Here is a 106,226-nt window from a genome sequence, read left to right on the forward strand (position 1 = left end):
TTGTCTCATAATCAGGACCCGTTGTACTTGCACCGAAGCCAACAAATTTGTTGTCTTTCAGTTCCTGTGCACCGACGTTAGACGTCATGATAATGACCGTGTTACGGAAATCGACTGTACGACCTTGTGCGTCTGTCAGACGACCATCATCCAGCACTTGAAGGAGCATGTTGAAGACATCTGGATGCGCTTTTTCGATTTCATCGAATAAAATCACTGAGTAAGGTTTACGGCGAACTTTCTCCGTTAACTGACCGCCTTCTTCATGGCCGACATAACCTGGAGGAGAACCCACTAATCTTGAAACGCTATGTTTCTCCATAAATTCACTCATATCGACTCGGATCATGGCATCTTCTTCGCCGAACATGGCTTCAGCCAGCGCTTTAGCAAGCTCGGTCTTACCGACACCTGTTGGTCCAAGGAAGATAAAGCTGCCGATTGGGCGTTTAGGATCTTTCAAGCCAGCTCTTGCACGACGTACCGCTTTAGAAATAGACTGTACTGCATCCTGCTGACCGATGACACGGTTATGCAGAATCTCTTCTAAGTTGAGCAGCTTTTTAGATTCCGTTTCAGCAATCTTATTAATCGGAATACCTGTCCACTGTGCAACTACTTGTGCAATGTCATCTTCAGTAACAGCTGATTCTGACTGACCCTGACTTTTCTTCCATTCTTTTTTTGTTTCGTCGAGCTGTTTTTCAAGTTTTGTCTGTTTGTCACGAAGGGATGCAGCTTCTTCAAATTCCTGAGAATGAACAGCAGCATCTTTCTCTTTTTTAATCTGTTCGAGCTCTGATTCCATCTCTTTCAGGCTTGGCGGTGTTGTATGGTTGCGAAGTCGTACTTTAGAACCCGCCTCATCTATTAAATCAATCGCTTTATCCGGCAGGAAACGGTCAGAGATATAACGGTCACTCATCTTAACCGCTGCCACTAAAGCATCATCAGTAATTTTAATACGGTGATGTGCTTCGTAACGGTCGCGCAGTCCTTTCAGTATTTCAATCGCATCTTCGATATTCGGTTCGTTGACTGTGACTGGCTGGAAGCGACGTTCCAGCGCCGCATCTTTCTCGATATACTTACGATATTCTTCAAGTGTCGTCGCACCGATACATTGCAGTTCACCACGTGCCAGTGCCGGTTTTAAAATATTTGAGGCATCAATTGCGCCTTCAGCTCCACCTGCACCGATCAGTGTATGCAATTCGTCGATGAAGAGAATGATATTGCCTGCCTGATGGATTTCATCCATCACTTTTTTCAGACGTTCTTCAAATTCACCGCGGTATTTAGTCCCTGCGACAACCGTACCCATATCTAAACTCATGACACGTTTACCTTTTAAAGTTTCAGGTACTTCGTTATTGACGATTGCCTGCGCTAACCCTTCAACAATCGCTGTTTTACCGACACCAGGCTCACCGATTAAAACAGGATTGTTCTTCGTACGTCTACTTAACACTTCAATCACACGAATAATTTCCTGGCTACGACCGATGACCGGATCAAGCGTTCCTTCTTTCGCGATAACAGTTAAGTCACGTGCCAGACCATCAAGTGTCGGTGTCCCTTGTGATTTTGAACCCTGTGCATTTTTAGCACTCATTTCCGGGCTGCCAAGCAACTTCACGACTTGAGCGCGTGCTTTCGTAATATTTAAGTCCAGATTAGCAAGAACACGTGCTGCAACGCCTTCATTTTCACGAATCAGACCAAGCAGGATATGCTCTGTACCGACAAATGAATGATTCAGGCGACGAGCTTCATCGAGTGATAATTCAATCACTTTTTTCGCTCTTGGTGTGTACTGAATCGTACCGCCAAGTCCTGTACCGTGACCAATCAGCTGTTCTACTTCATTGATAATTTTTTCTTCTGTAATATCAAACTCTGCCAGTACTTTTGCTGCAATACCGTCAGGTTCTTTGACAAGACCAAGCAATAAGTGCTCAGTTCCGATATTATTATGCTGCAGACGAATCGCTTCTTCCTGCGCATGTGCAAGGACACGCTGTGCGCGTTCTGTTAATTTACCAAACATTATGTTTCCTCCTTTTAAAGATGCTCTCTAAGCATCTTGGCTCTTTTTTCATCTATTTCAAGTGCTTCATTGATTGTATTCAGAAAAGGGGGCTGGATCGCCATCATCAGTTCATTAAATCGAAAAGGCTGTGTGGGAATGATTCCCATATCTATACCCATTTTCACTTCACTTAGTCTCAGACTTGCTTCTTCTGCACTGATCAGACGTGCATATTTTAAAATACCAAGACTGCGGTTGATGCGGTCAGATGTTTCGATATAATCATAATCAAACAGCCGTTGACGCATCGCTTCTTCCTCACCGATAATCTGTTCCACAATCTGCTTCAGGTCACTGATAATTGCTTCCTCGCTCTTACCGAGTGTCAGCTGATTGGATACCTGGTAGACATGTCCAAGACCCTGACTGCCTTCACCATATATGCCGCGAATTGTGTAACCGAAGCGATTGATTGCCTGCGCAATACGCGTCATGCGCTTCATAATAGAAAGTCCCGGCAGATGAAGCATGACACTCGCTCTAAGACCCGTACCGATATTGGTCGGGCAGGTCGTTAAATAACCGAGCGTTTCATCAAAAGATAACGTCATCTTCTCATCTATCTGCTGATCAATTTCTTCGGCTTTCAGATAAAGCTGATCAAGAGATAAGTCACGACCCAGTACTTGAATACGAATATGATCTTCTTCGTTAATCATAATGCTGACGGATTCATCTTCATTGAGGAAGACGGCCCCATAAGGCTGATTTAGCAGTTCCTTACTCACGAGATGCTTGATGACCAGCATCTGTCTGGCATTGACATCAAGGTCAGCAAGTCTCACTTCATCGAACTGCGGCGCCAGGACAGCAGATACTTCGTTCAGCACCTGCTCACCTGTCTGATCATCATACATGAGCGGATGCACAAAATTCTCAAGGTTACGGGCGAGTCTAATTCTGGAGCTCAGGATAATAGGCTGGTCTTCCTGCTGCATCCAGTCTCCAAGCTGCATATTTAAATGTTTATCCAGCATCGGAATCCTCCCTTTCTCTGAGTGCCTTAATTTCATCGCGCACAGTCACCGCTTCTTCAAAAGCCTGTTCAGCGACCAATCCTTCGAGTTTAGCCTCGAGCGCTTCTATCTGTTTCTTCAGCTTAATTTTTTCTGCCGACTTAAGAGGTGCTTGTCCGGTATGTTTCTGGTTGCCAGCCTGCACGCGTTCGACAATCTGCGGCACATAGTCACTGAATGCTGAATAGCAGGTATGACAGCCGAACTTACCGATATGCAGCGCTTCATTAAGCGCCAGGCCACAGTTCGGACATACGGGTTCTGATTGCTCTTCTCTAAGCAGATGTTTCAGAAGCTGGTTAATTGTAAACTCTTCATCATTATAGTTCATGCTGCACCTCACTAATGGTAGCGAACAACTGTCAGGACACTCTGCAGAATATTCGCTCTGATATAATCTCTATACGGTACATCTACATATAATGTATCGCGATGAATCGTCGCAAGAAGCAGACGCTTCTCACGGTCTGAAATCAAGTCATTCTGTGACAAAGCGTCAATGATATGCTCTGCCTTCTGCTGACTGACATGCTGTCCTGTCATTGCACTCAAGTGATCAATAAAGGCGCCCTGATTATTGGATTCAATCTTCGTAATACGGATATAACCGCCCCCACCACGCTTACTCTCAATCTCATAACCATGTTCACTTGTGAAGCGGGTCTTGATGACATAATTTAATTGCGACGGTACACAATCAAATTTCTCAGCAATCTTTGAACGTTTAATTTCCACGGCATCCCCGCTCTGTTCAAGTAACTGCTTCAAATATTGTTCGATAATGTCAGACATATTTTTCATGATTTCACCTCTTTTTGACCATCTTTGACTTTATTATAGGGACAATGCAGAATGAGTGCAAACAATTTGTCTCTCACCTCCGAAAGAGGTACCGCTTTCATAAAAAATATAGTATGATATTTAATGATGTTTTAATCTATATAGGAAAGAGAGGAAAAAAATGAATTATATTATTGGCGTAATTGGTATCGTCATCTTCCTATTACTCGCATGGGCAATCAGTTCAGATAAGAAAAATGTGAGATGGCAATATATTGGTATTATGCTAGTGATCCAGTTTCTCCTGGCATTCTTATTGCTCAAGACACCTGGAGGAGTCTGGCTCGTAGATAAGCTTGCAACTGGATTTGGTTTCTTATTAGGATACGCTGCTGAAGGGGTCAACTTTGTTTTTCCTAACATGGTCAACCTGAATGAAAAAGGCGAGGCCATGAATAACTTCTTTACTCAAGTCTTACTTCCCATTACTTTTATCTCTGCTTTAATCGGTATTCTTCAGTATTTAAGAATTTTACCTTTCATTATTAAATACTTAGGTCTTGCGATTTCTAAAATCAACGGCATGGGTAAACTGGAATCATACAATGCTGTCGCTTCAGCTATTCTAGGACAATCTGAAGTATTCATTTCATTAAAGAAACAGCTTCCTTATATTCCTAAACACCGTTTATATACTTTAACAGCTTCAGCGATGTCGACTGTATCACTTTCAATTGTCGGTGCCTACTTCACAATGATTAAACCAGAATATGTGGTAACAGCGATTGTCTTAAATTTATTTGGTGGTTTTATTATCGCTTCTATCATCAATCCTTATCGTGTTTCAGATGAAGAAGAGAACAGTGTTATCATGACTGAAAATGAACATAAACAGTCATTCTTCGAAATGTTAGGTGAATACATCTTAGACGGTTTCAAAGTAGCCATCATCGTCGGTGCAATGCTGATTGGTTATATCGCTTTAATTGCCATGTTAAACGGAATCGTCGATGCGGTGACGCCAGGTGAATTCAACTTCCAGACATTACTGGGTTATGTCTTTGCACCACTTGCCTTCTTAACAGGTATTCCTTGGGGCGATGCAGTTCGCGCAGGTTCGATCATGGCAACTAAACTAGTATCGAACGAATTCGTCGCTATGCTTGATGTACAGAATATCGTCGATAAAAATACAGGTGAATTATCTGAACGTGCGATTGGTATCGTGTCAGTATTCTTAGTTTCATTCGCTAACTTCTCATCTATCGGTATTATTGCCGGTGCAATTAAATCATTGAATGACAAACAAGGTGACGTCGTTGCAAGATTTGGTCTGAAATTACTTTACGGTGCGACACTTGTATCATTCATCTCTGCGACTATTGCAGGATTCTTCTTATAATAAAAAAAGCTTCGAAATCAATTGATTTCGAAGCTTTTTTAATAGTCTTCAACGATAATATAAGTCGCTTTGATTGGACCATGTACACCCACAACCAGTTTCATCTCAATATCTGCTGAGTTGGATGGACCAGTGATCAGGTTGATACATGTCGGAAAATCCGAATCATTATTTCTTAGATTGATCTGCTCGGCTGCCTGCGTAAATCGCGGCACAATCGTTGACTTCGGAATAATGGCGACATATGTAGCCGGTAGCAGGCTGACACTGCGTCCTTTTCCTTTATCTGCGTATAGGACGACTGTGGCACTTTCAGCAAGCGTCACATCACTGAAAGTAATACCGATGTTCGCACGTTCTGCGACTTCGATATTTTCTGCACCTTTGTCCTCATCCCAGATAAAAGTATCATATCTTTTTAAATCAATGTTCAGCTCATCAAAACGTGGATCATTCCAGGCGATGACTTCTCCGCCACCATATGTGTCAATAACATGCGCCAGTACCTCATTCAGTTCAGCTGAATTTGTTTCAACGATATCTGTATGAATAGCAATGCTGTGCTGCTTCATGACTTCTACCAATTCATCCTGTGATAAGCCTGCTAATGTCTTATCCTGGGGTCAGTCCGGGAATTCCCTCCTTGAGCTTTTATTGTCCAATGATACCTTCAGCGTCGCCACCATTAAAGGAGACAATCTCCTCTATTTCATGACGGCTGCTGTCATGAGGTGCTTTCACACCTTTCCCCATTGCAATGAACATGACAGGCACGTAGCGCTCTTTATTGATACTCAAAGCCTCCATCACTTCATCACGTTCAAAACCACCGATCGGATTCGTATCATAGCCATGATCTTTTGCAATCAGCATCAGCTGCATCGCTGCTAAATTCGCATCCATCATACCTTGCACTTTGATATAACTCTCAGGTGCCTGAGATAATGCACCTTTTAGTGCGGCAACGTTTGTCGTCATCACTTCCTGTGGCATGTATCCCAGTTCTACACTCTTACCATATACTTTTTCAATATCATGGACATGCTCATTGTCAGACAGCACCAGGACAAATGCAGCACTTGTTTCTAACTGACGCGTATTAAAACGGACCAGATCCTTAATACTTTCTTTAGCTTCATCAGACTCGACAACGACGAAGCGCCAGGGCTGCAAGTTAACTGACGACGGTGCTTCAGCAGCAAGTTTAATCATTTCAAGCATTTCTTCGCGCGGAATCTTAACGTCTGGATCGAATTCTTTAACCGATTTTCTAGTTGTGATAGCTTCTGTGAGTGACAGACTCATGATACAAAACTCCTTTAAATATAATGACACATTATAGCATCCTTCAGACTAAAAATCCTGCTAGCTGTTTACAAAAAAGTCACCGGCATAGGCCGGTGACTTCTATTTGTTTTTAGCAACCATCTCTTCGATGAAATACTTCATGATCTTAATATCTTCTGTCAGTTCCGGATGAAACGAAATACCTAAGTATTTATCCTGTCTTACCGCTACCATCTTATCTTCTACTTCACTTAAAACTTCTACATCATCATCTACTGAGACGATGTGCGGCGCACGAATGAAAACCGCATTGACCTGTTCTTCAATGCCTTTTACATCAAGATCTGCTTCAAAACTGTCAACTTGACGTCCAAATGAATTACGGCGTACCTTAATATCCATTTTCTTCAGATGGCCTTCATCGTAGCCTTCTATTTCGTCAGCGAGAAGGATAAGGCCTGCACAGGTGCCATACATCGGCAGTTCACTTTTGCGCAGCGCTTCAGTGAAACCATATAAATCCATTAACCGGCGCATCGTTGTCGATTCTCCGCCTGGTAGTACAAGACCATCAATGTCTTCCAGCTGGTCGACGTGTTTAACCGGAATACCTTCATGTCCATTCAGTTCGATATGCTTCAGGTGCTCGCGAACGGCACCCTGCAGCGCGAGTACACCAATCTTCATCTTACCAGCCACGTTCCTGCATTCTTTCTTCAAGAGAAAGAGAATTGATATCTAAACCTTTCATCGCTGCGCCAAGCTCCTTAGACAATTCACCGATCAGTTTATAGTCCTGGTAGTGTGTAGTCGCCTGTACAATCGCTTTAGCAAATTTTTCAGGTGATTCAGATTTAAAGATACCAGAACCAACGAAGACACCGTCAGCACCCAGTTCCATCATCAGTGCAGCATCAGCTGGTGTTGCAACACCGCCTGCAGCAAAGTTGACAACCGGTAACTTGCCGAGCGTTTTGATTTCTTTTAAGACTTCGTAAGGTGCACCCAGTAATTTAGCTTCCGTCATGATCTCATCATCGTTCATCACTGATAATTTACGGACTTGTGCATTCACTTTACGTAAGTGACGGACAGCTTCTACAATATTACCTGTACCCGGCTCACCTTTAGTACGAAGCATAGCAGCGCCTTCACCGATACGACGTGCAGCTTCACCTAAGTCACGGCAACCGCATACGAATGGAACAGTAAACTCATCTTTCTTTAAATGAAACTCTTCATCAGCAGGTGTCAGAACTTCTGATTCATCGATGTAATCCACACCCATCGCTTCTAATACACGAGCTTCTGTAATATGTCCGATACGGCCTTTAGCCATAACAGGAATAGAAACAGCGTTCATTACTTCTTCAACGATACGAGGATCCGCCATACGTGCAACGCCGCCTGCTTTACGGATATCACTTGGTACACGTTCTAAAGCCATAACTGCTACCGCACCAGCAGCTTCAGCCAGTTTAGCCTGCTCCGCGTTGACAACGTCCATGATGACGCCGCCTTTTTGCATTTCTGCCATACCACGTTTTACTTTATCTGAACCTAAAATTTTAGACATTTGATACACTCCTTCAATTTCATTTCACCTACTAATGTAGCGAATAAACTGATATTATAAAAGTATCAGTTTTAATAAAAATTAAGGGGTCAGTTTACCATATGGAAATGCTTACATATAAGTTTACAGAAGACACTTTTCTTTATCAGCAGCTTTATCAGTTTATTAAACAGGATATTCTGTCAGGCAAGCTGATACAGAATGAAAAGCTTCCCTCTAAGCGTAAGTTAAGTCAGCATCTGAACTTAAGTGGTACGACAATAGAGATTGCCTATCAGCAGCTGCTTGATGAAGGATTTATTTATTCAAAACCGCAAGTGGGTTATTTTGTAGAAACGATAGCAACGCTGAACAGCGCACCAGAAAACAGAATAGAAGATAGACAACCCGAAAAGAAGAGGGACAGGCCTTCATTTAAAATCGAAGACAGCCATCATTCCGGTTTTCCTCATCACCTTTTCAGAAAGTATGCTAAAGAAGCTTTTGAAATTGAAATGGACGAACTTTTAGACCGAGGACATCCTCAAGGTGAATACGCCTTAAGAGAGCAAATCCGCCGTTATCTCTATCATTCAAGAGGCGTCAATTGTCGCAACGAACAGATTATTATCGGCAGTTCAACTGAACAATTGTTTACCCTTGTGACACGCATACTACCCGAGGCAGCCTATCAAGTCGAAGATCCTGGTTATCCTCTTATCCGAAAAGTACTTAAGTACGAGAATAAAACATATCTGCCCGTTGAAGTAGATGCAGAAGGCATAGTCGTCGACGCCCTTCATCAAACAGCTGATATTGTTCATGTAACACCCAGTCATCAGTTTCCAACAGGAGCCGTTCTGTCAGCAAGGCGAAGAACAGAATTATTAAAATGGGCTATGAAGCAAGATAGATATATTATAGAAGATGATTATGACAGTGAATTTAGATATAGAGGGCAACCTCTAAAAGCTCTACAAGGACTCGATACGCATCAGAAAGTCATCTATATGAGTACATTTTCAAAATCAATATACCCCAGTATTCGTGTTGCTTATATCGTACTACCAGAACCACTACTCAAAAAATATCATGAGCTAAAGCATAAACCCAATATGACTGTGCCTAGACACATTCAATATATCATCACGCGTTTCATGCAGTCAGGAGAATTTGAACGTAACATCAACAGAACAAGAAAAGCTTATAAGAAAAAACTGGATGCGGTATTAGAAGCACTTAAACCTTTTCAGCAGGAAATAGCAATCAGCGGGGAACAAGCAGGTATGCACTGTGTCATCACTTTCAACTATCCACTTATAAAACCGGAGGATGTCGAAGTAAGTTTAATCAGTGACTATGCTGAACACAATCAGAAGATATATAAACAGCAGCTTATTTTAGGATACGGAGGGCTAAAAGATGGTTCAATCAGAAATGATATAGAGAATTTAATGAATAAATTAATACAAAAAAAAGAGACCTGACAGGTCTCTTTCTATTTGCCCGGCAACGTCCTACTCTTGCGGAACGTAAGTCCAACTACCATCGGCGCTAGAGAGCTTAACTTCTGTGTTCGGTATGGGAACAGGTGTGACCTCTCTGCCATCATCACCAGACAGGGTGAGAATATTATACTCTCAAAACTAGATAAGTAAGAAGAAATTGATTCACAAGCTCACCGAGCTAAAAAATCTGATATTTGATTAAGTCTTCGATCGATTAGTATTCGTCAGCTCCACACATTACTGTGCTTCCACCTCGAACCTATTGACCTCATCATCTTTGAGGGATCTTATAACCGAAGTTGGGAAATCTCATCTTGAGGGGGGCTTCATGCTTAGATGCTTTCAGCACTTATCCCGTCCATACATAGCTACCCAGCTATGCCGCTGGCGCGACAACTGGTACACCAGAGGTATGTCCATCCCGGTCCTCTCGTACTAAGGACAGCTCCTCTCAAATTTCCTACGCCCACGACGGATAGGGACCGAACTGTCTCACGACGTTCTGAACCCAGCTCGCGTACCGCTTTAATGGGCGAACAGCCCAACCCTTGGGACCGACTACAGCCCCAGGATGCGATGAGCCGACATCGAGGTGCCAAACCTCCCCGTCGATGTGAACTCTTGGGGGAGATAAGCCTGTTATCCCCGGGGTAGCTTTTATCCGTTGAGCGATGGCCCTTCCATGCGGAACCACCGGATCACTAAGTCCGTCTTTCGACCCTGCTCGACTTGTAGGTCTCGCAGTCAAGCTCCCTTGTGCCTTTACACTCTGCGAATGATTTCCAACCATTCTGAGGGAACCTTTGAGCGCCTCCGTTACTCTTTAGGAGGCGACCGCCCCAGTCAAACTGCCCGCCTGACACTGTCTCCCGCCACGATAAGTGGCGCGGGTTAGAAAGTCAACACAGCCAGGGTAGTATCCCACCAGCGCCTCCACGTAAGCTGACGCTCACGCTTCAAAGGCTCCTACCTATCCTGTACAAGCTGTGCCGAATTTCAATATCAGGCTGCAGTAAAGCTCCACGGGGTCTTTCCGTCCTGTCGCGGGTAACCTGCATCTTCACAGGTACTATGATTTCACCGAGTCTCTCGTTGAGACAGTGCCCAAATCGTTACGCCTTTCGTGCGGGTCGGAACTTACCCGACAAGGAATTTCGCTACCTTAGGACCGTTATAGTTACGGCCGCCGTTTACTGGGGCTTCAATTCGTAGCTTCGCTAATGCTAACCACTCCTTTTAACCTTCCAGCACCGGGCAGGCGTCAGCCCCTATACGTCACCTTACGGTTTTGCAGAGACCTGTGTTTTTGATAAACAGTCGCTTGGGCCTATTCACTGCGGCTCTTCAGGGCTTGCACCCTAAAAAGCACCCCTTCTCCCGAAGTTACGGGGTCATTTTGCCGAGTTCCTTAACGAGAGTTCGCTCGCTCACCTTAGAATTCTCATCTTGACTACCTGTGTCGGTTTGCGGTACGGGCACCTGATATCTAACTAGAGGCTTTTCTTGGCAGTGTGAAATCAACGACTTCGCTACTTAATTTCGCTCCCCATCACATCCTGACCTTACGAGTGCCGGATTTGCCTGACACTCAGTCTCAATGCTTGGACGTACATAACCAACAGTACGATCGCCTATCCTTCTGCGTCCCCCCATCGTTCAAACAATCTCAGGTGGTACAGGAATATCTACCTGTTATCCATCGCCTACGCCTGTCGGCCTCGGCTTAGGTCCCGACTAACCCAGAGCGGACGAGCCTTCCTCTGGAAACCTTAGTCAATCGGTGGACGGGATTCTCACCCGTCTTTCGCTACTCACTCCGGCATTCTCACTTCCAAGCGCTCCACATGTCCTTACGGTCATGCTTCGACGCCCTTGGAACGCTCTCCTACCATTGTCCTACGGACAATCCACAGCTTCGGTAATATGTTTAGCCCCGGTACATTTTCGGCGCAGCGTCACTCGACTAGTGAGCTATTACGCACTCTTTAAATGATGGCTGCTTCTAAGCCAACATCCTAGTTGTCTGGGCAACGCCACATCCTTTTCCACTTAACATATATTTTGGGACCTTAGCTGGTGGTCTGGGCTGTTTCCCTCTCGACTACGGACCTTATCACCCGCAGTCTGACTCCCGCATTAAATTATCTGGCATTCGGAGTTTGTCTGAATTCGGTAACCCGAGGGGGGCCCCTAGTCCAAACAGTGCTCTACCTCCAGTAATCATCATGCGAGGCTAGCCCTAAAGCTATTTCGGAGAGAACCAGCTATCTCCAGGTTCGATTGGAATTTCTCCGCTACCCACACCTCATCCGCTCACTTTTCAACGTAAGTCGGTTCGGTCCTCCATTCAGTGTTACCTGAACTTCAACCTGGACATGGGTAGATCACCTGGTTTCGGGTCTACGTCCTGATACTCATTCGCCCTGTTCAGACTCGCTTTCGCTGCGGCTCCGCATCCACTGCTTAACCTTGCATCAAAACGTAACTCGCCGGATCATTCTACAAAAGGCACGCCATCACCCATTAACGGGCTCTGACTACTTGTAAGCACACGGTTTCAGGTTCTATTTCACTCCCCTTCCGGGGTGCTTTTCACCTTTCCCTCACGGTACTGGTTCACTATCGGTCACTAGAGAGTATTTAGCCTTGGGAGATGGTCCTCCCGGATTCCGACGGAATTCCACGTGTTCCGCCGTACTCAGGATCCACTCAGGAGGGGACGACTTTTCGACTACAGGACCTTTACCTTCTATGGTTGACTTTTCCAAAGTCATTCGTCTAAATCGTTCCTTTGTAACTCCGTGCTGAGTGTCCTACAACCCCAGGATGCAAGCATCCTGGTTTGGGCTCTTCCCGTTTCGCTCGCCGCTACTCAGGGAATCGAGTTTTCTTTCTCTTCCTCCGGGTACTTAGATGTTTCAGTTCTCCGGGTGTGCCTTCTCATATGCTATGTATTCACATATGGATAACATGACATAACTCATGCTGGGTTTCCCCATTCGGAAATCTCTGGATCAGTGCTTACTTACAGCTCCCCAGAGCATATCGTCGTTAGTAACGTCCTTCTTCGGCTTCTAGTGCCAAGGCATCCACCGTGCGCCCTTAATAACTTAATCTGTTATTAATAATGTGATGTCTGTATGAATACAGACGCGCGATTTTTTGAGAATTCAATAAATGAACTCACTCGGTTTTGCTTGGTAAAATCTTTTTTCTTCTTCTTTATCTAGTTTTCAAAGTACAATTTTTAAAAATGGTGGGCCTAAATGGACTCGAACCATCGACCTCACGCTTATCAGGCGTGCGCTCTAACCAGCTGAGCTATAGGCCCATTTGAATGAATGAACATTCAAAACTGAATACAATATGTCAGACGTTATTCCGAAGGAATTAAGATTCCTTTTCCGTATTATCCTTAGAAAGGAGGTGATCCAGCCGCACCTTCCGATACGGCTACCTTGTTACGACTTCACCCCAATCATCTGTCCCACCTTCGACGGCTAGCTCCTAAAAGGTTACTCCACCGGCTTCGGGTGTTACAAACTCTCGTGGTGTGACGGGCGGTGTGTACAAGACCCGGGAACGTATTCACCGTAGCATGCTGATCTACGATTACTAGCGATTCCAGCTTCATGTAGTCGAGTTGCAGACTACAATCCGAACTGAGAATGGTTTTATGGGATTTGCTTGACCTCGCGGTTTCGCTGCCCTTTGTACCATCCATTGTAGCACGTGTGTAGCCCAAATCATAAGGGGCATGATGATTTGACGTCATCCCCACCTTCCTCCGGTTTGTCACCGGCAGTCTCTCTAGAGTGCCCAACTGAATGATGGCAACTAAAGATAAGGGTTGCGCTCGTTGCGGGACTTAACCCAACATCTCACGACACGAGCTGACGACAACCATGCACCACCTGTCACTCTGTCCCCCGAAGGGGAACGCTCTGTCTCCAGAGTTGTCAGAGGATGTCAAGATTTGGTAAGGTTCTTCGCGTTGCTTCGAATTAAACCACATGCTCCACCGCTTGTGCGGGTCCCCGTCAATTCCTTTGAGTTTCAGTCTTGCGACCGTACTCCCCAGGCGGAGTGCTTAATGCGTTAGCTGCAGCACTGAGGGGCGGAAACCCCCCAACACTTAGCACTCATCGTTTACGGCGTGGACTACCAGGGTATCTAATCCTGTTTGATCCCCACGCTTTCGCACCTCAGCGTCAGTTACAGACCAGAGAGCCGCCTTCGCCACTGGTGTTCCTCCATATCTCTGCGCATTTCACCGCTACACATGGAATTCCACTCTCCTCTTCTGCACTCAAGTCTCCCAGTTTCCAATGACCCTCCCCGGTTGAGCCGGGGGCTTTCACATCAGACTTAAGAAACCGCCTACGCGCGCTTTACGCCCAATAATTCCGGATAACGCTTGCCACCTACGTATTACCGCGGCTGCTGGCACGTAGTTAGCCGTGGCTTTCTGGTAAGGTACCGTCAAGGTACGTTCAGTTACTAACGTACTTGTTCTTCCCTTACAACAGAGTTTTACGATCCGAAAACCTTCTTCACTCACGCGGCGTTGCTCCGTCAGACTTTCGTCCATTGCGGAAGATTCCCTACTGCTGCCTCCCGTAGGAGTCTGGGCCGTGTCTCAGTCCCAGTGTGGCCGATCACCCTCTCAGGTCGGCTACGCATCGTCGCCTTGGTGAGCCGTTACCTCACCAACTAGCTAATGCGCCGCGGGTCCATCTGTAAGTGACAGCCGAAACCGTCTTTCACTATTCCACCATGAGGTGGAAAATATTATCCGGTATTAGCTCCGGTTTCCCGAAGTTATCCCAGTCTTACAGGTAGGTTACCCACGTGTTACTCACCCGTCCGCCGCTGACTTCAGAGGTGCAAGCACCTCGTCTGTCCGCTCGACTTGCATGTATTAGGCACGCCGCCAGCGTTCATCCTGAGCCAGGATCAAACTCTCCATAAAAGTGTTTGATAAAGCTCTTTGATTGGTTGAGCCAATCACTCTTGAAAGTACTGTTAGTACTCAAATTATTGGAATTAACGTTGACATATTGTCATTCAGTTTTCAATGTTCATTTAAATAAATGGTGGAGACTAGCGGGATCGAACCGCTGACCTCCTGCGTGCAAAGCAGGCGCTCTCCCAGCTGAGCTAAGCCCCCATATATTTAGTAAGTCGGGAAGACAGGATTCGAACCTGCGACCCCTTGGTCCCAAACCAAGTGCTCTACCAAGCTGAGCTACTTCCCGTAGCTATAAATGGCGCGCCCGAGAGGAGTCGAACCCCTAACCTTTTGATCCGTAGTCAAACGCTCTATCCAATTGAGCTACGGGCGCTAGATGAAATTAAATGGTGCCGAGGACCGGAATCGAACCGGTACGGTAATCACTTACCGCAGGATTTTAAGTCCTGTGCGTCTGCCAGTTCCGCCACCCCGGCAATCTATATAAATTATTTATTGTAAGGAATAATGGAGCGGAAGACGGGATTCGAACCCGCGACCCCAACCTTGGCAAGGTTGTATTCTACCACTGAACTACTTCCGCAAAATTATTAATGGTGAGCCATAGAGGATTCGAACCTCTGACCCTTTGATTAAAAGTCAAATGCTCTACCAACTGAGCTAATGGCTCTAGAATGAATGGTGCCGGAAAAAGGACTTGAACCCTCAACCTACTGATTACAAGTCAGTTGCTCTACCAGTTGAGCTATTCCGGCATAATAGAAAATGGTGGAGGATGACGGGATCGAACCGCCGACCCTCTGCTTGTAAGGCAGATGCTCTCCCAGCTGAGCTAATCCTCCAAATGAATTCTGTCCGGCAACATCCTACTCTCGCGGAACGTAAGTCCAACTACCATCGGCGCTAGAGAGCTTAACTTCTGTGTTCGGTATGGGAACAGGTGTGACCTCTCTGCCATCATCACCAGGCAAAATTCAGTACTTAATGAATTATACTCGCTTGTTCTTAATAATTCAACAGTAAATTTTACACCGTCTTAACAAAGTTAACTTTGTCTTTACAAGCTTTAATTTCCTGTCTCAAGCGACTTTTTTATATTACATAATTTCAAAACTAAAGTCAACACTTTATACTCATTTTTTTCATAAAAAAATACTGCCGCTACTGCGACAGTATAAAAAGACTACTTTTGTCTCATATAAGGGAAGAGCAGGACGTCACGAATAGAAGCTGAGTCTGTAAGAAGCATGACTAGACGGTCAATACCAATACCCAGTCCACCTGTAGGCGGCATACCATATTCAAGCGCTTCAATGAAATCGTGATCCATTTCATGTGCTTCGTCGTTACCTTCTACTTTCTCGACCATCTGCGCTTCAAAACGCTGACGCTGATCGACAGGATCATTGAGCTCAGTGAAGGCATTCGCATGTTCACGACGTACAATGAACAGTTCAAAACGGTCTGTAAATCGTTTGTCTTCTTTATTCTGTTTTGCTAATGGTGAGATTTCTACCGGATGGCCATAAATAAAGGTAGGCTGAACCAGTTCTTCCTCTACTTTTTGCTCGAAGAACTCATTGAGTATATGACCATATTTCATGTTCGGTTTCACTTCGATACCATGTTCTTTTGCCAGCTGATGCGCTTCTTCATCGGATTTAACCTCATAGAAGTCAACACCTGTATATTCTTTAACAGCATCTACCATATGCCATCTGCGCCACTTCGGTGCGAGATTAATCTCTTCCCCGCCGTAAGACACAGTTGTTGAACCCGTTACTTTTTCTGCAAGGTAAGCGATCAGTTCTTCTGTCAGGTCCATGATATCATTATAATCCGCATACGCTTCGTACAGTTCGATCATTGTGAACTCTGGATTATGACGAGTTGACACGCCTTCGTTACGGAAGACACGGCCGATTTCGTAGACTTTCTCCAGACCGCCGACAATCAGGCGTTTCAGATGAAGTTCAATCGCAATACGCATATAAAGCGTCATATCCAGTGCATTGTGATGCGTCACGAAAGGACGTGCTGCTGCTCCACCGGCAATGGCATGCATCATTGGCGTCTCAACTTCGAGAAAGCCTTTCTGATTCAGATAGTTACGTATCTCTTGAATGATGCGGCTACGTGTAATGAATGTCTGAGTAGAATCATCACTTGTAATCAAGTCAAGATAACGTTGACGATAGCGTTGTTCTACATCCTGCAGTCCATGGAATTTATCTGGCAGCGGGCGAAGCGCTTTAGAAAGCATCGTGAAGTTCTGAGCTTTAACAGACAGTTCGCCTGTATTCGTTTTGAACATCACACCTTCAATACCGACGATATCACCTAAATCTGCGTTGTTCCACAGCTCGAACTGTTCGTCTCCTACTGCATCTTTACGGACATAGATTTGAATCTGGCCTGAAAGGTCTTTAATATGCGCAAATCCTGCTTTACCTTTACCACGTTTCGTCATGATACGGCCGGCAATCGCGACTTTTGATTCTTCTTCTTTGTCATGGAGTTCTTCTTTCGAAAAAGCATCCCATGCTTCAGTCAGACTTACGGCATTTCCAGTTCGTTCAAATTTCTGGCCAAATGGATCAATACCTAAATCCATCAGATCCTGCATTTTCTGGCGACGCACCAGCATCTGGTCGTTTAATTCTTCAGTCATTATTACACTCCTTCTGCTACTTTAGTTTCTTCTAGCACTTGTTGTTCGAATGTTCTTAGTATATCAACTAATTCATCGCGTGTCTCGGCTGCATTAATCAGTTTACGAGCTTTACCGTTGCCTTTAATCCCTTTTAAGTACCATGATGCGTGCTTACGCATCTCCATCACAGCGACTTTCTCACCTTTCAGATGAATCAGACGGTCTAAATGTAGTACTGCAACATCCATCTTCTCTGAAATAGAAGGTTCCGGCTTCAGTTCACCTGTTTCGAGATAATGGACAGTACGATAAATCATCCACGGGTTTCCTAGTGCCTCTCGCCCGATCATGACTGCATCTACTCCTGTTTCTTCCAGCATCTGCTTGGCTCTTTCAGGTGATGTGACATCCCCATTACCGATGACAGGGATTGATACCGCTTCTTTCACTTGTTTGATGACACTCCAGTCTGCATGACCTTCATACATCTGAACACGTGTACGGCCATGGACCGCTATTGCTGCAGCACCGGCTTTTTCTATCATCTTCGCATTTTCAACTGCATAGATATGGTCATCATCCCAGCCGATTCGCATCTTCACGGTCACCGGTTTATTGACGGCTTCTACTACTGCAGAGACCATCTCATAGATTTTAGGAGGGTCCAGCAACCAGCGGGCGCCTGCTTCACACTTGATGATTTTAGATACAGGACAGCCCATATTGATATCAATGATATCCGCCGTCGTATTCTGATCGACATATTTCGCCGCTTCAACTAATGTTTCTTTCTCGCCGCCAAATATCTGCAGAGATAACGGACGCTCATTCTCATCGATGTAGAGCATCTTCATCGTCTTCTCGTTATTGAATAAAATCGCTTTGTCACTGACCATCTCAGCGCAGACAAGACCTGCACCGAATTCTTTGACTGTCAGGCGGAATGCTGCATTACAGACACCTGCCATTGGCGCGAGTACGACTTTATTATTGATTTCTATATCGCCTATTTTCCACATATTATAGCCTCACTTCTGTTTTCCTTACTTCTTTATCTTCATGGACAAGTTCTTTAATCATTTTTTTAGCCTTAGGATGAATGGCTTCCGGCGCTATTTCGGCCAGAGGGATGAGCACAAAGCTCCGTTCTAACATATAAGGATGCGGTACTTTCAGGTCTTCTGTCTCAATGATATAGTCGTCAATCATCAGAATATCCAGATCGATTGTCCGCGGACCCCAGTGAACGATTCGTACGCGGTTCAGCTGTGACTCGATAGCCTGACACATCGCAAGAATCTCTTCTGGTGCCTGTTCACTTTCCAGTTCAACACAAATATTATAAAAATCGTCCTGTTCGACTCCACCAACCGGCGCAGTTTCATAGACAGACGATACTTTTTTGACCTGCGCTTGTTCACCGAGCAAGCGTACAGCATCAGTCAGCTGCTGCCTGCGGTCTCCAATATTGCTGCCAAGACTCAAGTAAATAGTAGACATTATACTACCTCACACGGTTGATTTCAATACCGACTCCGTCATAATGACCCGCAATCGGAGGATTTTGTTTTGTAATCTTAATCGTTACTTCTTCAAGTCGTTCATACTGCTCGAAAAGTGCGCGTACGATTCTTTCAGCAACATGTTCAAGGAGTTTAGAGGGTGTCTCCATCTCTTTTTCGATCAGCTGATAGGCTTCACCATAATTGATGGTAGTCTCAAGGTCATCTGTCTTTCCCGCTTCTTTCAGGTCAAGGGTAAGAACAGCATCGACAATAAAAATCTGACCGAGTTTATTTTCTTCTGCAAAAACACCATGATAACTATAAAATTTCATACCACTCAGAAATATTTTATCCATTATAGATACCTCGCAGTCTGTCTGTCACTCTCGCAATCTTTTCGTTCATTGCCACGTTATGCACTCGGACAGCTTCAACACCTTGCATAATGCCCCATGCTGTTGTCGCCGCAGTTCCTTCGTCGCGCTGATCAGCAGGCAGCCCGTCATCCAGAAGATCTTTCACCATCCGTTTGCGGCTCGTAGCAAGGAGTACTTTATAACCCACGCTGCATAGTTCATCAAGACGGCGCATCGTCTCTATTTCCTGCTGTCTTGTCTTGGCGAATCCAATTCCTGGATCAAGCCAGATATTATCTTCTTTGATACCTGCATCAAGTGCAAGATCGACCTGCAGCAATAGATCATCAATAATTGCTTCCATAATGTCATCTGTCTCAACAATCTGCTCTGCATTATGCATGAGGAAAATACCTGCATCATACTGAGCCACTACATCAAAGATGGCTGGATCATATTTGCCTGCCCACTGATCATTGATGAAATCTGCGCCTTCTTTAAGCACAGCTTCTGCGACTTCACTTCTGTAAGTATCGACTGAAATCAGGACATCATAAGGACGAATGGCCTTAACCACTTCTACAACGCGGTCCAGTTCTTCTTCTACTGAAATCTCTTCAAAGCCGGGGCGCGTTGAGATCCCACCTATGTCAACGATATCCACGCCTTCTTCTATCATTTCCTCTACACGCATCACTGCTTTTTCCACACTGTTATATTGACCGCCATCCGAGAACGAATCAGGTGTCACATTCAATATACCCATTATTAAAGTCATTGTCTCACCCTCCATAATGCATCAATTATAACAAATAAAGCGGACTATCTTATATAAGATAGTCCGAAATTTAATAATTAATGATATTCAGCATAGAGGGGTGTAGATAGGTAACGTTCCCCATTACTTGGTAGAATCGCTACAACATTTTTACCTGCGCCGAGTTCCTGCGCTTTTTTAATCGCTGCATGAATCGCTGCGCCAGACGAGATACCGCCAAGAATACCCTCTTCACGGGCAACACGTCTACTCATCTCCATCGCTTCGTCATTTCCCACTTGAATGACTGACTGATACATCTCTGTATCAAGTGTTTTCGGTACAAATCCTGCACCGATACCTTGAATTTTGTGAGGGCCAGGCTGACCGCCGCTTAAAACCGGTGAATCAACAGGCTCAACTGCAACGATTTCAACAGATGGATGACTTTCTTTGATCACTGAACCTGCACCTGACAGAGTACCACCTGTACCAACGCCGCTGATAAAGGCATCGATAGACAGTCCTTCCATCGCTGACACAATTTCCGGGCCCGTCGTGCGTTTGTGCACTTCTGGATTTGCCATATTCTCGAATTGCTGTGGCATGAAGTAACCTTTAGACTCTTTCAGTTCGTTCGCTTTAGCGATAGCACCTTTCATGCCTTCAGCACCAGGTGTCAGCACAAGTTCAGCTCCGTATGCACGAAGTAATGTGCGTCTTTCCTGACTCATTGTGTCAGGCATAACGAGTACAGCTTTATAGCCTTTAGCAGCTGCGACCATCGCAAGACCAATCCCCGTGTTACCGGAAGTCGGTTCAATAATTGTATCCCCCGCTTTTAGCTCGCCTGCTGCTTCCGCTGCTTCAATCATAGCAAGTGCAATACGATCTTTCACAGATGAACCTGGGTTCTGATATTCAAGCTTCACATAGATATCTGCTGCGCCTTCAGGAACTACTCTGTTTAACTTCACTAATGGTGTGTTGCCGATGACTTCAGTAATATTATTGACACGTTTGCTCATTTATTCCACCTCAAAACATAGTATTGTTATCGGATTAAGTGTAACATTTTGCATTCGGTCTGGGTAGTTTTTACGCTTCTTTCAATGCTTCCAGTTCTTCGACACTGAAATGATACTTCTCGCGACAGAAATGACATTCCACTTCTGCGCCACCATCTTCTTTAATCATACTGTCAATTTCTGCGTTACCTAACCCCTTAATGGCAGTACTGAACTTTTCTTTACCGCAATTACATTTAAACTCAACATCCATGCGGTCGATAATACGGATATTGTCCTCGCCAAGCACTTCTTCAAGTACTTGTTCTGGTGACAGACCTTTATCAATCAGTTTTGAGACCGGCTCCATTGCACCGAGGTGCTGCTCAATCGCACTGATGGTTTCTTCAGATGCACCAGGCATCAGTTGAATAATAAAACCACCTGCTGCTTTGATAGTGTTATCAGGGTTAACGAGAACGCCTAGACCCACTGCAGAAGGTACCTGTTCACTTGTCGCAAAGTAGTAAGTGAAATCTTCACCAAGTTCACCCGAGACAATCGGTGTAGACCCTGTGAAAAAGTCCCGCATACCGATATCTTTCACGACGTTTAAAGAACCCTCAGTTCCGACAGCACGCGCCACATCAAGCTTACCGTGCTCATTCAAGTCGAAGTGTGTCTGCGGATTTGTGACGTAGCCACGTACTTCACCTTTACCGTTCGCATCAACGATAATCTGCCCGATTGGCCCGCCTCCGTTAATCGTAATAGTCAGTTTCTCTTCATTTTTCAACATTGAACCCATCATGAGTCCAGCTGTCATTGAACGTCCAAGTGCTGCTGATGCTGTCGGCCATGTATAATGTTTGTCCTGTGCTACTTGTACAGTCTGAGTTGAACGTACGCTGAATGCTCGAACTTCATCATTGAACGCGAGTGCTCTCACTAAATAATCCTGTGTCATAATCATTCTCCTTTAAAAAATCCCTTTCATCTTGCAATGAAGAGGAAAGGGATTCATATTTAAAATTTGTCTTTATCTAAACGATCCACGTTAGGTTCTGGTTCGTTGTCATTCTCATCTGCTACTTCGCCGCCGTTTTCAAGTTCACGTTTAACCTCTTCATATGAAGAGCCGACTTTATCATCTTCAGATGGGTGCTCATCAACGTCTTTCACGATGACGCGCTCATCAGTCGTATGGTTTTTCACACGACCTTCATCGATATGATAGAGATGTGAATCATCATAGTTCACTTCAGGCAGTGTACCTTGATGGAATAAGCTGTCGATTTGATTTGCAACTAATGTTTCTTCAACAAGTAACGTTTTAGCGATTAAATCAAGCTGAGCACGATGCTCTGTTAAAATCTGCTTACAACGCTCATAAGATTCCTTGATGATACGTTGCACTTCGAGATCAATTTCGTAAGCGATCTGATCTGAATAGTTTGGTTCATGACCCATGTCACGACCTAAGAAGACTTCGCCTTCACTCGTACCAAACTGCAGAGGTCCAAGCTTATCACTCATACCATATTCAGTCACCATCTTACGAGCGATACCTGTCGCACGCTGGAAGTCATTATGCGCACCTGTTGATACTTCACCGAAAGTAATCTCCTCAGCGACACGACCGCCAAGTAAACCAACAATCTTGTCGAGAAGTTCCGGTTTCGTCATAAAGTAGCGATCTTGTTTCGGTAACATCATCGCGTAACCGCCAGCCTGACCACGAGGAACGATTGTCACTTTATGAACCATCTCTGCTTCATCAAGTACTTTACCGATGACTGTATGACCCGCTTCATGCCATGCGACAATATTACGTTCTTTTTCTGAGATAACACGAGATTTTTTAGCTGGACCTGCAATAACGCGGTCTGTTGCTTCATCAATATCACGCATATCAATTTTAGCTTTGCCTTGACGAGCTGCGACAAGCGCTGCTTCATTCAGTAAATTCTCAAGATCTGCACCTGAGAAACCTGGTGTACGCTGACTCAGCGCTTTAATATCGACTGTTTCATCAAGCGGTTTATTGCGCGCATGTACTTTAAGGACCGCTTCACGGCCTTTAACGTCTGGACGTCCTACTTGAATCTGTCTGTCGAAACGACCTGGACGTAGTAAAGCTGGATCCAGGATATCTGGTCTGTTTGTTGCTGCAATCATGATGATACCTTCGTTTTCACCGAAGCCATCCATTTCAACAAGTAACTGGTTCAGTGTCTGTTCACGTTCATCATGTCCACCACCGACACCGGCACCACGCTGACGACCGACTGCGTCAATTTCATCGATGAAAATAATACAAGGTGCATTCTTTTTCGCATTTTCGAATAAGTCACGGACACGGCTCGCACCGACACCGACGAACATTTCTACGAAGTCAGAACCACTGATAGAGAAGAATGGTACACCTGCTTCACCTGCAACAGCACGTGCAAGTAAAGTTTTACCTGTACCCGGAGGACCTACTAACAGAACCCCTTTAGGGATACGAGCACCCATTTTTTTGAACTTACGGTTGTCTTTTAAGAAATCGACAATCTCAACAAGTTCCTGTTTCTCTTCGTCTGCACCCGCAACATCTGTAAAACGAACTTTTTTCTTTTTGTCGTCGTACAGCTTTGCTTTAGATTTTCCGAAGTTCATCACACGGCCACCGCCGCCGCCACCTTGTGACTGTGATAAAAAGAAAATAAAGAAGAAAGCTAATAATAAAAGAGGCAGTAAAGTTGATATTAAACCTAAGAAGGCATTATCTTTATCCGCTGGTTTAATATTAAATTCCATTTTTCCTTTATTGGACTCAGCTATATCTGTAATGTGCTTCAAGTCCTCTTCGTTGTTATAAAGAACCACTGATGTAAATGATTCATTTTCCTTGGCATCCTTCAACTTACCATTGACTAAATAGACACCTTGCTCAGGTTGTAATGTTAATTCTTTAACGTTCCCCTTTTCAAGCTCAGTCATTAACTTAGTGTATGTGATAGGTTTTGGCAGGGCGCCATTACCGTTAATCCATGAGAAAACCCCAAAAATGACGATGCCGAATAAGGCAACCATCAAGACGTTACGCAAGGCTTTTTGCATTCACATTATCCTCCTACTCATTTGTAAAGCTAGATGAAATTTTAACATATTTTGATAGTAACTCTCTACTAATTACACTTGAAATATCAAAAATAGTCAAACTATCAAAACTAGCTGTAAACTTCTTCTTTTAATAAACCGATATACGGCAGGTTACGATATTTTTCCTGATAATCCAGACCATATCCAACGACGAAGTCATCCGGAATTTTTTCGCCGACATATTTGGCTTCAATCGCTACTTTACGGCGGGACGGCTTATCTAATAATGTCACGATTTCAATTGAATTCGCCTTACGGTAGCTTAACAGATCAATGATTGCGTTTAAAGTCGTTCCTGTTTCCAGAATATCTTCAATGATGATGACGTCGCGGCCTTCAACAGATGTACTTAAGTCTTTCAGGATCTTTACTTCTCCTGTTGACTCTGTACCCCCGTGATAGCTTGATACATCCATGAAATCAATCTCAACGTGTGTATCGATTTTTTTGATTAAATCTGTCATAAACAGCACAGACCCTTTTAAAATACCTACACAAAGTGGAACTGTATGTTTGTAATCCTCTGTCAGTCGCTTTCCTAATCTTTCACATGCTGCTTGAATTTGTTCCTCTGTTAGTACGATACTTCCGATATCATTATGCATCTTATTCTGCTCCTTTAAATTTAATATGTAGATGTTGATTGAATGGGTGATGATTTTTCTTCAGATTTCCTACCGCAATGACCTCTTCATTGACTGTTACCACAGGCATCCGTTCTCTCAAAAAACGCGGAATTTTTTTATTGATAAAAATACGGCTCAGTTTCTGATGTTGCTGGTTGATGATGATGTAGTCACCCGGTTCAAAAACCCTCACTCTGATTATATCAGTTATCGGGGCCGTAAGTTGAATCATAAATCCATTAAATTCAAATTGTCCAGGTCGTGTGATCATCAGTTCATTTAACTGATCCAACGAGTCTACCAGGTACAGCTGATCGTAAGCGGCTTCCAGCTGCAGCTCGTCTGTCAAAGGATAGCTGGCCTGTGCTTTGTCAGTGCCTATCACTCTGATAATTTCATCAAGATAGTGACGTGACACTTCTGCATGACTTGCTGCATGATTTTCGATGAGACTCATAAGTACCTGCCGTTTGACGACTGGATTTAAAGTGTTGAACAGTTGTCTGTTATAGCTTCGCTGTTCGTTAAACACTGCCAGGATTCGATCCGCCTGCTCCTTTATGAGGGCAAGTACTTCACTTTGCCAGTCAGCGAGATCATTTAAATGTGTTGCTGACAGCCCTTCTATCTGATTGATGACAGGAATCAGCTGATGGCGAATCGCATTTCTTGTGTAGTCTGATTTTTCATTTGATGTGTCCTCCATAAAAGGAACTTGATGCCGTGCAGCATAGTGATATAAAGAGGCTTTCGAATCACGCAGTAACGGTCTGTACACCGGATATCCTCTATCCAGCTGACTGATTCCAAGCGGCTGCAGTTGAGAGCGTCCCGTAAACAACCTGAAGAGTACAGTCTCTATCTGGTCGTCACGGTGATGAGCCGTCAGGAGACAATCAAAGTGCAGAGACATGTCATCAAAAAATCGATAGCGAAAATCGCGTGCTTCGTTCTGGATACTCCGGTCAGGATTAAAATAATCACTCGGGACACGTGTCATATGAAAGGGCAGTTCATATTGTCCACAGTATTCTACAATCATAGCCGCTTCTGCGTCTGACTCTGCTCTTAAACCATGATGGACATGTAAAATGGATAAGGTCTTATAATGTCCGGAACGCCTTACTTTATCCAGCAATACCATCGAATCAACTCCGCCAGAAACGGCTACAGCGACCCTGTCTGTCTCTTTCCAGTTGATTTCCATTTCACATCTCCTTAAATAACAAAAGACTGTCCCGCTAGAGACAATCTTTTATTTATGCTATTAACGTCTCGCGCCTTTACCGCCGCGACGTTCTGTCTGACGTTTTGCAGAAGTAAGTCGTTCCTCACTATCTTTAAGGAAGTTTGAAAGTTTCTTTTCAAAATCCTCAGGTTTCTTTTCCTGCTTCGGTGCTGCTGGTGGTTTCGGACGATCTTTCGCCTTCTTGATTGACAGACTGATTTTCCCGTCATCACCGACAGATAATACTTTTACTTCTACTTCCTGTCCCATTTCCAGGTGGTCTGCTACATTTTCAACGTAACTATCCGCTACTTCACTGATATGAACAAGTCCGCTTTTTCCTTCTGGCAGTTCCACGAATGCACCGAAATTCTTAATCCCTGTTACTTTACCTTTTAACTTACTTCCGACTTCAATTGCCATAGATTTGCTAAATCCTCCCGATATTTTTTCCTTTTCATTATATGCCTGATTCCATGAAATAACAACTCACTCGCTACTTTTCAGCGTCTTCTTCAGGCAATTTAAAAATAATCTCGCCGTCATTGCTCAGGAAATATTCACTGCGTGCGACTTTAGTGATGTATTCTTTGCTGTTTAATTGCTTCAACTGTTCTTTAAGTGCAATTTCCTGATCCTTTAGTTTCTTCAGTTCAACTGATTTTTCCTGATAGGCATTTTTCAGTTCTTTATTCTGATTCATCTGCATGAACATCATCACAGAAAGAAAAAGAAGTATCGCCAGGAGAAAGCCACCGAAAACCGTCAGCCGTTTGCGCACCACTCGGCTGGCTTTCAGTTTGATGCGTTTCTCACGTGTATATGCATTATCAAGTTGATTGACTTTACGAGCCATTCATTCGCCTCCTATTCTGGTGAGGACGTTATTTTTTCTTCTTTTTTCACTTCAAACATCTGCTTGGCATTATCCTTAGTGGCATGCTCAGATAAACCTGTTACTTCAACTGTGACGATACGCTGTCCCAGTCTGATGACGAGTTCATCGCCCACTGCGACCACTGAAGATGCTTTTGCCGTATTGCCGTTGATGGTAATACGACCTTGATCGCTCACTTCTTTGGCAAGTGTGCGTCTTTTAATTAAGCGTGATACCTTTAAGTATTTATCGAGTCTCATATTTAACCTCCTGCAGCGCTTCTTCCAGAGAAACGCCTTCTTTAACTTTTTCATAAAGCGCCATGAAAAGATCTGCAAACTGTTTCTCGACCTTGATGTCGCGTTTTTCTTTTCCTTCGTTTTTCTTTTCCTGTTCCCATACTTGATTCAGATCATCCAGATTGTTGACGACCGCATCCCCAAAGACATGCGGATGGCGTCGGATCATCTTATCCGTTACCGCTTCAATCACTTCTCTTATATCGAACAACTCGTCTCTTCTAGCAAGAGCGGCATGAAAGACGACCTGTAAAAGAATATCCCCGAGTTCTTCAATCATATGGTCGATATCATCTGCGTCAATCGCTTCGATCAATTCGAAGCTTTCTTCAATCAAGTAGCGTCTTAATGATTGATGCGTCTGTTTCTGATCCCACGGACAGCCGTCCGGACTAATCAATGTCGCCATAACACTGTTCAGCTCTGTCAGTTCCCCGTAAAGGCCGGTACCTGTGACAGGGTCAATATAAAGGCTTGTCAGATTCGATTCACTGAAATCATGGTCCAGTTCAAAGAGCGGCACTTCTTTGACTTCTGAGTCATGATTCCGTGCAGCGGTAATCACTTTGACCGGATGTTCTGCCGGATAATGATCAAGTAATGTAATCTTAAGGTCGCTTGCTACGATCTGATTATAGACCTGCGTGACAACAAGTGCATTTCTGATGTTTAAGTGACGTGCATCAAACGCAGTCGCATCCAGCAGCTGAAAACCATCATTTGGATCTGCGCCTGCTGCTGTAAATAAGTCATCGATGAAGCTTTTCCCGCCTTTGACTTCAATAGGCGCGTCTGACTGAAGCAGCAGCTGCGTCGTTGATTCGGCAACCATTGGGTGACCCGGTACAGCATACAGAACCTCATTTTCTTCCGCCTCTTTTAAGAGTGTATCCACAATCTCCTGATAGACGGCCGGGAACTGTTCATGTTTTTCATAAACAGCATCAAAACTCTCCCACTCTACATCAGGCAGCTCTACTATCACTGGATGCTTCAGCGTTCTGACATAGACTTTCTGTCCTGCTGTCAGCATTTGATATATACCGTAAGGCAGTTCATCCAGTCCATAGTTACCGAGACCGATCACTGTAATTTTATTCATCTATTCCCCTCATTTCATCCATCTGATGACATGTTCTCCAAAAGGCAGATGGATCCATTCATCAGCAGAAATTATCTTAAATTTTATCATTGCAGATCCTACAATCAGCACGCCTGCTGCCACACCGACAAGAGAGACTATCAGCGCACTCAGTCTATCTGTAAAAGGCAGCTGAAGAGTGAACTGAAGGACGATGGACATCACCACTAATGTCATGGCCCAGCGCACCGTGAAGGATTTCAGCTGAAGCGTATAACGCTGGATAATCCGACGGAAAAGTACAATTGTATAGACGACTAACCCGCTGACTGTTGCAATTGCTGCCCCCAGTATACCAAAATTTGCAATCAAGACGATATTCAGAACAATTTTAGTGAGCAGTCCTGACACAACACCAATGGCCTGGATCTGGTAATCTTCTGTAATCTGCAGCATGGCTGTAAACATAATAATCAGCGACACAAAGATGACCGCAAGCATATAAACAGCAAGCGTCACTGCTTCGGTATCACTTTTGAATAAAAAGAGGTTGAACGGTTTAATCAGATTGAGCAGTCCGATGCTCGCTGCACTGCTGAAAACAATCGTGATTTTAAGCGCAGAGCTTGCATAATCGTTCATCTCCTGATGGTGTCCCTGACGCTTAGCCTGAGCGAGCAGGGGAATGAGCACCAAGGCAAAAGAAGTGGTGACAATCAGTCCCATCTGAATGAGCGATGCCCCCCGGTCGTAGATTCCTTTCAGTTCTCTGCTGTCCTGCAGACTGTAACCGATATGTTTGAGCATATTAAGAACTGTAAAACTATCGACGAGCTGCCAGAGAATCATGATGAGGTAACTGAGTGCATAAAAAAGCGTCAAGAGCAGGAACTGCTTGAGTTGAGTTTTGCTGAGACTGTCTGCCGGCTTAATACGTCCTTTACGTCTTAAATATAACCACGCGCCGCTGATACCGAGGAAAGATCCAAGTATGCTGACAGCGCCGCTTTCATAAATCGAAAAGCCGGTCGTATAAAGATAGATGCCGAGTAGTATGACAGAGACGCGTATCACCTGATCAATCAGCTGTGAGACTGCAATAGTCCGCATCGCATCGCGTCGCTGCAATTCTCCACGAGCGACAGCGACGAAGCTGAAAGGCAGCAGGACAAGAAGCGATATGCGGAGCATTGAAGTCAGGTTAGGATCCCCCATCAGTCTCGCTATCAGACCACTGAAAATCATGAATAGAATCAGCAGGATAAAACTGCTGATTCTAAGAAGACGGTAGACTTTCTCTGCATATTCATGATCGAACTGGCTGATGACGCTCGGCACAGCATTCAAGCTGAGTACTGCCACAATGGCCGCCACTGGATAGACCTGCTGATAAGCATACAGACCCGCGTCCCCGAGTACATTCTGATAAGGCACCCTGTACAAGGCACTCAGAATTTTCACAAGAAGCATCGACACCGTTAAAATGATGACTGAATTAAAGACATTATTCTTCGCCATCGATTGTGATACTTCCTTGCATAATATCGGTCAGCTGCACGAGTGACTGCAGCCAGTTTCCTCTTTTTTTCAGCGATAATGTCATCTGGCCGTTTGCGACACCCACTTTTAAGTCGCGACCGAATGCTTCAGTGTCTTTGAACAGCTGCTCTCCGTTTACTTTGGCAGTTGATGCCGTGGAGACAGTCAGCTCAATCTCTTTTCCTTTTTCTTTCACTAATGTAATACCGAACTGAAGTGCATTGATTTTAATCTTCACGATATCGAGCAGACGCTCGACTTCAACCGGATAATCCCCGTAACGGTCAGTCATTTCATCCTGGACATCCATCAGTTCTTTTTCTGACTGAATATGACGGAGTTTCTTGTAGAACTCGATTTTTGCCTGTTCTTCGCGAATATATTCAGCCGGAATATAGGCATCCACCTGGACATCGACTTCTATATCAGGTCGTTCCTGAACGGGCTCGATACCACGTTTTTCGTTCACAGCCTGCTGCAGCATCTCTGAATAGAGATCATAACCGACAGAATCGATGAAACCACTCTGCTGACGACCGAGAAGATTACCGGCGCCCCGTATGTTCAGGTCACGCATCGCAATCTTGAACCCTGAGCCGAGTTCCGTAAATTCCTTGATAGCCTGCAGACGCTGTTCAGCCACTTCAGTCAGCACTTTGTTAGGTGCATGCAGGAAGTAAGCATAACTGATACGATTACTTCGTCCTACGCGGCCCCGCAGCTGATAGAGCTGACTGAGGCCAAAGCGGTCGGCATCTTCAATAATCAGTGTATTCGCATTTGGCACATCGACACCGGTTTCAATGATTGTTGTGGTTACCAGAATATCATATTCGTGATTGATAAAACCGAGCATCGTCTCTTCCAGTTCGCGCTCCGACATCTGGCCGTGCGCAACCGCAATACGCGCATCCGGCATCATCATCTCCAGCTGTTCTGCCTTCTGATAGATGGTCGCTACACGGTTGTAGAGATAGAAGACCTGTCCATTTCTGGCGAGTTCCCGCTCGAGTGCCTCTTTAATAAAATTATGCTGATACTCGAGCACATAAGTCTGGACCGGGAAACGGTTCTCAGGCGGTGTCTCAATGACTGATAAGTCACGTACGCCGAGAAGACTCATATGCAGCGTCCGCGGAATCGGTGTTGCGGTTAACGTCAGTACATCAACATTGGTTTTCAGTGCCTTGATCTTTTCTTTATGAGTCACACCGAAACGCTGTTCCTCATCGACAATCAATAGACCGAGGTCTTTATAGATGACATCTTTACTCAGTAGTTTATGTGTACCAATCACGATATCAACAAATCCTGATTTCAGTCCTTCTTTTGTTTCCTTGATCTCTTTTGCTGTTCGGAAGCGGCTCATCATCTGAATCTCAACAGCATAATCTTGCATACGTTCGATAAATGTTTCATAATGCTGCTGGGCAAGGATGGTTGTCGGTACTAAGAATGCGACTTGCTTGCCGTCCATCACTGCTTTGAACGCTGCTCGCACAGCGACTTCTGTCTTACCGTAACCGACATCGCCGCATAACAACCGGTCCATCGGCTTCGGTTTCTCCATGTCTTCCTTGATTTCTTCCAGTGAACGCATCTGATCTTCTGTTGGTGTATAGGGAAAGTCCATCTCAAAAGTATCCTGTTCTTCCGTATCAGGTCCAAACCGATAACCTTGAATACGTTCACGTTCCTGATACAGTTTGAGTAATTCATCTGCAATCTCATTGACGTTGCTCTGCACACGCGCCTTTGTTTTCTTCCACTCGGTGCCGCCCATCTTATTCAGTTTCGGTTCTTTGTCTTCTGAACCGACAAATTTCTGAACGTAGGACATCTGGTCGACCGGTACGAAGAGCTGGTCAGTGCCTTTGTACTGAATCTTGATGTAGTCTTTATGCACTTGATTGACTTCCAGTGTCTCAACACCCAGGTAGCGTCCTACACCGTGATGGATATGAACGACATAGTCTCCGACATTCAGTTCCTGATAAGATTTAATCTTTTCAGCGTTGGAGAGTTTCTTCTGATGACGTCTCGGCTTTTCTTTTCTCAGCTTAAACAGTTCTCTTTCAGTGATGACGGCAAGCTTCATGTAAGGCAGCTCAAATCCTTCTGACAGGTCACCGCTTGTAATAATGGCAATGCCAGGCTTTGCTGCTCGTTCCACTGCAACAGGCAGCTGCATATCCAGAAGCATATCCTGAATCTTCTTCTTACGAGTCGGGTTTGATGCCAGGACCACCATGGTATAATCCTGTTTCCTGAAGCGATCAAACTCTGAGAACATAAGATCGTATTGACCATAGAACTGCTGGACTGGTTTACAGGAAAACTTAACGATTTCTTCTATTTTGACAGGCATTGTTGCAGTAAAGAGTGTAAAGAATGTAGTCGTAAAATGATTGAGCAGCTGATGGAACGCTTCTTCTTTAATGAACCGCTGTCCGATAAATCCTCTGCCGCTTTCTATTAATGACTGCTGAAATTCCTCTATTTCTCTGGAAATACTTTCTTCCGCTTCTTTCACCCGATTAAACTCATCCACTACAACGAGAGCGTCACGCTGCAGATAGTCTACTATCGTCGTTTCATCTGGATAAGCGAATTTAATCGCGCGACGCAGGACATTATGATCGAGTAATTCTGCCGAGTGAGAAATCAGATTGTCATACGTATCCCGCAGATCCTGCTGTGCTTCTTTAGACAGTTTTTTCTCTGTCTCCTGTAGCGCAGTCTCAAGACCTGTTCTGATGCTCGTAATCTGTTCGTCATTAAAAATAAACTCGCTCGCTGCTGTCAGTTCCACGCTTTCAATATTCTCTTCAGAACGCTGGGTATCCGCATCAAAATAGCGGATACTGTCCACTTCCGTGTCAAACAGCTCTATTCTGACAGGGCGGCCGATCATCGGAAAGACATCGATCAATCCTCCGCGCACTGAGAACTCGCCGACTGTCGTCACTTGATTACGTCTCATATAACCCATATCAACTAATTGCTGCTGCAGGACATTCAGTTCAACATCTTCTCCTACTTTAAACTGAATGACGTGTGCTTTAAATAAGGATTTCGGACTCAGTAATTTCTTCAGGCCATTTATCGGCACGATAAATAGACCCTTCTCATCATTAGAGAGTTGAGTCAAAGTACGAATTCGTTCACTCATGAGGTCCGGGCTCTTCGTTGAGAATTCTTCTATCATGATATCCTGTACAGGATATTTATATAGTTCATCGACAGGCACGAGCTGCGCAAGATCATTCTCCAGTCGCTCTGCCTGATAAAGGTTATTCGTGACAATCATCATCTGTCGGTCCTGCGTTAAATACTGTTCAGCCATCATCACGGCCTTGGCTGACGGGTTCAGTCCCGTGATGAGTAAGTTCTTCTTGCCGAAGACGGCTGATAATTCCCTGAATCGTTCATCCTGCTGCACAATCGTAGAAATAAGCGGTTTCAATTCACATCACCATTGTACTGGTTCATGACATTCTCAAAACGTTCTCCCGTCAGAAACGTTTCACAGGCCTCAATTGTGCGGTCAATCACGCGGTGCATCGTTATCATTTCGTCATCAGAGAACTTCTGCAGAACGAAATCCGGCACCTTCATACGACCAGGTGGTCTACCGATCCCGATGCGGATTCTCTTAAATTCATCCGTCCCTAAATGCTGAATCAGCGAGCGAATTCCATTATGACCTCCAGCAGAACCTTTAGGACGTAATCTCAGACGGCCAGGTGGCATATCTAAATCATCATAGAGGACTAAGATGTCTTCTGTCGTGACTTTATAGTAATCCATTAAAGGACGCACAGCTTCTCCTGATAAATTCATATAAGTCATCGGTTCAATTAGCAGTACTTTTTCGCCCTTAATCGTCGCAATCGTATACAGTCCATTGAACTTCTGTTTATCCAACTCTAAACCATGTTTCTGACAGAGTTCATCAATTACCATAAATCCTATATTGTGTCTTGTAAGATCAAATTTACGCCCGATATTACCGAGCCCTACTATACATTTCATAGGAACCTCCATTTAAAGTTCATTACTCCTATTATAACGATTTTTTTAGCATAAAAAAACAGACAGCCTTGGCTGTCTGTTTAGAGAATGACGATTATTCAGCTTTTTCTTCTGAAGCGTCTGTTTCTTCGCCTTCAGCAGTTTCTTCGCCTTCAGTGCCTTCAGCTTCTTCACCTTCAGCCGCTTCTTCATCTTCTTCAGGTTCTTCCACAACTGTAGGTGGTACAACTGAAACGATTGCTTCATCGTCTTCATTGTTGATTGTGTAGTTTTTGTTACCACGTAAATCACCAACAGCGATAGAATCACCGATATTAAGTTCCGTTACATCTACTTCAATTGTTTCAGGGATTTCGTCTGGAGTTGCAGTGACTGATAAAGTGAATAATGGTTGTTGAACAACGCCACCTTCTTCAGCACCTTTAGCTTCACCTGTTAATGTAACTGTTACATCTACTGTTAATTCAGCTTTCATGTTAATAGCTAAGAAGTCGATGTGTGTCACTTGATTTTTAATAGGATCTACTTGATAGTCAGATACCATTACTTTAGTGCTGCCTGCATCTAAACCAAGTTCGATAACACCGTTACGTCCCACTTCACGCATAACTTTAGTAAATTCTGCAGCGTCAACGTGAACCGCTGTGTTAGCTGCACCGAAACCATAGATAACTGCTGGAATTTTACCAGTGTTTCTTAATTCGTTAAGTTCTGAACGTTTTGATTTACCTTGTCTTTCGACTGCTTTTAAATTAGCCATGTTTATTTCCTACCTTTCGTGTCCCTCATCCTAAGGAACTCCTACGCCTGCCCATCAGTTGTGAAAACCTGCTTGCATGACGTTTATTTTCTCTCATAAGAACTAAATACCCGGTCCACGAAAACTTAAACATTTTTTTAAAATTAATCGAATAAAATACTGACTGATTCTTGTTCGTAAATTCTGACAATCGCCTGAGCAAGGAGTTCTGCTACTGATAACTGAACGATCTTAGCTGGTCTGCCTTCTTGTGGTAAGTTAATAGAGTTTGTCACAATCAGTTCTTTGATTGCTGAATTTTCGATACGTTCAAAAGCAGGACCTGATAAAACAGGGTGCGTACAGCATGCATACACTTCTTTAGCGCCTTTATCAATTAAAGCCTGTGCTGCAATTGAAATGGTACCTGCTGTATCAATGATGTCATCGATAATAATCGCTGTTTTACCGTTGATGTCACCGACGATATTCATCACTTCTGCTACATTTGGTTTTGGACGACGTTTATCGATGATAGCAATCGGTGCTTTCAGACGGTCCGCCATTTTACGCGCACGTGTTACACCACCGTGGTCTGGTGAAACAATGACTAAGCTTTCTAAATCGATATCTTCTTTTTCCAGGAAATAATCCGACAGAATCGGCTCACCCATTAAGTGGTCAATTGGAATGTCGAAGAAACCTTGGATCTGTGGAGCGTGTAAGTCAAGTGCGATGACACGGTCTGCACCTGCTGTTTCAAGTAAATTAGCAACGAGTTTAGCCGTAATCGGTTCACGGCTGCGTGCTTTACGGTCCTGACGTGCATAACCATAGTAAGGCATCACGACGTTAATAGTAACGGCTGACGCACGTTTTAAAGCGTCAATCATAATAAGGAGTTCCATTAAATGGTCATTGACCGGATTAGAGGTTGATTGAATGATGAAAACATCACAGCCACGGATACTTTCTTCAATATTGATCTGAATCTCACCATCGCTGAAGCGTTTGACGCTTGATTTACCTAAAGGTAAACCAACATGCTTCGCAATTTCGTCTGCTAACGGATGATTACTTTCCAGTGAGAAAATCTTTAACTTCGTGTCTTTAATTTCGTTATATAACATTTTTCAGCCTCCACAGCTTTTATTTTTTGTAATAACCTTCTTTAGTCGTCTGGCGCGCGCGTCCTAATGCAAGACTTTCTTCAGGCACGTTGTCTGTAATCGTTGAACCTGCCGCAACAAAAGAGCCATCTCCTATTGTAACAGGAGCTACCAAGTTTGAGTTGCAACCGATAAAAGCATCTTTACCGACAACAGTCTTGAATTTATTCTTACCATCATAGTTGACTGTAATAGAGCCACAGCCTACATTCGTCCGTTCACCGATTTCTGCATCTCCGATATAACTTAAATGCGATACTTTCGCCTCGTCATGCAGTTTGGCTTTCTTCACTTCGACAAAATTCCCGATCTTTACTTCTCTGCCGATGTCGCTGCCTGGGCGAAGCTGTGCAAAAGGTCCAACGGCAGAATCTGTACCCACGATAGAATCAGTGATGACAGAATGCTTGATTTCTGCCCGGTCTCCAATCGTACTGTTTTTAATATCACTATGTGCCGTAATGATGACTTCTTCACCGATTACCGTTTTGCCTTTCAGTGATACACCTGGATGAATAACAGTATCCTGACCGATTTCAACTTCACTATCGATATAAGTGTTATCCGGATCAAGCAAGGTTACACCGTTCAGCATGTGCTGCTGGTTAATACGTCGACGCATCAGTTTTTCAGCAAGTGCCAGGTTAACACGGTCGTTGACGCCTAGTGTTTCCTCAAAGTTTTCAGTAACATACGCTTCTACTCTAGCGCCTTCTTCTTTCAGCAGCTCAATGACATCAGGTAAGTAATATTCACCTTGTGCATTGTCATTCTTAACAAGCGCCAGTTTTTCAAACAAGGCCTGATTATCAAAACAGAAAGTGCCTGAGCTGACTTCATTGATGAGCTTTTCTTCGATATTAGCGTCTTTTTCCTCGACGATTTTTTCAACTTCTCCTTTGTCATCTCTGACAATACGGCCATAGCCGAAAGGTTGGTTGGTCTTTGCCGATAAAATAGTGGCTTTAGCCCCGCTCTGTTCATGATGTGCAATAAAACTCTCAATTGTTTCTTTAGAGATAAGCGGTGTATCACCGCAGATGACAACTGTCGTACCTGTATGATTTTCTAGATGTTCTTTTGCCATCGAAACTGCATGGGCAGTTCCCAGCTGTTCGTTCTGCATGCTGAATTTCGATTCACTGCCAAGCAGTTCTTTCACTTGATCTGCACCATGTCCCACAATGGTAACCACTTCTGTCACGCCTGACTGTCTGATGTTATCCATGACATGTTTTACCATTGGTTTACCTGTCACAGGATGAAGCACTTTGTAGAGTTTTGATTTCATACGAGTGCCTTTACCTGCTGCCAGGATAATTGCTTGTCTAGTCATATTGAAAGCCTCCAAAATTCGCGTTACCTCTATTATAATTTAACATCTAAGTGACTTTCAAGCACTTATCCTATAATAAAAGGAGAGCGCGTTGCGCTCTCCTTGTCATTTATCGCTGAAGATCTTCTTCTATAGTTGTCTGTGAATCGTCTTCTATCAGGCCTTCTACTTCGACACTTGTCGCCTCTTCTTCACCATAAGTCTGAACTTCAGGTTGTGGTTCTGCATTTTCAGACGATGATTCAGGTGTCTCATCATAGATTTTCATGACCGCCTGCTGAATTTCCTGACGCATATCGCTGTTGATCGGATGAGCGATATCACGAAACTCCCCATCGGGTGTCCGTTTACTTGGCATTGCAACGAACATACCGGAATTTCCTTCAATCACTCGCAGGTCATGGATTACAAATACATCATCAAGCGTGATTGAAACAAGTGCTTTCATGCGACCATCAGTATCAATTTTTCTTAATCGAACATCTGTAACTTTCACTTGAGTTGCCCCCTGTCAAATAGTTTCGATTAATGAACGAGTGCTACGACTTCAATCTCCACTTTTACGTCTTTAGGTAAACGACTCACTTCTACACAGCTACGCGCTGGGAGATGCTCACTGAAAAAGTTGCCATATACTTCATTGATTAAAGGAAAATCATTCATATCTTTGATAAAAATCGTTGTTTTAACGACTTGATTTAAATCAGAGCCACAGTCATTTAACACTAACTGAAGATTCTTTAAAACTTGATCAGTTTGTGCCTGTACATCTTCACTTACTAATACGCCATCCGCTGTAAGAGGAAGTTGTCCACTTGTGTATACCATGTTGTTCACTTTAACAGCATGGCAGTATGGTCCGATTGCTGCCGCTACTTTGTTAGAAATAATTGATTCCATCATTCATTCTCCTCTATTTAAAAAAATTCAGGCAATTGCCTTTTTCAACAGTAAAAGACTGGTTGTATTCATCTACATCTGAGAGTTTCACCAGCGAAGTATAGTCCTCTATTAATCGATTTTTAACTTCTTTAGATTCTACAAGTACAGATACCCCTGCAACCTTGGCCTTAAACTCATTCATTAAATTCATGACACCTGTAATAGAGCCCCCTGCACGCATAAAATCATCGACTATCAGGACATTTGAACCTTCAGGTAATGTACGCTTAGAAAGCACCATCGTTTCAATTTTACGAGATGAACCCGAAACATAGTTAATGCTGACTGTAGAACCTTCTGTCACCTTGTTATCCTTACGAATGACCACTACAGGCAGATTCATAATATTTGCGACTGCATTGGCCAGAGAAATCCCTTTCGTTGCGATTGTCACAATCGCATCAATCTCTTTATCCATATACATCGTTGCGATCAACTCGCCTACTTGTCCAAGCAGTCTTGGATTCCCGACCATATCTGACATGAATAAATAGCCGCCTGGCAGTAATCGTTCATCTTCCTGCAGCATATCGCATAGGCGGTCTACCAGCTGCTCCGCTTCTTCTTTGTACATCATTGGTCTGAATGTCACGCCACCACTTGCACCGGCTGTTGTTGTGATAATTCCCATTTTTTCTTTGATAAAAGTCTCTTTAATAATCTGGATGTCTTCACTGATGGAAGATTTAGCCTGCTCAAATTTCTGAACAAAATAAGTGAGCGGCACCAGTTCATTAGGATGACGAAGTAAGTAACTCGTCATATATACTATTCTTTCACTACGTTTAAACTTCATTTCTCTGCCTCATTTACGTATGTTTTAAATATAATATATCACAAACGTTCGGCTTTTCAAGTCTAACCCAGTAATCTGACCATATAGACTTCTTTACAGCAGCCTTTTAAGGCATTCACTACACTTTTCGCTTGTCTTTCCTTACTTGCAAGTCCATAAACTGTCGGACCGCTGCCGCTCATCATTGTCGCATCTATACCGGCTTTCTGCATCGTTTCTTTCAATGTCTGAATAATCGGATGCATCTTAATAGTCACGTCTTCCAGGCGGTTACCCAGACTGTTGACGAGAAGCTGATAGTCGCCTTCTTCGAGCGCACGGATGCAGTCTTCAGTCGGAATCTGTTCAGCATGCTCTTCAATACGAAGCGCACCGTAGACATCGCCTGTTGAGACACTGATATCGGGTTTTGCAAGAACGACCCATGCAGCAGGCGGTTTAGGCAACGCCTGCAGCTTCTCTCCACGTCCTGTGCATAGTGCAGTCTTGCCATAAACACAGAACGGAATATCTGAACCAATCTCTGCCGCTAGTTCACTGAGCGTCTCTAAAGACAGATCGAGTTCAAATAGCCGATTCATTCCTCTGAACGTTGCTGCCGCATCACTCGACCCGCCGGCAAGTCCTGCTGCTATCGGAATCGTTTTGTCCAGCGTAATCGTCACACCCTGCTCAAGTTGATAGCGATCCATCATCAGCTTAGCTGCTTTATAAGCCAGATTGCGATGATCAGTCGGCACATAGCGATGCTCTACTTTCAGAATTATTTTTTTGTCGTGTCGTTTCTCCAACGTCAGCCGATCATTTAAATCGACAGTCGTCATAATCATTTCAACTTCATGATAACCATCATCACGTTTATAAAGTGTATCCAGCGTTAAATTGATTTTAGCTGGTGCATTTTCGTAAATCATCCTTCGTCCTCACTTAAAATTAATAGTACAATTTTATCATATTTCAGAACAGAAGCGATGGACAAATAAAAAAAGCATATCCCAGGGATATGCTTAACTCGTTAAATTATTGAACGAGGAATTCCTCTTGATTATCATTGACGAATGTCACTTGAACATTTTCTGTCAGCACGTCAGTATATGTATAAGACACGCGTTCAAAATTGTGCTGGCTTTGATCAAGCTCAACGATGAAAACTGATGGATAAGTTTCTTTTAAAACGCCACGGCGTTCAATTAACTTTTTACGGCCTCCATTAGCTCTAAGTACAATACGATTTCCTAACTGACAATCAAGAATTTTTTTGATGTCTATTAATGTTTTTGGCATATTGACCCCACCTCGCTATAGGGAAAATTATATCATTTTTATAGTAATTAGTCAAATAAAATTTAAATTTTATCAACTAGAGACGGGGTTGTCAATAGATTTATATCGACAATTCGACATTTTCTTTGAATTTATTTGACAGTTCTGCAAACTCCTGCAGTGTCAAGCTTTCACCCCGACGTGTAGGTTCGATACCTGCTGATTGCAGCCAGTTGATAATGCTTTCTTTATGCATTTTGCTGTCCTTAATCAATGACATATAATTGTTGAGAATCGTTTTACGGCGCTGAACAAAGGCACCCCTCGTCAGTTTAAAGAACAATGCTTCATCTTCAACCTGAACAGCCGACTGATCAAGTGAGGTCAGTTTAACGACTAAAGAATCCACATTAGGTGGTGGCATAAAAACACCTTTAGGCACGATCATCACTTTCTCGACAGTCGTATAATACTGCACTGCTATCGATAACGAACCATAACTTTTTGTCGAAGGTTTTGCGCTCAATCTTTCACCGACTTCTTTTTGCATCATGACAACATAACTTTTTATTGGCAGATGTTTTTCGAGCAGTCCCATTAAAATAGGTGTCGTAATGTAGTAGGGTAGATTAGCGACTACCAGTACTTCCTCACAATCATGTAGATGCGTCTCAATCGCCTGCTGAACATCAGCTTTCAAAATATCCTCATTAATCACGGTGACATTATCATAAGGACTCATCGTGTCTTCCAGTACCGGAATCAGACGCTGATCGATTTCAAAGGCTACTACTTTTTTGGCACGTTTTGCCAGCTGTTCTGTCAGTGACCCCATGCCAGGTCCAATCTCTATCACACCTGACTGCTCAGTAATTCCACTCGCACTAATGATGTTATTAATGACATTCGTATCGATCAGGAAGTTCTGACCCAGACTTTTTTTGAATGAAAAGCCGTGTTTTTCTAACAGCATTCTTGTTCTGACAGGTGTTGCTATATCTTTGTAATCCATCCTTCAACCTCACTTTATCGCATTTTTAACGTCTTCTTCTGTGATACCGAACGCATTCAACCGATGAAAAAGTTGTTTACCGTTACAATAGCCGATTTTAAGCACTCGGCAGACTTTCGTTCTTTTTTCTTTAGCCCCCGGTCCGATAATAAGGCCTAAGTCTATTAAGAGCTGCTTACTGACTGTCTCTACATCGCTATCAAAAGGCGTGCTGACATTTACAAGTGCATCCTGTATCGCTGTCAGCGGCGCATGTTCTATCCCAATTTTTCCACGTTTATTTCTAGCAATAGAAGCGTCAATAAACGCCTGCTTCGCTGATGGGACACGCTTCTCAATCGTCATTCTGATTTTATTGCCCGGGTAATCCGGATCCGTCAGAATAATGACGCCGCGTTTTTCTGCCGCATGTTCTATCGCCTGCAGCGTTAATTCATTGATGGCAGAGCCATTTGTTTCTATCGTATCACAGTCGACAGCCTGTTTAACTCTGACTGTGTCGTCTTTACCTTCAACGACTACTATCTCATTTATTTTCATTAAAATCACCTGTCTCATTATAGCATAAAAGGCAGAAATCCTGACCTGGATTTCTGCCTGTCAAACTATAGTCTAAATAATCTTTCTGCATTCTGCGTTGTTGCCTCAGCTAACGCTTCATAACTGATGCCGCGTAACTCTGCAATCTGTTCTGCTACCAGTTTTACATAAGCGGGTTCGTTACGTTTACCTCGATAAGGATGCGGTGTCAGATACGGCGCATCTGTTTCAACGATCAGTTTATCGAGTGGAATGTGCTGCGCCACTTCTTTAGGCTGTCTTGCATTTTTAAACGTGACTGGACCTCCTAAAGAAATAATAAAGTTCAACTTCAGAATTTCATCACAGATCTCTGTTGAACCACTGAAGCTGTGCATGACACCACCGACTTCAGCCGCATTCTCTTCTTTTAGAATATCAACGACATCCTGCGTCGCTTCTCTGTTATGAATCACAATAGGTTTCTTCAGTTCTTTTGCCAGTGCAATCTGGCGTCTGAAGACTTCTTTCTGAACATCTTTCGGCGATTTGTCCCAATGATAATCAAGACCCATTTCACCAATCGCTACGATTTTGTCGTGTGTCGCCAGTTCTTTGATCCAGTCATAGTAGTCATCCGTGAAATCAATGGCATCAACTGGGTGCCAGCCGATAACGCCGTAAACAAAATCATACTGCTCGATAAGTTCCATTGTCCGTTTGATTGTCTTCTCGTCAAAACCAACGACAATCATGCGATCAATCCCTGCTTCCAGGGCACGGTCAATGACTTGCTGGAGGTCTTCGTCATACTGATCCGCATTTAAGTGAACATGTGTATCGATTAACATCTTATTCCTCCTATTTAACGATAGAACCGTTAATGATAGAGCTTGGTACACTGACTAATGTCAGTTGTCCGTCTTTTTCTGCTGACAGAATCATACCTTCTGACTTTTCACCGCGTAAATTTACAGGTTTCAAGTTAGTCACGACAATGACTTTCTTGCCGATGATGTCTTCAGGCTTATAATATTCAGCAATACCAGAGACAATCTGACGCTTTTCGTCACCTAGATCCACTTGAATCTTCAGCAATTTCTTTGCTTTTTTGACATGATCTGCATCAATGATAGTTGCGACTTTCAGTTCAATTTGATCAAACGTATCAATCGTTATCTCTTCTTTAGAAGGCACAGCTTCTTCTACTTTAGCCGGCTGCATACTTTCTTTAATGAATTCTACTTCCTTCTCTGCATCCAGACGCGGGAAGATAGGTGCAGGTGTCTCTGTCACTTTGATTTGTCCGAGCTGCCCATACGTATTAAGACTTTCAAAATTCTGCAGCTGATCATCATTCAGGTTCATCTGGTCAAAGATTTTGTATGGCGTCTGTGTCAGGAATGGACGTAATAACACCGCCGCAAAGCGAATGTTTTCAAGGAGATGGTACATGACACTTTCAAGTAATTCTTTCTCACTTTCATCTTTTGCGAGAATCCACGGTGTTGTTTCATCAATATATTTATTCGTACGACTAATCAGTTTCCAGATCTCCTGCAACGCTACTGAGAACTGCAGATTTTCCATTGCCTCGTCATATCGCTGCTTTGTTTCAAGCGCCAGCGCCTCAAGCTCAGCATCTTTTTCATGGAGCTGTCCTTTATAACCTGACAGTTCGCCGCCGAAATATTTGTTGATCATCGCAATCGTCCGGTTCACCAGGTTGCCAAGGTCATTGGCAAGATCGAAATTCGTACGGTCGATAAAGGCTTCCGGCGTAAATACACCGTCTGAACCGAATGGCAGTTCGCGTAAAAGGTAATAGCGCACTGCATCTAGACCGTAGCGGTCAATCAGAACATGCGGATCGACAACGTTCCCTTTCGATTTACTCATCTTACCGTCTTTCATCAGAATCCAGCCGTGTGCAAATACTCTTTTCGGTAATGGCAGATCAAGCGCCATCAAGAGCACCGGCCAGATGATTGTATGGAAACGGACGATTTCTTTTGCCATCAGATGTATATCTGCCGGCCAGTACTTTTTGAATAACGTATCGTCATCTGTTAAATAACCAAGAGCAGAAATATAGTTGGTTAATGCATCAATCCAGACGTAGACTACATGCTTCGGATTAGAAGGTACTTTAATCCCCCAGTCAAACGATGTACGTGAAACAGCAAGATCTTCAAGACCTGGCTTAATAAAGTTGTTCAGCATCTCGTTTTTGCGGGATACGGGCTGAATGAACTCAGGATGTTCCTCATAATACTTCACAAGGCGGTCTGCATATTTACTCAGCTTAAAGAAATAGCTTTCTTCTTTTACGAGTTCTACAGGATGGCCAGAGTCCGGACTCTTACCGCCAACAATCTTATCCCCTTCATAGATAGGGTCAACAAGCTGTGTTTCAGTATAGTAGGTCTCATCAGGTACTGAATACCAGCCTTCATATTCTCCAAGGTAAATATCGCCTTGTGCCAGCAGTCGTTCAAAAATTTTCTCGACGACTTTTTTATGGCGTTCTTCTGTCGTTCGGATAAAATCATCATTAGATATTTCAAGCTTCTGCCATAATGCCTGGATATCCGCGATAATTTCATTTAAATACTCTATTTCTGGTTTTCCCGCAGCTTGTGCTTTCTCCTGAATTTTCTGACCATGTTCATCAGTACCCGTCAGATATCTGACGTCATAACCTTGCAATCTTTTATAACGAGCAATAGCATCGCCTGCTACTGTCGAATAAGCGTGACCGATATGTAATTTACCGCTTGGGTAGTAGATAGGTGTCGTCACATAAAAAGTATTATTAGACATCGTAGTCCTCCTTGAGTGTTTATGGTATTAAATATACCGAAAATAAGCATGTAATTCAATTCCTTTAAATGTAAATTCGACACAGTATAAAAATTTTGATGTCGATTTTTATTACCATTATGTTACAAAGTTGTTTTTTAGGTTTATTGTTATTGACTTTGTATATTTATGGTAGTATATTCTAATTACGACAAATGTCGAAAAATAAAAAATAATGTCGAATTAGCAAATGATTCTACAGGAGGATATATATAATGAAATCTACAGGAATTGTAAGAAAAGTTGATGAATTAGGTCGTGTGGTTATTCCAATCGAATTACGTCGTATTTTAGATATCGCTGAGAAAGATGCTCTCGAAATCTACACAGATGCTGACAAAATCATTCTTAAAAAATACAAACCAAGTATGACTTGTGCTGTTACTGGCGATGTTTCAGAAGACAACTACATGCTCGCAGGTGGTAAAATCGTCCTCAGTAAAGAGGGCGCTGAACAGCTGATCAAAGAAATTCAGGAACGTGAAAAAGAAGCAAAATAATGAAACAGGCCCTTGCGCAGTATGCGCTGGGGCCTTTTATTTATTAATATGATAGCTATCATAGACTTCTCTCTTTTGAATCTGGCGGTCGACTGCCACTTGTTTAATTGCTTCTTTAGAAGACATATTCTTCTCGATGTAATATTCAACATGCTCGTTTATCGACAGTTGATGCCACCACATATCCGCTTCGTCCGTTTCATACTGTCCATCTATGACAATAACAAATTCACCTTTTAGAGGAATGCTGATCTCCAGCTCCTGGAGCAGTCTATCGACCGGCAATGTAATCACCTGTTCAAATTTCTTTGTCAGTTCACGGCCAAGTGCAACACGCCTGTTTTTGTCGATTTTCTCAATCGCCATCAGTGTATCTTTGACGCGATAAGGAGATTCATAAAGAATGACTGAATGAGGTTCATTCATCAGCGTCTCAAGCTTAGCTTTTTTCTCACTTTCTTTACGTGGCAGAAAGCCTGTAAACAAAAAGGAGTAAGAAGACAGACCGCTTGTCATCAGTGCCGTAAGGGCGGCGTTCGGTCCTGGCACAGTTTCCACACGAATACCTGCTTCTCTAACAGCAATAACCAGTTCATAGCCTGGATCACTGATGAGAGGAAGGCCTGCATCTGACACGAGAGCAACCGTTTTCCCTGATGTCAGAAGTTCTACCAGCTGCTCAGTCATCCTGTCCTTATTATGTTCATGATAACTTTTCAGCGGCGTGTCGATATCATAATGATGGGTCAGTTTCCCTGTCACACGTGTGTCTTCACAGGCAATGATGTCTGCTTCTTTCAATATACGGACGGCACGAAACGTGATATCTTCCAGATTACCGATCGGCGTCCCCACTAAATATAAAGTCATTTCTTCACTCCTTTAATCAGTCGTTCCTTCTGTAACCGAGTTAACTGCTTTATGGCATACTCGCGCTGCATAGCTCCTTGTTTTGTCGAGAACACTTCTTCGTAAAGACGTCTCACGGGCCGTCTTGCCCGTGTATACTTAGCGCCGGTCCCTTTGTTATGGGCGTTCAGTCTTCTATCAAGATCCGTTGTATAGCCTGTGTAATAAGTCCCATCTGCACATTCCAGAATATAAATGAAGTGGTCAGCCATAATAGACCTCATGCATCTCCTCACTGTAATCGCCGTCATTCTGATAAATATAAAAAGGCGGCATCACTTTACAGTCCGGCTTGCCTCCTTTTACCGCTTCAATAACGATGGTGACAGCTGTCGGTTTATCAGGTCTCGAGTAAATCTGCCAGATGGCTTTAGGCTCAATCCCCCCCTGCCGCATACTGACCAGACAGTCCACCAGCCGATCTGCGCGGTGCACCATATACAGCCTGCCTCCCTGCTTCAGCAGATGTCGGCTCGCACTGATGCAGTCATCCAGTGTACAGAATATTTCATGGCGCGCTATGCGATGCGCTTCTTTTAGATGCTGAAAAGACTGGTTTTCCCTGAAATAAGGCGGGTTACAAGTCACGATATCATATTGACTCGGCAGCACTGACTGATTCACTGTACGCAGATCTCCCTCATGAATCTGAATCTGGTTATCCAGTTCATTCAAGGTCACTGATCGCCTTGCCATATCGACAAGAGCCGGCTGTATCTCTATCCCTTCAATCGGTACGGTCATCTTGTCGCTGAGCAGGAGCGGAATAATCGCATTACCACTGCATAAATCCATGACACGCCCTTTTTTAATCGGTCTGACAAAATGAGCAAGTAGCAGTGCATCTGTTGAAAATGAAAATACTTCATCATTCTGAATGATACTTAACTCTTCTTTGATCAGCCGGTCTATCCGTTCATTCGTCTTCATTATTTCCTCCAATAAAAAAAGGCATGACTGCCTTTTTTAATCTGAATCCAGTAAGCTTAGGCAGAACATGCAGTCCCCGCCTCCTCTATGCTTACCAAATAGTTCTCCGCGACAAATATGGAAACCTTCAGCATAGAGCATAGCCAGGTTATCCTTACTCTGCAGGGATTTCATTTTTTTAGGTTGATTGCGTGGTGTCTGTATCATGCGCTGCAGATTATCACGTTCCAGTTTCAGCGCGACATTTTCCTCTACAAGCTCAACAGTCTGCTGCTTCAGAGAAATGAAACTCTGCTGCAGGCGCAGCATCTGCTGCTCCATTTCCACTATTTCATTCAGTAGTTCATCTCTATTCATCTAATTAACTCCTTGCGTAATTTCGTCCAGATGATATTCGAGTGGCTGTTCTACGCCCTGAACTTTGACCTGCATAGTGACGTCCAGAATATTAAGCGCAATCACTTTACCAGGGCCTTCAGGTGTGTCTATCTTCTGTCCGACATCTGGCAGTTTGCGTCTTGTTTCTTCGTAATAATCATTTTCATATTTCAGACAGCACATCAGCCGGCCGCACGCCCCTGATATCTTGGTCGGATTCAGCGACAAGTTTTGATCTTTTGCCATCTTGATTGACACCGGTTCAAAATCACCTAAATAAGTTGAACAGCACAGACTGCGGCCACACGGACCGATACCACCAAGAATCTTTGCTTCATCACGTACACCAATCTGACGTAATTCTATTCTCGTCTTCAGTTCGAAAGCAAGGCTTTTAACCAGCTCTCTGAAATCTATACGTTCGCTCGCTGTAAAATTAAAAATAATTTTCCCTTTATCTAACGTATATTCTGCGTTGACCAGCCCCATGTCCAGCTGATGCTTCTTGATCAGCTCTTTACATCTTTTAAATGCTTTATCAGCATCGAGCATATTCTGCTCATATTTATGAAAATCCTCCGGCGTTGCCCGGTGCTTAATCTGAGGCACCGGCTGGACAACTGCATCGTCAGCTACTTCACGGTTACCGATGACGACACGGGCAAGTTCTTTCCCTCTTTTTGATTCAACAACCACATAATCTCCGAGCTCATACTGTTCATGGTCGGGTAGAAAATAGGCTGTTTTATCAGCTATATGATATTTGACGCCAATAATTTCTGTCAATGCTTTCACCCCTTTGCTATTTCAATGGCGATCTGTTCCATGACTAACATCGGACTGACATACTGCAGCAGCTTCTGTTTAGCTTTCTGCGTCGTGTCAATCCACTGTGTTAAAGTCTGTAACGATATATGTTCACTCAGCTGCTTTAATTTAATCTGGTGGTCCGGATAGCTGGTATGCGTCTCGCGCCCAATTTTCAGGTAAATCATATCCTGGAAATATAGCTGCAGCATATCGAGTATCAGTAACTGACTCTCCCGTTCATTTGCTTCGTTTAGTAAATCGACAAGCTGTATAAGTCCCATCTGTGGATCTTTTTGTATTTGATCCGCCCACTTCAGAAGAGCACGTCTCAGTTCTTCAAATAACTTATCCTGAATCCATTCCTGTGCTTCGTCTGTACTGAATGACAGTGCAGACAGAGTCGCTGCTATATCTGCATGGATATCCAGTTTAAGCATTTCCTCATAAGTACTCGCTGAATGAATGATGATATGCTGACATCTGGAATGAATAGTCGGTAGAATATCGCCTGACTTTGTTGTGAGGAGCAAAGCGATTGTATTAGCAGGTGGTTCTTCCAGAAACTTAAGAATCGAGTTCTCTCCTTGAACCGTCACTTTATCAAAGTCAACAATCACATAGACTTTGTGTGTCCCTTCGACAGGTTTCTGATTCATGCGATGGAGAACATCTTCTATCATCTCTTTTTTGATGGTCTGCTCATCTGTCTCCAGCCAGTAAAAATCTGCATAGTTATGTTGACGAACCCTGGATTCACATTGCTCGTCTTGACATAATATACGCGCTGCAAATTCCAACGCCTGCTGTTTGAGGTCATCTCTTAATGTCCCTTCAAACAGATAAGCGTGCGACAGCTTTTCTTTACTTGCCAAACGTTCCAGCTGGTTAATCATAAGAACCCCCATATATATCGAAACAGCTGCATTTCTGCAGCTGCTACCATCATCTACATGACATTATAACATATCAGTCTAATTTTTTGATGATGACTTGATAGGCGTCTTCTATCACTTTGTCAATCGGTTGCGCTGCATCAATGGTCACGATCCTGTCGTATGTATTCGCCAGCTGATCATAGCCCTCACAGACGCGTTGATGAAAGGCCAGCGATTCATTATCCAGACGATTTGTTTCCCGCTGATTAGACATAATACGGGTAAGACCAATCTCCGGGTCCACTTTTAAGTAGAGCGTCAGGTCAGGCATATAGCTTTCAATCGCAAACTGATTAATCGACATAATCTCTGCGGCGCCTATCCCTCGTGCATAACCTTGATAAGCAAGAGAGCTGTCTATAAACCGGTCACAGAGGACGATTTGACCTGCATTTAAAGCAGGCAGCACTTTCTCTACGAGATGCTGGCGACGGCTTGCAGCAAATAATAATGCTTCTGTTCGTGCATCCATATGGTAGTCATCAGAGAGCAGCAGTTCTCTGATTGCCTCGCTGATTCGAATGCCTCCAGGCTCACGCGTTGTGATCAAAGGCTGGTCAAGACGCTTAGCTATCGCCTGCATCACTGTAGATTTTCCTGAGCCTTCAGGACCTTCAAACGTTATAAACATACTCATTACCTCTCATCTATAATGGTGATTTTTCCATCTATTATACCATGAACATTTTGATAGGCACTGAGGACCTTTACATGTGCTTCGCTCAGTCTCTCCCCCGGCAGTACATAAGGAATACCCGGTGGATAAGGAATAAGCGCATGATAAACCCTCTGTCCTACGCCTTCTTCCAACAGGACCTCCTGATATCCTCCTTTAACAGGAGAATAAACACCTTCATTTACATTTAAGGGATGAGGCAGCTCTAACGGTTCTCTGTCCTCTAGTCCAATACGCTTCAGCCTTCGTAATAATTCATCGAAAGGATATGTATCCCCTTCGTGCCAGAGTGGCAGTACCAGAAGTATACTGTCATAATTTGAAAGCTCTATATAAATTTCCTGCTCTTCAAGCAGCGTTTTAAGCTCTTCACCACTATAGCCTGATTTTTTTAATACGACTTTCAAAGGATCCTGTACCTCTATAACCTCAAAATGTCTCAGCGCATGAAGAAGCGCCTGACGTTTTTCATGAAAGACTTCATCGTTATAGTGACTGTAAAACTCATGCGCTTGCTCCAGACTGGATAAAATCAGATAAGATGGACTGGAGGTCTGTAAAATTGCAAGATAATCATAGACTTCTTTAAGAAGAAGACTGTTCTTATTCATATGTATCACTGACCCCATCGTTAAAGCAGGCAGTGTTTTATGATAGGACTGTACGATATAATCAGCCCCGTCGTTCAACGAAGAAGTTGGAAACTGAGGAGATATATCAAAATGAGCACCATGAGCTTCATCGACTAATACTTCAATTCCCTGTCCATGAAAGAAATCAATTGCGCCTTTTATATCAAAAGTCTCACCATAATAGTTAGGATATGTAAGCACTGCTATATCAACATCGTCCAATTCCGGCTTCGCCTTAATATTCAATTCATCAATACCTACATATTGATTTGTTTTATCTGATACTGTCATCGGTAAAATAATGGCTTCTGTTCCAGTCAGATCAAATGCATTAAAGACAGATTTATGTGCGTTCCGCATAATAGCTACTTTTTTATGGCTCTTTTTCTTATGTGCGTAAATAACTGACAGGATTCCAACCGTTGTTCCGTTCACCAAATATCGAGCTTCATACTGCTCCGAACGTGAAAGATTTCGTTGACTATCAGCAATCACCTCTTCTGCATGATGATAATCATCAAGTCCTGTAATCTCAGTCATATCATGATGGATGGGTAACTGCAAAGAACCGATTGAATATCCATGGTGACCAGGCACGTGCAGCGATATAGCATTTGAATAACTGTACAGTCTGCGAGTGATTTCCATTTAATTATCCACTCCTTATATCTGTTCAGTATAATCTAAATTTAGACATAAAAAAAGAGACCTAACAGGTCTCGAGTGCGGCTCATCGCATCCATTTTTAAACTGCCCGGCAACGTCCTACTCTTGCGGAACGTAAGTCCAACTACCATCGGCGCTAGAGAGCTTAACTTCTGTGTTCGGTATGGGAACAGGTGTGACCTCTCTGCCATCATCACCAGACAGGGTGAGAATATTATACTCTCAAAACTAGATAAGTAAGAAGAAATTGATTCACAAGCTCACCGAGCTAAAAAATCTGATATTTGATTAAGTCTTCGATCGATTAGTATTCGTCAGCTCCACACATTACTGTGCTTCCACCTCGAACCTATTGACCTCATCATCTTTGAGGGATCTTATAACCGAAGTTGGGAAATCTCATCTTGAGGGGGGCTTCATGCTTAGATGCTTTCAGCACTTATCCCGTCCATACATAGCTACCCAGCTATGCCGCTGGCGCGACAACTGGTACACCAGAGGTATGTCCATCCCGGTCCTCTCGTACTAAGGACAGCTCCTCTCAAATTTCCTACGCCCACGACGGATAGGGACCGAACTGTCTCACGACGTTCTGAACCCAGCTCGCGTACCGCTTTAATGGGCGAACAGCCCAACCCTTGGGACCGACTACAGCCCCAGGATGCGATGAGCCGACATCGAGGTGCCAAACCTCCCCGTCGATGTGAACTCTTGGGGGAGATAAGCCTGTTATCCCCGGGGTAGCTTTTATCCGTTGAGCGATGGCCCTTCCATGCGGAACCACCGGATCACTAAGTCCGTCTTTCGACCCTGCTCGACTTGTAGGTCTCGCAGTCAAGCTCCCTTGTGCCTTTACACTCTGCGAATGATTTCCAACCATTCTGAGGGAACCTTTGAGCGCCTCCGTTACTCTTTAGGAGGCGACCGCCCCAGTCAAACTGCCCGCCTGACACTGTCTCCCGCCACGATAAGTGGCGCGGGTTAGAAAGTCAACACAGCCAGGGTAGTATCCCACCAGCGCCTCCACGTAAGCTGACGCTCACGCTTCAAAGGCTCCTACCTATCCTGTACAAGCTGTGCCGAATTTCAATATCAGGCTGCAGTAAAGCTCCACGGGGTCTTTCCGTCCTGTCGCGGGTAACCTGCATCTTCACAGGTACTATGATTTCACCGAGTCTCTCGTTGAGACAGTGCCCAAATCGTTACGCCTTTCGTGCGGGTCGGAACTTACCCGACAAGGAATTTCGCTACCTTAGGACCGTTATAGTTACGGCCGCCGTTTACTGGGGCTTCAATTCGTAGCTTCGCTAATGCTAACCACTCCTTTTAACCTTCCAGCACCGGGCAGGCGTCAGCCCCTATACGTCACCTTACGGTTTTGCAGAGACCTGTGTTTTTGATAAACAGTCGCTTGGGCCTATTCACTGCGGCTCTTCAGGGCTTGCACCCTAAAAAGCACCCCTTCTCCCGAAGTTACGGGGTCATTTTGCCGAGTTCCTTAACGAGAGTTCGCTCGCTCACCTTAGAATTCTCATCTTGACTACCTGTGTCGGTTTGCGGTACGGGCACCTGATATCTAACTAGAGGCTTTTCTTGGCAGTGTGAAATCAACGACTTCGCTACTTAATTTCGCTCCCCATCACATCCTGACCTTACGAGTGCCGGATTTGCCTGACACTCAGTCTCAATGCTTGGACGTACATAACCAACAGTACGATCGCCTATCCTTCTGCGTCCCCCCATCGTTCAAACAATCTCAGGTGGTACAGGAATATCTACCTGTTATCCATCGCCTACGCCTGTCGGCCTCGGCTTAGGTCCCGACTAACCCAGAGCGGACGAGCCTTCCTCTGGAAACCTTAGTCAATCGGTGGACGGGATTCTCACCCGTCTTTCGCTACTCACTCCGGCATTCTCACTTCCAAGCGCTCCACATGTCCTTACGGTCATGCTTCGACGCCCTTGGAACGCTCTCCTACCATTGTCCTACGGACAATCCACAGCTTCGGTAATATGTTTAGCCCCGGTACATTTTCGGCGCAGCGTCACTCGACTAGTGAGCTATTACGCACTCTTTAAATGATGGCTGCTTCTAAGCCAACATCCTAGTTGTCTGGGCAACGCCACATCCTTTTCCACTTAACATATATTTTGGGACCTTAGCTGGTGGTCTGGGCTGTTTCCCTCTCGACTACGGACCTTATCACCCGCAGTCTGACTCCCGCATTAAATTATCTGGCATTCGGAGTTTGTCTGAATTCGGTAACCCGAGGGGGGCCCCTAGTCCAAACAGTGCTCTACCTCCAGTAATCATCATGCGAGGCTAGCCCTAAAGCTATTTCGGAGAGAACCAGCTATCTCCAGGTTCGATTGGAATTTCTCCGCTACCCACACCTCATCCGCTCACTTTTCAACGTAAGTCGGTTCGGTCCTCCATTCAGTGTTACCTGAACTTCAACCTGGACATGGGTAGATCACCTGGTTTCGGGTCTACGTCCTGATACTCATTCGCCCTGTTCAGACTCGCTTTCGCTGCGGCTCCGCATCCACTGCTTAACCTTGCATCAAAACGTAACTCGCCGGATCATTCTACAAAAGGCACGCCATCACCCATTAACGGGCTCTGACTACTTGTAAGCACACGGTTTCAGGTTCTATTTCACTCCCCTTCCGGGGTGCTTTTCACCTTTCCCTCACGGTACTGGTTCACTATCGGTCACTAGAGAGTATTTAGCCTTGGGAGATGGTCCTCCCGGATTCCGACGGAATTCCACGTGTTCCGCCGTACTCAGGATCCACTCAGGAGGGGACGACTTTTCGACTACAGGACCTTTACCTTCTATGGTTGACTTTTCCAAAGTCATTCGTCTAAATCGTTCCTTTGTAACTCCGTGCTGAGTGTCCTACAACCCCAGGATGCAAGCATCCTGGTTTGGGCTCTTCCCGTTTCGCTCGCCGCTACTCAGGGAATCGAGTTTTCTTTCTCTTCCTCCGGGTACTTAGATGTTTCAGTTCTCCGGGTGTGCCTTCTCATATGCTATGTATTCACATATGGATAACATGACATAACTCATGCTGGGTTTCCCCATTCGGAAATCTCTGGATCAGTGCTTACTTACAGCTCCCCAGAGCATATCGTCGTTAGTAACGTCCTTCTTCGGCTTCTAGTGCCAAGGCATCCACCGTGCGCCCTTAATAACTTAATCTGTTATTAATAATGTGATGTCTGTATGAATACAGACGCGCGATTTTTTGAGAATTCAATAAATGAACTCACTCGGTTTTGCTTGGTAAAATCTTTTTTCTTCTTACTTTATCTAGTTTTCAAAGTACAATCTGAATGAACTGAACCGTAAGGTTCTATGAACACTCAAAACTGAATACAATATGTCAATGTCAATTCCTAAGAGATATCGAGTATCTCTTTTCCGTATTATCCTTAGAAAGGAGGTGATCCAGCCGCACCTTCCGATACGGCTACCTTGTTACGACTTCACCCCAATCATCTGTCCCACCTTCGACGGCTAGCTCCTAAAAGGTTACTCCACCGGCTTCGGGTGTTACAAACTCTCGTGGTGTGACGGGCGGTGTGTACAAGACCCGGGAACGTATTCACCGTAGCATGCTGATCTACGATTACTAGCGATTCCAGCTTCATGTAGTCGAGTTGCAGACTACAATCCGAACTGAGAATGGTTTTATGGGATTTGCTTGACCTCGCGGTTTCGCTGCCCTTTGTACCATCCATTGTAGCACGTGTGTAGCCCAAATCATAAGGGGCATGATGATTTGACGTCATCCCCACCTTCCTCCGGTTTGTCACCGGCAGTCTCTCTAGAGTGCCCAACTGAATGATGGCAACTAAAGATAAGGGTTGCGCTCGTTGCGGGACTTAACCCAACATCTCACGACACGAGCTGACGACAACCATGCACCACCTGTCACTCTGTCCCCCGAAGGGGAACGCTCTGTCTCCAGAGTTGTCAGAGGATGTCAAGATTTGGTAAGGTTCTTCGCGTTGCTTCGAATTAAACCACATGCTCCACCGCTTGTGCGGGTCCCCGTCAATTCCTTTGAGTTTCAGTCTTGCGACCGTACTCCCCAGGCGGAGTGCTTAATGCGTTAGCTGCAGCACTGAGGGGCGGAAACCCCCCAACACTTAGCACTCATCGTTTACGGCGTGGACTACCAGGGTATCTAATCCTGTTTGATCCCCACGCTTTCGCACCTCAGCGTCAGTTACAGACCAGAGAGCCGCCTTCGCCACTGGTGTTCCTCCATATCTCTGCGCATTTCACCGCTACACATGGAATTCCACTCTCCTCTTCTGCACTCAAGTCTCCCAGTTTCCAATGACCCTCCCCGGTTGAGCCGGGGGCTTTCACATCAGACTTAAGAAACCGCCTACGCGCGCTTTACGCCCAATAATTCCGGATAACGCTTGCCACCTACGTATTACCGCGGCTGCTGGCACGTAGTTAGCCGTGGCTTTCTGGTAAGGTACCGTCAAGGTACGTTCAGTTACTAACGTACTTGTTCTTCCCTTACAACAGAGTTTTACGATCCGAAAACCTTCTTCACTCACGCGGCGTTGCTCCGTCAGACTTTCGTCCATTGCGGAAGATTCCCTACTGCTGCCTCCCGTAGGAGTCTGGGCCGTGTCTCAGTCCCAGTGTGGCCGATCACCCTCTCAGGTCGGCTACGCATCGTCGCCTTGGTGAGCCGTTACCTCACCAACTAGCTAATGCGCCGCGGGTCCATCTGTAAGTGACAGCCGAAACCGTCTTTCACTATTCCACCATGAGGTGGAAAATATTATCCGGTATTAGCTCCGGTTTCCCGAAGTTATCCCAGTCTTACAGGTAGGTTACCCACGTGTTACTCACCCGTCCGCCGCTGACTTCAGAGGTGCAAGCACCTCGTCTGTCCGCTCGACTTGCATGTATTAGGCACGCCGCCAGCGTTCATCCTGAGCCAGGATCAAACTCTCCATAAAAGTGTTTGATAAAGCTCTTTGATTGGTTGAGCCAATCACTCTTGAAAGTACTGTTAGTACTCAAATTATTGGAATTAACGTTGACATATTGTCATTCAGTTTTCAATGTTCATTTTTCGTCTCACAAGATTTAACTATACTCTCTTTCGTTAAGAAAGTCAACAACTTTTTAAAATCTTTTTTAATTTCTTTCAGTTGCTATTAAGTTATATCTTTACCGGACAAGATTTAATTATACGCGCTTCTTTTAAAGAAGTCAACACTTTTTAAAATTTCTTTTTCAGTGCTTGTTATTATCTCTGTCGGACAAGATATAACTATACAGGGTTTCCCTCATTGCAACAAGCATCAAAATTACACTATCTCTATTTTTATTAAAAGTCTCTAATCGCTGCTATCTTCTGCTCTGCGTCCCGGTAGCCAAGTTCATACAGCTGATTCAGTTTATCACGGTCTTTTTCCATTCTATCTACTTTCAGATTGAGGCTTGGTCTAATCACTAGAATATGTCCCGCCGCTTCTTCTTTTTCTATATAATGCAGTGTTTCATTATAACGCCCTGGTCTTCGGCGCATCGCCGCGTCAACTGCAGGATAACCTTTGACTTTAAAGTATTTGGCAATCCGACTAGATTTCTTGAAATAACCTTTAGGTCTAGTCAGGACAACCACATTCTTCTTGTTGCCATCGCGCTGTGCTTTCCGTAAAGGGATAGGATCAGTCACACCGCCATCCAGAAGCTTCTTACCTTCATACTCCACAACAGGAGCCATTAACGGCAGTGAGCTCGATGCTCTTAATATCGTCAGCATGTCTTCTTGCAGTTGTTCCTTGTTATAGTATTCTGTTTCGCCCGTTTCACAATTAGTGCAGGCAATAACATACTCTCCTTCATATAGAAGAAAGTCTTTCATATGATAAGGTTCCAGAACATTAGGAATCTCATCAAATATAAAATCCATTCCGAACATTTCTTTATTCTTAATGTAGTTATTCAAGGATAAGTAGCGCTTATCATTCAAATAATCAAGCGTCACTCTTTTATTGCGTCCTTTTTGTTTAGACAAATATGACGCAGCCATATTACCGCCAGCTGATACACCGATCACATAATCAAAACTGATATCATAATCCATAAAACAATCAAGTACACCCGCAGTGTAAATACCGCGCATGCCTCCACCTTCCAGCACTAATCCTTTCTTGTCCATCACGATCACCTCAACTCTAGTATTCCATATTATAGCAAATACCATATTGTATATAAAAATATCAGACTAGATTTCTAGTCTGATAATGTTTAGTATTATTTTAATTCAGTGTCTATTTGATCGTTGTCGTTTCTGTATATAAGGTTGTCGTATCTTTTTTTAATCTGATACTCGCTGCGCCCCTCTGTCCTTTTGTTGTTTTCGTTCTGATAGAGAATAATGCATTACCATAAGCATCTGTTTTAACTGAGAAAGCAGGGCTGTATCCCACTGGACTCCAGGTCCCGTTCATATAGAAGGAACCGAGTTGTGTGCCACTTGAGTTATAAATGCCTGTTTTAAGATTAGAATAGGTTGTATTAGCCGCAAGACCTGTTAGTTTCAATGTCAGTACAAACTCTGTTCCATTTGTAATAGCCGGATAAGTAAAATCATAGCTACTCGCTCCAGGTTGCTGAACTGTTGTATAACCGTAACTTCCTGCTTTAAATGTACTTTCGTCGAACCACTTGTATCCTGCAAGCGGTGTTGACCACGGTTCGTTCGCTGGTTCTGTAGAAGTTGCAGGATTTTCAATAGCAAGCTGAGGTGATGGTGTATCCAGCGGTAATCCTTTTTCTTTAAAAGTACTATAGCTTTCATCTACTGTCAGCCAGTCCACTAAGTTATTCAACAACTGGTCATCGTCCACTTCTTTATAACCATCATAAGTTGTTTTTGATAGTCCGTTATCTTCTCTCTTATACTTGGGTGTACTATCTTCAACCATCGATGAGTCGCCGACAAATGCAGCTTTTCCTAAGCCTACTTTACTGATAGCAACATAAGGGCCTTCTGCTTCGCCACCCCCAAAATAAACACCTTGATCGACAGATGGTCCCCACTTATCATTAGTGGTCAATCCATCCGGCAGATAAACCAGCCCTTTTGCGATATCCGGTTTAGTAATAGCGATTGTTGAACCTGCGTGCATGGCAATACTTTGAATATTTTTAGTAATTCCGAATGATTCTGTTTCTGGTACCACCTTTGTCGTTATAATGTTGTTCAGCGCATTATATCTGAATCTGACACCGAAATTATCATTTAACCAGTCTGAGCTCGTAACACCTGTCATACGAGTTGATGTTTTTTCTTCTGCCGACATTCCTTTTGTCGGATCGGAATAAGCCCCTCTTCTATAGCCATTAAAGACTTCAGAAGAATCATATCTATTTAAATTTCTATCTGCATTGTAATGGTCAGAAATAAAGAAAACACTTCCGCCGGCTTTAACATATGACAGTATCGCTGCCTGCTCGGTTGCTTTAAACGGGATATTTGCTTCCGGGATAACAAACGTATCATAATTCTGAAGGTCTGATAGCACGATAGGCGTACCTTTACGCAGTTCTCTGACTTGATAACCTTTAGCAGCCAGTCCTTGACCAAAATCAGAGAACGCACCATCAATGACCCAGTCAGCTGCTCCTGCTGTCTGTCCATGAGTATTATCAACCAGCACTTTCTTACCATTGGCTATAGCAGGTATGATTTCAGGTGCTTTATCCTTAAAGCTTTCTGCCTGAACTTCAGGACTGATTAAAAGTAATGACGCGATACACCCTATTACAACATTCTTCAGCATGTCAGCTTCCTCGTCTCTCTCTATTTACTTCTTTATTATAAGCACTTTACATTAACTAAAAGTTAATTAATCGTAAAGATTTTCCATAAAAATTTACACTTAATTTACACTAAACTCTCATTCTATTTGGTATGCTTGTTAAGGCATTAACAATTAAATGGAAATAAAGGAGCTTAACTATGTTCAAAAAGATTGTAAAAACGTCTGTACCAGCAGTGCTTGCTGTCACTATGCTTGCAGCCTGTGGCAATGATGATTCTGCAACAAAGAAGACTGACTCTAAAGAAGATACTAAATCAGCATCAACTGAAAAAGGTTATGCACCAGAGAAACTGACTGTACAATTTGTTCCTTCTCAAAATGCAGAAACACTTGAAGCGAAAGCAAAACCGCTTGAGAAGTTACTAAAAGACGAACTTGATATTCCGGTCGAAGTTTCTGTATCAACTAACTACAACACAATCGTTGAAGCAATGAAATCTAAAAAAGTAGACGTCGGTTTCTTACCTCCAACAGCATATGTTCTCGCTCACGATCAAAAAGCAGCTGATGTTCTGTTACAAGCTCAGCGCTACGGTGTTAACGAAGATGGTTCACCAACAAAAGAATTAGTTGATTACTACAAATCACAATTCATCGTTAAGAAAGATTCAGGCATCAAAGACCTGAAAGATATGAAAGGCAAGAAAATCGCGATGCAGGACGTTACTTCTACTGCAGGTTACGTATTCCCAGCTGTTGCACTTAAAGAAGAAGGTATCGATCCACTGAAAGACATGGAAGTCACAACAGTTAAAGGTCACGACCAAGCTGTTATCTCATTATTAAATGATGATGTAGATGTCGCTGTTACATTCCAGGATGCACGTAATATCGTTAAAAAGGATCAGCCAAACGTCTTTAAAGATACAAAAATCGTTAAACTGACTGAAAAAATCCCTAACGACACAATCGCTGCTCGTTCTGATATGACAGATGAATGGAAAAAGAAATTAACAGATGCATTCATCAAAATCGGTAAAGATAAAGAAGGACAGAAAGTCATCCGCGAAGTTTACTCACATGAAGGTTATGTTAAATCTGATGATTCTAAATTCGATATCATCCGTGAGTACGATAAAAAAGTTAAAGAATAAGACAGGTCATTACCAGTACTGAACAGAAAAGCTAGACTCACTCAGTGGGTTTAGCTTTTTATATTAAGGAGTGTACATATGAGTCAAATCGTTTTTACAGATGTTAATAAAGTTTATCCGAATGGCCACGTGGGTCTCGATAACGTTAATCTTGAGATCAAGCAAGGTGAGTTTATCGTGATTGTCGGTCTTTCTGGAGCGGGAAAATCCACTTTACTTCGTTCTATCAACCGTCTGCATGAAATCTCATCAGGCGATATCTCTATAGACGGCGAGTCTATTACACGTGCTAAAGGTAATAAGTTATTGATGATGCGCCGTAATATCGGAATGATCTTCCAGAGCTTCAACTTAGTCAAACGTTCTTCTGTCATCCGTAATGTGTTAAGCGGCCGTGTCGGCTACCATCCAACATGGAAAATGGTACTCGGTCTTTTCCCGAAGCAGGATAAACAGATCGCGCTTGAAGCATTAGACCGCGTCAATATTGTAGAAAAAGCCTACAACCGCGCAGATGAATTATCAGGCGGCCAGCAGCAGCGTGTCTCTATCGCACGTGCTTTAGCACAGGAGCCGAAGATTATTCTGGCAGATGAACCGGTTGCCTCTCTTGATCCTTTGACAACAAAGCAGGTCATGGATGATTTAAAACGGATCAATCAGGACCTTGGCATCACTGTTATTGTCAATCTGCACTTTGTCGACCTGGCCCGTGAGTATGCGACACGTATTATTGGTCTGCGCGCCGGAAAAGTCGTTTTCGACGGTCCAGTAGAACAGGCGACAGATGCTGCATTCTCTCACATTTACGGCCGTGAAATTAAAGACGACGAGATGATGGGGGTTAAATAATGCAGCCTGTCAACAACACTAAACGTTACAAAACTATCTTTACCGTCTTACTTTTACTAGCACTTCTTATCTGGAGCGGTTACCAGACTCAGTTCAGTTTCCAGAGTCTCGCAATCGGTTTCCCTGAGATGATGAACCTGATCAAAGAGATGCTGCCACCAGACTGGTCGTATTTCAGTGAGATTATAGAACCGATGCTGGACACGATTCGTATGGCGGTCCTCGGTACAACATTCGGCTCACTTCTTGCGGTGCCGGTTGCACTCCTGTCAGCGAACAATGTGTTCCGCTCACGCTGGATTACAGTGCCAGTGCGCTTTATCTTAAATATTATCCGGACGATACCTGATCTGCTGCTTGCTTCTATATTCGTCGCAGTGTTTGGTATCGGTGCCTTACCAGGGATCTTCGCCCTGACTGTCCTGTCATTCGGTATTGTCGCAAAATTATTCTATGAATCGCTCGAAAATATCGACAATGGTCCTCTTGAAGCCATGACAGCAGTAGGTGCCAATAAAACTAAATGGATAACGTTTGGCGTCCTGCCGCAAGCAATCGCCCCTTATCTATCATTTGTGCTCTTCACTTTTGAGATTAATATTCGAGCAGCAGCTGTTCTCGGGCTGGTTGGAGCCGGTGGTATCGGTCTCTTTTATGACAAAACACTCGGCTATTTCGAATATTCAAAAGTGACAACGATTATTATCTTTACGTTATTAATCGTCATGTTGATTGATTTCACGAGCACGAAAGTAAGGGAGCGTTTACTATGAAGAACTACGATCATTTAAAACCAAAGTCCTCTACACCTGCTATTATCCGTAATATCATTTTAGTCGTGTTATTGCTTGCGATTTATATCTGGGCGTTCAGCGGCATGCCCAAAATTGAGATCAAAGAAAAGTCATGGGAGATTTTATCTAATATTCTTGACGGTATCATCCATCCGGACTGGGGCTATGTTTACATGCCTGAAGGAGAAGACTTACTGCGTGGCCTGCTTGAAACATTCGCCATTGCCTTTCTTGGTACAGCGATCTCTGCTGTACTCTGTATTCCTTTTGCCTTTCTTGCAGCAAGAAATATCTCTAATCGTTTCTTATCAGAAGTCAGCAAATTCTTTCTCAGTCTGATTCGTGTCTTCCCGGAAATCATTATGGCTCTCCTTTTCATCAAAGCAGTCGGACCGGGTGCATTTGCAGGGGTACTCGCTGTCGGGATACACTCTATTGGTATGTTAGGTAAGTTATTTGCCGAAGACATTGAGAACCTGGACCTCGGCCCTTCTGAAGCTCTGACTGCGACAGGCGCAAATAAAATCAAGATATTAATGTTTGCAGTCGTCCCTCAGATTCTGCCTGCCTTTATCTCATTTGTTCTCTACCGCTTCGAAATCAACTTAAGAAGCGCTTCTATTCTTGGTTTAATCGGCGCAGGGGGTATCGGTACACCGCTGATTTTCGCTCTTCAAGGCCGGACATGGGATAGAGTCGGTATTATATTAATTGGTATCATCATCATGGTTGTCATCGTCGATACTATATCGGGTGCCATCCGGAAACGTCTTGTTTAACATAAAAAGAAGCTTCTCTTCAATAAGAGAAGCTTCTTTTTATATTTCTGTCCGTCCGGAGATGGCTTTTGACAGAGTGACTTCGTCTGCATACTCAAGGTCACCACCGACCGGCAGACCGTGTGCCAGTCGAGTGGTCTTAATACCAATTGGTTTGATCAATCTTGAGATATACATCGCCGTTGACTCGCCTTCGATGTTAGGGTTAGTGGCCAGAATCAGTTCCTGTACTTCCTCATCTTTCAGACGAGTCAGTAGACTTGGAATATTGATATCTTCAGGACCAATGCCCTCCATTGGCGAAATCGCACCTTGCAGCACATGATAAAGCCCTTTATACTCACGCATTTTCTCCATCGCAATCACGTCTTTAGATTCTTCAACGACACAGATCATCGAACGGTCACGTGTCTTGTCCTGACAGATATAGCAGGGATCTGTATCCGTGATATGTCCGCATACCGAACAGTAAGTGAGCTCACGTTTTACATCGACGAGCGCTTTCGCAAAATTCATAACGTCCTCTTCTTTCATATCAAGAACGTGAAAAGCAAGACGCGCCGCTGTCTTCGGGCCAATCCCGGGCAGTTTCATAAAGCTGTCAATCAGTCTGGATATAGGTGCAGGATAATGCATTACATCATTCCCGGAATGTTTAATCCTTTAGTGTGCTGACCTAAACGTTGTGCAGTTACATCATCTGCTTTAGCTAATGCTTCGTTTGTCGCTGCTAACACTAAATCCTGTAACATTTCGATATCTTCAGGATCTACGACTTCTTCTTTAATGATGACGTCGATCACTTCTTTATGTCCTGATACTACGACTGTCACCATACCGCCGCCTGCTGTTCCTTCGATACGTTCTTCTTTCAGTTTTTCCTGCTCTTCAGCCATTTTCTTCTGCATTTTCTGCATCTGTTTCATCATTTGTTGCATATTTCCGCCACCGCGCATAATTATTTCCTCCTTGTTAATCAATCATATTAATCGTGTCTTTACCAAATAACTCTTCTGCTGTCTTGACGATATCCTGTTTCTTTGGCGTTTCAGCTGGTTGAGCTTTACGATTCTGGATATAGTCATGTCTGACCTGCAGCCACTGCGAGTCCGGTACACCTACCATTTTAACTTTTTTATTGATGATTGTGTACACAATCGACTCAATCTGCTGACGTTTTTCTTCGTCTTTATTGACGATATCTGAATGAATATCATCATCGAACTTAATCAGAATATGTGTGCTACTTGCCGCTACTGGCTCTGTGTTCTGCATAAGACTGACTAAAGCCCGCTGATCATTCTGCTTCACATGATCAATCAATGACTGCCAGTTTTCTTTCAGATAGGTCAGATCTTCGCGGTTAGCATTATCCAGCACCGTTTCAATCTGAGCCATTGAAAAATGATTTTTAGTCTTTGTTTCCTTGCGTACTGGTTTTGAAGGAGCTGCCGCCACCGGATTCAACTGCACGGCTGCCAGTTTGTCCTCAAATTCCTTGAAGCGTTCATCGATATAAGAGTGATCGATGCTTTCAGCAGGTCCATTTACTTTCTCTTTTAACTTCACCAGTTCAGATAGTTTGACAATCAGCACTTCAAAATGCAGATTCATATTAACCGCAAAGCGCATGGAGACAAGCGTGTCATTGATTTTATCAATCATCTCATAAATCGTTGACAGTTCTACTTCATAAACCAGACCGTCCTGTTTTTCGCCTGTCGCGAAGTCGACGATAACATCGCGGAGATAATAAATAAAGTCATTAACCAGTCGATTGACTTCTTTGCCGTCACTGAGCAGCTGGTGGTAGAGATCGAACGCCCCTCTTACGTCATGCTTGATGATGAGGTCCGTCAGCTGTCTCAGTTCTTCTTTGCCGACACTGCCGGTCACATTCAGAACATGTGTCAGCGTCAGAGATTCTTCTCCGAAAGCAATCGCCTGATCCAGAATACTAAGCGCATCCCGCATGCCGCCTTCAGCAGACTGTGCAATAAAGGCAAGTGCTTCCTGTTCATAGTCGATGCCTTCTTTGTCACAGACATATGCCAGATGGTCGACGATGTCCGGTGTACTGATGGCTTTGAAGTCAAATCGCTGACATCTCGAAATGATGGTCGGCGGGATTTTATGCGGCTCTGTTGTGGCCAGAATAAAGATAGCATGAGCCGGTGGTTCTTCCAGCGTTTTCAGAAGTGCATTGAAAGCGCCTGTCGTCAGCATATGAACCTCGTCAATGATGTAAACTTTGTAACGGGATTCACCTGGGGCATATTTTACTTTATCACGAATATTACGAATCTCATCGACTCCATTATTACTCGCTGCATCGATTTCGATGACGTCAGAATTAGTGCCGTTTGTGATGGATATACAGCTTGCACATTCATTACACGGCTCACCGTCGTGACGTTCTGTACAGTTGATTGCTTTTGCAAATATCTTTGCGATACTTGTCTTCCCTGTTCCCCGAGGTCCGTTAAACAGATAGGCGTGAGAAATCTTGTTTCTCGCAATAGCGTTCTTCAGTGTCGTTGTAACGTGTTTCTGGCCGACTACTTCTTCAAATGACTGCGACCGGAACACGCGATATAAAGCTTGATAACTCAAGACGTCCCCTCCATCAGTAGTAATGGTTCCATTATACCATTTCAGATATAAAAAAATAGGAACACAGAAGTGCTCCTATTCAAAAAGTTACTTACGTTTCATCAGCTGATAAATCTTATAAGCCGGACCATTAAGCGGTTTGATGAAGTCACCGATCTGTTCATCAATATAAGCGTTGAATCCTTTTTTAAACTTAATGACACCCATATCAGGTGATGTCTCTTCATTGAAGTCACCGCTGACCCCGTAAAAGTTATAACGCTTCAGGCCGAGCTGATTGGCAAACTTGATCATTTCCCACTGCATATGGTAGGCGCCCATAAATTTATTGTATTTAGGGTTGGAACCACTGGACAGATAGTAGAGTTCATGGTTATTGAAGATATAGATGGCACTTGCAAGTTCGAGAATGTCGCCGTCTGATTGTTTCAGTTCTTCTGTTTCAGCTATTTTCTTTTCAATCTGATGAACAGCCTTCTCGAGTTCCGCTGTCTTATTCTTCAGTTTTCTGAAGTCCGGGTTTTGTTTCAGTTCTTCATTTGATGCTTCAAATTCTGTCCGTTTCGCTGATAGCTGCTCCTGCAGTCGAGACAGATAGTCATTTAAATCAATATAGGCCATAACAACACGTGCGTTATCACCGTACATCTTCTTCATACGTTTGAATGTCTCAAGACCGAAAAGAGAAAAATCATGCTTATCTTCTGCCATGCGGTACAGACTGAAGAATTTATCCATCTCATCATCAGCTAAATCGCGCAGCTGAACACCCATTTCAATCGTCTTATTGATGTTGCGACGCGTCTTATATTCCATCTCTTTTAAGAGCTCATCATCTGTCTTAGCTGTCAGATCAAGCACAGAAAAATAACGGGCCTGTGAATCCATCGAATAGCCGACTGGATAACCTCTATGCACATACCCAAGAGATTCCATTGTCTGAATCACATCATCAACCGGCTGTTCTTCAGTGACATTACCGTCACCATCCAGATAGTTGCGGGTCATATATGGATCCACCAGGACAAATAAACCTTTACGTGCTTTCAGATATTGAGTCAGGTGAGTATAGAAGAACTGGACGAGTTCTTTATTATGGTGATCCATCACCGGTCCTTTATGCGTATAATAGTATTTAAAAAATTTAAGGCTTGCAGCGCCTGTTAAGAGACAAGCGGCAAGTATGCGTTCTCCTTCTTTGACGCCCACTAAATGAACATCCATGTTCATCGCCTCGCGGCCTGTATAATGTGCGCGTGATTGCGTGTAATGACTGAATTCGTCTTTAACGAACGAATCGAATTCATCAATCGTCAGTTCACAGAATTTCATTGTCTTGCTCCTCTCCATTTACCTTTAAAAGTATGCCATAATCGAACAAAATTAAAAAGGCATATCCACTGATATGCCTCTTGCATTATATATAGATTCATTAATATCAAAAAAAGCCGTGCACCTCTGCTTTGTTAAGCCTACATGAGCGGAACCTCGATCGCCAGCTCAAAGTCGGCTACCCCGGCCACATACAAGTTACCACTTAATGCTGCTTCCTTCCGGACCTGACATGGTTCATGGGCTTATATTGACCAGGACCGACTTCTCAACACTACGTGTCAAAGTCAGACCTCACAAATTGCTTCCCGCAGCAAAGGAGTTAGGTCTTGCCTAAGCGGATTGCAAGTATAGGGAACCGCTACCTCCCCACTTAGCACGGTAGTATATATAATACTATACCTCTTTCAGTAATTGCAAGTTATTTGTCGACTTCAGTCATCCGACGTGAGAAATCTACAAATCTGAACTCGCTTGCCCGGTGTTTCGAAATATTGTATTGAAAAGGCACTGCATTCGCTAAATGAACCACTGAACGTACAGTAGCTGCATAAGGCGGCACCGCTTCTGCGAATAACCGGAGCTCTAAATCTGTCATCGGTTCAAACGTGATGGCTTTGTTGGAAAAGCTGATTTTAAGTTCCAGCTCTTTTTCGATATACGCATAAATGGATTGTGCAGCGATGTCTTTAGTCAGGTCCGGAATCAGTTCAGCAATAAAGTAATCAGTATCAATGATATTCACGCGTTGATTTTTAGTACGTATGCGCACGACTTCATAGAGCAACGTATCATCCTCGATGTTCAGTGCCGCTTTTGCCAATGGATGGTCTGCTGCACGCACTAACTTAAATGATTCTACATGTGTCTGATAGTCGATGCCAAGTGTGGCATTGATTTCCTGGAAGCTGACAAGCTGAGATATCGGCAGATTCGTCCCTTCCTGGTAAATGACGACCGAGCCCTTACCCTTCAGCTTCTGAATGTAGCCATTGACCTGCAGCAGACTCAGTGCTTTACGAACGGTTTCACGTGATACATTGTATTTTTTGACCAGCAGACTTTCTGATGGGAGCTGATCATGAAAATGATATTCTCCTTTTATTATCTGTCCACTGATATCCTGGTAAATTGTCTGGTATTTATTTCTATTCATCCTGATCCCTCTTATCCCGAGTCTTCTTTCTACGCTCTCTCAGTATAAGTCGGTTCCCTTAAGACGGCAACTGCCTGATACGGCTTTAATCTTCGTTCAACTTGATAATAATTATTAATCAGTACTTCACCGTCCAGGGATAGTGCAGCGGGCACGTCTACTTCCTGGCCGCTGAAATTAGCGACTACAGTCATGGTCTGGTCATCAAGCACTCTTCGATAAGCAAAGAGTTGAGGATGATCAACCAGTTCTGGCACGACTTCACCATATGTCATAATATCCAGATCGTGTCTGAGCTGTATCAACTGCTGATACGTATAAAAAATGGAATCAGAGTCGCTTAGCGCATCTTCAACATTAATTGTTCTATAGTTAGACGCTACATCCAGCCAAGGCGTACCCGTCGTAAATCCGGCATTCTGTTCTTTAGACCATTGAACAGGCGAACGTGAATTATCGCGCGACTTCTGCTGCAGGATACGGATAGCCTGTTCTTTGCTGATGCCTCTTTCAAGCATCAACGGATAAGCATTGAGAGATTCTACATCACGATATTGACTGATGTCCTCGAGATAAAGATTGGTCATTCCGATTTCCTCACCTTGATAAATATAAGGTGTCCCTTGCAGGAAGTGAAGGGTAATCGCCAGCATCTTAGCGCTGTAAACACGATTTTCCTCAGTAGAATCGTCTCCGAAGCGTGACACAACACGTGGCTGGTCGTGGTTGCACCAGAAGATAGCATTCCAGCCTCCGCCCGCAGCAATACCTGTCTGCCATTTAAAGAGAATCTCTTTCAGTTCGATAAAATCATAAGATTTTTCAGACCATTTTTCACCGTTCTGATAATCGACCTTCAAATGATGGAAGTTGAATACACTGCTGAGTTCCTGGCGTTCTGGATTCGTATATTTAATACAGTGTTCAAGGGTCGTTGAACTCATTTCTCCGACTGTCATGAAACCTTCTTTGTCACCGAATGTCTCACGGTTCAGTTCGTGCAGATATTCATGCACTTTTGGCCCATCTGTATAGAACTCTTTTCCTTCTTTCGGAGAGTCTTCATAAGCCCCTTTTGAGATCAGATTAATGACGTCAAACCGGAAACCGTCCATCCCAAAATCAATCCAGTAATTGATCATATCGTAAATTTCACGACGTAAACTTTCATTCTCCCAGTTGAGGTCTGCCTGAGTCACATCAAAAAGACGAAGATAATACTGATCTGTCGCTTCATCATACTGCCATGCATTACCGCCAAACTTTGATTCCCAGTTCGTCGGCGGACCATTCGTACCGTCTTTCCAGATATAATAATCACGATAAGGATTATCTTTAGATTTACGGGCTTCTACAAACCAGTTATGATGCGTGGATGTATGATTGATCACGATATCAGACATAATCTTTATACCTCGGTCATGTGCTTCATCGAGTAATCGCTTAAAATCATCTTTCGTACCGAAGTCAGGATTAATCTCATAATAATCACTGATATCATAGCCGTTATCATTCATGGGTGAACGATAGACGGGCGTCAACCAGATATAATCGATACCCAGCTTCTTCAAGTAATCAAGCTTCTCAATGATACCGTTCAAATCACCTTGACCATTGCCTGTCGTATCATTGAATGACTTTGGATAAATCTGATAGACCACTGATTTTTTCCAATCCGTTACCGCCATGTTAAAACTCCTTCAGTTCTTATTTTGTATCCTTCACACGTTCTACAACGACTTCTTCGCCTTTTTTCTTTGCAAAATTCGAGAAGATTAAAGTCAGAATAACAGGTAGTACGATAGCGATAATCATACCGATGAAGAAAGTGAGACGGAAGCCTTCGTTAATCGAAATAATCCCAGGTAAGCCTCCCACACCCACACGTCCTAATAACTGCTGTGACCCAAATATCGCTCCCACAATCCCTGTCGTTACCACTGCTGCAATAAATGGATATTTAAGAGGGATGTTAACACCGAACATAGCAGGTTCAGTAACACCTAACCAGCCTGAAATACCGGATGTCAGTGCAAGCCCCTCTTCTTTAACCATTTTGCGCCGTTTGTACAGGAACCATGCTGCGAATGCTGCAGAACCTTGTGAGATGTTAGAAATCGCTAAAATCGGCCATAAATAAGTTCCGCCAAGCTGCGAGTTCTGTAACTGGAAGTCAACAGCCAGGAACATATGATGAAGACCTGTTACAACGAGCGGTGCATAAACAAGCCCGTAGATTAAACCGCCTAGCCAGCCTGCTTTTGTGAAGATAAATTGAATGACATCTGTAATCTGTGTACCTAGCCATAATGCTACTGGACCGATGATTAAGAATGACAGGAAACCAATTAATAATAATGATACAGGTCCTACAACCAGCATCTTGATTGAATCATGCACACGTTTATTTAAGAAACGCTCTACTTTTGCGAGGAACCATGCTGCAATGAGTACAGGTAAGACCTGTCCCTGATAATTTAATTTGTTAATCTGAAGACCAAACACATCCCATTGAGGGATTTTAGTCAGTTCTCCTGTATCAGCATTACCCAGACTATATTGAGATGCAAGACCTGGATGACACATAATTAAACCGAGAACCATACCTAGTATTGGACTGCCTCCAAATACACGCATAGCTGACCAACCAATTAAAGCGGGCAAGAAAATAAACGGAGCACCTGCGATGAAATTAATTATTTCAGCTAAATCTCTTAATTGCGGATACATTTCAACAAGTGACTGTTTACCAAATAAACCTCCAGCAGTCAGGACATTGTTAAGTCCTAACAAAAGACCCGCTGTCACGATTGCAGGCAGTAATGGGATAAAGACATCACCCAATGTTTTAATCGCACGCTGCAATGGATTCATTTTATCTGCTGCAGCTGCTTTGACTTCATCTTTTGTGCTTTCGCTCATTCCTGTTTCTTCAGTGAAAACTTTATATGCTTCATCTACAGTACCGGGGCCGATAACGATCTGAAACTGATTATTCGCTGCGAAAGACCCTTTAACTAAATCAATCTTATCTAATTCCTCTTTATTGACTTTCGATTCATCATCAAGTGCTAAACGCAGTCGCGTCACACAGTGTGTTGCTGCATTAACGTTCTCTTTACCGCCAATTGCACTAATAATGCGTCTGACATCATCTCTATTTACTGCCATCTCTCCATCTCCCTTTGTTAAATTAACCTCATTGTAACGTGTCTATACAAGCTTTGTAAACATAAATTGAAAAGGGTTTCAAAGTTAATTTATTCACTAAAATGATTTATATAAACAAAAAAAGATGCCCTGATTTCTCAGAACATCTTTATCTATATAAAGTCTATTATAATCTATAAATGGCGGAGGAAGAGGGATTCGAACCCCCGCGAGCCGTTAAGCCCCTGTCGGTTTTCAAGACCGATCCCTTCAGCCGGACTTGGGTATTCCTCCAAATAAGACAATATCTATCTTATAACATTGAGATTTTTTTGTCAACGCGTTTAATTATTTTTTTTATATTGTACAAAACAGGGTAAAGAAAGCTGAATGAAAGTGAGGATTAATCAATGAAATATGAAGTAAAAGTTTTTGCAGTCGTACAAGAAGTACTCAACAAAAAAGGACACATCAAGTCCAGTCTATTAAAAGCCTTTAATGCTAAAAAAGGGGATGAAGATTTCCTTGTTCAGTTTATCGATCATGATTCTAAACGCAACTATCATAACAAAGTGACGATGCGTATCCGCAAATCCGAAGATGATGAATTTATGGAGATACAATATAAGAAACGCTATCCAGTACTCACTACGATTGATGATGCCATCCAGCAGGCCGAGGAGGAAGGTATCGACGGAGAGCTGGAAGTAGAATACGGCGTCAACAAAAAGACGCTCAGCGTGACTCATGTTGTAGAAATCCCTGTCAATGCTCACATCCTCCCCGCGCTCGATAAAAGTCATCATCATGTGACTAGCGAAGCACCAGAGATATTTGAACCTTTTCTAACTGAACTCGATGAATCAACGCTTGTCGGGCCGTACGAATTCGAACGCCATACCGGCAAGCTAAATGGCTACAAAATCAAACTGGAGCGCTGGTTGATAGCAGATGAAGGAATTGTGGAGCTATCCTCTAAAGTTAAAACAGAAGAAGAAGCTCAGGAGCTACAGCAGCAATTGATTAACTATTTAAAAGAACTGAATGTTTATGAAGCAACCGATCAGCTGAAGACAGAACTGATTTTTGAAAATAATGTCTCGTCTTCATAATGTTTGTTAAACACCTTTCAACAAAGGTACAATGATATTTATAACCATTAAAAGTGGATAGAATTAGAATGAAGTGGAAGTGGATTTTCTGAATATCTTTTTAACAGGCGCGACTGGTTTCGTCGGCGCTGAACTTATTAAACAGCTCGCAAAAGAGCACGATCTTTACATCCTCTATCGTGATGAACGTAGGAAGGATAAACTCATCAGACAGTTACCTGATGCATCTCTGCACTTTGTAAAAGGAGATATTATCCAGGAAAACTGCGGTGTAACTGAATCATTACCTGCTATCGATTATTTTTATCACCTCGCAGCACTCGTCAAGTTTGATGAAGAACTGCGTGAAGACTTATTCAATATCAATTCAGAAGGTACTAAACATGCACTCGCATTAGCTGAATCACTAAGTACCAAGCATTTTCTCTATGTCTCAACTGCCTACACAACGGGGCAAAATGAATATGCGAAAGAAGAGCTTCATCCCCTTAACACACCTGTCAATAATCCTTACGAGGAAAGTAAGCTGCTGGCTGAACACGCAGTGATGCAGGCTCCAATGAAGAAGTCTATTCTGCGTCCCGCTATTATTATCGGTGATTCAGTGACAGGCGCTGCAGATTCCAAATTTACCTTATACGGCTTTATGAAAGCTCTGAAAATCTTCCGCCGTAAAATGTCACGTACTGACATGACTCAGCAGTTCCGTCTATTCGGCCACGATGATGGCACATCGAACTTAGTGCCTGTTGATTACGTCGTTAAAGTGCTGACGCATGCACTGAGAGCAGAAGACAACAAGATTTATCACATCACCAATAGTGCGCCTCCTAGAAATAGTGATATTCTTGCAATCATTAAAAAATATCTGAACTTTGAACAGCTCGTTGTAGCGCCTGATAGTGCAAAAACCAGCATGACAGAAGAAGAACGTCTACTTAATTCCTACATCGCGGTCTTTGATCCATATTTCAAAAAATCGGTGACGTTTGAAGATGCCAATACTGAAGCACTCCTCGCTGAAAGCGGTGAACATCGATTGAACTTGACTGATGAACAGCTCGACAGGATCATCAAAACTTATTTACTTCAATAATGTGGAGGCGAAAAAATGTTCTTAGCCTGGAAAGAATTGATTTACAGCAAATTAAAGTTCAGTTTAATTATTGGTGTTCTTGTTCTGATCGGTTATCTTCTCTTCTTAATATCCGGTCTGTCCAACGGTCTGATGAACATGAACCGTGAAGCAATCGATACATGGGGCGGCGATGCTATTGTCATGACAGATGAATCAAATCAGAACCTTGCGCAATCTGTCATAGACAAAGACGAGATAAAAGATAAATTTAAAGAAGTCGCACCAATTAAAAATACTGCCGTCATCGCATCAACGGATGATCGCAAACAAAATGCGCTTCTTTTCGGGATCGATCAGGATACTTTTATTGCGCCGGAAGTGAGCGACGGCAAAACATTCAAGAAAGATTTTGAAGTAGTTGCAGATGATACACTAAAGGAAAAAGGTTTTAAAATCGGCGATACACTGGATTTAGCTGGCACAAATGACAATCTGAAAATCACTGGTTTTACTGCAAGAGCTAAATATAATGCGGCACCTATTTTATATGCGAATAACCAGACAGTCGATGTCCTTACAAATAACCGTATGAAAGATAAGGTCAATGCTTTTGTCGTTAAAGACCCTGACTTTAAAGATGTCGATGTGAAGAGTGACTTGCAGGTTGTGGATACTGAATCTTTCATCAAGAAACTGCCAGGATACACTGAACAGAAACTGACACTCGATTTCATGAGTTATTTCCTGTTCGCCATCTCAGCATTTATCATCGGCATTTTCTTATACGTCATCACGATTCAGAAAGCACCGATTTATGGCCTGCTGAAAGCTCAAGGTTTAAGCAATGGTTTTCTGGCGAAGTCGGTCCTTTATCAGACGCTTATTCTTTCAGTTATCGCTGTCCTCATTTCACTCGCACTGACACTTGCGACAGCTTACTTTATGCCACCCGTTGTCCCTATCATCTTTAAATGGCAATTGATTGCCCTATATGCTGCTACACTGATTATCACTGCTTTACTAGGTGGATTGTTCTCAATCCGTTCTATTCAAAAAGTCGATCCACTTAAAACTATCGGGTAGGTGAAAAAATGGTCTTAACATTAGAAGGTGTTTCTAAATCATTCGGGAAAGATAACACATATGTTGAAGCGCTCAAACCGACCGACTTCCATCTGGAACGTGGTGAAATGGTCGCTATTATCGGCCCTTCAGGATCCGGTAAAAGTACGTTTCTGACGATTGCAGGTCTACTGCAGCAGCCATCGAGCGGACAGATTATGATCAATCAGACGAATACGACCTCGTTTAATGAAAAAAAACGAGCGCAGACACGCTTAAAAGAAATCGGCTTTATCTTACAGGCGTCCAATCTTGTTCCTTTTCTCAAAGTAAAAGATCAGCTGAAGCTTTTGGATAAAGTGAACAGCAATCATCTGTCTAAAGAAGAGTTAGCAAGTAAAATCAATACACTGGGCCTTGAAAAAGTGATGAATCAGTATCCAAGTGAACTGTCAGGTGGTCAGCGGCAGCGTGTCGCTATTTTAAAAGCGATTTATACGAATCCGGCGATGATCCTGGCAGATGAACCGACCGCAAGTCTTGACAGTGAAAAAGCATTTGCTGTCATTGAGCTGATTCGTGATGAAGTCAAGAGCATGGAGAAAGCAGCTATTATTGTGACCCATGATACACGACTGACTCAATATTTTGACAAAGTTTACGAGATGAAAGATGGTTATCTGAATAGAATCAATTAGAAGGTGAAAAAATGGAATCTCATCGCGATGCTTTTGTGACTGCAAATGAAATCTATGATATGGGCGTGCCACCACAAGTCCTTTCCATGTGGCTGACCAATGATTTCATACAAGTGGTTCATAAAAATAAATTAGATCGCTTCTTCTGGAAACATGAAGTTGAAGCGCTGATAAATAAGTATTTAAAGAACTGACGATTGTCAGTTCTTATTTTGCGGTGAGGGGTATAGAGTAAAAAAGGATGTGGAGATCATGACTAAAATAGCTGAAAGAATTATCAACTATATCGAGATGCTCGGCGTACACGACAAAGGTTTGAAAAGAGCGCACGCAAGAGGCTATTACTACGATGCAAAGGTTGAACTGACCCCGGAAGGAAAAGCCCTTCTCGGCGCTACAGAAAGAGCTGTCATCCGCTTGTCAGATGCGCCGCCCAGTAAAAGAACACCTGAACAATTTGTATCATTAAAAGGACTAGCGATTCATTTTGAGAAAACCGACTCTAATTTCATCTTCGTCAATTTTCCTTATTTCCCTTTTGTAAAGCGTGAATCTGTCTTAAAGCTGATGACTTATGTTAATGCCATCAAGCAGACAGATGACTGGTTTGTCCGCTTTAACCTTGTGCGTAAAATTGGACAGTTGGAAGGTTTCGGTCAGCGACTAGGTAAATTCGCCTCACATTTTCCTCTTTCTACTTTACGCAAATATCAGACCTATCATAATCTGCATTACTATCAGACAGATAAGGATTATGTGCGGTTCCACGTGAAATATGAAGAGGATATTAAGCTCTACGTCGAACGTTACATAGCACCGCAGTCGATTGAAGTTCTACGTAACGATGGTGATATCCATGAAATTGGACATCTGACGATAACCCGGGAAATCGATAGAGACCTGCCTTACTTCGAACTTTTAAAAACAGGACCTCATCTTAAACCTCTTATTGAAGATGACATCATTCATCTCAGAGATGAAATGTATCAGATTTCTGCAGAAAGAAGACTAAACGAAAAAAAACTCTGAGTCCTAGGACTCAGAGTTTAATTTGTATATCGACTATTGTATGGATCCTTTGAACGCTGATCAATCAGAAACATGATAGCGATAAAGAGAATACCTAACGCTACAAATGTGAATGAACCGAATTTAGAAGTTTCGTAAATGGCAAAGCCAGCCATGATTTCAGCGAGACCGAGAATAAATACAATCAGCTTCTTAATATTCGAAGACATTATCTCACTCCTTTAAATATCGTATTCTTATCATACACCATCCTGTGCAAAATTAATCGTCAGATGATTAGACATTTTTGTGACAGAAAAATGAAACAATCATTTCTTCTGTCTGAAGCTGGCCTCGTCCTAAAGGCATCAAATGTCCGGCTTCTGATATAATGCTTATTTGTTTAGGCTCTTTTAATTTCTGGAATATATATTGAGCACTTTCAGCATAAGATGCATCGTCACGCCCACCGTACATAATAAGGACAGGCTGATTAATCTGAGATAAACCCGTCATAATCTCATCGATCATCCGGCAGAATTTTTGTGCACCAAGATGGTAGTTCTGAATGTGCGCGATCTGTTCGGCATGTTCATCTTCACTCAATCCGAGCATTTTATCGAGACGGGTACTATACTGTTCGAGACGATAAAAGATCCCTGCTTCATCTTTGAAACGAGGAACAGACATCGCTACACCGGAATGAATATCAGGAAATATTTCAAGTAATTTCAAGGTAAAAAGACCACCTAATGACACACCAGCTACACTGATTGTTTCATATCCTTCCTGCTTAAGAAACTTATAACTCTCCAACACATTCTGCCACCAGTCATCCATATCAGATTTTACGAAATCCTCCAGCAGAAGCCCGTGACCTTGGTAAGAAGGAACATACGTCGTGAAACCTTCATTATTAAGTCTTTGAGCCAGTCCTTTTACATCACGCACTGTACCCGTGAAAGAATGCAGGAGCAGGATGGCATGGTTACCGCCTTTCAGATAGATAGGACGGGGATTCTTTAGTTTAATCATAATAATCAACTCCAGTCGCATTTATTATAGCAAAGATTAAATGTGGCGCCACTCAGACCAGATTTTGTCCGTGACTGTCGCAGTTGACGACACTCAAACTCGATTTTGTCCGCGAGTGGCGTAGTTGACGCCACTCAGTCCAAAATTCATACACAATTCGGACTCCCCATTAAAAAAGAGAGCATCTCTGCTCTCTCCTTTACTAATTCTTCTGTTCGACTATTGCATTCTTATTTTCAAATACTGAACGCTTAAATGTACCTAACATTCTTGAAGCTACTGTCCCTGATAACATACTGCCATTAACATTCAGTGCCGTACGTCCCATATCAATAAGCGGTTCAACTGTGATTAAGACACCGGCAAGGGCAACAGGTAAACCCATTGAAGATAACACGATAATGGCCGCAAACGTTGCACCGCCACCGACACCCGCTACACCGAATGAGCTGATAGCTGTAATCAGCGCCAGCTGAGCAATAAATTCAAATGACATCTGATTAATCCCAACAGTAGGCGCGATCATTACAGCAAGCATAGCCGGATAAATACCTGCACAACCGTTCTGTCCCATAGTCGCACCAAATGATGCAGACATATTGGCCGTCGCCTCGTCGACACCTAACGCCTCACGCTGTGCCGTCACATTTAGCGGAATAGAACCTGCGCTTGAACGTGAAGTAAACGCGAAACCGAGAACCGGAAAGACCTTCTTCAGATAAGTCATTGGATTAAGGCCAAATACACTAATCAATACAAGGTGAATGATAAACATAGTACCTAAAGCAACATATGAAGCGATGACAAATTTACCGAGCTGCAGAATACCTGCATAGCTCGTGCTGGCAACCATCGTCGCCATTAATGCAAGAACACCGAAAGGCGTTAAACGTAAGACGATTGTCACAAGACGCATAACCACCGCAAAGATAGAATCAACCATACGGACAAATAGTTCCGCCTGCTCAGGCTGTTTACGACGAATGCCTAATGTAGCTATTCCCACTAAAAATGAGAAAATAACGACTGCAATAACAGAAGTCGGGCGCTGTCCTGTCATATCTAAGAAAATATTACTTGGAATGAAGTTCAGTACGCGTTGAGGCATTGTTTTCTGTTCCATCGTATTATATTTCTCTTCTATCATCTGGCCACGTTCAGTCTGTTCCTGACCAATTGTAATCTGGTCAGCATTCAGATCAAATAACAGAGCCGAACCAATACCGATGATGGCTGCAATCAGAGTCGTTGTAATCAGTGTACCGATGACCCATGCAGCCATTTTACCTAACTGTTCGGTCTTATTCAGATTGATGATTGAACGAATGATTGAAACCATGACCAGTGGCACCACAATCAGCATCAGAAGCTGAACATAACCGCTCCCTACTATGCTATACCAGTCTAACGTGCTCATCGTGATATCAGAGTCAGCCCCGTATAAGGCCTGGATTAAAACTCCTAATAAAATACCTAAACCCATACCTGTGAATACTCGTTTTGAAAAAGAAACGTGCTTCTTATACATATAAATAAGTATTCCTATCAGGATAATAAGAATTAAAACATTAAAAAATATCAATAAATAGTCCATTTATTGAATCCTCCTTAAGAATATTAAATTTCCTTATTAAGGTTACATGTAAAGTGCTATGAATACAAGGGCTACTTTGGAAATATCATCAAATATTTGTGAATAAAATGATGCATTATTATACTTGTTTAAAAGGAGGTCATTAACATGGCTTTACAAACTTTTCTGTTCAATCTTATTATTTGTTTCACCGTCTTTTCACTGAGTTATATCATACTCAATTGGCTGACGAATCGGCTGACGAATCGCTCAGAGCCTTTGAGAATTAAAAATGCCTTGGGTGGTGCTGCTGTCTTTGCGGTTATATACTCAGTCGGCATATACCTGCTCTCAATGTAAGAAGAGAGCATCACTGCTCTCTTCTATCTATACTCTTCACCATATTAAACCATTGTTCGCCGCCATGCTGGGAGCGAGAAGGTCCGTGACTTTCAAAACCATATCGCTCATAAAACGGCACAAGATTTTCTATGCAAGTCAGCGTGATGCTTTTTGTCTTCAGCTTCTCCGCCCGCTTCGTAAATCGGTCAAGTAATAAACCAGCAAGCCCTTGTCCTTGATGCGTTTCAGCTACTACAAGACCTAGCACACTAAGGAATTCACCATTCGTCGTATCAGGCACTTTCTTGAACAGGTCATCAGTGATATACGGCTGTTTAATGATGGGTCCATTAATAAATCCAACTACTTCATTATTATCTTCTGCAACAATAAAAGTATCCGATATTTTTTCAATACGTTCTCTGAATGCTTCTTTCGTATCTGCAACTTCAGGTATAAAAGCCCGACCTTCGAGCTCAGTAATACGGTCAAGATCTTCTGTTTTCACATTTCTAAATTTATACATGTTATCCCCTCTTCCTTACTCCCATTATCTTACACACATAAAAATGGTACAATGAATACAAATCGATAAGGAGGTCACGCAATGAATTTACTGCTGACAAGCCTGCTCATGTTTGTCGTCTTCGAGATTGTCTATCTAATTACAGATCGTCTTCTCAATCATTTCTCCAAAACTAAAAAACCATTCAATTTCAAATATGCTATTATCATGGGGATTTTAATAGTTATCTTCTATATGATTGCGAATCAAATCTACTAAAAAAACACTCACCGCGGTGAGTGTTTTTCTTATTTATCCAGCTGTACTGTCACAACTGCTTCAATATCCTCTTTGTCATTGAAAAGTTCAGAAGCTTCTGTATCGACTTCTGTCACTACACCTTTTGTGCCACCTTCTAAGTCTAAATGATCCCCTACTTTAGGTAACGACTCTAATTCTACTTCACCGCCGCCATCTCCACCTGTACCAGGTTCCTGCACTAATTCCTGAATCACAACTTTAACCATTAAAATACCTCCTTAATTTCAAATTTAATCTGCTACTCATTAATACCACGAAACTAAAACCTTTAACCATCTGCACCTTTTAATCGCATCTATTATATTAGAATAATTTATGAACTAATTCTTAAATATTATTAAATCGTATTAACTCCTATTTACACCCATCAGTTTAGGCTGTAAGATAGTGACAAATAACCCAAAGGAGTGTTTAAAAATGAATCCAAAGAACTTATTACTTTCTACTGCAGCCCTTAGCTTACTCGCAACAGGTGTTATCTTCACACCACAGACAGCAAGCGCAAAAACTATTTCACAAAATGGAATTGTTCTTCACGACGACTCAAGACTACCGGAACATGAATTAGCTTACGTCGATGTCTTACTCGACAAACATGCAGATAAAGCGACTAAAGCAGAGCTTAGAAAATACTTCAAAGACCTTGGCCTTAATACAATTTCTGATATCGTTAAGAAAGCGAAAAAAGACGGTCTGGATGTATCTCAATACAAACGCTATATCAAGTAAGAAAAACACCCCTTTAACAACTGTTAAAGGGGTGTTTCCTATTATTCCCACTCAATCGTGCTTGGTGGCTTAGATGTGATGTCATACACGACGCGGTTGACGTGGTTGACTTCATTGACGATTCGGCTGGAAACTTTCTGCAGAACTTCCCAGTCAATACGTGCAAAGTCACTTGTCATGCCGTCGATACTTGTAACGGCACGGACACCGATTGTGTAGTCATATGTTCTGTAGTCGCCCATAACACCGACTGAACGGATGTCAGGAAGTACAGTGAAGTATTGCCAGATATCGCGTTCAAGTCCCGCTTCTGCCACTACTTCTCTTAAAATGGCATCTGATTCACGGACGATTTCCAGTTTCTCTTCTGTAATTTCTCCTAATACACGGATACCAAGTCCTGGTCCTGGGAACGGCTGACGCCATACGAGGTGTTCTGGAATCCCAAGTTCGACACCGAGTGCACGAACTTCATCTTTGAAAAGTGTGTTAATTGGTTCGATAAGTTTGAACTGCATGTCTTCCGGTAAACCACCTACGTTATGATGTGATTTAATCGTCTGTGCAGTCTTTGTACCTGATTCAATAATGTCAGTATACAGTGTACCTTGAGCTAAGAACTCAACACCCTGCAGTTTAGACGCTTCATCGTCAAAGACATAGATGAATTCATTACCGATAATCTTACGCTTTTTCTCAGGATCTGATACGCCAGCGAGCTTGCTCATAAAGCGGTCTTTTGCGTCTACACGGATGATGTTGATATTGAAGCCCTCTGCGAAATGCTTCATGACCATATCGCCTTCACCTTTACGGAGTAAACCGTGGTCAACGAAGATACAAGTCAGTTGATCTCCGATTGCTTTATGCAGAAGTACGGCTACAACTGAAGAATCCACACCGCCGCTCATTGCACATAATACTTTTTTATCGCCAACCTGCTCACGGATTTTTTCAACTTCGATGTCGATGAAGTTTTCCATCGTCCATTCACCTGTACAGTTACAGATTTTACGGATGAAGTTACGCAGTAAGTCATTGCCGTATTCTGAGTGTCGAACTTCCGGATGGAACTGTACGCCGTATAACTGACGTTCTGCATTTTCTACTGCTGCATACTTACAGCTTGGTGAGTTCGCAATCATACGGAATCCTTCAGGGATGTTGATGACTTTATCACTATGACTCATCCAGACCGTCTGTTCTTCAGGCAGCATGTGGAAAAGAGAATGTGTTTCTGCTGTGATGATCGCTTTACCATACTCGCGTTCATTCGCGCGTTCTACAGAGCCACCGAGCAGTTTCGTCATGAGCTGCATACCATAACAGATACCGAGCACCGGTACGCCTAAATTAAAGATTTCAGGGTCTACTGTAAATGATCCTTCTTCGTATACAGAGTTCGGTCCGCCCGACAGGATGATCCCTTTCGGATTCATTTTCTTGATTTCTTCGATTGAGATTTCGTGATCATGTAACTCACTGTAGACGCCCATCTCACGAATACGTCTAGTAATCAGCTGGTTATACTGGCTGCCGAAATCGAGTACCAGGATTAATTCCTGTTCAAATGCCATTTCCATTAGTCAGTCTCCTTAATTAGATAGAATAGTTCGGTGCTTCTTTAGTAATCTGTACATCATGTGGGTGACTCTCTTTTAAGCCTGCGCCTGTCATTCTGATGAACTGTGCTTCTTCGCGTAAGGCCTCGAGATCTTTAGAACCTGTATAACCCATACCGCTTCTGATACCACCGACTAACTGATAGATAGTATCCTGAAGCGCACCTTTATAAGCGATACGTCCTTCAATACCTTCTGGTACGAATTTTTTCGCTTCTTTGTCATCCTGGAAGTAACGGTCTTTAGATCCTTTTTCCATCGCGCCAAGTGAACCCATACCGCGGTAAACTTTGTACTGACGTCCCTGGTAGATTTCAGTAGCCCCAGGGCTTTCTTCTGTACCACCGAGTAATGAGCCAAGCATAACAGCATGTCCGCCTGATGCCAGGGCTTTAACGATATCGCCTGAGTACTTAATACCGCCGTCTGCGATAATGGTTTTGCCGAGTTCACGTGCAACACCTGCTGCATCATAAATCGCCGTAATCTGTGGGACCCCTACACCTGCAACAACACGAGTCGTACAGATAGAACCTGGTCCAATACCGACTTTAACGACATCTGCACCTGCTTCAAACAGCGCTCTTGTGCCTTCTGCTGTTGCAACGTTACCTGCAATCAGCGTTACCTCAGGAAAGTTTTCTTTTAAATCATGAACCATATCCAGTACACCTTTAGAATGGCCATGAGCTGTATCAATGACAAGAGCGTCTGTTCCAGCATCAACTAAATGTTTAGCACGAGTAAGTGTATCTTTGGCAATACCTACAGCACCGGCAACAAGTAAGCGTCCATGGCTATCTTTCGCTGCATTTGGGAACTCAATGACTTTCTCGATATCTTTGATTGTGATAAGTCCTTTTAAGACACCCGCATCATCGACAAGCGGTAATTTTTCGATTTTGTACTGCTGCAGTAACTTTTCTGCCTGTTCAAGCGTTGTATCGACCGGTGCAGTCACTAAGTCATCTTTAGTCATGACGTCAGAGATTTTAATAGAATAATCTTCAATGAAACGTAGATCGCGGTTCGTTAAAATACCGACTAATTTCATGTCTGTTTCGCTGTTGACGATCGGTACACCAGAAATACGGTATTTACTCATTAAATGTTCCGCTGCAAAAACCTGCTCGTCAGGTGTCAGGAAGAAAGGATTTGTAATAACGCCGTTCTCTGAACGTTTAACTTTCAGGATTTCATCTGCCTGTTCTTCAATAGACATATTTTTATGAATCACACCGAGTCCACCTTGACGTGCCATCGCAATCGCCATTTTTGCTTCTGTCACTGTATCCATACCTGCTGATAAAATCGGTACGTTCAATTTAAGACGGTCTGATAATTCCACTTTCAGATCAACTTGGTTAGGCAGTACGTCAGATTTCCCTGGAATCAGTAATACATCATCGAATGTTAAGCCTTCTTTTTGGAACTTAGTTTCCCACATGATTGATACCTCCATTTTATTTGATAACCTATTATTTCATAGTTTCTTCAATTTGTTGATTGTTTATACCATTAAAAAATAAATTCAGTAAAATCGCTGTCAGTGTACCGAGCACAATCCCGTTTTGTGTCAGCCATGCATAGTCTTCACCAAACTTGGCAAATGCACCTGGGACAGTCGTAATACCGAGACCGACACCGACTGACACAGCGATAATCAGCAGGTTATCCTGCTTCGTGAAGTCGATTGCACCCAGCATCTTAACACCATAGGCCATTACCATGCCGAACATCGCAATCATGGCTCCACCGAGAATAGGGGTCGGAATAATCGTTGCAAGGGCACCAAACTTCGGCATCGACCCGGCTAAGATAAGAAGTGCCACCATACCGTACATGACGTTTTTTGATTTGACGCCTGATAAAGAGACAAGTCCGACGTTCTGAGAATAAGCTGTATAAGGAAAGGCATTGAAAATAGAACCGAGTACAATCGCAATCCCTTCAGCGCGGTAACCTTTAGAGATATCTTTACGCTCAATCGGTGTCTTCGTGATTTCACTCAGAGCGTGATAAACACCTGTCGATTCAATCAGACTGACGATACCGACAATAACGAAGAGTAATATAGAGCCGATTTCGAATTTAAAGCCGCCGAAACGGAATGGTTTAGGAAGTTCAAACCAGTTTGAGTTATGAACGGCACTGACATCTACTAATCCGAAAAATGAAGCTACGATAGTACCGACAACCAGTCCCAGTAAGATTGCTATAGAACGAATAAAACCTGATGAAAGACGGTGAATCACTAAAATAATAATCAAGGTCATCAGCCCGAGTATAATATTCAGCGGATCGCCGTAAGACTTCGAACCTTGGCCGCCTGCCAGGTTATTCATTGCAACCGGCATAAGTGTGATTCCGATAATCGTCACAACACTGCCCGTGACGATCGGCGGGAAGATCTTGACTAAATAAGAGAAGAACGGGGCAATCAGGACGATAATGATACCCGACGCAAAAAGCGAGCCATACAAGACGTCTATACCATGCTTCGAGCCAATCATAATCATCGGCGTGACAGCGGTAAATGTACAGCCAAGAACGACTGGCAGGCCGATACCAATTCCTTTGTAGACTTGCAGGAAAGTCGCTACTCCGCACATAAAGATATCAATAGAGACAAGATACGCGATTTCTTCACCAGAGAAGCCAAGCGCTTTACCGACGATAATCGGAACGATAATAGCACCTGCATACATCGCCAGAAGGTGCTGGATACTTAATAGGAGGTTTTTCATTATTCTTCTCCTACTAAAGTCACTTTATCGCCTTCTAATGAAGTAATACGACAGAGACTGAGGACATCTAGTCCTTCATTCTTCAGACGGTCTGCACCTTGCTGGAAGCTCTTTTCGATAACAATACCGACACCGACACATTCAGCCCCAGCTTGTTTGACTAAATCGTAAAGGCCGAGTGCTGCTTCGCCGTTTGCCAGGAAGTCATCGATAATCAGGACCTTATCATCAGCTGAGAGGAATTTCTGTGAAACGACTACATGGCTTGTTTTGTTCTTCGTATAAGAATGAATATCTGTCGCGTATACTTCTTCAGTCAGTGTTGAAGGAATCGCCTTTTTTGCAAATAGACAAGGCACGTCGAATGCGAGCGCCGCCATAATAGAAGGCGCAATACCACTTGCTTCAATCGTCAGTATTTTCGTAACATCTTTATTCTTATAGTAATCATAAAAATGGTCTGCTACCTTCTTCATCAGCGCTGCATCAATCTGATGATTCAAAAAAGCATCTACTTTAAGAACCGAACCTGCAATCACTACGCCTTCATCTTTCACTTTCTGCTGTAACTCTTTCACGATTGTCCTCCTTAAAATAAAAAAACTCACCTTTTGGAATAGGCGAGTAAAAAAAGAATGTCCAGACTCTGCTGAGAATGGATTCACTTTTTACTCATAGTCACGTCATTTAAGGTGCGTGGTAGATACTTCAAAGCCATATTCTTTAATTATATGAGTGTTTTATTTAATTTTTTATTTAATTGATGATAACAAATTTAGAGTCGAATATCAAGGACAAATCCGCATAGAATCAAGGTTTCACCCTTATTTTGGTTAATGTAAACGGATTAATTTCTAATATTTTTTTAATTATTTTAATTTTTAAGTGTTTAGGGTGGGAGCCGTCGGGTATATTTCTAACATCACAAGAAAATCAAAACGACACCTTAGAGATTTACAACACATTAGTGATTGGGAGGTAGAATTACAATGGGAAACATTGAATCATTTTCTAGTGAACAAGCATTATTAGGTAGAATTGATAACTTGAAGTCTCAAGGAGTAGCTGAACGCGACTTACACGTCATTTCTAAAAACAAACTTGAAGGTTCTGCATTGAACTATACAGATGTTAACTTCAAGAATGCTGATGGATCATTTGGCGATAAAGTAGCTTCACTCTTCACTGGGGAAGATCCTCAGGCACGTGTATTTGATAAATTAAACTTATCAGATGCTGAACGCAATCAATATGAAAGAGAAGTTGAAAGTGGCAACATCTTACTTTATGTAGATAATGATGCAACTTACAATACTTCTACAACAGAAAGAGATCACAATTACGTTGAAGGTCAGGCTCACCACAACGACACTTACACAAATGGTGTAGTTGGCGGATTTGCTAACCCTGATGCAGTAAACCGTGATCGTAACGAGACATTACATGAAGGAGCGTACTCTAATCCTGATGACGGAACAACTGGTCTGACTGGAAGACAAAGTGTACAATCTGACACTGATGCCGAGTATTCTGAGAAACACCGTACAAATAACTTACAAACTAGAGAGGAACATGTAGACATGAAAAACGAATTTAACAATGACTTAAACCGTAACGAATTTGACCGCGTAGACAACAACGAATTAGTAGATGGACGTCGTGACGAGTACGTATTCGACGAAGATATCGCTAACCGTACAGACTTATCACATGACGAAAAAATCCGTTTACACGAAGAACGCCTTCGCGTAGGTAAAGATAATGTTCAAACTGGTGAAGTACGTATCGACAAAGACGTAGTTGAAGAGCGTCAAGAATTCGATGTACCTGTAAGCCGTGACGAAGTTACTATCGAACGTCGTCGTGTAGACGAAAGAGTAGACGGAGATGTTGACTTTGACCGTTTAGATAACGATACTATCCGTGTACCATTAACTGAAGAACGCATCAACGTTGAAAAAGAAAATGTTGTAGCTGAAGAATTAGTAATTAAGAAAAACCGTGTACAAGACACAGCTCACGTATCTGAAACTGTACGTAAAGAGCAAGTTGATATCGATGACACAAATGGTCGTCATGTTGACGGTGAAGTTATCGACCGCGACAACGATTTATTAGACCGTCGTTAATCATAACTTAATTAAACATGACCCCGGAAGAAATCTTCCGGGGTTTTTTGGAGGATAAAAAATGGGAGCAGCTTTTTTCTGGGGCGCATTATCAGGTGGCGCAGTGCTACTCGGCGCTATCATTAGTATGATTATTCATATTCCCCGTAAAATATTAGGTTTTATTATGGCTTTTGGTGTCGGAGTTTTAATTGGTGCAGCGACATTTGAACTTCTGCAGGAATCACTCGATAAAAGTGAACTGCAAAATACATTGATCGGTTTTATTGCTGGTTCTTTTGTTTTCACTGCAATAGAAGGCATTTTATCTCGCCACGGTGGAAAACACCGTAAACGTTCTAATGCTCATGAGCTTAAACAAGATGATGCGAAAGATAGTAACGATTCTGGTGGCGGCCTTGGTATCTTTATCGGAACTGTAATGGATGCGATTCCTGAGTCTATTATGCTCGGAACAACGTTAATTGGTGGTAAAGGTGTCAGTATGTTACTCTTACTCGCTATTTTTATCAGTAATATTCCTGAAGGTTTATCTAGTACATCAGGTATGCTAAAAAGTGGTCAGTCTAAAGGTAAAGTCGTCGGCCTATTCGTTGCTGTTACCGTTGTAGCAGGTCTCAGTGCCTTATTCGGCTATATCTTCCTTGATCATGCTGATCCAGCTGTTATCTCTATTATTTCAAGCTTTGCTGCCGGCGGTATCATCACCATGATTGGTGCCACTATGATGCCGGAAGCCTATGAAGATGGCGGCGCATTAGTAGGTCTTTTCACTGCAGCAGGCGTCATTACATCTATTATTTTAGATCATCTGTAAAAAAAATCTTAGGCGTAAGGTACTGAACCCTGAAAATGGGACGGAATAAAAAACACTTTTTATAAGGCTGCTTGTATTCGGTATTGAACCGGAGATAAGTAGCCTAATTTTTGTTGAATTCTATTTTCATTATAATTTTTGATGTAATTACTCACAATCTCTTTTACAATAAAGTTAGAGTTCTTTTGCTCACTGTTTAAGTAGAATGTTTCAGACTTTAGTGTGGAATGAAAACATTCTATACAGGCATTATCTGACGGTGTCCCCTTACGGGACATCGAACGGATGATGCCTTTTTCCTTACATGCCAGGTAATACTCCCTTGAAGTATAGACACTTCCCTGATCGCTGTGAAGCATACATCCCTTCGGGATATTGAGCTGATTCAGTGTATCAAGGACGAAGTTTGTATCCTGTACATCACCTATGGTGAATGCCACAATCTCACCATTGTGAAGGTCCATAATTGATGAAAGATAAAGCATCGTATTACCGAAAGGCAGGTAAGTGATATCTGTCACGAGCTTGGTCAGAGGTTGATCAGATTTAAAATCACCCTTCAACAGATTGTCTGTAAGATGGTAGGGCCGGCCTATACGCGTTTTCTTCTTGACTCTGACTCTGCAGTTCCATTTATTTTTCTGCATAATTCTCTGGACTCGCTTGTGATTAACACGCTGCTTGGTCTGTTTGTTTAAGAGGTAACAGATTTTACGATAACCGTAGGTGTAGTTATATTTTTTGCACAGCTCACCTATTTTTATCGTGATTTCATCTTTTGCTCTGTCCGACTGTTTCTTCCAGCGGTAATAAGTAGATCTTGCTACCTCCAGTGTGGATAAAATAAGTGATAATGGATGTTCATTCTTCAGACTCTCGACTAAACTAACAACTATTTCTGGTACCAGCTCCTTTCCAACTCCCTGTACTTTTTTAGAACATCAATTTCAGCTGCTTTTCTCTTGTTATCCAGTTTAAGCTGTTCGATCTCAGATAATTCCTCAGTGCCCTTGCCATAACTATATTGTTTTCCTACATTCTGATCGAAACGATGGGTCTCATTATTTTTATACCATCTCCACCAAGTGTTGACCTGGGTTCTGTTTCTGATATTTAGCTCATCCATAATCTCTCTTGTGGAAAAGCCCTCGGCTTTCATTTTTACACATTTCCATTTAACTTCACTTGAATAAGCAATTCTCTGCATAATAAAACACTCCTATCAAATTCATTTTATATGAATTCAACAAGAGTGTTTTTTATTCTGTCCCATTAATTGGGGTCAGTCCGGTAATGCCTAAGATTTTTTTTATGACTGCTCCCACTCTCTATTACGATACTTTTTGAAATAATTCATGTCTCGCAGCTTCAGATAAATCTTTCTTTTCAGAGAACGGTCTTTTTTATATTTTAAAGGATTAAATGTCCTTCCTTGTTTAATAAGCCCTCTCACTTCCTCTTTGAGCTCGGAACTACTGATTCCTTGTAGAATGAGAGCCGGCGGAATGACTGTAAAAATCATTTTTTTGTCTAAATAAACAAGCGGATGACTTTTATGTTCAATTAAATCCTCCACATAACAGCGCGCAATGGAATAACCACTTTCTCTGACATATGAACTTGAACGACCGGCACGTAAATTAACTTCCAGAAATTTAAATTTCCCGTTCCGTGCATCATACTTCAAGTCAAAGTTCGCAAAGCCTTTGTAACCCGTATCTTCCATCATGCGGACAGCTTTGTCCATCAGCTCTTTTTGATAGTGTGTAATAAGTGCCGTATAATTGCCGACAGCTGTCAGTTGAGGCTCTTGTGATAAAACTTGTGCGAGTGTCACCACTTGGCCTTTGCCGTTCCGATCACTGTAATAAACCATATCCCAGAGTTCCTGGTCATTTCCTTCAATATATTCCTGCAGAATCAGGTCTTTTCGGTAACCATTATCATACAGCAGTTTAATAGTCTGGTTAACTTCATCGTATGAAGTAAGACGGTAGATTTTCTGTTTACCCGGGAAATGAAGATCAAAATAAGCTGTGCCATCATTCACCTTGATAATGACCGGGAACATCACTTCTTCATGAAAAGTCGTCAGTTCATGACAATCTATTGTAAAGGTCTTAGGGATATCTAATCCGTATTGTTCACATAACTGATAAAAATGCTTCTTGTAATAGAACTGATCAAATAGTTCCTGACTTGGAAAGTTTAAGATGAATCGCTCACTAATTGAATCACTATGTTTAATAAGTAGTTTCACATACTCATCTGTTGTCGCAACGAGCAGTAGTTTCTGTTGACCGTACTTCTCCGCTATCTCATTTAAAGTTCTTATGAACACTTCATCCTGATATAATTCAGGTTCTATTATATAGGCTTCTGTTAAAGAAGATAATTCTGTAAATGCCAGCTTCCCCGCTGCTACTACAATTGATTTTTTTTGATAATCTTCATGGAACGATGCAGCTGCTGCATATGCATGTATATTAGCACCAATAATCACTGGTGTGAACGCCGTATTTGCCATATTTCAATAACCTCGTTTCCCCTCATTACTCCTTATATTATCATAATTTTTGTCAGCTTTTTTCATTTTTTTCTAATATCTGACTTAACTAATATGATTTAAAAAATAACTTAAAATTGCTATGGGAAAAAGGGATGCAATTTTCACTAAAAAAAGACCTTTCACTATTGAAGTGAAAGGTCTGCAATATTATTGCTCCTCTTTCAGATACAGCATTTTTTACCACTTCCCCAAAGTCTCAAAACCTTATATATCAAGGATTTGAAGCGGTGCGTATCTTAAAAGTGTTTCCTGGCCTTGCCCTTAGTAGCAAATATCTGCCCTTTTTTTGCCCTTAGTTAAATTGTGTTTTTAGGATTCGATATTAATTTATACTAAACATCATTGAAAATCGAAAATAAATTAATTATTAAGAATAAAATAAAATTCCAAAAATACAAAATAATAAGTGCTATAAGAATATTACCTGTAAATAATGATATATTGTTGCCGGTATTTTCATTTCCAATTATAAAAGTCAAACTAACTGCTAAAATTATAGTTATAAAACCGGATAATAAAGTCATTATTCCAAGCAATATAAAATCTGCTTTTGCTTCTTTTTTAGATAAGACACTTTGCAAAAATGGTTGTTTGGATAATACTGTAACCATACTAATTATTGTCCCTAGAAAACCTAAACTGATACTTGAAAAATTAATATATGCTTCCAGAGCAGTAGAGGTGCCTTTAAATACACTTATATCAAATTTTACTTTGTAACCTATATATATCAGAATAGTCATTAAAATAAATATAATTAAATTTGATATTTTACTGAAAGTCATTTAAATCACCTCTACCTTTTAGTTAATCTGGGATATGGTGTACTACATCATCCCTATAGATTTCTTGCATCCTTGAAAAAACCTCATCAGTATTCAATTCAGATCTATCATTTTTAGTAAATATTATCTGTCTCTGAAGTTTTTGATTATATACATCTACTACTGAGATATTTTCATTTTCGTTAATTCTAGCTTTAACCATTAATTTTTCTACATCTTTATTTTTTTTATAAGTCTCTATAATTTCTTTAGCTGCGTCATTTTCAAAGTATACATCATTTACTTTCTCAGCTTTAACTCTGAATTCTACATATTCTACATTTATATCTCTGTTGCTTGGAAAAATTCTTTTAAATAAATCTTTTGATGATTCACGTGTAATTCTAACAAAAAAATCACGGTACTCTTCAGCATTAAATACCTCTTGTTTTCTTCTTTCATCTTCAATGAGACTAAGTTTAATCTCTCTTCCATTATCATATTTTTCTCGATATAAAGTATCTATAAATATTTCAACGCCATTTGGACTCAAGGAGCTAATATTTCTCTGTATCATAAATACTTTTTTAAAAGGATCATATAAAACTGTAATTTGATGACCAATATATTCATCATCTTCTAAATCTAAAGGTTTAGTTGATCCTAACACTTTACTCACGTTCGGTATAACATGATGTAATCTTTCAAACGTTAGATGGAAATAATCATTTTCATTTTTATATACATAAATTAACTTTACTTTTTCGTCATTATAGGGAATTATCTTTAAATAGTCTAAAAGATTTTCCTCTACATTTTCTCCTTGCTCATTATCTAATCTAGTTTTATCAATATCATTACTCGAATCTTTTGCCGGATTGTACAAATTATAAAGTTCATTAAATAATTCTGTTAAATCTGCCGGCTTATTACTTAGTCGCTCATCAACTTCAAATACGTTATAAAAGTAAAAATTAACGACTCTTTGACTTTCCATTTCCCTAACCTCTTTCTATGTGTAGTATTTTAATTATACTTTTACCAATAATCTCCTGTATATAAAACTTTATATGGAATTTTGCATAAAAAGAGCAGCTTAGGTCGGGATGACAAAAGCTGCTACTACACATATTCAATTATAAAACATAATTTTAAAGTAAACAAATTTTATCAAACAATTTTCACTGTAATTCTTGAAGTATTTTCATATGCTCTTCGTTTAGTCTTTCCATAAATTCAGGAATCCATTTTCTATATCTTTCACAATTATAACTATATTCATTTATCAGTCTTAAATATACATCTTGGTTATCTCGTTTTTCATAAACTTGTTTTGGTAAATAAATAGTAAGATTAACTGTTGATCGTTCAAAATTATTTTCAAAATAAATTCTTCTTAATTCCGGGAAGTAGGAAAAGTTATTATTTATTTCCAAAAATATATAACCATTATCATCCATTTGGTAAATTTCATTATTAATAATATTCCACTTCTCAGGATATCGTGCGTCATTTCTATCAATCTCACTAAAAAATTTTAGGTATTTTTCCATAACTTTGAAATCATATCTACATACTTTTGCTATGTTCTCTTTAAGTTGTTGTATAGCTTCAATTTTCTTTTCTACTAAAAATCTGTTTGTATCTAATTTTAATTGATGTTCATTCTGAATTTTTATTTTATTTATTTCATGATTAAATAGCCTTTTCTGATTATATATATTATAAAAATTATTTATAAGTGCTACTACAATACCTGACACTAAGCCAGAAGTTAAAATTATGCTAATTAAATTGAAGTTTATATTATCCATACTTAACCCTCCCTCTGTTAAATATACAAAAACCACCTAGCAATTACTAGATGGTTTTGTCATCATTATTTTTCTCTTCTCTTTCTATTGCTGCACTAAAGAAGCTCTCTATTTCTTCCTTAGTATATGGCTCGCCATCCAAACGGTTAGGTTGAGCCAGCTTTTGTTCTTGTTCTCTTTGTGCATCCCCTAATGATTTTAAAAACTCTTCTACACTAATAGGCTCATCATCTAAACGCTTTTTATTTTTTTCATTAACTTCACCTCTTTCACTCACACTCTTTATTCATGGTCTGAATCGTCTACACTTAGTTGGACAATTTCTATGTGAATAGATATTGTTAATCTAAGAAAGTAGGCGATTTATTTATGTCACGTGAAAGAAGAAGTTTCAGTCCAGAATTCAAATTACAGATGGTCAAACTTTATGAGAATGGTAAACCTAGAAATGAAATTGTACGTGAGTATGACCTGACGCCTTCGGCATTAGGGAAATGGATCAAACAGCATCAGTCCACAGGGTCATTTCTGCACAACGACAATATGAGTGATGAAGAGAAGGAACTCAAGAAATTACGTAAAGAGAACCAGCGGCTGAAGATGGAGAATGACATTTTAAAGCAAGCAGCGCTGATCATGGGACGAAGATAGCCGTCATTCGTGAGAATGCCGAGAAATATTCAGTATCAGCAATGTGTAAAGTCCTGCGGATTCCTAGAAGTACCTACTATTATGAAGTCAACAAGCTGAGTGACAGAGAAAAAGAACCGCCTGATGAAGACGTCACTGAGAAGATCATTCATATCTTCAATACAAACAGGCGTTGTTTTGGCACGAGAAGAATCAAGATAGCATTAGATAAACAAGGTCTGAAAGTCTCCAGGAGACGGATTGGTCGTATTATGAAATCTAAAAATCTTATCTCCACATATACTTCCCTGCGTTACAGAGCCTTTCCGGATCGGTCGAATGAACGCAATATTACTAATGGTCTGGGCAGATTATTCTATAGAGAAAGACCGATGGAAGTGCTTGTGAGTGATCTGACATATGTAAAGGTGGCAGGAAAATGGCATTACATATGCTTATTTATTGATCTCTTTAACCGCGAAATTGTTGGCTACAGTGCAGGACCCAATAAAGATAGTCGTCTTGTTTCAGCAGCTCTTAGTACTATCAGACATGATTTAAGAGAGGTACAGATGTTCCATACAGACAGAGGCAAAGAGTTTGATAATCATCTTATTGATGAAGTGCTTGATACCTTCGGTATCCAGAGATCGCTAAGTATGAAAGGATGCCCATACGATAATGCAGTAGCTGAAACTACGTTTAAAGCGATGAAGACTGAATTTATCAATCAATATAACTTTCAATCTATTGATCATTTGAATATTGAACTTTTTGATTATGTGAACTGGTATAACAATGTCAGGCCGCACGGCGCATTAAATTATCTAACACCAAGGGAATATAAAGAAATATTCTATAAAAACTGTCCAATATTATGTTGACAGACCATACCTTGTATATAGTTTTTCTCACATTCTACCCTTTTTCTGCCCTTTTTTTCATATCCGAGACATAAAAAAAGCCCTCTAACCGTTGCGGTTAAAGGGTTTCTCTTATAAATATATATTATTGCTCCTCTTTAACATATGGTAATAATGCCATATGACGTGCACGTTTGATCGCTACAGTTAACATACGTTGGTATTTAGCTGAAGTACCTGTTACACGACGTGGTAAGATTTTACCGCGTTCAGAGATGAATTTTTTAAGTAATTCTGCATCTTTGTAGTCGATTTGTGTGATACCGTTTGCTGTGAAGTAACACACTTTTTTACGACGACGTCCGCCTCTTCTTGGTCCACCTGCCATGATTGTTGCCTCCCTTACTTATTGATTAGAACGGTAAATCATCGTCACTGATATCAATCGGCCCTGTTGCATTCGCAAATGGGTTGTTTGATGCAGGAGATGATGTCTGGTTATTTGTTTGATTATTTGCCTGATAATTCTGACCTTGTGATTGTCCACCGAATCCCGGGTCATAACTTGAATAGTCATTAGACGAGTTGTCCTGACGGTTCTGGTTAGCACCTTTAGGTTCTAAGAACTGTACTGAGTCACAGACGACTTCAGTCACATACACTTTACGGCCTTCTTGATTATCATAGCTGCGAGATTGCAATCTACCATCCACACCAGCTAAACTACCTTTACTTAAGTAATTATTGACGTTTTCAGCTTGTTTACGGAATACGACACAGTTTAAGAAGTCCGCCTGGCGTTCTCCTTGAGCGTTCGTAAATGTGCGGTTAACCGCTAATGTAAACGTAGCAACTGATACGCCTGAGGGTGTGACTCTGTATTCGGGATCCTTCGTTAAACGACCTACTAATACAACACGATTAATCATGCAATTCGCCCCCGTTGATTATTATTTTTCTTCTTCGCGTACAATGATATGACGGATAATATCGTCATTGATCTTCGCTAAACGATCGAATTCGTTTGTTGCTTGATCAGTAGAGTTAACGCGTACGATTTGGTAGAAACCTTCTTTGAAGTCTTCGATTTCGTAAGCTAAACGACGTTTACCCCAATCTTTTGCTTCGATGATTTCCGCACCGTTTGAAGTTAAGATTTCGCTGAAACGTTCAACTAACGCTTTCTTCGCATCTTCTTCAATGTTCGGGCGTACAACGTACATAATTTCGTATGTTCTCATCAATTACACCTCCTTATGGTCTATGCGGCTTTACTGTTTCGTAAAGCAAGGAATAATTTTCATTACTCACAATTGAATATTATAGCATAGTAAGATACAGATTACAACATTAGTAGAGTACTTCGTCTAATTTATAGACGACCATTTCTTTGACATGAAAGAGCTTGATATCTTCTGAGGAATAGAGATATTCGTAGAGATAGTAATCACTGTCCTCAGGATCGATTTCATCACAGCTGACGATGTCCAGATAACGAATCGCGTCTTCAGGATAGCTGACTTTTTTATAAATATCTTCATTCAGTGCAACGTATTCATCTTTTCGGACAGCCTGTACAAAATAGTAATAGATGACATTATACATCTCCTGTCCTTTAGGACCTGACTTTGTGATGACTTTAATGCCGTAGATAATCCGCTTTAAAGGTTTCATGTCTGCCTCCTGAATTAAACATTAAATCTGAAATGTACAACGTCTCCATCTTTCATCAAGTAATCCTTACCTTCCAGACGTACTTTACCTGCTTCTTTCGCGCCGTTCATCCCGTTATTGCCGACTAAATCATCGAAGCTGACTGTCTCTGCACGGATGAAACCACGTTCAAAGTCTGTATGGATGATACCTGCACATTGGGGTGCTGTCATGCCTTGCTTAAACGTCCAGGCACGTACTTCCTGCTCACCTGCCGTGAAATAAGTCGCAAGTCCAAGAAGGTGATAAGATGCTTTGATCAATTTATCAAGACCTGATTCTTCAATACCGAGGTCAGTCAGATATTCCTGTTTATCTTCATCGTCAAGCGCTGCGAGTTCTTCTTCAATACGAGCGCTGATGACAATGACTTCAGACCCTTCTTTATCCGCATAGTCACGAATCGCTTTGACGTAATCATTGCTATCCGCATCTAATAAATCATCTTCTGCCACATTCGCGACATATAGCATCGGTTTAGCAGTCAAAAGGTGCATGCCTCTGACAAGACGCTGCTGTTCCGGTGTAAACTCTACACTGCGGACAGGCTGCTCATTTTCAAGTGCTTTTTTAACAATTGCGAGTACCGCTTCTTCTGCCATCGCATCTTTATCTTTTTGTTTCGCCATCTTTTGTACACGTGCATAGCGTTTCTCTACAGATTCCATATCTGCAAGTACCAGTTCCATATTGATGACTTCGATATCATCAATTGGATTTACTTTACCTGATACGTGTGTGATGTTCTCATCTTCAAATGCACGGACAACCTGACAGATCGCGTCTACTTCACGGATATGAGAAAGGAATTTGTTACCGAGTCCTTCTCCTTTAGATGCACCTTTAACGATACCGGCGATATCTGTAAACTCAAATGCTGTCGGTACTGTTTTCTTTGGTGTCACCAGTTCAGTCAGTTTGTCTAAACGATAGTCAGGGACTTCTACGATACCGACGTTCGGGTCGATTGTTGCAAATGGGTAGTTCGCAGCAAGTGCCCCCGCTTTAGTAATTGCGTTGAATAAAGTGGATTTACCGACGTTTGGTAAACCGACGATTCCAGCTGTTAATGCCATAATTGTTCTCCTTTATGATTCGTCAGCTGACGAAATGATTTTTTTGATTTTTTTATTGAATTCAGGACGTGGCATCATAATGCTTCGTCCGCAGTTCTCGCATTTAATACGAATATCGGCGCCCAGACGGATGATCTGAAACGCATTCGTTCCGCATGCATGCTGTTTCTTCATCTCAACAATATCATTCATCTGATAGTTATTCATGTTCCGGGCCCCCTTTAGGTTGATTATACATGACCATTCTTGGAACAGGTGCTTTGACACCGTGACTATCCAGAAAGTCCTTCAAGTCGCCACGCAGGAGTCTTGAAACTTTAACGTGATTGTTCGGTAATGTTTCTGCTGCAATCTTAATCACAGCCTCGCCTGCTTTCACCATATCGACACCTAATATTTCAGGGGTCTTCACGACATCCTCGTATTTATCCTTCAGCGTCAGAAGATAAGGTGTCAGCATCTCTTCTACAGCTCGAATATTCTCCTCGCTGGAGATAGATACTTCAAAGACTGCGACAGAATTATTGACTGAGAAATTGACAATCTCATTCATTGTACCATTCGGCAGGATAGTCAGTTCTCCTGTGAACGACCGGATTCTAGTTGAACGAAGACCGATAGACTGCACTGTACCTTCTGCGACTTTCGTGCCACCTGTATTAATTCTGACGTAGTCTCCAACATCAAACTGACTCTCGAAGATAATGAAGAATCCTGTAATCACATCTTTCACGAGTGTCTGAGCACCAAAACCAAGCGCGATACCGGCAATTCCGGCACCAGCAATCAGACTTTCCACTTTGATACCCATATTGCTGAGAACTGTCGTCAACACAACAAACCAGACGACATAAGTGGTAATATTCTGCAGCAGTTTGATAAGGGTTGTATCCCGTTTTTCAGACATCGATAGGTTAGACAATCTTCTGACTTTGAAAAACTGCGCAATAGCAAAGTGCAGCACTTTAATGACACCAAAAGCAACCAGGATAATGATGATTGACCAGAACGTATTAACACCGATATCTTTCCACATCTCTGAGTCAAGCAGCGGGTTGATTAAATGTTTCTCCATTGTGTTTAAACACGCTCCAGCAGGCTAATCAGACGATTAAATTCCTCTTCTGAAGTGAACTCAATCGCAATCTTGCCTTTTTTACGTGATTTAGAGATTTCAACATTCGTACCTAAATGCTGTTTGAGCGACTGTTCATGTTTCACAAGAAACTTTGGTTTTGCCGGTACCTTTTTAGGTTGCTCAGGAGACGATGTCAGCGACTTAACATACTGCTCCAGTTGTCTGACACTCCATGATTCTTTTATGACCTGCTTGGCAATAGTCATCATATCCGCTTCATTTTTAAGACCTAAGAGCGTTCGACCATGCGCGCCTGACAATTTCTTATCATTGATCAGCTGCTTGATTTCTTCCGGCAGGTTCAACAGACGAAGCATATTCGCGATATAAGGACGTGATTTCCCGAGCCTGTCAGCTGCTTCTGCCTGCGTTAATGATAAATGATCCATCAGGAGCTGATAGCTTTTTGCTTCTTCTAAAGCATTCAAGTCTTCACGCTGCAGGTTTTCTATGATCGCGAACTCCATCATCTGTTTATCCGTCATCGATTTGACGATAGCGGGGATGTCTGTCTTGCCGGCCAGTTTACTTGCACGGTAACGACGCTCACCCGCTACAATGTCATAACCTTTGACTGATTTTTTGACGATAATCGGCTGTAGGATGCCGTGCAGTTTAATCGATTCTGCTAGTTCTGCGAGTGCCATTTCATCAAATTCATGACGTGGCTGATAGGGATTTGGACGAATATCATCCAGCTTCAGCTGTTCAACCACTTCATCTCCTTTATTATCCTGAAAGAGTGCATCAAGGCCGCGGCCGAGCCCTTTACCCAGTCCTCTAGCCATGATTGATGACCTCCTCTGCTAAATCCGCATAAGTCTTCGCACCCGTAGAGCGTGCATCGTAGACATTGATCGGCTGTCCGTGTGAAGGTGCCTCTGACAGACGGACATTACGCGGAATAATGGTGTCATATACTTTGTCACCGAAATGCGAGCGCACTTCAGCCATCACATCATTACCCAGGTTTGTACGCGCATCAAGCATCGTGAGCAGCACACCTTCAATTTCAAGCGACTGATTTAAGTGGCGTTGAACCAGCTTGATTGTATTCAGGAGCTGACTTAAACCTTCAAGTGCGTAATATTCACATTGTACAGGAATAATGATACCTGTAGCTGCTGTAAATGAGTTGATAGTCAGAAGACCCAGTGACGGCGGACAGTCGATAATGATGTAATCAAATGACTCTTCCAGTTCTTTAAATGCATATTTCAGACGGACTTCACGGCTCATTGCAGAGACCAGTTCAATTTCAGCACCCGCTAATGCGATATTTGCCGGGATGATGGACAAGTTCTCCTGCTCTGTCTTCAGAACAACTCGATTGATTGAAACATCTTCAACCAGCATGTCATAAACTGAGAATTTCACGTTGTTTTTATCTATACCGACACCACTTGTCGCGTTACCTTGAGGATCTGTATCAACTAACAGGACTTTCTTCCCTCGTTCAGCAAGCGCAGCACTTAAGTTGACAGAAGTCGTCGTTTTACCGACGCCGCCCTTCTGATTGGCGATAGCTAATATCTTCATTTTTTTCTCTCCTTGCTGTTTCTTCATTATTACGATTATAACAATATTAGAACTAAACTGCACAAACTAAAAAACCATCCGGAAAGGATGGTTACTGGTTATTCTGGTTTTTGAAGACTTTGATCGAGATTTCGTAGAAGTTAGCATATTCAGTGTCTTTACGCTTCACTTTAATCCCGCTCTTCTCAACGGCTTTAACACTCTCGCCGATTGTATTGAAGGCAAGCTTCATATCACGTGTAAACGCAATACGTGTCGGTTTAACGTCTTCGCCGCCGAGCATTCGTTTGACGCGTTCTTCTGTCTGCTTGACGTTCAGACCCTGACTTTTAATGATGCCGAGCATTTCCTTCTGCTGGTTTTCATTTAATGCAAGCAGGCTTCTCGCATGTCGCTCTGTAATCTGTAACTGACTGAGCGCTTCAAGAATAGGTGAAGAAAGTCTTAATAAACGCAGCTTATTGGCAATAAAGGACTGGCTTTTACCGAGACTTGTCGCAAGATCCTGTTGTGTAATACCATCTAAATCCAGCAGTTTCTTATAAGCTTCCGCTTCTTCAACGACAGAAAGATTTTCACGCTGAATATTCTCAATCAGGGCAATAGCCGCTGTTTCTTTATCATTCAGTGGTTTCACCAGGACTTCAGTTTCAGCGGTACCATTTAATTTAAGCGCTCTGAAGCGGCGTTCGCCCGCAATAATTTCATACATCTCTTCTTCAATTGGACGAACCACGATCGGCTGAAGCAGACCATATGCTTTAATGGAATCCGCCAGCTCCTGAATCTTTTCTTCGTCAAACACCTGTCTCGGCTGGTAACGGTTCGGCACGATACGTTCTATCGCAATCTTGATGACATTGCCTTCTGCACGTTCCCCTGCCATATCTTCTTTATCACGTAATCCAAATAGCTTTGAAAAAGGTTTCTTCATCTCATTCGACTCACTTTCATCACATCTTATTTCATCAGCGGTTCTTTCGCAGGCGTGCCTGCTTTTCGCGGATATTTTTTAGCAGTCTGTCTGCGTTTTTCAATATCCACGATATAACGTGTACTCTCTTCCATCGGCAGTGTAAACTGATGATTTGCAACAATTTCGCCGCCTAGAATGTTCACGGCAAACAGACCTTCTTCTATTTCAATCTCGCCCTGTGCACCTTTTAGTGCCAGGAAGTGTCCGCCTTTTCTGACAAGCGGCAGACACAGTTCGCTGAGCACCGACAGACGGGCAACCGCACGGGCTGTCACGACGTCGTATGATTCACGTTTTTCTGAGCGGCCGAAAGTCTCTGCACGGTCATGTGTGAACTGCACCTGTTCCAGATTCAGCTCCGCAGCGAGATGGTTCAGGAAGTTAATGCGTTTGTTAAGAGAATCTACTATCGTCAGTTTGATGTGTGGAAACAGGATTTTAAGCGGAATACTTGGGAAACCTGCGCCTGCACCTACATCACATAGTGTCTCAATTTCCTTGAAATCAAAGTAAAAGCTAGGTGTCAATGAGTCAAAGAAATGCTTTAAGTAGACTTCTTCCTTTTCAGTAACAGCAGTTAAATTAATTTTCTCATTCCACTCTACTAGATTTTCATAATAAATTGCAAACTGTTTCAGTTGTTTTTCTGTTAATTCAAATCCTTTTGCCCGGAGTGCTGCTATAAACTGCTCTTCATTCATCTAATTCACCTTCGCAATCTTTCCCTGTTCAATATAGACAAGCAGAATCGATACATCAGCCGGGTTAACCCCGGAAATACGTGAAGCCTGACCGACACTCAGCGGCTTTACTTCCTTCAGTTTCTGACGCGCTTCTGTCGCGAGACTATGGATTGCATCGTAATCGATGTTCTCAGGAATCTTCTTGTCTTCCATACGTTTCATTTTTTCAACTTGCTGCAGAGATTTATCAATATAACCTGCATATTTTGTCTGAATCTCAACCTGCTCTGCGACTTCTTCAGAGACTTCGATGTCATCTGCAAGAATCTCACGAATCGCTGCATAATCCATTTCTGGACGTTTCAACAGATCAATCGCTAAAATACCATCTTTTAAAGCAGCACCACCATGTTCTGCGATCAAGTTCTGCGTATGCTCATTCGGTTTAATACGTACGTTAGAAAGACGATTGATTTCTTCTTCAATCGCTGCTTTCTTTTCTTCAAAGCGGCTATAGCGTTCATCTGAGATCAGACCGATGTCATGACCGATTTCAGTCAGACGCAGATCCGCATTATCGTGACGTAACAGTAAACGATACTCTGCGCGGCTTGTTAACAGACGATAAGGTTCATTCGTTCCTTTTGTGACTAGGTCGTCAATCAGTACACCGATGTAGGCATCCGCACGACCTAAAATAAGTGGTTCACGCCCCAGTACTTTAGCAGCGGCGTTGATACCGGCCATCAGTCCTTGTCCTGCTGCTTCTTCGTAGCCGGATGTCCCGTTAATCTGTCCCGCTGTGAACAGTCCGTCAATCTTCTTCGTCTCAAGTGACGGCCAGAGCTGTGTCGGTACAATCGCATCATATTCGATGGCATAGCCTGCACGCATCATATCTGCGCGCTCAAGACCAGGAATTGATTGCAGCATCTGTCTTTGAACATGTTCTGGCAGGCTGGTAGATAACCCCTGGACATAGACTTCTTTCGTGTTACGTCCTTCCGGCTCCAGGAAAATCTGGTGGCGCGGCTTATCGTTGAAACGAACGAATTTATCTTCAATAGACGGGCAGTAGCGGGGTCCCGTCCCTTTAATCATGCCTGAATACATCGCTGACAGATGAAGATTGTCATCGATAATCTGATGTGTTTTATCATTCGTATAAGTCAGCCAGCATGGCAGCTGATCTAAAATATATTCTGTCGTATCATAGCTGAATGCACGACCGACGTCGTCACCCGGCTGAATCTCTGTTTTGTCATAGTCGATTGTATTGCCGTTGACACGTGGCGGTGTACCTGTTTTAAAACGGACAATATCAAATCCAAGGTCACGGAGATGATCAGCGAGTTTAATAGACGGCATCTGGTGATTCGGACCTGATGAGTATTTGATTTTACCCAGAATAATTTCCCCACGCAGGAATGTACCTGTCGTCAGAACGACCGCATCTGCATGATAAGTCGTCCCAATAACTGTTTCAACGCCGGTCACTTTACCGTCTTCTATAATCAGATGCTCGACCATTCCCTGCATAATATCAAGGTTTGGTGTGTTTTCAATCACATCTTTCATTTCCTGCTGATAAAGGACTTTATCCGCCTGCGCACGAAGTGCACGGACAGCCGGCCCTTTACCTGTGTTCAGCATGCGCATCTGTATATGTGTTTTATCGATAGTTTTTGCCATCTGTCCACCCAGTGCATCGATTTCACGTACCACAATCCCCTTTGCAGGGCCACCTACTGACGGGTTACATGGCATGAAAGCGACTGAATCAAGGTTGATGGTCAGCATGAGGGTTTTGGCGCCCATTCGTGCTGACGCAAGTCCCGCTTCAACCCCGGCATGTCCTGCACCGACGACAATTACGTCATATTTTTCCAAGTTTGTTTCCTCCTTATTTACCGAGACAGAACTGACTGAATAACTGATCAATCAGACTGTCTGATACTTCTTCACCGATCACTTCGCCGAGTAATTCCCATGTTCTGATTAAGTCAATCTGCACCATATCAATCGGGACACCCATACTAGCGGCATTCATCGCTTCATTAATAGAAGTCTTCGCTGATTTTAATAGGCTGATGTGACGGGCGTTGGATACATAAGTCATATCCTGCTGCTGCACCGCTCCTTCAAAGAACAGTTTCGCAATCTGTTCCTCGAGCTGGTCAATACCTGCCTGAGAAAGCATCGATGTCTCGACAATCGGCGCGTCCCCCATCATTTTCTTCACTTCAGCGATGTCCAGTTTCTGTTCTAAATCGGTTTTATTGATGATGACAATCACATCTTCATTTTTAATGACTTCAGCAAGCTGATAGTCGCTCTCTGTTAAAGCTTCATTATAATTCAATACGTAAAGAATCAGGTCTGCTTTACTCAGCGCCTCGCGACTGCGCTCAACGCCTATTTTCTCAACGATATCTTCAGTTTCACGGATACCCGCTGTATCCACCAGGCGCAGCGGTACACCTCTGACATTGACGTACTCCTCTAATACATCACGCGTAGTCCCTGCGACTTCTGTAACAATCGCTTTATTATCCTGAATGAGTGTATTCAGCATTGAACTTTTACCGACATTCGGTTTGCCGACGATGACCGTTGACAAGCCTTCACGCAGAATCTTACCTTGTGCACCTGTCGTCAGCAGCTCGTCGATCGCCTGCTCGATTTTACGTGCTTCGGCCAGCAGAAACTGCGTCGTTGCTTCTTCGACGTCATCGTACTCAGGATAATCAATATTCACTTCCACCTGCGCCAGAATTTCAAGGATGGACTGTCTGAGCCCTTTAATCATCGTACTTAGGCGTCCTTCTATCTGATTCATAGCCACTTTGCTGGCACGATCCGTTTTCGAACGAATGAAATCCATGATTCCTTCTGCCTGTGACAAATCGATACGCCCATTCAGGAAAGCACGTTTTGTAAATTCTCCCGGTTCAGCAAGACGTGCACCATGTGACAGTGTCAGCTCTAAAATACGGTTCACTGTCATGATACCACCGTGACAGTTGATTTCGACAATATTTTCACGCGTATAAGTACGTGGCGCACGCATGACAGCCACCATGACTTCTTCTATGATTTCTGCGGTTTCTGGATCGATAATATGTCCGTAGTTGATTGTATGACTCTCTACTTCCATTAATGACTTCTTTCCTTTATAGAGCCGGTCAGCAATTTCGATTGCATCATGTCCGGACAATCTGACAATGGCAATCGCGCCCTCACCCATTGGGGTGGATATACTTGAAATAGTTTCAAGTTCCATCTTATCTCCTCCATTGATTCATTCGTTGATTGTAAAATGAAACACCTAAAAAACAAATCTATATGCTCTAAATAAACAGATTAACTCTAAAAACAAAAGTTTTTAGAGTTAATCCTTTCTATTTTGATTTAATCACTAAATAGCGGTGAGGTTCGCGACCTTCTGAATAGGTTTCGATATTTTTCATTTTCATCAGAACTTGATGAATAATTTTTCTCTCATAATTAGGCATAGGTTCAAATTGAACAGGTTCCTGGCTTGTAAGTGCCTTCTGAGCCATATTAAGCGCCAGATTCTCGAGTGTCCCTTTGCGTTTCTCGCGGTAGTTCTCAATATCAAGCATCACAGTCACATAGCCTTTATGAGTCTGCTGAAGATGCGTCTCTGCAACTGTCTGCAGGGCATTTAAAGTATGACCTCTTTTACCGATGATACGCGCTGCATCGACTGAATCAAGATTGATGCTGACCTCATTGCTTTTTGTCGCAACGACACCGGTCGCCTCAATGCCCATATGCTTTAAAATCTGAATAAGATATTGAAGTGTCCCGTCAACAGATGCAGACAGATCTTTTTTCGCTTTTTGTCTCTCTTCAGCTTGCTGAACAGGTTCTTCAATTACCTTTTCTTCTACTAATTCATCTGTAACAACTGCCGGTTCTTCTTCGTTACCAGCATTTTTCTGGATATTATCTTTCAGTTCTGTCAGCGTGTACCGCTTGAGTTCTGGATCGATAATAATCAGAGTGACCACAGCGTCACGTCTGCCGATACCGAATAATCCTTTTTTCCCCGGGTCATCTACTTCAACCTTGACCTGCTGTTCACTGACATTTAAGCTGCTTAGTCCATTCTGTACCGCTTCTTCTACGGTTGTCCCTGTAAAAGTCTCCTGCATTCCAGCGCCTCCTATTTAATACGTTTATTAAATCCTTTGGCAATCTTCATGACATGTTCAAGGCTTTTATTGACTTCTTCTACTGACATATCAGCGGCAGGTTTTCTGGCTACAACGATAAAATCAGCAGCGATGATATCTTCTTTATGGCGAGTGAAGCTTTCTCTTATCGTTCTTTTAATCCGGTTACGAACGACCGCATTGCCGAGTTTCTTTGACACAGAGATACCTAGTCTGAAGTGCTCCGCTTCCTGCCTATCATATCGATAAATGACAAACTGCCGGTTCGCGACAGATTTTCCTTTTTTATAGACGCTCTGAAAATCTTCATTCTTTTTTATACGATAACTTTTTTCCAAGGTTTTCACTCAATTCTGCCGCATGTTTTATCCAATTATACTAAATGGCTATGCGTATTTAAACAAAAAAAAGACCACTGCAAGAGTGATCTTAAGCTGATAATACTTTTCTGCCTTTACGACGGCGACGAGCAAGAACTCTACGGCCGTTTTTAGTGCTCATACGTGCACGGAAACCGTGAACTTTACTATGTTTACGTTTATTTGGTTGATAAGTACGTTTTACCACTTAGGACACCTCCTATTTGCTTATTCATCTATTTTTCACGTGTATGTGATTGACAGTAACTACTGAAGTATAGCAAATTACACAAAACTCTGCAAGTTTAACTTAAGATCAACGACTATTAAAGTTATCCACTTATTCACAGCCTGCCATTCCATTATTGTGGATAAAATTTTCGCTCTCTTTTTTATTCACAGGTCAAAAATATAATCATCCTCAAATCCACATATCTGGATAACTCTCTTTGTGCACAATCGCTACTTTGTGGATAACTTTAGTTAGCTATTGATATTACTCACTTTATTTGCTATCATTTTGTTTATATTTCTTGTGGAAAACTAATAGCACTGCTCATGTTATCCACAAAGTGTGGATAGTTTGTGGATAGTTATCCATAAGCTGTTTTTAACATTATACACAGCTTTTGATACTGTGTATAACTAAAATAAAAATTTTTTAAAGAAAGAGGTCCGCT

The 106,226-nt window shown here is 42.5% G+C and carries 103 protein-coding genes, 10 tRNA genes, 7 rRNA genes, 1 other RNA gene, 1 pseudogene and 1 riboswitch (1 of these 123 only partly in view); of the genes and pseudogenes, 19 read left to right on the top strand and 103 right to left on the bottom strand.

Features of this window, described 5'->3' with window-relative positions; translation table 11 throughout:
- The 4 genes in view from MGG13_RS10680 to MGG13_RS10695 are tightly spaced (at most 11 nt apart) and all read right to left on the bottom strand, a layout consistent with a single transcriptional unit that may run on beyond the window.
- Positions 1 to 2,053, bottom strand: partial view of an ATP-dependent Clp protease ATP-binding subunit gene (locus MGG13_RS10680; RefSeq protein WP_239035721.1) — the 5' portion only. 386 nt of this gene lie to the left of the window's left edge; only the first 2,053 of its 2,439 coding nucleotides appear in the window; it begins with the start codon at positions 2,051 to 2,053; the stop codon falls past the left edge of the window.
- 11 nt (positions 2,054 to 2,064) lie between these two features.
- Positions 2,065 to 3,069: a protein arginine kinase gene (locus MGG13_RS10685; RefSeq protein ID WP_239034849.1), complete on the bottom strand. Its 1,005-nt coding sequence runs from the start codon at positions 3,067 to 3,069 to the stop codon at positions 2,065 to 2,067.
- Positions 3,059 to 3,439 carry a UvrB/UvrC motif-containing protein gene (locus MGG13_RS10690; protein ID WP_239034850.1) on the bottom strand — a complete coding sequence of 127 codons (381 nt, stop codon included), beginning with the start codon at positions 3,437 to 3,439 and terminating at the stop codon, positions 3,059 to 3,061. The genes MGG13_RS10685 and MGG13_RS10690 overlap by 11 nt, the downstream gene beginning before the upstream one ends.
- Before the next feature lie 11 nt (positions 3,440 to 3,450).
- Entirely contained in the window at positions 3,451 to 3,909 is a 459-nt protein-coding gene (locus MGG13_RS10695; protein WP_239034851.1) for a CtsR family transcriptional regulator, read from the bottom strand.
- 160 nt (positions 3,910 to 4,069) lie between these two features.
- Between MGG13_RS10695 and MGG13_RS10700 the strand changes: the two genes are divergently transcribed.
- Positions 4,070 to 5,290 (top strand): NupC/NupG family nucleoside CNT transporter, encoded by a 1,221-nt coding sequence (locus tag MGG13_RS10700; RefSeq protein WP_239034852.1) that lies wholly within the window; start codon positions 4,070 to 4,072, stop codon positions 5,288 to 5,290.
- Between the two features lie 38 nt (positions 5,291 to 5,328).
- Here MGG13_RS10700 and MGG13_RS10705 read toward each other — a convergent pair whose 3' ends face one another.
- From MGG13_RS10705 to pdxS, 4 genes are all read right to left on the bottom strand, one after another.
- Positions 5,329 to 5,874 carry a LutC/YkgG family protein gene (locus tag MGG13_RS10705; RefSeq protein WP_239034853.1) on the bottom strand — a complete coding sequence of 182 codons (546 nt, stop codon included), beginning with the start codon at positions 5,872 to 5,874 and terminating at the stop codon, positions 5,329 to 5,331.
- A gap of 67 nt (positions 5,875 to 5,941) precedes the next feature.
- Positions 5,942 to 6,595, bottom strand: a complete 654-nt coding sequence (locus MGG13_RS10710) for a nitroreductase family protein (RefSeq protein WP_239034854.1) — start codon at positions 6,593 to 6,595, stop codon at positions 5,942 to 5,944.
- Positions 6,596 to 6,697: 102 nt separating this feature from the next.
- Positions 6,698 to 7,264: a pyridoxal 5'-phosphate synthase glutaminase subunit PdxT gene (pdxT, locus tag MGG13_RS10715; RefSeq protein ID WP_239035722.1), complete on the bottom strand. Its 567-nt coding sequence runs from the start codon at positions 7,262 to 7,264 to the stop codon at positions 6,698 to 6,700.
- Between the two features lies 1 nt (position 7,265).
- On the bottom strand, positions 7,266 to 8,153 hold the full coding sequence (gene pdxS / locus MGG13_RS10720; protein WP_133431817.1) for a pyridoxal 5'-phosphate synthase lyase subunit PdxS: 888 nt from the start codon (positions 8,151 to 8,153) through the stop codon (positions 7,266 to 7,268).
- 101 nt (positions 8,154 to 8,254) lie between these two features.
- Here pdxS and pdxR point away from each other — a divergent pair, with 101 nt between their 5' ends.
- A complete protein-coding gene (gene pdxR / locus MGG13_RS10725; RefSeq protein WP_239034855.1) occupies positions 8,255 to 9,619 on the top strand; it encodes a MocR-like pyridoxine biosynthesis transcription factor PdxR in 1,365 nt (454 codons plus the stop codon).
- A gap of 17 nt (positions 9,620 to 9,636) precedes the next feature.
- Here pdxR and rrf (MGG13_RS10730) read toward each other — a convergent pair.
- The 42 genes and pseudogenes from rrf (MGG13_RS10730) to metG form a co-directional block, all read right to left on the bottom strand.
- A 5S ribosomal RNA gene (gene rrf / locus MGG13_RS10730) occupies positions 9,637 to 9,751 on the bottom strand.
- A gap of 83 nt (positions 9,752 to 9,834) precedes the next feature.
- Positions 9,835 to 12,756, bottom strand: a 23S ribosomal RNA gene (locus MGG13_RS10735).
- 138 nt (positions 12,757 to 12,894) lie between these two features.
- Positions 12,895 to 12,971 (bottom strand) — tRNA-Ile (locus tag MGG13_RS10740).
- A gap of 88 nt (positions 12,972 to 13,059) precedes the next feature.
- A 16S ribosomal RNA gene (locus tag MGG13_RS10745) occupies positions 13,060 to 14,612 on the bottom strand.
- 122 nt (positions 14,613 to 14,734) lie between these two features.
- Positions 14,735 to 14,810 (bottom strand) — tRNA-Ala (locus MGG13_RS10750).
- A 14-nt stretch (positions 14,811 to 14,824) separates the two neighbouring features.
- Positions 14,825 to 14,898, bottom strand: a tRNA-Pro gene (locus MGG13_RS10755).
- A 10-nt stretch (positions 14,899 to 14,908) separates the two neighbouring features.
- Positions 14,909 to 14,985, bottom strand: a tRNA-Arg gene (locus MGG13_RS10760).
- 14 nt (positions 14,986 to 14,999) lie between these two features.
- Positions 15,000 to 15,088 (bottom strand) — tRNA-Leu (locus MGG13_RS10765).
- 32 nt (positions 15,089 to 15,120) lie between these two features.
- Positions 15,121 to 15,195, bottom strand: a tRNA-Gly gene (locus tag MGG13_RS10770).
- 11 nt (positions 15,196 to 15,206) lie between these two features.
- Positions 15,207 to 15,282: transfer RNA gene (locus tag MGG13_RS10775), tRNA-Lys, on the bottom strand.
- A gap of 9 nt (positions 15,283 to 15,291) precedes the next feature.
- Positions 15,292 to 15,367 (bottom strand) — tRNA-Thr (locus MGG13_RS10780).
- 11 nt (positions 15,368 to 15,378) lie between these two features.
- Positions 15,379 to 15,454, bottom strand: a tRNA-Val gene (locus tag MGG13_RS10785).
- Positions 15,455 to 15,465: 11 nt separating this feature from the next.
- A 5S ribosomal RNA gene (rrf, locus tag MGG13_RS10790) occupies positions 15,466 to 15,580 on the bottom strand.
- Together the 16S, 23S and 5S rRNA genes with 9 tRNA genes alongside form the textbook arrangement of a ribosomal RNA operon.
- Before the next feature lie 215 nt (positions 15,581 to 15,795).
- On the bottom strand, positions 15,796 to 17,283 hold the full coding sequence (gene lysS, locus MGG13_RS10795) for a lysine--tRNA ligase (protein ID WP_239034856.1): 1,488 nt from the start codon (positions 17,281 to 17,283) through the stop codon (positions 15,796 to 15,798).
- A 2-nt stretch (positions 17,284 to 17,285) separates the two neighbouring features.
- Positions 17,286 to 18,284, bottom strand: a complete 999-nt coding sequence (dusB, locus tag MGG13_RS10800; protein WP_133432611.1) for a tRNA dihydrouridine synthase DusB — start codon at positions 18,282 to 18,284, stop codon at positions 17,286 to 17,288.
- Position 18,285: 1 nt separating this feature from the next.
- Positions 18,286 to 18,765: a 2-amino-4-hydroxy-6-hydroxymethyldihydropteridine diphosphokinase gene (gene folK / locus MGG13_RS10805; protein WP_239034857.1), complete on the bottom strand. Its 480-nt coding sequence runs from the start codon at positions 18,763 to 18,765 to the stop codon at positions 18,286 to 18,288.
- A 4-nt stretch (positions 18,766 to 18,769) separates the two neighbouring features.
- Entirely contained in the window at positions 18,770 to 19,129 is a 360-nt protein-coding gene (gene folB / locus MGG13_RS10810; protein ID WP_133432609.1) for a dihydroneopterin aldolase, read from the bottom strand.
- Entirely contained in the window at positions 19,119 to 19,904 is a 786-nt protein-coding gene (gene folP / locus MGG13_RS10815) for a dihydropteroate synthase (RefSeq protein WP_133432608.1), read from the bottom strand. The genes folB and folP overlap by 11 nt, the downstream gene beginning before the upstream one ends.
- A gap of 77 nt (positions 19,905 to 19,981) precedes the next feature.
- Positions 19,982 to 20,911, bottom strand: a complete 930-nt coding sequence (cysK, locus tag MGG13_RS10820) for a cysteine synthase A (RefSeq protein ID WP_239034858.1) — start codon at positions 20,909 to 20,911, stop codon at positions 19,982 to 19,984.
- A 70-nt stretch (positions 20,912 to 20,981) separates the two neighbouring features.
- Entirely contained in the window at positions 20,982 to 21,857 is an 876-nt protein-coding gene (hslO, locus tag MGG13_RS10825; protein WP_133432606.1) for an Hsp33 family molecular chaperone HslO, read from the bottom strand.
- 59 nt (positions 21,858 to 21,916) lie between these two features.
- Positions 21,917 to 23,995, bottom strand: coding sequence for an ATP-dependent zinc metalloprotease FtsH (gene ftsH, locus MGG13_RS10830; RefSeq protein ID WP_239034859.1), 2,079 nt, complete (start codon positions 23,993 to 23,995; stop codon positions 21,917 to 21,919).
- Between the two features lie 110 nt (positions 23,996 to 24,105).
- The gene (hpt, locus tag MGG13_RS10835) at positions 24,106 to 24,642 is read right to left on the bottom strand and encodes a hypoxanthine phosphoribosyltransferase (protein WP_239034860.1); all 537 of its coding nucleotides are present in this window, start codon (positions 24,640 to 24,642) and stop codon (positions 24,106 to 24,108) included.
- A gap of 1 nt (position 24,643) precedes the next feature.
- Positions 24,644 to 25,870: a tRNA lysidine(34) synthetase TilS gene (gene tilS / locus MGG13_RS10840; protein ID WP_239034861.1), complete on the bottom strand. Its 1,227-nt coding sequence runs from the start codon at positions 25,868 to 25,870 to the stop codon at positions 24,644 to 24,646.
- 60 nt (positions 25,871 to 25,930) lie between these two features.
- Positions 25,931 to 26,314, bottom strand: a complete 384-nt coding sequence (locus MGG13_RS10845) for a S1 domain-containing RNA-binding protein (RefSeq protein ID WP_133432602.1) — start codon at positions 26,312 to 26,314, stop codon at positions 25,931 to 25,933.
- 73 nt (positions 26,315 to 26,387) lie between these two features.
- Entirely contained in the window at positions 26,388 to 26,747 is a 360-nt protein-coding gene (locus MGG13_RS10850; protein ID WP_133432601.1) for an FtsB family cell division protein, read from the bottom strand.
- Between the two features lie 11 nt (positions 26,748 to 26,758).
- A complete protein-coding gene (locus MGG13_RS10855; protein ID WP_133432600.1) occupies positions 26,759 to 27,028 on the bottom strand; it encodes an RNA-binding S4 domain-containing protein in 270 nt (89 codons plus the stop codon).
- Positions 27,015 to 28,169: a MazG family protein gene (locus MGG13_RS10860; RefSeq protein WP_239034862.1), complete on the bottom strand. Its 1,155-nt coding sequence runs from the start codon at positions 28,167 to 28,169 to the stop codon at positions 27,015 to 27,017. Before MGG13_RS10860 ends, MGG13_RS10855 begins: the two co-directional genes overlap by 14 nt.
- A 9-nt stretch (positions 28,170 to 28,178) precedes the next feature.
- Positions 28,179 to 29,666, bottom strand: a complete 1,488-nt coding sequence (locus tag MGG13_RS10865; protein ID WP_239034863.1) for a polysaccharide biosynthesis protein — start codon at positions 29,664 to 29,666, stop codon at positions 28,179 to 28,181.
- A complete protein-coding gene (gene mfd, locus MGG13_RS10870; RefSeq protein ID WP_239034864.1) occupies positions 29,653 to 33,153 on the bottom strand; it encodes a transcription-repair coupling factor in 3,501 nt (1,166 codons plus the stop codon). Before mfd ends, MGG13_RS10865 begins: the two co-directional genes overlap by 14 nt.
- The gene (gene pth / locus MGG13_RS10875) at positions 33,150 to 33,722 is read right to left on the bottom strand and encodes an aminoacyl-tRNA hydrolase (protein WP_239034865.1); all 573 of its coding nucleotides are present in this window, start codon (positions 33,720 to 33,722) and stop codon (positions 33,150 to 33,152) included. Before pth ends, mfd begins: the two co-directional genes overlap by 4 nt.
- 94 nt (positions 33,723 to 33,816) lie before the next feature.
- Positions 33,817 to 34,482, bottom strand: coding sequence for a 50S ribosomal protein L25/general stress protein Ctc (locus MGG13_RS10880; protein ID WP_239034866.1), 666 nt, complete (start codon positions 34,480 to 34,482; stop codon positions 33,817 to 33,819).
- Positions 34,483 to 34,625: 143 nt separating this feature from the next.
- Positions 34,626 to 35,591 carry a ribose-phosphate diphosphokinase gene (locus MGG13_RS10885; protein WP_239034867.1) on the bottom strand — a complete coding sequence of 322 codons (966 nt, stop codon included), beginning with the start codon at positions 35,589 to 35,591 and terminating at the stop codon, positions 34,626 to 34,628.
- 19 nt (positions 35,592 to 35,610) lie between these two features.
- Complete coding sequence (glmU, locus tag MGG13_RS10890; RefSeq protein WP_239034868.1) at positions 35,611 to 36,966, bottom strand: bifunctional UDP-N-acetylglucosamine diphosphorylase/glucosamine-1-phosphate N-acetyltransferase GlmU; 1,356 nt, start codon at positions 36,964 to 36,966, stop codon at positions 35,611 to 35,613.
- 109 nt (positions 36,967 to 37,075) lie between these two features.
- Complete coding sequence (spoVG, locus tag MGG13_RS10895) at positions 37,076 to 37,462, bottom strand: septation regulator SpoVG (protein ID WP_133432592.1); 387 nt, start codon at positions 37,460 to 37,462, stop codon at positions 37,076 to 37,078.
- A 29-nt stretch (positions 37,463 to 37,491) separates the two neighbouring features.
- On the bottom strand, positions 37,492 to 37,866 hold the full coding sequence (locus MGG13_RS10900) for a RidA family protein (RefSeq protein ID WP_133432591.1): 375 nt from the start codon (positions 37,864 to 37,866) through the stop codon (positions 37,492 to 37,494).
- A 13-nt stretch (positions 37,867 to 37,879) separates the two neighbouring features.
- Complete coding sequence (gene purR / locus MGG13_RS10905) at positions 37,880 to 38,704, bottom strand: pur operon repressor (RefSeq protein WP_133432590.1); 825 nt, start codon at positions 38,702 to 38,704, stop codon at positions 37,880 to 37,882.
- A gap of 62 nt (positions 38,705 to 38,766) precedes the next feature.
- Entirely contained in the window at positions 38,767 to 39,618 is an 852-nt protein-coding gene (gene ispE / locus MGG13_RS10910) for a 4-(cytidine 5'-diphospho)-2-C-methyl-D-erythritol kinase (RefSeq protein ID WP_239034869.1), read from the bottom strand.
- Between the two features lie 106 nt (positions 39,619 to 39,724).
- Positions 39,725 to 39,988, bottom strand: a complete 264-nt coding sequence (veg, locus tag MGG13_RS10915) for a biofilm formation stimulator Veg (RefSeq protein ID WP_133432588.1) — start codon at positions 39,986 to 39,988, stop codon at positions 39,725 to 39,727.
- 100 nt (positions 39,989 to 40,088) lie between these two features.
- On the bottom strand, positions 40,089 to 40,979 hold the full coding sequence (rsmA, locus tag MGG13_RS10920) for a 16S rRNA (adenine(1518)-N(6)/adenine(1519)-N(6))-dimethyltransferase RsmA (protein WP_239034870.1): 891 nt from the start codon (positions 40,977 to 40,979) through the stop codon (positions 40,089 to 40,091).
- Between the two features lie 9 nt (positions 40,980 to 40,988).
- Entirely contained in the window at positions 40,989 to 41,519 is a 531-nt protein-coding gene (gene rnmV / locus MGG13_RS10925; protein WP_133432586.1) for a ribonuclease M5, read from the bottom strand.
- 65 nt (positions 41,520 to 41,584) lie between these two features.
- Positions 41,585 to 42,349, bottom strand: coding sequence for a TatD family hydrolase (locus MGG13_RS10930; protein ID WP_239034871.1), 765 nt, complete (start codon positions 42,347 to 42,349; stop codon positions 41,585 to 41,587).
- Positions 42,350 to 42,359: 10 nt separating this feature from the next.
- Positions 42,360 to 44,330: pseudogene (metG, locus tag MGG13_RS10935) on the bottom strand (methionine--tRNA ligase); the annotation flags it as partial.
- 245 nt (positions 44,331 to 44,575) lie between these two features.
- Between metG and MGG13_RS10940 the strand changes: the two are divergent.
- Positions 44,576 to 44,860 carry a transition state genes transcriptional regulator AbrB gene (locus MGG13_RS10940; RefSeq protein ID WP_133432583.1) on the top strand — a complete coding sequence of 95 codons (285 nt, stop codon included), beginning with the start codon at positions 44,576 to 44,578 and terminating at the stop codon, positions 44,858 to 44,860.
- Between the two features lie 36 nt (positions 44,861 to 44,896).
- On the opposite strand, the gene rsmI is transcribed toward MGG13_RS10940, so the two are convergent.
- The 13 genes from rsmI to MGG13_RS11005 form a co-directional block, all read right to left on the bottom strand.
- Complete coding sequence (gene rsmI, locus MGG13_RS10945; RefSeq protein WP_239034873.1) at positions 44,897 to 45,730, bottom strand: 16S rRNA (cytidine(1402)-2'-O)-methyltransferase; 834 nt, start codon at positions 45,728 to 45,730, stop codon at positions 44,897 to 44,899.
- Entirely contained in the window at positions 45,727 to 45,981 is a 255-nt protein-coding gene (locus tag MGG13_RS10950; RefSeq protein ID WP_239034874.1) for a GIY-YIG nuclease family protein, read from the bottom strand. Before MGG13_RS10950 ends, rsmI begins: the two co-directional genes overlap by 4 nt.
- Complete coding sequence (locus MGG13_RS10955; RefSeq protein WP_239035723.1) at positions 45,974 to 46,702, bottom strand: tRNA1(Val) (adenine(37)-N6)-methyltransferase; 729 nt, start codon at positions 46,700 to 46,702, stop codon at positions 45,974 to 45,976. The genes MGG13_RS10950 and MGG13_RS10955 overlap by 8 nt, the downstream gene beginning before the upstream one ends.
- A 33-nt stretch (positions 46,703 to 46,735) precedes the next feature.
- Positions 46,736 to 47,056, bottom strand: a complete 321-nt coding sequence (locus MGG13_RS10960) for an initiation control protein YabA (protein WP_133432580.1) — start codon at positions 47,054 to 47,056, stop codon at positions 46,736 to 46,738.
- Positions 47,057 to 47,863, bottom strand: a complete 807-nt coding sequence (locus MGG13_RS10965) for a PSP1 domain-containing protein (protein ID WP_239034875.1) — start codon at positions 47,861 to 47,863, stop codon at positions 47,057 to 47,059. It abuts the gene before it with no gap.
- 5 nt (positions 47,864 to 47,868) lie between these two features.
- On the bottom strand, positions 47,869 to 48,780 hold the full coding sequence (locus MGG13_RS10970) for a DNA polymerase III subunit delta' C-terminal domain-containing protein (protein ID WP_239034876.1): 912 nt from the start codon (positions 48,778 to 48,780) through the stop codon (positions 47,869 to 47,871).
- Positions 48,781 to 48,853: 73 nt separating this feature from the next.
- Entirely contained in the window at positions 48,854 to 49,459 is a 606-nt protein-coding gene (gene tmk, locus MGG13_RS10975) for a dTMP kinase (RefSeq protein ID WP_239034877.1), read from the bottom strand.
- The gene (locus tag MGG13_RS10980; RefSeq protein ID WP_239034878.1) at positions 49,459 to 50,778 is read right to left on the bottom strand and encodes an Orn/Lys/Arg family decarboxylase; all 1,320 of its coding nucleotides are present in this window, start codon (positions 50,776 to 50,778) and stop codon (positions 49,459 to 49,461) included. The genes tmk and MGG13_RS10980 overlap by 1 nt, the downstream gene beginning before the upstream one ends.
- A gap of 104 nt (positions 50,779 to 50,882) precedes the next feature.
- Positions 50,883 to 50,997: ribosomal RNA gene (rrf, locus tag MGG13_RS10985) — 5S ribosomal RNA — on the bottom strand.
- An 83-nt stretch (positions 50,998 to 51,080) separates the two neighbouring features.
- Positions 51,081 to 54,002: ribosomal RNA gene (locus MGG13_RS10990) — 23S ribosomal RNA — on the bottom strand.
- Between the two features lie 237 nt (positions 54,003 to 54,239).
- Positions 54,240 to 55,792: ribosomal RNA gene (locus tag MGG13_RS10995) — 16S ribosomal RNA — on the bottom strand.
- Positions 55,793 to 56,166: 374 nt separating this feature from the next.
- On the bottom strand, positions 56,167 to 57,003 hold the full coding sequence (locus MGG13_RS11000) for a patatin-like phospholipase family protein (protein WP_239034879.1): 837 nt from the start codon (positions 57,001 to 57,003) through the stop codon (positions 56,167 to 56,169).
- A gap of 112 nt (positions 57,004 to 57,115) precedes the next feature.
- The gene (locus MGG13_RS11005; RefSeq protein ID WP_239034880.1) at positions 57,116 to 58,630 is read right to left on the bottom strand and encodes a DNA-binding protein; all 1,515 of its coding nucleotides are present in this window, start codon (positions 58,628 to 58,630) and stop codon (positions 57,116 to 57,118) included.
- A gap of 179 nt (positions 58,631 to 58,809) precedes the next feature.
- Between MGG13_RS11005 and MGG13_RS11010 the strand changes: the two genes are divergently transcribed.
- From MGG13_RS11010 to phnE (MGG13_RS11025), 4 genes are all read left to right on the top strand, one after another.
- Complete coding sequence (locus MGG13_RS11010) at positions 58,810 to 59,766, top strand: phosphate/phosphite/phosphonate ABC transporter substrate-binding protein (protein WP_133432640.1); 957 nt, start codon at positions 58,810 to 58,812, stop codon at positions 59,764 to 59,766.
- Positions 59,767 to 59,844: 78 nt separating this feature from the next.
- Positions 59,845 to 60,618, top strand: a complete 774-nt coding sequence (phnC, locus tag MGG13_RS11015) for a phosphonate ABC transporter ATP-binding protein (RefSeq protein ID WP_133432639.1) — start codon at positions 59,845 to 59,847, stop codon at positions 60,616 to 60,618.
- Complete coding sequence (gene phnE / locus MGG13_RS11020) at positions 60,618 to 61,391, top strand: phosphonate ABC transporter, permease protein PhnE (protein WP_239034881.1); 774 nt, start codon at positions 60,618 to 60,620, stop codon at positions 61,389 to 61,391. Before phnC ends, phnE (MGG13_RS11020) begins: the two co-directional genes overlap by 1 nt.
- Positions 61,388 to 62,191 (top strand): phosphonate ABC transporter, permease protein PhnE, encoded by an 804-nt coding sequence (gene phnE, locus MGG13_RS11025; RefSeq protein WP_239034882.1) that lies wholly within the window; start codon positions 61,388 to 61,390, stop codon positions 62,189 to 62,191. Before phnE (MGG13_RS11020) ends, phnE (MGG13_RS11025) begins: the two co-directional genes overlap by 4 nt.
- A gap of 39 nt (positions 62,192 to 62,230) precedes the next feature.
- On the opposite strand, the gene recR is transcribed toward phnE (MGG13_RS11025), so the two are convergent.
- From recR to MGG13_RS11070, 9 genes are all read right to left on the bottom strand, one after another.
- Positions 62,231 to 62,827, bottom strand: a complete 597-nt coding sequence (recR, locus tag MGG13_RS11030) for a recombination mediator RecR (protein WP_239034883.1) — start codon at positions 62,825 to 62,827, stop codon at positions 62,231 to 62,233.
- Positions 62,827 to 63,147 (bottom strand): YbaB/EbfC family nucleoid-associated protein, encoded by a 321-nt coding sequence (locus MGG13_RS11035; RefSeq protein WP_133432635.1) that lies wholly within the window; start codon positions 63,145 to 63,147, stop codon positions 62,827 to 62,829. The genes recR and MGG13_RS11035 overlap by 1 nt, the downstream gene beginning before the upstream one ends.
- A gap of 16 nt (positions 63,148 to 63,163) precedes the next feature.
- Positions 63,164 to 64,804 (bottom strand): DNA polymerase III subunit gamma/tau, encoded by a 1,641-nt coding sequence (gene dnaX / locus MGG13_RS11040; RefSeq protein WP_133432634.1) that lies wholly within the window; start codon positions 64,802 to 64,804, stop codon positions 63,164 to 63,166.
- An 87-nt stretch (positions 64,805 to 64,891) separates the two neighbouring features.
- Positions 64,892 to 66,136 (bottom strand): aminoacyltransferase, encoded by a 1,245-nt coding sequence (locus MGG13_RS11045; RefSeq protein ID WP_133432633.1) that lies wholly within the window; start codon positions 66,134 to 66,136, stop codon positions 64,892 to 64,894.
- A 116-nt stretch (positions 66,137 to 66,252) separates the two neighbouring features.
- Positions 66,253 to 66,518, bottom strand: an RNA gene (gene ffs, locus MGG13_RS11050) — signal recognition particle sRNA large type.
- A 39-nt stretch (positions 66,519 to 66,557) separates the two neighbouring features.
- On the bottom strand, positions 66,558 to 67,292 hold the full coding sequence (gene treR, locus MGG13_RS11055; RefSeq protein WP_133432632.1) for a trehalose operon repressor: 735 nt from the start codon (positions 67,290 to 67,292) through the stop codon (positions 66,558 to 66,560).
- Positions 67,293 to 67,321: 29 nt separating this feature from the next.
- The gene (gene treC, locus MGG13_RS11060; protein WP_239034884.1) at positions 67,322 to 68,980 is read right to left on the bottom strand and encodes an alpha,alpha-phosphotrehalase; all 1,659 of its coding nucleotides are present in this window, start codon (positions 68,978 to 68,980) and stop codon (positions 67,322 to 67,324) included.
- A 19-nt stretch (positions 68,981 to 68,999) separates the two neighbouring features.
- On the bottom strand, positions 69,000 to 70,463 hold the full coding sequence (gene treP, locus MGG13_RS11065; protein ID WP_239034885.1) for a PTS system trehalose-specific EIIBC component: 1,464 nt from the start codon (positions 70,461 to 70,463) through the stop codon (positions 69,000 to 69,002).
- 180 nt (positions 70,464 to 70,643) lie between these two features.
- Positions 70,644 to 70,736, bottom strand: a tRNA-Ser gene (locus MGG13_RS11070).
- 116 nt (positions 70,737 to 70,852) lie between these two features.
- On the opposite strand from MGG13_RS11070, the gene MGG13_RS11075 reads away from it, so the two are divergent.
- From MGG13_RS11075 to MGG13_RS11100, 6 genes are all read left to right on the top strand, one after another.
- Positions 70,853 to 71,554, top strand: coding sequence for a hypothetical protein (locus MGG13_RS11075; protein ID WP_239034886.1), 702 nt, complete (start codon positions 70,853 to 70,855; stop codon positions 71,552 to 71,554).
- A gap of 79 nt (positions 71,555 to 71,633) precedes the next feature.
- Positions 71,634 to 72,650 carry an SDR family oxidoreductase gene (locus MGG13_RS11080; RefSeq protein WP_239034887.1) on the top strand — a complete coding sequence of 339 codons (1,017 nt, stop codon included), beginning with the start codon at positions 71,634 to 71,636 and terminating at the stop codon, positions 72,648 to 72,650.
- A gap of 15 nt (positions 72,651 to 72,665) precedes the next feature.
- The gene (locus tag MGG13_RS11085) at positions 72,666 to 73,715 is read left to right on the top strand and encodes an ABC transporter permease (RefSeq protein WP_239034888.1); all 1,050 of its coding nucleotides are present in this window, start codon (positions 72,666 to 72,668) and stop codon (positions 73,713 to 73,715) included.
- A gap of 8 nt (positions 73,716 to 73,723) precedes the next feature.
- Positions 73,724 to 74,392: an ABC transporter ATP-binding protein gene (locus MGG13_RS11090; RefSeq protein ID WP_239034889.1), complete on the top strand. Its 669-nt coding sequence runs from the start codon at positions 73,724 to 73,726 to the stop codon at positions 74,390 to 74,392.
- Positions 74,393 to 74,403: 11 nt separating this feature from the next.
- Positions 74,404 to 74,586, top strand: coding sequence for a hypothetical protein (locus tag MGG13_RS11095; protein WP_239034890.1), 183 nt, complete (start codon positions 74,404 to 74,406; stop codon positions 74,584 to 74,586).
- A gap of 58 nt (positions 74,587 to 74,644) precedes the next feature.
- Positions 74,645 to 75,421, top strand: coding sequence for a catalase family protein (locus tag MGG13_RS11100; protein WP_239034891.1), 777 nt, complete (start codon positions 74,645 to 74,647; stop codon positions 75,419 to 75,421).
- Positions 75,422 to 75,438: 17 nt separating this feature from the next.
- Here the strand turns inward: MGG13_RS11100 and MGG13_RS11105 are convergent, their stop codons facing one another.
- The 3 genes from MGG13_RS11105 to MGG13_RS11115 form a co-directional block, all read right to left on the bottom strand.
- Positions 75,439 to 75,630, bottom strand: coding sequence for a hypothetical protein (locus tag MGG13_RS11105; protein WP_239034892.1), 192 nt, complete (start codon positions 75,628 to 75,630; stop codon positions 75,439 to 75,441).
- A 67-nt stretch (positions 75,631 to 75,697) separates the two neighbouring features.
- Positions 75,698 to 76,435: an alpha/beta hydrolase gene (locus MGG13_RS11110; protein WP_239034893.1), complete on the bottom strand. Its 738-nt coding sequence runs from the start codon at positions 76,433 to 76,435 to the stop codon at positions 75,698 to 75,700.
- A 202-nt stretch (positions 76,436 to 76,637) separates the two neighbouring features.
- Complete coding sequence (locus MGG13_RS11115) at positions 76,638 to 78,029, bottom strand: L-cystine transporter (protein WP_239034894.1); 1,392 nt, start codon at positions 78,027 to 78,029, stop codon at positions 76,638 to 76,640.
- 147 nt (positions 78,030 to 78,176) lie between these two features.
- Here MGG13_RS11115 and MGG13_RS11120 point away from each other — a divergent pair, with 147 nt between their 5' ends.
- Positions 78,177 to 78,368 (top strand): hypothetical protein, encoded by a 192-nt coding sequence (locus MGG13_RS11120; protein WP_239034895.1) that lies wholly within the window; start codon positions 78,177 to 78,179, stop codon positions 78,366 to 78,368.
- Positions 78,369 to 78,378: 10 nt separating this feature from the next.
- On the opposite strand, the gene MGG13_RS11125 is transcribed toward MGG13_RS11120, so the two are convergent.
- Positions 78,379 to 78,876 (bottom strand): GNAT family N-acetyltransferase, encoded by a 498-nt coding sequence (locus MGG13_RS11125; RefSeq protein ID WP_239034896.1) that lies wholly within the window; start codon positions 78,874 to 78,876, stop codon positions 78,379 to 78,381.
- Positions 78,877 to 78,957: 81 nt separating this feature from the next.
- On the opposite strand from MGG13_RS11125, the gene MGG13_RS11130 reads away from it, so the two are divergent.
- The gene (locus tag MGG13_RS11130; protein ID WP_239034897.1) at positions 78,958 to 79,134 is read left to right on the top strand and encodes a hypothetical protein; all 177 of its coding nucleotides are present in this window, start codon (positions 78,958 to 78,960) and stop codon (positions 79,132 to 79,134) included.
- Positions 79,135 to 79,163: 29 nt separating this feature from the next.
- Here MGG13_RS11130 and MGG13_RS11135 read toward each other — a convergent pair whose 3' ends face one another.
- On the bottom strand, positions 79,164 to 79,382 hold the full coding sequence (locus MGG13_RS11135; protein WP_239034898.1) for a hypothetical protein: 219 nt from the start codon (positions 79,380 to 79,382) through the stop codon (positions 79,164 to 79,166).
- Positions 79,383 to 79,593: 211 nt separating this feature from the next.
- Between MGG13_RS11135 and spn the strand changes: the two genes are divergently transcribed.
- Complete coding sequence (gene spn, locus MGG13_RS11140) at positions 79,594 to 79,905, top strand: SPIN family peroxidase inhibitor (RefSeq protein WP_239034899.1); 312 nt, start codon at positions 79,594 to 79,596, stop codon at positions 79,903 to 79,905.
- A gap of 41 nt (positions 79,906 to 79,946) precedes the next feature.
- On the opposite strand, the gene guaA is transcribed toward spn, so the two are convergent.
- The 4 genes from guaA to xpt are packed head-to-tail and all read right to left on the bottom strand — an operon-like array spanning position 79,947 to position 84,852.
- Entirely contained in the window at positions 79,947 to 81,488 is a 1,542-nt protein-coding gene (guaA, locus tag MGG13_RS11145; protein ID WP_239034900.1) for a glutamine-hydrolyzing GMP synthase, read from the bottom strand.
- A 16-nt stretch (positions 81,489 to 81,504) separates the two neighbouring features.
- Positions 81,505 to 82,974, bottom strand: a complete 1,470-nt coding sequence (gene guaB / locus MGG13_RS11150; RefSeq protein WP_239034901.1) for an IMP dehydrogenase — start codon at positions 82,972 to 82,974, stop codon at positions 81,505 to 81,507.
- Between the two features lie 31 nt (positions 82,975 to 83,005).
- A complete protein-coding gene (locus MGG13_RS11155) occupies positions 83,006 to 84,274 on the bottom strand; it encodes a nucleobase:cation symporter-2 family protein (protein ID WP_239034902.1) in 1,269 nt (422 codons plus the stop codon).
- Entirely contained in the window at positions 84,274 to 84,852 is a 579-nt protein-coding gene (xpt, locus tag MGG13_RS11160) for a xanthine phosphoribosyltransferase (RefSeq protein WP_239034903.1), read from the bottom strand. The genes MGG13_RS11155 and xpt overlap by 1 nt, the downstream gene beginning before the upstream one ends.
- A gap of 77 nt (positions 84,853 to 84,929) precedes the next feature.
- Positions 84,930 to 85,029: riboswitch (purine riboswitch) on the bottom strand.
- Positions 85,030 to 85,263: 234 nt separating this feature from the next.
- Here xpt and MGG13_RS11165 point away from each other — a divergent pair.
- A complete protein-coding gene (locus MGG13_RS11165) occupies positions 85,264 to 86,403 on the top strand; it encodes a DUF2382 domain-containing protein (protein WP_239034904.1) in 1,140 nt (379 codons plus the stop codon).
- A 61-nt stretch (positions 86,404 to 86,464) separates the two neighbouring features.
- Positions 86,465 to 87,220, top strand: a complete 756-nt coding sequence (locus MGG13_RS11170; RefSeq protein WP_239034905.1) for a ZIP family metal transporter — start codon at positions 86,465 to 86,467, stop codon at positions 87,218 to 87,220.
- Between the two features lie 59 nt (positions 87,221 to 87,279).
- Here the strand turns inward: MGG13_RS11170 and MGG13_RS11175 are convergent.
- The 6 genes from MGG13_RS11175 to MGG13_RS11200 all read right to left on the bottom strand — a co-directional run bounded on the left by MGG13_RS11175 (position 87,280) and on the right by MGG13_RS11200 (position 92,644).
- Positions 87,280 to 88,430 (bottom strand): IS3 family transposase gene (locus MGG13_RS11175; protein WP_133432853.1). Its coding sequence is split into 2 segments (ribosomal slippage): positions 87,280 to 88,157 and positions 88,157 to 88,430, totalling 1,152 coding nucleotides; the frame shifts between segments, so codons are not numbered across the junction.
- Positions 88,431 to 88,529: 99 nt separating this feature from the next.
- Positions 88,530 to 89,747: a carboxylate--amine ligase gene (locus MGG13_RS11180; protein WP_239034906.1), complete on the bottom strand. Its 1,218-nt coding sequence runs from the start codon at positions 89,745 to 89,747 to the stop codon at positions 88,530 to 88,532.
- A gap of 374 nt (positions 89,748 to 90,121) precedes the next feature.
- Positions 90,122 to 90,574, bottom strand: a complete 453-nt coding sequence (locus MGG13_RS11185) for a hypothetical protein (RefSeq protein ID WP_239034907.1) — start codon at positions 90,572 to 90,574, stop codon at positions 90,122 to 90,124.
- A gap of 22 nt (positions 90,575 to 90,596) precedes the next feature.
- Positions 90,597 to 91,550, bottom strand: a complete 954-nt coding sequence (locus MGG13_RS11190; protein WP_239034908.1) for a DUF6731 family protein — start codon at positions 91,548 to 91,550, stop codon at positions 90,597 to 90,599.
- Between the two features lie 184 nt (positions 91,551 to 91,734).
- Positions 91,735 to 92,367 (bottom strand): hypothetical protein, encoded by a 633-nt coding sequence (locus MGG13_RS11195; RefSeq protein ID WP_239034909.1) that lies wholly within the window; start codon positions 92,365 to 92,367, stop codon positions 91,735 to 91,737.
- A 46-nt stretch (positions 92,368 to 92,413) separates the two neighbouring features.
- Positions 92,414 to 92,644: a hypothetical protein gene (locus tag MGG13_RS11200; RefSeq protein WP_239034910.1), complete on the bottom strand. Its 231-nt coding sequence runs from the start codon at positions 92,642 to 92,644 to the stop codon at positions 92,414 to 92,416.
- A 92-nt stretch (positions 92,645 to 92,736) separates the two neighbouring features.
- Here MGG13_RS11200 and MGG13_RS11205 point away from each other — a divergent pair.
- A protein-coding gene (locus tag MGG13_RS11205; protein ID WP_239034911.1) for an IS3 family transposase occupies positions 92,737 to 93,881 on the top strand; the annotation gives its coding sequence in 2 pieces (ribosomal slippage) (positions 92,737 to 92,983 and positions 92,983 to 93,881; 1,146 coding nt in all).
- Between the two features lie 124 nt (positions 93,882 to 94,005).
- Here MGG13_RS11205 and rpsR read toward each other — a convergent pair.
- From rpsR to rpmH, 16 genes are all read right to left on the bottom strand, one after another.
- Positions 94,006 to 94,248, bottom strand: coding sequence for a 30S ribosomal protein S18 (gene rpsR / locus MGG13_RS11210; RefSeq protein ID WP_133417641.1), 243 nt, complete (start codon positions 94,246 to 94,248; stop codon positions 94,006 to 94,008).
- 25 nt (positions 94,249 to 94,273) lie between these two features.
- Complete coding sequence (gene ssb, locus MGG13_RS11215; RefSeq protein WP_133432496.1) at positions 94,274 to 94,789, bottom strand: single-stranded DNA-binding protein; 516 nt, start codon at positions 94,787 to 94,789, stop codon at positions 94,274 to 94,276.
- 21 nt (positions 94,790 to 94,810) lie between these two features.
- Positions 94,811 to 95,101, bottom strand: coding sequence for a 30S ribosomal protein S6 (gene rpsF / locus MGG13_RS11220; protein ID WP_133417643.1), 291 nt, complete (start codon positions 95,099 to 95,101; stop codon positions 94,811 to 94,813).
- 109 nt (positions 95,102 to 95,210) lie between these two features.
- Positions 95,211 to 95,534 (bottom strand): hypothetical protein, encoded by a 324-nt coding sequence (locus tag MGG13_RS11225; protein ID WP_133432497.1) that lies wholly within the window; start codon positions 95,532 to 95,534, stop codon positions 95,211 to 95,213.
- Positions 95,535 to 95,548: 14 nt separating this feature from the next.
- Positions 95,549 to 96,649, bottom strand: coding sequence for a redox-regulated ATPase YchF (gene ychF, locus MGG13_RS11230; RefSeq protein WP_239034912.1), 1,101 nt, complete (start codon positions 96,647 to 96,649; stop codon positions 95,549 to 95,551).
- A 12-nt stretch (positions 96,650 to 96,661) separates the two neighbouring features.
- The gene (locus MGG13_RS11235; RefSeq protein WP_133432499.1) at positions 96,662 to 96,856 is read right to left on the bottom strand and encodes a DUF951 domain-containing protein; all 195 of its coding nucleotides are present in this window, start codon (positions 96,854 to 96,856) and stop codon (positions 96,662 to 96,664) included.
- A complete protein-coding gene (locus MGG13_RS11240; RefSeq protein ID WP_133432500.1) occupies positions 96,849 to 97,724 on the bottom strand; it encodes a mechanosensitive ion channel family protein in 876 nt (291 codons plus the stop codon). The genes MGG13_RS11235 and MGG13_RS11240 overlap by 8 nt, the downstream gene beginning before the upstream one ends.
- 5 nt (positions 97,725 to 97,729) lie before the next feature.
- Entirely contained in the window at positions 97,730 to 98,575 is an 846-nt protein-coding gene (locus MGG13_RS11245) for a ParB/RepB/Spo0J family partition protein (protein WP_275416108.1), read from the bottom strand.
- Positions 98,568 to 99,326, bottom strand: a complete 759-nt coding sequence (locus MGG13_RS11250) for a ParA family protein (RefSeq protein WP_133432502.1) — start codon at positions 99,324 to 99,326, stop codon at positions 98,568 to 98,570. The genes MGG13_RS11245 and MGG13_RS11250 overlap by 8 nt, the downstream gene beginning before the upstream one ends.
- Before the next feature lie 91 nt (positions 99,327 to 99,417).
- A complete protein-coding gene (gene noc, locus MGG13_RS11255; protein WP_239034913.1) occupies positions 99,418 to 100,260 on the bottom strand; it encodes a nucleoid occlusion protein in 843 nt (280 codons plus the stop codon).
- A gap of 26 nt (positions 100,261 to 100,286) precedes the next feature.
- Complete coding sequence (gene rsmG, locus MGG13_RS11260; RefSeq protein ID WP_239034914.1) at positions 100,287 to 101,003, bottom strand: 16S rRNA (guanine(527)-N(7))-methyltransferase RsmG; 717 nt, start codon at positions 101,001 to 101,003, stop codon at positions 100,287 to 100,289.
- A complete protein-coding gene (gene mnmG / locus MGG13_RS11265) occupies positions 101,004 to 102,875 on the bottom strand; it encodes a tRNA uridine-5-carboxymethylaminomethyl(34) synthesis enzyme MnmG (protein WP_239034915.1) in 1,872 nt (623 codons plus the stop codon).
- Positions 102,876 to 102,888: 13 nt separating this feature from the next.
- Entirely contained in the window at positions 102,889 to 104,268 is a 1,380-nt protein-coding gene (gene mnmE, locus MGG13_RS11270) for a tRNA uridine-5-carboxymethylaminomethyl(34) synthesis GTPase MnmE (protein ID WP_239034916.1), read from the bottom strand.
- Between the two features lie 118 nt (positions 104,269 to 104,386).
- Complete coding sequence (gene jag, locus MGG13_RS11275; RefSeq protein WP_239034917.1) at positions 104,387 to 105,166, bottom strand: RNA-binding cell elongation regulator Jag/EloR; 780 nt, start codon at positions 105,164 to 105,166, stop codon at positions 104,387 to 104,389.
- Positions 105,167 to 105,177: 11 nt separating this feature from the next.
- The gene (gene rnpA / locus MGG13_RS11280) at positions 105,178 to 105,525 is read right to left on the bottom strand and encodes a ribonuclease P protein component (protein ID WP_133452125.1); all 348 of its coding nucleotides are present in this window, start codon (positions 105,523 to 105,525) and stop codon (positions 105,178 to 105,180) included.
- A 91-nt stretch (positions 105,526 to 105,616) separates the two neighbouring features.
- A complete protein-coding gene (gene rpmH / locus MGG13_RS11285; protein ID WP_133417655.1) occupies positions 105,617 to 105,754 on the bottom strand; it encodes a 50S ribosomal protein L34 in 138 nt (45 codons plus the stop codon).
- Positions 105,755 to 106,226: the final 472 nt, after the last annotated feature.

It is taken from the genome of Macrococcus brunensis, from assembly GCF_022343725.1.
Taxonomy (GTDB): Bacteria; Bacillota; Bacilli; order Staphylococcales; family Staphylococcaceae; genus Macrococcus; species Macrococcus brunensis.

Coding starts and splice junctions, on each gene's coding strand:
- MGG13_RS10685 (WP_239034849.1), bottom strand. CDS start 3,069: ATGCTGGATAAACATTTAAATATGCAGCTTGGAGACTGGATGCAGCAG.
- MGG13_RS10690 (WP_239034850.1), bottom strand. CDS start 3,439: ATGAACTATAATGATGAAGAGTTTACAATTAACCAGCTTCTGAAACAT.
- MGG13_RS10695 (WP_239034851.1), bottom strand. CDS start 3,909: ATGAAAAATATGTCTGACATTATCGAACAATATTTGAAGCAGTTACTT.
- MGG13_RS10700 (WP_239034852.1), top strand. CDS start 4,070: ATGAATTATATTATTGGCGTAATTGGTATCGTCATCTTCCTATTACTC.
- MGG13_RS10710 (WP_239034854.1), bottom strand. CDS start 6,595: ATGAGTCTGTCACTCACAGAAGCTATCACAACTAGAAAATCGGTTAAA.
- pdxT (WP_239035722.1), bottom strand. CDS start 7,264: ATGAAGATTGGTGTACTCGCGCTGCAGGGTGCCGTTCGCGAGCACCTG.
- pdxS (WP_133431817.1), bottom strand. CDS start 8,153: ATGTCTAAAATTTTAGGTTCAGATAAAGTAAAACGTGGTATGGCAGAA.
- pdxR (WP_239034855.1), top strand. CDS start 8,255: ATGGAAATGCTTACATATAAGTTTACAGAAGACACTTTTCTTTATCAG.
- lysS (WP_239034856.1), bottom strand. CDS start 17,283: ATGACTGAAGAATTAAACGACCAGATGCTGGTGCGTCGCCAGAAAATG.
- dusB (WP_133432611.1), bottom strand. CDS start 18,284: ATGTGGAAAATAGGCGATATAGAAATCAATAATAAAGTCGTACTCGCG.
- folK (WP_239034857.1), bottom strand. CDS start 18,765: ATGTCTACTATTTACTTGAGTCTTGGCAGCAATATTGGAGACCGCAGG.
- folP (WP_133432608.1), bottom strand. CDS start 19,904: ATGACTTTAATAATGGGTATATTGAATGTGACACCTGATTCGTTCTCG.
- cysK (WP_239034858.1), bottom strand. CDS start 20,911: ATGAGCAAACGTGTCAATAATATTACTGAAGTCATCGGCAACACACCA.
- hslO (WP_133432606.1), bottom strand. CDS start 21,857: ATGACACAGGATTATTTAGTGAGAGCACTCGCGTTCAATGATGAAGTT.
- ftsH (WP_239034859.1), bottom strand. CDS start 23,995: ATGCAAAAAGCCTTGCGTAACGTCTTGATGGTTGCCTTATTCGGCATC.
- hpt (WP_239034860.1), bottom strand. CDS start 24,642: ATGCATAATGATATCGGAAGTATCGTACTAACAGAGGAACAAATTCAA.
- tilS (WP_239034861.1), bottom strand. CDS start 25,870: ATGGAAATCAACTGGAAAGAGACAGACAGGGTCGCTGTAGCCGTTTCT.
- MGG13_RS10845 (WP_133432602.1), bottom strand. CDS start 26,314: ATGGCAATTGAAGTCGGAAGTAAGTTAAAAGGTAAAGTAACAGGGATT.
- MGG13_RS10850 (WP_133432601.1), bottom strand. CDS start 26,747: ATGGCTCGTAAAGTCAATCAACTTGATAATGCATATACACGTGAGAAA.
- MGG13_RS10855 (WP_133432600.1), bottom strand. CDS start 27,028: ATGAGACTCGATAAATACTTAAAGGTATCACGCTTAATTAAAAGACGC.
- MGG13_RS10860 (WP_239034862.1), bottom strand. CDS start 28,169: ATGAATAAAATTACAGTGATCGGTCTCGGTAACTATGGACTGGATGAA.
- MGG13_RS10865 (WP_239034863.1), bottom strand. CDS start 29,666: ATGGCGAAGAATAATGTCTTTAATTCAGTCATCATTTTAACGGTGTCG.
- pth (WP_239034865.1), bottom strand. CDS start 33,722: ATGAAATGTATAGTAGGGCTCGGTAATATCGGGCGTAAATTTGATCTT.
- MGG13_RS10880 (WP_239034866.1), bottom strand. CDS start 34,482: ATGGCTAATTTAAAAGCAGTCGAAAGACAAGGTAAATCAAAACGTTCA.
- MGG13_RS10885 (WP_239034867.1), bottom strand. CDS start 35,591: ATGTTATATAACGAAATTAAAGACACGAAGTTAAAGATTTTCTCACTG.
- glmU (WP_239034868.1), bottom strand. CDS start 36,966: ATGACTAGACAAGCAATTATCCTGGCAGCAGGTAAAGGCACTCGTATG.
- MGG13_RS10900 (WP_133432591.1), bottom strand. CDS start 37,866: ATGGAATCAATTATTTCTAACAAAGTAGCGGCAGCAATCGGACCATAC.
- purR (WP_133432590.1), bottom strand. CDS start 38,704: ATGAAGTTTAAACGTAGTGAAAGAATAGTATATATGACGAGTTACTTA.
- ispE (WP_239034869.1), bottom strand. CDS start 39,618: ATGATTTACGAAAATGCACCAGCTAAAATCAATTTAACGCTGGATACA.
- veg (WP_133432588.1), bottom strand. CDS start 39,988: ATGCCAAAAACATTAATAGACATCAAAAAAATTCTTGATTGTCAGTTA.
- rsmA (WP_239034870.1), bottom strand. CDS start 40,979: ATGGATTACAAAGATATAGCAACACCTGTCAGAACAAGAATGCTGTTA.
- rnmV (WP_133432586.1), bottom strand. CDS start 41,519: ATGAAAATAAATGAGATAGTAGTCGTTGAAGGTAAAGACGACACAGTC.
- MGG13_RS10930 (WP_239034871.1), bottom strand. CDS start 42,349: ATGTTAATCGATACACATGTTCACTTAAATGCGGATCAGTATGACGAA.
- MGG13_RS10940 (WP_133432583.1), top strand. CDS start 44,576: ATGAAATCTACAGGAATTGTAAGAAAAGTTGATGAATTAGGTCGTGTG.
- rsmI (WP_239034873.1), bottom strand. CDS start 45,730: ATGACTTTATATTTAGTGGGGACGCCGATCGGTAATCTGGAAGATATC.
- MGG13_RS10950 (WP_239034874.1), bottom strand. CDS start 45,981: ATGGCTGACCACTTCATTTATATTCTGGAATGTGCAGATGGGACTTAT.
- MGG13_RS10960 (WP_133432580.1), bottom strand. CDS start 47,056: ATGAATAGAGATGAACTACTGAATGAAATAGTGGAAATGGAGCAGCAG.
- MGG13_RS10970 (WP_239034876.1), bottom strand. CDS start 48,780: ATGATTAACCAGCTGGAACGTTTGGCAAGTAAAGAAAAGCTGTCGCAC.
- tmk (WP_239034877.1), bottom strand. CDS start 49,459: ATGAGTATGTTTATAACGTTTGAAGGTCCTGAAGGCTCAGGAAAATCT.
- MGG13_RS10980 (WP_239034878.1), bottom strand. CDS start 50,778: ATGGAAATCACTCGCAGACTGTACAGTTATTCAAATGCTATATCGCTG.
- MGG13_RS11000 (WP_239034879.1), bottom strand. CDS start 57,003: ATGGACAAGAAAGGATTAGTGCTGGAAGGTGGAGGCATGCGCGGTATT.
- MGG13_RS11005 (WP_239034880.1), bottom strand. CDS start 58,630: ATGCTGAAGAATGTTGTAATAGGGTGTATCGCGTCATTACTTTTAATC.
- MGG13_RS11010 (WP_133432640.1), top strand. CDS start 58,810: ATGTTCAAAAAGATTGTAAAAACGTCTGTACCAGCAGTGCTTGCTGTC.
- phnC (WP_133432639.1), top strand. CDS start 59,845: ATGAGTCAAATCGTTTTTACAGATGTTAATAAAGTTTATCCGAATGGC.
- phnE (WP_239034881.1), top strand. CDS start 60,618: ATGCAGCCTGTCAACAACACTAAACGTTACAAAACTATCTTTACCGTC.
- phnE (WP_239034882.1), top strand. CDS start 61,388: ATGAAGAACTACGATCATTTAAAACCAAAGTCCTCTACACCTGCTATT.
- recR (WP_239034883.1), bottom strand. CDS start 62,827: ATGCATTATCCTGCACCTATATCCAGACTGATTGACAGCTTTATGAAA.
- MGG13_RS11035 (WP_133432635.1), bottom strand. CDS start 63,147: ATGCGCGGTGGCGGAAATATGCAACAAATGATGAAACAGATGCAGAAA.
- MGG13_RS11045 (WP_133432633.1), bottom strand. CDS start 66,136: ATGAAATTCTGTGAACTGACGATTGATGAATTCGATTCGTTCGTTAAA.
- treR (WP_133432632.1), bottom strand. CDS start 67,292: ATGAATAGAAATAAATACCAGACAATTTACCAGGATATCAGTGGACAG.
- treC (WP_239034884.1), bottom strand. CDS start 68,980: ATGGCGGTAACGGATTGGAAAAAATCAGTGGTCTATCAGATTTATCCA.
- treP (WP_239034885.1), bottom strand. CDS start 70,463: ATGGCAGTAAATAGAGATGATGTCAGACGCATTATTAGTGCAATTGGC.
- MGG13_RS11075 (WP_239034886.1), top strand. CDS start 70,853: ATGAAATATGAAGTAAAAGTTTTTGCAGTCGTACAAGAAGTACTCAAC.
- MGG13_RS11085 (WP_239034888.1), top strand. CDS start 72,666: ATGTTCTTAGCCTGGAAAGAATTGATTTACAGCAAATTAAAGTTCAGT.
- MGG13_RS11090 (WP_239034889.1), top strand. CDS start 73,724: ATGGTCTTAACATTAGAAGGTGTTTCTAAATCATTCGGGAAAGATAAC.
- MGG13_RS11095 (WP_239034890.1), top strand. CDS start 74,404: ATGGAATCTCATCGCGATGCTTTTGTGACTGCAAATGAAATCTATGAT.
- MGG13_RS11100 (WP_239034891.1), top strand. CDS start 74,645: ATGACTAAAATAGCTGAAAGAATTATCAACTATATCGAGATGCTCGGC.
- MGG13_RS11105 (WP_239034892.1), bottom strand. CDS start 75,630: ATGTCTTCGAATATTAAGAAGCTGATTGTATTTATTCTCGGTCTCGCT.
- MGG13_RS11110 (WP_239034893.1), bottom strand. CDS start 76,435: ATGATTAAACTAAAGAATCCCCGTCCTATCTATCTGAAAGGCGGTAAC.
- MGG13_RS11115 (WP_239034894.1), bottom strand. CDS start 78,029: ATGGACTATTTATTGATATTTTTTAATGTTTTAATTCTTATTATCCTG.
- MGG13_RS11120 (WP_239034895.1), top strand. CDS start 78,177: ATGGCTTTACAAACTTTTCTGTTCAATCTTATTATTTGTTTCACCGTC.
- MGG13_RS11125 (WP_239034896.1), bottom strand. CDS start 78,876: ATGTATAAATTTAGAAATGTGAAAACAGAAGATCTTGACCGTATTACT.
- MGG13_RS11130 (WP_239034897.1), top strand. CDS start 78,958: ATGAATTTACTGCTGACAAGCCTGCTCATGTTTGTCGTCTTCGAGATT.
- MGG13_RS11135 (WP_239034898.1), bottom strand. CDS start 79,382: ATGGTTAAAGTTGTGATTCAGGAATTAGTGCAGGAACCTGGTACAGGT.
- spn (WP_239034899.1), top strand. CDS start 79,594: ATGAATCCAAAGAACTTATTACTTTCTACTGCAGCCCTTAGCTTACTC.
- guaA (WP_239034900.1), bottom strand. CDS start 81,488: ATGGAAATGGCATTTGAACAGGAATTAATCCTGGTACTCGATTTCGGC.
- guaB (WP_239034901.1), bottom strand. CDS start 82,974: ATGTGGGAAACTAAGTTCCAAAAAGAAGGCTTAACATTCGATGATGTA.
- MGG13_RS11155 (WP_239034902.1), bottom strand. CDS start 84,274: ATGAAAAACCTCCTATTAAGTATCCAGCACCTTCTGGCGATGTATGCA.
- MGG13_RS11165 (WP_239034904.1), top strand. CDS start 85,264: ATGGGAAACATTGAATCATTTTCTAGTGAACAAGCATTATTAGGTAGA.
- MGG13_RS11170 (WP_239034905.1), top strand. CDS start 86,465: ATGGGAGCAGCTTTTTTCTGGGGCGCATTATCAGGTGGCGCAGTGCTA.
- MGG13_RS11180 (WP_239034906.1), bottom strand. CDS start 89,747: ATGGCAAATACGGCGTTCACACCAGTGATTATTGGTGCTAATATACAT.
- MGG13_RS11185 (WP_239034907.1), bottom strand. CDS start 90,574: ATGACTTTCAGTAAAATATCAAATTTAATTATATTTATTTTAATGACT.
- MGG13_RS11190 (WP_239034908.1), bottom strand. CDS start 91,550: ATGGAAAGTCAAAGAGTCGTTAATTTTTACTTTTATAACGTATTTGAA.
- MGG13_RS11195 (WP_239034909.1), bottom strand. CDS start 92,367: ATGGATAATATAAACTTCAATTTAATTAGCATAATTTTAACTTCTGGC.
- rpsR (WP_133417641.1), bottom strand. CDS start 94,248: ATGGCAGGTGGACCAAGAAGAGGCGGACGTCGTCGTAAAAAAGTGTGT.
- ssb (WP_133432496.1), bottom strand. CDS start 94,789: ATGATTAATCGTGTTGTATTAGTAGGTCGTTTAACGAAGGATCCCGAA.
- rpsF (WP_133417643.1), bottom strand. CDS start 95,101: ATGAGAACATACGAAATTATGTACGTTGTACGCCCGAACATTGAAGAA.
- MGG13_RS11225 (WP_133432497.1), bottom strand. CDS start 95,534: ATGAAACCTTTAAAGCGGATTATCTACGGCATTAAAGTCATCACAAAG.
- ychF (WP_239034912.1), bottom strand. CDS start 96,649: ATGGCATTAACAGCTGGAATCGTCGGTTTACCAAACGTCGGTAAATCC.
- MGG13_RS11235 (WP_133432499.1), bottom strand. CDS start 96,856: ATGAATAACTATCAGATGAATGATATTGTTGAGATGAAGAAACAGCAT.
- MGG13_RS11240 (WP_133432500.1), bottom strand. CDS start 97,724: ATGGAGAAACATTTAATCAACCCGCTGCTTGACTCAGAGATGTGGAAA.
- MGG13_RS11245 (WP_275416108.1), bottom strand. CDS start 98,575: ATGGCTAGAGGACTGGGTAAAGGGCTCGGCCGCGGCCTTGATGCACTC.
- MGG13_RS11250 (WP_133432502.1), bottom strand. CDS start 99,326: ATGAAGATATTAGCTATCGCCAATCAGAAGGGCGGCGTCGGTAAAACG.
- noc (WP_239034913.1), bottom strand. CDS start 100,260: ATGAAGAAACCTTTTTCAAAGCTATTTGGATTACGTGATAAAGAAGAT.
- rsmG (WP_239034914.1), bottom strand. CDS start 101,003: ATGAATGAAGAGCAGTTTATAGCAGCACTCCGGGCAAAAGGATTTGAA.
- mnmE (WP_239034916.1), bottom strand. CDS start 104,268: ATGGAACTTGAAACTATTTCAAGTATATCCACCCCAATGGGTGAGGGC.
- jag (WP_239034917.1), bottom strand. CDS start 105,166: ATGCAGGAGACTTTTACAGGGACAACCGTAGAAGAAGCGGTACAGAAT.